Origin of the sequence: Mycobacterium sp. GA-1841 (assembly GCF_001954135.1) — a bacterium.
GTDB lineage: Bacteria > Actinomycetota > Actinomycetes > Mycobacteriales > Mycobacteriaceae > Mycobacterium.
This window is the reverse complement of record NZ_MBEQ01000081.1, coordinates 1-90,893: the sequence shown is the minus strand read 5'-3', so window position 1 is coordinate 90,893 and position 90,893 is coordinate 1. Positions and strand designations below refer to the sequence as shown.

Annotated in this window: 79 protein-coding genes and 1 pseudogene; 23 read left to right on the top strand and 57 right to left on the bottom strand. The window is 66.4% G+C overall.

What is annotated here, in order from left to right; all coding sequences use genetic code 11:
• Nucleotides 1–45: 45 nt before the first annotated feature.
• From secG to A5740_RS19660, 8 genes are all read right to left on the bottom strand, one after another.
• A complete protein-coding gene (secG, locus tag A5740_RS19695; RefSeq protein ID WP_067763712.1) occupies nt 46–279 on the bottom strand; it encodes a preprotein translocase subunit SecG in 234 nt (77 codons plus the stop codon).
• A gap of 42 nt (nt 280–321) precedes the next feature.
• Nucleotides 322–1,107, bottom strand: a complete 786-nt coding sequence (gene tpiA, locus A5740_RS19690; RefSeq protein WP_076196747.1) for a triose-phosphate isomerase — start codon at nt 1,105–1,107, stop codon at nt 322–324.
• A 3-nt stretch (nt 1,108–1,110) separates the two neighbouring features.
• Complete coding sequence (pgk, locus tag A5740_RS19685) at nt 1,111–2,346, bottom strand: phosphoglycerate kinase (RefSeq protein WP_076196745.1); 1,236 nt, start codon at nt 2,344–2,346, stop codon at nt 1,111–1,113.
• Between the two features lie 5 nt (nt 2,347–2,351).
• On the bottom strand, nt 2,352–3,374 hold the full coding sequence (gene gap, locus A5740_RS19680) for a type I glyceraldehyde-3-phosphate dehydrogenase (RefSeq protein WP_076196743.1): 1,023 nt from the start codon (nt 3,372–3,374) through the stop codon (nt 2,352–2,354).
• Between the two features lie 87 nt (nt 3,375–3,461).
• A complete protein-coding gene (locus A5740_RS19675) occupies nt 3,462–4,454 on the bottom strand; it encodes a phospholipase D-like domain-containing protein (protein WP_076196741.1) in 993 nt (330 codons plus the stop codon).
• A complete protein-coding gene (locus A5740_RS19670; protein WP_254849257.1) occupies nt 4,451–6,274 on the bottom strand; it encodes an ABC transporter ATP-binding protein in 1,824 nt (607 codons plus the stop codon). The genes A5740_RS19675 and A5740_RS19670 overlap by 4 nt, the downstream gene beginning before the upstream one ends.
• Before the next feature lie 63 nt (nt 6,275–6,337).
• Nucleotides 6,338–7,282, bottom strand: coding sequence for a sterol desaturase family protein (locus A5740_RS19665; RefSeq protein WP_076196739.1), 945 nt, complete (start codon nt 7,280–7,282; stop codon nt 6,338–6,340).
• 5 nt (nt 7,283–7,287) lie between these two features.
• Entirely contained in the window at nt 7,288–7,929 is a 642-nt protein-coding gene (locus A5740_RS19660) for a TetR/AcrR family transcriptional regulator (protein ID WP_139335238.1), read from the bottom strand.
• Nucleotides 7,930–8,023: 94 nt separating this feature from the next.
• Here A5740_RS19660 and A5740_RS19655 point away from each other — a divergent pair, with 94 nt between their 5' ends.
• Nucleotides 8,024–8,551 (top strand): hypothetical protein, encoded by a 528-nt coding sequence (locus A5740_RS19655; RefSeq protein ID WP_083654274.1) that lies wholly within the window; start codon nt 8,024–8,026, stop codon nt 8,549–8,551.
• Nucleotides 8,552–8,633: 82 nt separating this feature from the next.
• Here A5740_RS19655 and whiA read toward each other — a convergent pair whose 3' ends face one another.
• The 4 genes from whiA to uvrC all read right to left on the bottom strand — a co-directional run bounded on the left by whiA (nt 8,634) and on the right by uvrC (nt 13,767).
• Nucleotides 8,634–9,611, bottom strand: coding sequence for a DNA-binding protein WhiA (gene whiA / locus A5740_RS19650; protein ID WP_080596716.1), 978 nt, complete (start codon nt 9,609–9,611; stop codon nt 8,634–8,636).
• Entirely contained in the window at nt 9,608–10,669 is a 1,062-nt protein-coding gene (gene yvcK / locus A5740_RS19645; protein ID WP_076196735.1) for a uridine diphosphate-N-acetylglucosamine-binding protein YvcK, read from the bottom strand. The genes whiA and yvcK overlap by 4 nt, the downstream gene beginning before the upstream one ends.
• Before the next feature lie 73 nt (nt 10,670–10,742).
• Complete coding sequence (gene rapZ, locus A5740_RS19640) at nt 10,743–11,657, bottom strand: RNase adapter RapZ (RefSeq protein WP_076196733.1); 915 nt, start codon at nt 11,655–11,657, stop codon at nt 10,743–10,745.
• A 37-nt stretch (nt 11,658–11,694) separates the two neighbouring features.
• Nucleotides 11,695–13,767 carry an excinuclease ABC subunit UvrC gene (gene uvrC / locus A5740_RS19635; protein WP_076196731.1) on the bottom strand — a complete coding sequence of 691 codons (2,073 nt, stop codon included), beginning with the start codon at nt 13,765–13,767 and terminating at the stop codon, nt 11,695–11,697.
• Nucleotides 13,768–13,817: 50 nt separating this feature from the next.
• On the opposite strand from uvrC, the gene A5740_RS19625 reads away from it, so the two are divergent.
• Nucleotides 13,818–15,782: a gamma-glutamyltransferase family protein gene (locus tag A5740_RS19625; RefSeq protein WP_083654272.1), complete on the top strand. Its 1,965-nt coding sequence runs from the start codon at nt 13,818–13,820 to the stop codon at nt 15,780–15,782.
• A gap of 10 nt (nt 15,783–15,792) precedes the next feature.
• On the opposite strand, the gene A5740_RS19620 is transcribed toward A5740_RS19625, so the two are convergent.
• From A5740_RS19620 to A5740_RS19605, 4 genes are all read right to left on the bottom strand, one after another.
• Complete coding sequence (locus A5740_RS19620) at nt 15,793–16,254, bottom strand: PH domain-containing protein (protein WP_076196729.1); 462 nt, start codon at nt 16,252–16,254, stop codon at nt 15,793–15,795.
• Between the two features lie 7 nt (nt 16,255–16,261).
• Entirely contained in the window at nt 16,262–16,741 is a 480-nt protein-coding gene (ribH, locus tag A5740_RS19615; protein ID WP_076196727.1) for a 6,7-dimethyl-8-ribityllumazine synthase, read from the bottom strand.
• Nucleotides 16,738–18,066 (bottom strand): bifunctional 3,4-dihydroxy-2-butanone-4-phosphate synthase/GTP cyclohydrolase II, encoded by a 1,329-nt coding sequence (locus A5740_RS19610; RefSeq protein WP_076196725.1) that lies wholly within the window; start codon nt 18,064–18,066, stop codon nt 16,738–16,740. The genes ribH and A5740_RS19610 overlap by 4 nt, the downstream gene beginning before the upstream one ends.
• A gap of 162 nt (nt 18,067–18,228) precedes the next feature.
• Nucleotides 18,229–18,837: a riboflavin synthase gene (locus A5740_RS19605; protein ID WP_076196723.1), complete on the bottom strand. Its 609-nt coding sequence runs from the start codon at nt 18,835–18,837 to the stop codon at nt 18,229–18,231.
• Between the two features lie 267 nt (nt 18,838–19,104).
• Here A5740_RS19605 and A5740_RS19600 point away from each other — a divergent pair, with 267 nt between their 5' ends.
• Nucleotides 19,105–19,818: an LppX_LprAFG lipoprotein gene (locus tag A5740_RS19600; protein ID WP_076196721.1), complete on the top strand. Its 714-nt coding sequence runs from the start codon at nt 19,105–19,107 to the stop codon at nt 19,816–19,818.
• Complete coding sequence (locus A5740_RS19595; protein ID WP_076196719.1) at nt 19,818–21,497, top strand: MFS transporter; 1,680 nt, start codon at nt 19,818–19,820, stop codon at nt 21,495–21,497. Before A5740_RS19600 ends, A5740_RS19595 begins: the two co-directional genes overlap by 1 nt.
• Before the next feature lie 5 nt (nt 21,498–21,502).
• Here the strand turns inward: A5740_RS19595 and A5740_RS28515 are convergent, their stop codons facing one another.
• The 6 genes from A5740_RS28515 to A5740_RS19570 all read right to left on the bottom strand — a co-directional run bounded on the left by A5740_RS28515 (nt 21,503) and on the right by A5740_RS19570 (nt 27,306).
• The gene (locus A5740_RS28515) at nt 21,503–21,688 is read right to left on the bottom strand and encodes a hypothetical protein (protein WP_139335237.1); all 186 of its coding nucleotides are present in this window, start codon (nt 21,686–21,688) and stop codon (nt 21,503–21,505) included.
• A 153-nt stretch (nt 21,689–21,841) separates the two neighbouring features.
• Complete coding sequence (gene ribD, locus A5740_RS19590; RefSeq protein ID WP_076196760.1) at nt 21,842–22,825, bottom strand: bifunctional diaminohydroxyphosphoribosylaminopyrimidine deaminase/5-amino-6-(5-phosphoribosylamino)uracil reductase RibD; 984 nt, start codon at nt 22,823–22,825, stop codon at nt 21,842–21,844.
• Nucleotides 22,826–22,839: 14 nt separating this feature from the next.
• Nucleotides 22,840–23,517 (bottom strand): ribulose-phosphate 3-epimerase, encoded by a 678-nt coding sequence (gene rpe, locus A5740_RS19585; RefSeq protein ID WP_076196717.1) that lies wholly within the window; start codon nt 23,515–23,517, stop codon nt 22,840–22,842.
• Between the two features lie 5 nt (nt 23,518–23,522).
• On the bottom strand, nt 23,523–24,932 hold the full coding sequence (locus tag A5740_RS19580; RefSeq protein WP_076196715.1) for an RsmB/NOP family class I SAM-dependent RNA methyltransferase: 1,410 nt from the start codon (nt 24,930–24,932) through the stop codon (nt 23,523–23,525).
• On the bottom strand, nt 24,929–25,858 hold the full coding sequence (gene fmt, locus A5740_RS19575; RefSeq protein WP_076196713.1) for a methionyl-tRNA formyltransferase: 930 nt from the start codon (nt 25,856–25,858) through the stop codon (nt 24,929–24,931). The genes A5740_RS19580 and fmt overlap by 4 nt, the downstream gene beginning before the upstream one ends.
• A 125-nt stretch (nt 25,859–25,983) precedes the next feature.
• Nucleotides 25,984–27,306 (bottom strand): aminotransferase class I/II-fold pyridoxal phosphate-dependent enzyme, encoded by a 1,323-nt coding sequence (locus A5740_RS19570; protein WP_076196711.1) that lies wholly within the window; start codon nt 27,304–27,306, stop codon nt 25,984–25,986.
• A gap of 110 nt (nt 27,307–27,416) precedes the next feature.
• On the opposite strand from A5740_RS19570, the gene A5740_RS28510 reads away from it, so the two are divergent.
• From A5740_RS28510 to A5740_RS19550, 5 genes are read left to right on the top strand one after another with little or no spacing between them, the layout of a single operon-like run.
• Nucleotides 27,417–27,683 (top strand): hypothetical protein, encoded by a 267-nt coding sequence (locus tag A5740_RS28510; RefSeq protein WP_139335236.1) that lies wholly within the window; start codon nt 27,417–27,419, stop codon nt 27,681–27,683.
• 44 nt (nt 27,684–27,727) lie between these two features.
• Complete coding sequence (locus A5740_RS19565) at nt 27,728–28,738, top strand: Rieske (2Fe-2S) protein (RefSeq protein ID WP_083654270.1); 1,011 nt, start codon at nt 27,728–27,730, stop codon at nt 28,736–28,738.
• Entirely contained in the window at nt 28,735–29,220 is a 486-nt protein-coding gene (locus A5740_RS19560) for a hemerythrin domain-containing protein (protein ID WP_076196708.1), read from the top strand. The genes A5740_RS19565 and A5740_RS19560 overlap by 4 nt, the downstream gene beginning before the upstream one ends.
• A 12-nt stretch (nt 29,221–29,232) precedes the next feature.
• Entirely contained in the window at nt 29,233–29,748 is a 516-nt protein-coding gene (locus A5740_RS19555) for a group III truncated hemoglobin (RefSeq protein ID WP_076196707.1), read from the top strand.
• Complete coding sequence (locus tag A5740_RS19550) at nt 29,745–29,990, top strand: hypothetical protein (protein WP_076196706.1); 246 nt, start codon at nt 29,745–29,747, stop codon at nt 29,988–29,990. The genes A5740_RS19555 and A5740_RS19550 overlap by 4 nt, the downstream gene beginning before the upstream one ends.
• A gap of 389 nt (nt 29,991–30,379) precedes the next feature.
• Here the strand turns inward: A5740_RS19550 and A5740_RS19545 are convergent, their stop codons facing one another.
• Complete coding sequence (locus tag A5740_RS19545; protein WP_076196705.1) at nt 30,380–32,380, bottom strand: primosomal protein N'; 2,001 nt, start codon at nt 32,378–32,380, stop codon at nt 30,380–30,382.
• Nucleotides 32,377–33,099: a lysoplasmalogenase gene (locus tag A5740_RS19540; protein WP_076196704.1), complete on the bottom strand. Its 723-nt coding sequence runs from the start codon at nt 33,097–33,099 to the stop codon at nt 32,377–32,379. Before A5740_RS19540 ends, A5740_RS19545 begins: the two co-directional genes overlap by 4 nt.
• Here A5740_RS19540 and A5740_RS19535 point away from each other — a divergent pair.
• Nucleotides 33,098–34,045, top strand: a complete 948-nt coding sequence (locus A5740_RS19535; protein ID WP_076196703.1) for an alpha/beta hydrolase — start codon at nt 33,098–33,100, stop codon at nt 34,043–34,045. The genes A5740_RS19540 and A5740_RS19535 overlap by 2 nt on opposite strands.
• 4 nt (nt 34,046–34,049) lie before the next feature.
• Here A5740_RS19535 and A5740_RS19530 read toward each other — a convergent pair whose 3' ends face one another.
• From A5740_RS19530 to A5740_RS19515, 4 genes are all read right to left on the bottom strand, one after another.
• Nucleotides 34,050–34,616: a cytochrome b gene (locus A5740_RS19530; RefSeq protein WP_371454774.1), complete on the bottom strand. Its 567-nt coding sequence runs from the start codon at nt 34,614–34,616 to the stop codon at nt 34,050–34,052.
• Nucleotides 34,613–35,674 (bottom strand): catalase family peroxidase, encoded by a 1,062-nt coding sequence (locus A5740_RS19525; RefSeq protein ID WP_254849256.1) that lies wholly within the window; start codon nt 35,672–35,674, stop codon nt 34,613–34,615. The genes A5740_RS19530 and A5740_RS19525 overlap by 4 nt, the downstream gene beginning before the upstream one ends.
• A 134-nt stretch (nt 35,675–35,808) precedes the next feature.
• Nucleotides 35,809–36,951 (bottom strand): tetratricopeptide repeat protein, encoded by a 1,143-nt coding sequence (locus A5740_RS19520; RefSeq protein WP_139335234.1) that lies wholly within the window; start codon nt 36,949–36,951, stop codon nt 35,809–35,811.
• Nucleotides 36,948–38,198, bottom strand: a complete 1,251-nt coding sequence (locus A5740_RS19515; RefSeq protein WP_076196701.1) for a 26S protease regulatory subunit — start codon at nt 38,196–38,198, stop codon at nt 36,948–36,950. The genes A5740_RS19520 and A5740_RS19515 overlap by 4 nt, the downstream gene beginning before the upstream one ends.
• A 210-nt stretch (nt 38,199–38,408) precedes the next feature.
• Here A5740_RS19515 and A5740_RS19510 point away from each other — a divergent pair, with 210 nt between their 5' ends.
• From A5740_RS19510 to A5740_RS19495, 4 genes and pseudogenes are all read left to right on the top strand, one after another.
• Complete coding sequence (locus tag A5740_RS19510) at nt 38,409–38,900, top strand: DUF805 domain-containing protein (protein ID WP_076196700.1); 492 nt, start codon at nt 38,409–38,411, stop codon at nt 38,898–38,900.
• A gap of 433 nt (nt 38,901–39,333) precedes the next feature.
• Entirely contained in the window at nt 39,334–40,218 is an 885-nt protein-coding gene (locus tag A5740_RS19505; protein WP_076196699.1) for a hypothetical protein, read from the top strand.
• Between the two features lie 27 nt (nt 40,219–40,245).
• A pseudogene (locus tag A5740_RS19500) lies at nt 40,246–40,791 on the top strand (cytochrome P450); the annotation flags it as partial.
• Nucleotides 40,706–42,178: an NAD(P)/FAD-dependent oxidoreductase gene (locus A5740_RS19495; RefSeq protein WP_076196695.1), complete on the top strand. Its 1,473-nt coding sequence runs from the start codon at nt 40,706–40,708 to the stop codon at nt 42,176–42,178. The pseudogene A5740_RS19500 and the gene A5740_RS19495, both read left to right, overlap by 86 nt.
• A 76-nt stretch (nt 42,179–42,254) precedes the next feature.
• Here A5740_RS19495 and metK read toward each other — a convergent pair whose 3' ends face one another.
• The 5 genes from metK to mihF all read right to left on the bottom strand — a co-directional run bounded on the left by metK (nt 42,255) and on the right by mihF (nt 46,196).
• Nucleotides 42,255–43,454 carry a methionine adenosyltransferase gene (gene metK, locus A5740_RS19490; protein WP_076196693.1) on the bottom strand — a complete coding sequence of 400 codons (1,200 nt, stop codon included), beginning with the start codon at nt 43,452–43,454 and terminating at the stop codon, nt 42,255–42,257.
• 142 nt (nt 43,455–43,596) lie between these two features.
• Nucleotides 43,597–44,841 (bottom strand): bifunctional phosphopantothenoylcysteine decarboxylase/phosphopantothenate--cysteine ligase CoaBC, encoded by a 1,245-nt coding sequence (coaBC, locus tag A5740_RS19485; RefSeq protein ID WP_076196691.1) that lies wholly within the window; start codon nt 44,839–44,841, stop codon nt 43,597–43,599.
• Between the two features lie 18 nt (nt 44,842–44,859).
• On the bottom strand, nt 44,860–45,183 hold the full coding sequence (rpoZ, locus tag A5740_RS19480) for a DNA-directed RNA polymerase subunit omega (protein ID WP_067768188.1): 324 nt from the start codon (nt 45,181–45,183) through the stop codon (nt 44,860–44,862).
• A gap of 93 nt (nt 45,184–45,276) precedes the next feature.
• Entirely contained in the window at nt 45,277–45,870 is a 594-nt protein-coding gene (gene gmk / locus A5740_RS19475) for a guanylate kinase (protein WP_076196689.1), read from the bottom strand.
• 11 nt (nt 45,871–45,881) lie between these two features.
• Complete coding sequence (mihF, locus tag A5740_RS19470; protein ID WP_003880790.1) at nt 45,882–46,196, bottom strand: integration host factor, actinobacterial type; 315 nt, start codon at nt 46,194–46,196, stop codon at nt 45,882–45,884.
• Between the two features lie 499 nt (nt 46,197–46,695).
• On the opposite strand from mihF, the gene A5740_RS29175 reads away from it, so the two are divergent.
• Nucleotides 46,696–47,217: a hypothetical protein gene (locus A5740_RS29175; protein ID WP_076196754.1), complete on the top strand. Its 522-nt coding sequence runs from the start codon at nt 46,696–46,698 to the stop codon at nt 47,215–47,217.
• 305 nt (nt 47,218–47,522) lie between these two features.
• Here the strand turns inward: A5740_RS29175 and pyrF are convergent, their stop codons facing one another.
• The 12 genes from pyrF to A5740_RS19405 form a co-directional block, all read right to left on the bottom strand.
• Complete coding sequence (pyrF, locus tag A5740_RS19460) at nt 47,523–48,335, bottom strand: orotidine-5'-phosphate decarboxylase (protein ID WP_076196686.1); 813 nt, start codon at nt 48,333–48,335, stop codon at nt 47,523–47,525.
• 2 nt (nt 48,336–48,337) lie between these two features.
• Nucleotides 48,338–51,691, bottom strand: a complete 3,354-nt coding sequence (gene carB, locus A5740_RS19455; RefSeq protein WP_076196684.1) for a carbamoyl-phosphate synthase large subunit — start codon at nt 51,689–51,691, stop codon at nt 48,338–48,340.
• Nucleotides 51,691–52,881 carry a glutamine-hydrolyzing carbamoyl-phosphate synthase small subunit gene (gene carA, locus A5740_RS19450; RefSeq protein WP_076196682.1) on the bottom strand — a complete coding sequence of 397 codons (1,191 nt, stop codon included), beginning with the start codon at nt 52,879–52,881 and terminating at the stop codon, nt 51,691–51,693. The genes carB and carA overlap by 1 nt, the downstream gene beginning before the upstream one ends.
• Entirely contained in the window at nt 52,878–53,378 is a 501-nt protein-coding gene (locus A5740_RS19445) for a transporter (RefSeq protein ID WP_076196680.1), read from the bottom strand. The genes carA and A5740_RS19445 overlap by 4 nt, the downstream gene beginning before the upstream one ends.
• Complete coding sequence (locus A5740_RS19440; RefSeq protein WP_076196678.1) at nt 53,375–54,700, bottom strand: dihydroorotase; 1,326 nt, start codon at nt 54,698–54,700, stop codon at nt 53,375–53,377. The genes A5740_RS19445 and A5740_RS19440 overlap by 4 nt, the downstream gene beginning before the upstream one ends.
• Nucleotides 54,697–55,650 (bottom strand): aspartate carbamoyltransferase catalytic subunit, encoded by a 954-nt coding sequence (locus A5740_RS19435; protein ID WP_076196676.1) that lies wholly within the window; start codon nt 55,648–55,650, stop codon nt 54,697–54,699. Before A5740_RS19435 ends, A5740_RS19440 begins: the two co-directional genes overlap by 4 nt.
• Complete coding sequence (gene pyrR / locus A5740_RS19430; protein WP_076196674.1) at nt 55,647–56,204, bottom strand: bifunctional pyr operon transcriptional regulator/uracil phosphoribosyltransferase PyrR; 558 nt, start codon at nt 56,202–56,204, stop codon at nt 55,647–55,649. Before pyrR ends, A5740_RS19435 begins: the two co-directional genes overlap by 4 nt.
• 102 nt (nt 56,205–56,306) lie before the next feature.
• A complete protein-coding gene (locus tag A5740_RS19425; RefSeq protein WP_076196672.1) occupies nt 56,307–57,635 on the bottom strand; it encodes an MFS transporter in 1,329 nt (442 codons plus the stop codon).
• Nucleotides 57,636–57,688: 53 nt separating this feature from the next.
• Nucleotides 57,689–59,278: an NAD(P)/FAD-dependent oxidoreductase gene (locus A5740_RS19420; RefSeq protein WP_076196670.1), complete on the bottom strand. Its 1,590-nt coding sequence runs from the start codon at nt 59,276–59,278 to the stop codon at nt 57,689–57,691.
• 2 nt (nt 59,279–59,280) lie between these two features.
• The gene (locus A5740_RS19415; RefSeq protein WP_076196668.1) at nt 59,281–60,231 is read right to left on the bottom strand and encodes an alpha/beta hydrolase; all 951 of its coding nucleotides are present in this window, start codon (nt 60,229–60,231) and stop codon (nt 59,281–59,283) included.
• Between the two features lie 4 nt (nt 60,232–60,235).
• A complete protein-coding gene (locus A5740_RS19410; protein WP_076196666.1) occupies nt 60,236–61,648 on the bottom strand; it encodes an aldehyde dehydrogenase family protein in 1,413 nt (470 codons plus the stop codon).
• Nucleotides 61,649–61,667: 19 nt separating this feature from the next.
• Nucleotides 61,668–62,795 carry an NDMA-dependent alcohol dehydrogenase gene (locus A5740_RS19405; RefSeq protein WP_076196664.1) on the bottom strand — a complete coding sequence of 376 codons (1,128 nt, stop codon included), beginning with the start codon at nt 62,793–62,795 and terminating at the stop codon, nt 61,668–61,670.
• Nucleotides 62,796–62,984: 189 nt separating this feature from the next.
• Between A5740_RS19405 and A5740_RS19400 the strand changes: the two genes are divergently transcribed.
• Both A5740_RS19400 and A5740_RS19395 read left to right on the top strand, forming a co-directional pair.
• The gene (locus A5740_RS19400; RefSeq protein WP_076196662.1) at nt 62,985–64,088 is read left to right on the top strand and encodes an AraC family transcriptional regulator; all 1,104 of its coding nucleotides are present in this window, start codon (nt 62,985–62,987) and stop codon (nt 64,086–64,088) included.
• 10 nt (nt 64,089–64,098) lie between these two features.
• Nucleotides 64,099–65,301, top strand: coding sequence for a serine hydrolase (locus A5740_RS19395; protein ID WP_076196752.1), 1,203 nt, complete (start codon nt 64,099–64,101; stop codon nt 65,299–65,301).
• Between the two features lie 92 nt (nt 65,302–65,393).
• Here the strand turns inward: A5740_RS19395 and A5740_RS19390 are convergent, their stop codons facing one another.
• Nucleotides 65,394–65,981, bottom strand: a complete 588-nt coding sequence (locus A5740_RS19390; protein ID WP_076196660.1) for a polysaccharide biosynthesis/export family protein — start codon at nt 65,979–65,981, stop codon at nt 65,394–65,396.
• A 339-nt stretch (nt 65,982–66,320) separates the two neighbouring features.
• Here A5740_RS19390 and A5740_RS19385 point away from each other — a divergent pair, with 339 nt between their 5' ends.
• The 4 genes from A5740_RS19385 to A5740_RS19370 all read left to right on the top strand — a co-directional run bounded on the left by A5740_RS19385 (nt 66,321) and on the right by A5740_RS19370 (nt 76,541).
• Nucleotides 66,321–67,460: a peptidoglycan-binding protein gene (locus tag A5740_RS19385; RefSeq protein ID WP_076196658.1), complete on the top strand. Its 1,140-nt coding sequence runs from the start codon at nt 66,321–66,323 to the stop codon at nt 67,458–67,460.
• Nucleotides 67,461–67,536: 76 nt separating this feature from the next.
• On the top strand, nt 67,537–68,172 hold the full coding sequence (locus tag A5740_RS19380) for a hypothetical protein (RefSeq protein ID WP_076196656.1): 636 nt from the start codon (nt 67,537–67,539) through the stop codon (nt 68,170–68,172).
• 129 nt (nt 68,173–68,301) lie between these two features.
• On the top strand, nt 68,302–73,437 hold the full coding sequence (locus A5740_RS19375; protein WP_139335233.1) for a hypothetical protein: 5,136 nt from the start codon (nt 68,302–68,304) through the stop codon (nt 73,435–73,437).
• Nucleotides 73,434–76,541 carry a hypothetical protein gene (locus A5740_RS19370; RefSeq protein WP_076196652.1) on the top strand — a complete coding sequence of 1,036 codons (3,108 nt, stop codon included), beginning with the start codon at nt 73,434–73,436 and terminating at the stop codon, nt 76,539–76,541. The genes A5740_RS19375 and A5740_RS19370 overlap by 4 nt, the downstream gene beginning before the upstream one ends.
• 8 nt (nt 76,542–76,549) lie before the next feature.
• Here A5740_RS19370 and A5740_RS19365 read toward each other — a convergent pair whose 3' ends face one another.
• The 8 genes from A5740_RS19365 to A5740_RS19330 form a co-directional block, all read right to left on the bottom strand.
• Nucleotides 76,550–76,750, bottom strand: coding sequence for a hypothetical protein (locus tag A5740_RS19365; protein WP_076196650.1), 201 nt, complete (start codon nt 76,748–76,750; stop codon nt 76,550–76,552).
• Nucleotides 76,751–76,804: 54 nt separating this feature from the next.
• On the bottom strand, nt 76,805–79,414 hold the full coding sequence (locus A5740_RS19360) for a LuxR family transcriptional regulator (RefSeq protein WP_076196648.1): 2,610 nt from the start codon (nt 79,412–79,414) through the stop codon (nt 76,805–76,807).
• A 72-nt stretch (nt 79,415–79,486) separates the two neighbouring features.
• Nucleotides 79,487–82,171 carry a fumarate reductase/succinate dehydrogenase flavoprotein subunit gene (locus A5740_RS19355; protein ID WP_076196646.1) on the bottom strand — a complete coding sequence of 895 codons (2,685 nt, stop codon included), beginning with the start codon at nt 82,169–82,171 and terminating at the stop codon, nt 79,487–79,489.
• Nucleotides 82,168–82,917, bottom strand: coding sequence for an ABC transporter ATP-binding protein (locus tag A5740_RS19350; protein WP_076196644.1), 750 nt, complete (start codon nt 82,915–82,917; stop codon nt 82,168–82,170). The genes A5740_RS19355 and A5740_RS19350 overlap by 4 nt, the downstream gene beginning before the upstream one ends.
• Nucleotides 82,914–83,780 (bottom strand): ABC transporter permease, encoded by an 867-nt coding sequence (locus A5740_RS19345; RefSeq protein ID WP_076196642.1) that lies wholly within the window; start codon nt 83,778–83,780, stop codon nt 82,914–82,916. Before A5740_RS19345 ends, A5740_RS19350 begins: the two co-directional genes overlap by 4 nt.
• A complete protein-coding gene (locus A5740_RS19340; protein WP_139335230.1) occupies nt 83,777–85,207 on the bottom strand; it encodes an ABC transporter substrate-binding protein in 1,431 nt (476 codons plus the stop codon). Before A5740_RS19340 ends, A5740_RS19345 begins: the two co-directional genes overlap by 4 nt.
• 10 nt (nt 85,208–85,217) lie before the next feature.
• Nucleotides 85,218–85,445 carry a ferredoxin family protein gene (locus tag A5740_RS19335; RefSeq protein WP_067766052.1) on the bottom strand — a complete coding sequence of 76 codons (228 nt, stop codon included), beginning with the start codon at nt 85,443–85,445 and terminating at the stop codon, nt 85,218–85,220.
• Nucleotides 85,442–86,200, bottom strand: a complete 759-nt coding sequence (locus A5740_RS19330) for a GntR family transcriptional regulator (protein ID WP_076196638.1) — start codon at nt 86,198–86,200, stop codon at nt 85,442–85,444. Before A5740_RS19330 ends, A5740_RS19335 begins: the two co-directional genes overlap by 4 nt.
• A 267-nt stretch (nt 86,201–86,467) precedes the next feature.
• Between A5740_RS19330 and A5740_RS19325 the strand changes: the two genes are divergently transcribed.
• Nucleotides 86,468–88,006 (top strand): HNH endonuclease signature motif containing protein, encoded by a 1,539-nt coding sequence (locus tag A5740_RS19325; protein ID WP_175616297.1) that lies wholly within the window; start codon nt 86,468–86,470, stop codon nt 88,004–88,006.
• Between the two features lie 15 nt (nt 88,007–88,021).
• Here A5740_RS19325 and nusB read toward each other — a convergent pair whose 3' ends face one another.
• Genes nusB through A5740_RS19310 form a run of 3 tightly spaced genes read right to left on the bottom strand, consistent with a single transcriptional unit; the run spans nt 88,022 to nt 90,176 of the window.
• The gene (gene nusB / locus A5740_RS19320) at nt 88,022–88,510 is read right to left on the bottom strand and encodes a transcription antitermination factor NusB (protein WP_076196636.1); all 489 of its coding nucleotides are present in this window, start codon (nt 88,508–88,510) and stop codon (nt 88,022–88,024) included.
• A complete protein-coding gene (gene efp, locus A5740_RS19315; protein ID WP_076196634.1) occupies nt 88,503–89,066 on the bottom strand; it encodes an elongation factor P in 564 nt (187 codons plus the stop codon). Before efp ends, nusB begins: the two co-directional genes overlap by 8 nt.
• Nucleotides 89,067–89,090: 24 nt before the next feature.
• A complete protein-coding gene (locus tag A5740_RS19310) occupies nt 89,091–90,176 on the bottom strand; it encodes an aminopeptidase P family protein (RefSeq protein ID WP_076196632.1) in 1,086 nt (361 codons plus the stop codon).
• Nucleotides 90,177–90,209: 33 nt separating this feature from the next.
• Here A5740_RS19310 and A5740_RS19305 point away from each other — a divergent pair, with 33 nt between their 5' ends.
• Nucleotides 90,210–90,776, top strand: coding sequence for a B-4DMT family transporter (locus A5740_RS19305; RefSeq protein ID WP_076196630.1), 567 nt, complete (start codon nt 90,210–90,212; stop codon nt 90,774–90,776).
• The last annotated feature ends 117 nt before the right edge of the window (nt 90,777–90,893 follow it).

The following is a 90,893-nucleotide window of genomic DNA, read 5'->3' as shown; positions in this document are numbered from 1 at the left end:
TGGTTTCGAACCGGGGCGGCGTCCTTGTATGTCTGGGGGCGCGGCCTAGCCGTACTTGATCAGCAGCGCCACGCCGATGATCGACACCAGCCAGATGCCGGTCACGAACAGGGTCAGCCGGTCGAGGTTCTTCTCCACCACCGTGGAGCCGGACAAACTGGACTGCACACCGCCACCGAACAGGGTGGACAGACCGCCGCCTTTTGCGCGGTGCAGCAGTACCAGGAGCACGACCAGCACACTGGTCACGACCAGGGTGATCTGCAGGGCCAATTCCATGCCGTAAGCCTACCGGGTGAACCGTCCGTATCCCGCCGCGGGTTACGGCAGCGGCCCGCCCGCGGCGATCGCCGAGAGCGTGGCGAACTGCTCACCGTCCAGGGAGGCGCCACCGACCAGGGCCCCGTCCACATCGCCCTGAGCGACGATCTCACCGACGTTCTTGGCATTGACCGACCCGCCGTAGAGCACCCGCACGCCCGCGGCGAGGTCCGGGGACGACAGGTTACCCAGCTCCGCCCGGATCGCCTTGCAGACCTCCTGGGCATCGGCGGCGCCGGCCACCCGCCCGGTGCCGATCGCCCAGACGGGCTCGTAGGCGATCACGGCCTTGCCGATCTGTTCCTTGGTGAGCCCGGCCAGCGACCCACGCAGCGAGTTCACGTTGTATTCGACGTGGTTGCCCGCCTCGCGCACCTCGAGCTGTTCGCCGATGCAGATGATCGGGGTGATGCCGTGCTTGAACGCCGCGGCGGCCTTGGCGGCCACGATCTCGTCGGTTTCCCCGTGGTATGTGCGTCGCTCGGAGTGCCCCACCACCACGAAGCTGCAGCCCAGCTTGGCCAGGAACGCCCCACTGATCTCACCGGTGTACGCACCCGAATCGTGCTTGGACAGGTCCTGGGCACCATAGGTCAGCCGCAGCTTGTCACCGTCGACCAGGGTCTGCACGCTGCGCAGGTCGGTGAACGGCGGGATGACGGTCACATCGACCTTGTCGAAGTACTTGTCCGGCAAGGCGAATGCGATCTTCTGTACCAGTGCGATGGCCTCGAAATGATTGAGGTTCATCTTCCAGTTGCCGGCGATAAGTGGCTTACGGGCCATATGTCAGGACTCCAGGATTTCGATGCCGGGCAGGGACTTGCCCTCAAGGTATTCCAGCGACGCGCCGCCGCCGGTCGAGATGTGCGAGAAACCGTCCTCGGCCAGTCCGAGCTGACGCACCGCGGCCGCCGAGTCACCGCCGCCGACGACGCTGAACGCGCCCTTGGCAGTGGCGCCGATGATCGCCTCGGCCACACCCCGGGTACCCGCCGAGAACGCAGGGAACTCGAACACGCCCATCGGGCCGTTCCAGAACACCGTCTTGGCGTTGGACAGCAGAGCGGTGAACCGCTTGACCGACTCCGGACCGATGTCCAGGCCCATCTTGCCGTCGGGGATGCGGTCGGAGGCCACGGTCTCCGGTTCGGCGTCCGCGGCGAACTTGTCGGCCACCACGATGTCGACGGGAAGGTGGATGACGTCGGCGTATTTGTCGAGCAGCTCCTTGCAGGTGTCGATCATCTCTTCCTGCAGCAGCGAGGTGCCAACCGAAACACCTTGGGCAGCAAGGAAAGTGAAGCACATGCCGCCGCCGATAATCAGGCTGTCGGCCTTGGTGGCGAGGTTCTCGATGACCGCGAGTTTGTCGGACACCTTCGACCCGCCCAGCACCACGGCGTAGGGCCGCTGCGTCGAGCTGGTCAGCTGCTCGAGCACCTTGACTTCGGCGTCCACCAGCGTGCCCGCGTAATGCGGCAGCAGGGTTGCCACGTCGTACACCGAGGCCTGCTTGCGGTGCACCACGCCGAACCCGTCGGAGACGAAGGCACCCGGTGACCCGTCGGCACCTTCGACCAGGGCGGCCAGCGCCTTGGCCAGCGCCAACCGCTCGGCATCGTCCTTGCTGGTCTCCCGCGCGTCGAAGCGGATGTTCTCCAGCAGCAGCACGTCACCGTCGGTCAGGCCTTCGGCCCGGGCCAGCGCGTCGGTGCCGACGACGTCGCCGGCCAGCTGCACGTGGCGTCCGAGCTTGTCGCCCAGCGCCGCGGCGACCGGGGCCAGCGAGAACTTGGGGTCCGGACCGCCCTTCGGGCGGCCCAGGTGGGCGGTGACGACGACCTTGGCCCCGGCCTCGGCCAGCGCTTTGAGCGTCGGGACCGAGGCGATGATGCGGCCGAGGTCAGTGATCTTGCCCTCGTCGTCGAGGGGAACGTTCAGGTCGGAGCGCACGAGTACGCCTCGTCCCGCAACCCCTTCTGGACCTTCGGCCAACAGATCAGCGAGTGTCTTGACAGTCATTGGTATTAGAGCGACTTCCCTACGAGTGCGACCAGATCGGCGAGGCGGTTCGAATATCCCCATTCGTTGTCATACCAGGAGACGACCTTGGCCTGGTTGTCGATGACCTTCGTCAGACCCGAGTCGAAGATCGAACTGTGCGGGTCGGTGACGATGTCGCTCGACACGATCGGCGCGTCGTAGTACTTCATGATTCCCTTCATCGGCCCCTCGGCGGCGGCCTTCATGGCGGCATTGATCTCGTCGGCAGACGCCGACTTGGCCAGCTCGGCAGTCAGGTCGGTGACCGACCCGGTGGGGATCGGCACCCGCAGGGCGTAGCCGTCGAGCTTGCCCTTGAGTTCGGGCAGCACCAGGCCGATGGCCTTGGCCGCACCGGTGGACGTCGGCACGATGTTCAGCGCGGCGGCGCGGGCACGGCGCAGATCTCGATGCGGTCCGTCTTGCAGGTTCTGGTCCTGGGTGTAGGCGTGGATGGTGGTCATCAGGCCCTTGACGATGCCGAACTTGTCGTTGAGTACCTTGGCCAGCGGACCGAGGCAGTTGGTGGTGCAGGATGCGTTGGAGATGATGTTCTGGCTGCCGTCGTACTTGTCGTCGTTGACGCCCAGCACGATGGTGATGTCCTCGTCGGAGGCCGGCGCGGAGATGATGACCTTCTTGGCGCCCGCGTCCAAGTGGCCCTGGGCCTTGTCCCGCTTGGTGAAGATGCCGGTCGACTCGACGACCACGTCGACTCCGAGGTCACCCCACGGCAGGGCCGCCGGACCTTCTTTGACTTCCAGCGCCTTGATCTTCTTCTCGCCGATGACGATGGTGTCCTCGCCCTCGAGGCTGACGTCCTGCGGGAGGCGGCCGAGGATCGAATCGAACTTCAACAGGTGAGCCAGGGTGGCGTTGTCGGTGAGATCGTTGACCGCCACGATCTCGATGTCAGTGTTCTTGCCCTCGGCCTGCTGCGTCGCCAGGGCCCGGTAGAAGTTGCGTCCGATGCGGCCGAAGCCGTTAACGCCTACCCGGATCGTCACGTGATTCTCCCTACAGTTGCCGTTAACTGAACTGCCCGCAGCCAGCCTAGTAGCGTCAGAGCCTTGCCGCGCGGTCCGGTCAGTGCATCAGATTTCGCGGTCGTGTAGGGCCAGTTGGTCGAGTTCGTGCGGATCCTGACCGACGAGATCGGCGATCAGGCCGTCGTCTGAGAGGTCCATCGGCGCGGAATGTTTCCAGTCGTGGTGGGCCACCTCGTTCAGCCGTTTGAGGATGTGGTGATCGGTCACTTCGATGGCCAGTTCACGACGATGATCGAAGCTGCCCGGGGAGAAGTTGATCGAGCCGACGATCGCTCGCTCATGATCGGCCAGGATCATCTTGGCGTGCAGCTTCATGTGTTTGAGCCGGTGGAGCTTGATACCGACATCGTCGAGGATCCGCATCCCACTGACCCCTTCGAGAAGCTTCCCCGCTTTCAAGTGGTGGGGTGCGCGGGCCATCACATGCACTTTGACACCGCGGTGTGCCGCACGGACGAGCCGCTCGATGATCACCGGGTCTTGATAGCGCTCGTTCTGCACGAACAGGGTGTGCTCGGCGCGGTCGATGAACTCGGCGATGCGATGCCTGCCGTTGGACGGACACCAGATCAGGTGGGCTCCGCCGCCCGGATCGAAATCCTGACGCGCCCAATCCGCTTCGAAGCAGTCGATGATCTCGGCGACCTCGTAGGCGCTGGGGGTGACCACGGCGTAATCGCGCGTCACCGTGAAGTTCTCGTCGGTCCAGTTCAATGATTCGACGAAGGCGTACTCGTCGTCGACGACCATCGACTTCTCGTGCGTCAGGTCGAACGCGGGGTTGCTCTGCATGACCTGGATACCGAACCGCTGCAACATCTCTCGCGCGGTGTCGTTGTCGGTCTCGCCGTCGCGCCGCTCCGGGTTCAGCATGACCTTGACATCCACGCCCCGCCGGTGCGCGGCGACCACCGCGTCGAGCAACGGCCGGTGACTGAAGGCGAACATCTTGATCCGCACCGAGCGGGTGGACCCGGCGATCGCATCGATCACGGGCTTCGCCGAGTCGTCGGGCAGGATGATCAGTGAACGGCTCACGTCGTCTCGTCCTCGTATTGGATGCGGTGCAAATCGGCGTATCTGCCGCCTGCGGTCAGGAGCTCGGTGTGCGTCCCTTGCTCCACCACTCGGCCCTCCTCGAGCACGACGATCGTGTCCGCGTCACGAATTGTGCTGAGCCGGTGGGCGATCGTGATGACCGTGCGTCCGTTCATCAGTCGCTGCAACGCCGACATCACCAGGTGTTCTGATTCGGCGTCGAGTGCCGCCGTCGGTTCGTCGAGGATGAGAATGGGGCTGTCGCGAATCAGGGCACGGGCGATGCCGATGCGTTGACGTTGACCGCCGGACAGGGTCAGTCCCCGTTCACCCACCGGACTGTCGTAGCCCAGGGGCATGTCGGAGATGAACTCGTGGGCGTTGGCCAGTTTGGCCATCTCGACGATCTCGTCGTGATCGGCGTCAGGACGGCCGAAGGCGATGTTGTCTCGGATGGTGCCACGGAACAGCACCGTGTCCTGCAGGACATAGGCGATCTGACTGCGAAGTTCGTGAAGTTTGTAGTCGCGCAGGTCGATCCCGTCGATCCGGACCGTCCCTGCGCTCGGATCGTAGAACCGTGGAATCAGGCTCACCAGACTGGATTTCCCGCTGCCGGTATGTCCGACGACACCGACCAACTGACCGGGCTGCACGTCGAACGTGACGTCGCGCAGCACCGGCGTCGCGCTGTCGTAACTGAACGCCACCCGCTCGAAGCTGATCGCTCCGGTGAGCTGTTCAGGCTCGACCGCGTCGGGCTTCTCCTGAACCGATGTCTCGGCGGTGAGCAGGGCGTTGACGCGGTCCACGCCGACGGAGGCCATGGCGATGGTGTTGGTCAGTTTGGCCAGATCCTGCACCGGCTTGAAGAACGACGCCAGATACGAGATGAACACGGTCAGCGTGCCCGCCGTCATCGCACCGGCGAGGATCAGCGCCGAACCGCGCCACAACACCACCGCGGTACAGGCGGCCACCACCACGCCGACGATCGGCGACACCACCGACTTCACCCGCCGGGCATTGAGTGCGGCATCCACGGCCTGCTGACCGACGACCGCCAGTTGGCGTTCCTGCAACTCCTCGCGGTCGAACGCCTTGATCACCCGGATCGACTGCAGGCCCTCCTCGGCGACCGCGACAATGTCGGATTCCCGCTTGCGCACTTCATGCGTCGCGGCCTTGACCGCCTTGCGGATCCGCGAGACGAACAACAGCAGCAGCGGCGCCACCGCGAGCGCGATGAGCGTGAAATCCCACTGCAGCCACAGCATCATGGCCAGCATGCCGACGATGGTCAGCAGGTCGGTCGCGATGCCCAGCGTGGATGCCGATGCGAATCCCTGGATGGTGTCGACATCATCGGTGAGCGTGCTCAGGATCGGCCCCACCCGGTGCGTATCGAAATAGTTCAGCGACAACTGCTGCAGGTGGTGGTAGGCGCGGGTACGCAGGTCGTTGCCGATGCGCTGACCGACGGTCTCGGTCAGGTAGTTGGCCACGTAACTGGCCACCGCGGCGACGATCGCGATGACGAACACCATGATCGCGGCCAGACCGGCGATGTGCATCTTGCCTTCACCGCCGAGCAACGGTTGCAGCAAACCGTGCAGCCAGCCCGGCAGCGGATGGTGACCGACCACGCTGTCCAACACGACCTTCAACGGCCACGGCGCGGCCAGCCCGGTGGCGATCTGCACCAGCAGCACCGCAAAGATTCCGGCGACCAGCAACCGATACGGGCGGATCAGCTCAAGAATCAGTCTCATCGTGAGCGCCGCCTCAATGTCGGTGTTGACGTCGATGTTTGTCGCCACACCCTACAACGCCGTGATGACGTAGGCGCGACGCAATCGCGACATCCCGGCAGGTGTCGGCAACTACGCAGACCTCTTTCCCCAACTTGCCGCGGCCGGAGCCATCAGGTTCTGCACGTCGTGCTCGACAGTCGTTGCGGTATCGGAATTTTCGCGCCATCCGGGCGGACCGAACAGATAGCCGAGACGGCCGCGCCAGGTCCGGGCGCACGAGACGTCACCGACCATGGCCACGAACTCGTGGTAGTTCACCTTGATCGGGTTGTGGGTGTCGATGTTCTTGGTGAGGCCGTACCGGACGGGCTCATCTTCAGCGACGAAGGTGCCGAACATCCGGTCCCACAGGATGAAGATGCCGGCGTAGTTCTTGTCGAGGTAGGGGTTGTTGGCGCCGTGATGCACGCGGTGGTGCGACGGGGTGTTGAACACATACTCGATCGCGCGGGGCAACCGCTCGATGCGCTCGGTGTGGATCGGGAACTGATAGAGCAGAACGATCGCCTGCGACAGGAAGACCAGCCAGGCCGGGATCCCGATGAGGGCCAACCCCGCATAACCGATCGTGGACAGAAATGACCCGGGAATCAGCCAGGACAACCGCGTGGCCGTGGACAGGTTGAAGTACTGACTCGAGTGGTGCACGTTGTGGGCGGCCCAGAACATCCGGATCCGGTGCGACATCCGGTGTTGCAGGTAGTAGGCCAGGTCGGCCAGCACGATGGCCATCACCCAGACCCACCAGTGCGAAGCCGAGAGGTGCAGTGGTGTCACGGCAGCGGCGATCGCCACCATCGGTACCGCGATGAACTTGTCCAACGGCCGCAGGATGAAACCCAGCGCGTAGATCGACAGGTTTGTACCCGTATCCCGCCACGAGATGCCGGCCCGGGGCCGCGCGGAGTCGCCGCCTTTGTCCGTGTCTTTGTCGAAGTGGTAACTGAGGAACTCGACCGCCATCAGGACGAAGAAGGCGGGCATGGCGTAGAGCCCGATACGCAACGGATCCATCGCGACTACCCCTTGGCTTTCTTGGGCATACCGGCCAACTGCCAGGACAGTGCCTGGCCGAACAGTTCCTCGGGCACCCTGGCCGGGTCGATGCGCCGCTGCCGGATCAACCCCTGAAACAGCGCGAGGACCACGACGGTGAATCCGTCCAACGAGACGCTGTCGTCGACGTTGTTGCGCTCGAGCGCCTCGGCGAGGATCTCGCGCAGTGAGGCCAGCGTGCGGGCGGACCGGTCCTGCAAGATCTGCATGCCGTCGGGATTGCGCACCGCGTGCAACCAGAACTCGGCCTGGATGGCTTCGAACTCGATGTCGTTGTCGGCGATCTCGACGAGTACCCGCCCCAGCGCGGCCAGTGGCTCGTCGGCGTTCTCGGAGATGGTCTGCGCCACCTGGTCGAGCCGACCGGAGGCACGTTGGTTCATCAGCTCGGAGAACAGTTGCTCCTTGCTGGAGAAGTTCGAATACACCGCGCCGACCGAATACCCCGCCGCCGCGGCGATCTCGTCCACCGACGCCGCGGCGTAACCCTTGCGGGCACAGGTCTGGGCGGCCGCGTCCAAGAGCGCCGCCCGGGTCCGCGCCTGGTTCTCTGCCCGCGTCCGCCGCACCGGCGTCACCTCATCACCGTTTCGATCGTCGACCATATTTCAGATAGTAATCGTTATCCGAATTTTCGGATAGTGCCCGTTATCCGAAATAATGGGTGGCCCGTCAGCGGTCGATCGGGATAATCGGCGAGTGTCCTTCTTCGGGATCCCGGGCTATCAGCCGCAGTGGCTCGTCGGCCGGCACGCGATTGCTCACGCCCACGGACGTCGATTGCACGCACTGATCGGTCGCCGCCTCACCCGTAGCTGGCTCGTATGGAACCGCGTCAACGATGAGTGGGTAGCCGACTGCCCTGTCCTACTGGACTTCGAGGGCGAGCAGGTGGAACTCACCCACCAGAAAGTCGACGATCTTTCCATCACCTGGAACAGCATCGACCCCCGTGAACCGATCACCTACGGCGAGGATCCGAAGGACATCTCCCTGGCGTGGCGAGACGACGCATGTCTGCGGCTTGCAGCCCTTCACGGACAAAAGCTCCACACCGTCGAACTTCTGGTATGGAGCCGAAGCGAAACCGACTTCGCCAGCGATATGGTCCCGGTCAGCTTCGAGTTCGCCCACAACCGGATCACCATCACCAACGGCCTCGACGACAACGCCATCGAATTCGGCCCACCGGAGCCCGAATACCGCAGCTACTCACTGCACAACTGAGCTGAAGTCACGTAACTTCGCGTTGACTCAGCCAAAAGGCGTCGCCAGCAGTGGTTTTCGGTGACAGTGCAGGTGACGACGTTCAGGCGTCGTCAAGCAGGTCCGGAGTGACTGCCGACTCGGTGTCGGGCAAGCCCTCCTGCTTCGCCTTGCGATCGGCCATGGAGAGCAGGCGCCGAATCCGGCCGGCCACAGCGTCTTTCGTCATCGGCGGATCCGCGAGTCGGCCCAACTCCTCCAGCGAGGCCTGCCGGTGCTCGACCCGCAGCTTGCCCGCCGCGGCGAGGTGATCGGGCACCCCGTCACCGAGGATGTCCAACGCACGCTCCACCCGGGCAGCCGCAGCCACCGCGGCCCGCGCCGACCGGCGCAGGTTCGCATCGTCGAAATTGGCCAGGCGATTGGCCGTGGCGCGGACCTCGCGGCGCATGCGCCGTTCCTCCCACGTCAGCCGGGTGTCCTGGGCCCCCATCCGGGTCAGCAACGCCCCGATCGCCTCGCCGTCGCGCACCACCACCCGGTCGCTGCCACGGACTTCACGCGCCTTGGCGCTCACCCCGAGCCGACGGGCCGCACCGACGAGGGCCAACGCCGCCTCCGGGCCGGGGCAACTGACCTCCAGCGCCGACGAGCGTCCCGGCTCGGTCAACGAGCCGTGGGCGAGAAACGCTCCGCGCCACGCCGCCTCGGCATCGCCGACGCTGCCGCCGACCACTTGGGCGGGCAGGCCGCGCACCGGCCGGCCACGGAGGTCGAGCAGCCCGGTCTGGCGGGCCAACGCTTCCCCGTCAGCGGCCACCCGCACCACGTACCGGGTGTTCTTGCGGATACCGCTGGCGGACAGCACATGCACCACGGCGTTGTAGCCGTACAGGTCGTAGATGTCTTTGCGCAGGCGTCGGGCGATGATCCCGAGATCTACCTCGGCTTCCACCACCACCCGGCCCGCGACGATGTGCAGACCACCGGCAAAGCGCAACAGCGAGGCCACCTCCGCACGGCGCGCACTCACCGAGTTGACTACGAGGCGGCTCAGCTCGTCTTTCACCTCGGCTGTCATCGCCACGGATTGTCCCCTCTCGGTGTGTTCGGCGCCGGTTCCCGATGTGCGACATTGGCTGACCTCGCAGCCGGTGTGGGAACAGTCGATTCTGGCACGGCCCGTCCTGGTGTCGACGCGCGCAACCGGACGGCCTCCAGCACTGCGGCCAATTTCGCCGGGTCATGTAAAGGTGTACCAGGTCGAGATACGTCAGCAAACTCCACGCGGGCGTTGAGGATGTTGGCGGTGCGGCTGAGTTGCTCCCGTTCGCGGTCGCTCGGCACCCGGCTGGCATCGACGATGATGTCATGCACGCTGAAATCGGGAGCATGCTGGGCCAGCACATGAATGTGGCGCTCTGCCGAGAAGCCTGCCGTCTCGCCGGGTTCTGCCGCGAGATTCAGTACGAGAGCACGGCGCGCCGTCGTCGAGCGCAACGCCGCCGCCAACTGCGGCACCAGGACGTGTGGGATCACACTGGTGAACCATGAACCGGGCCCGAGCACCACGAGATCGGCGCCCATGATGGCCTCCACGGCCTGCCGGGTGGCCGGCGGATCGCCCGGCAGGAGCCGGACCCGACGTACCTTGCCCACCGTGGTGGCGATCGCCACCTGACCGCGGATCACCCGGCTCATCCGGGGATCGGATTCCAGACCCGCGACATCGGCCTCGATCTGCAACGCGATCGGGCACATCGGCAACACCCGGCCCTTGACCCCGAGGATGCGCCCCAGCTCGTCGAGCGCGGCGACCGGATCGGCCAGTACCTCGCTGAGACCCGCCAACATCAGATTGCCGATCGGGTGACCGGCCAATGCCCCGCTGCCACCGAACCGGTGCTGGATGATGGTGGCCCACAGCCGGCCGTGCGGACTGTCAGAGGCCAACGCCGCCAACGCCATTCGCAAGTCACCCGGCGGCACGACGTCGAGTTCGCTGCGCAGCCGCCCCGACGAGCCGCCGTCGTCGGCAACCGTCACCACGGCCGTCACGTGCGGACTCAGCCTGCGGGCCGCCGACAACGTGGCGTACAGCCCATGCCCTCCACCGAGGGCGACAATGCGGGCGGTCATGGCTTGACTCCCACGCGTTCCGGTCCTCGCTCGTCCCTCGCTGCGATCCTCGCGCGCGGTCGTCTGCGCGCGGTCATTCGCGACCCAGATCCCGATGCAACACGTGCACCGTCAGCCCGTCACCGCCCTGCAACCGTTCCGCCAGCGCCTCGGCGATCGCCACGCTGCGATGTTTGCCGCCGGTACACCCGATGGCGACGGTCATATAACGCTTCCCCTCCCGGCGGTATCCGGCGATCACCACGTCCAACAGACGATGGTAGGTGTCGAGAAATTCTCTGGCGCCCGGTTGGCCGAGGACGTAGTCGCGCACATCCGCATGTTGGCCCGTGTGCGGTCGTAATTCGTCGACCCAGTGCGGGTTCGGTAAGAACCGCACATCCATCACGGTATCCGCGTCCATCGGCAGTCCGTATTTATAGCCGAAAGACTCCACCGTGACGTTCGTGTAGGAGACGGTCTCACCGCCGAACGCCCGCTCGATGCTCTCCCGCAGCGCCGGAACCGGCAGCGCCGAGGTGTCGATCACCAGATCGGCCGCCGCCCGTACCGGAGCCAGCAGCGCGCGCTCGGCGGCAATACCCTCGGCCAGGGTCTGTGTGCCCTGCAGCGGGTGACTCCGCCTGTTCTGCTCATAGCGACGCACCAGGATGTCGTCGGACGCCTCGAGGAACAACACCCTGGGCGTGATGCTCCGGGCTGCCAACTCATTGCGCACCCAGTCCAGGTCCCCGGTGAAGCCACGCGAGCGCACATCCATCACCACGGCCAGCTGGGTGATCCGGGATCCGGCCGCCAAGCCCAACTCGACCATGCGCGCGATCAGCTCCGGCGGCAGATTGTCGGCGACGTACCAGCCGAGGTCTTCCAACACCTTGGCGGCGGTGCCGCGGCCCGCTCCGGACAGGCCCGTGACCAACACCACGTCGATATCCGAGTCTGCGTCTGCACCACCGACAATCCCGCTCTCGCGCAGGTGTTCGTTCATGCGCGATCCGCCTGGCTTCTCATATCCCCGTCATCCGTCATCCCGACACCCTGCGTCGATCATCCTCGATATCCGTTGCGAGCGCCTGTGAATCGCCCAGTCCGGCGCCGTTCTCGCTTAGCCGATCACCATTTTCAACCGGCGGCTCGCCGCTCGGCACACTTGGCGGCTCGCCGCCGAGCGCCGCCAGGACGGCCCTCGCCGTCGCCACACCAATCCCCGGCACCGCCGTGATCTCCTCGACCGTGGCTTCCTTGAGCCGCGCCACCGAGCCGAAGTGCATCACCAACGCCTTGCGTCGCTGCTCGCCCAACCCACGTACCGAATCCAGGGCCGACGCCGTCATCCGCTTGGATCGTTTGCTGCGGTGGTAGCTGATCGCGAACCGGTGTGCCTCGTCGCGCACCCGCTGCAACAGATACAACCCCTCGCTGTTGCGCGGGAAGATCACCGGATCGGGTTCTGACGGAACCCACACCTCTTCCAGTCGCTTGGCCAACCCGATCACCGCGACGTCGGTGACGCCCAGCTCATCGAGCACCGCCGCGGCCGCATTGACCTGAGGCGCACCGCCGTCCACCACGAACAAGTTGGGTGGATAGGCGAAGCGACGCGGACGCTGCTCGGTACTCGGGTCGGGTTGGCTGTCGGTCACGTGGCGTAGGAATCGCCGGCGCGTCACCTCCGCGATCGAGGCGACGTCGTCCGAGCGGCCTTCACCAGCGGCCTCGCGGATCGCGTAGTGCCGGTAATCCGACTTGCGCGGCAGCCCGTCCTCGAACACCACCAGCGAGGCCACCACATCGGTGCCCTGCACATGGCTGATGTCCACACACTCGATCCGCAACGGAGCGTCGGCCAGTCCCAGGTTGTCCTGAATGCTCTGCAGTGCTTCAGATCTCGCGTTGAAGTCACCGGCCCGCTTCAGCTTGTGTTGGGCCAGAGCCTCGCGCGCGTTGCGCTGCACGGTCTCGGCCAAAGTCCGCTTGTCACCGCGCAGGGGCACCCGCAGGCTCACCCGCGAACCGCGCAGGCCCGACAACCACGCCGCCAGCTCGTCGGTATTCGGCGGCAACACCGGCACCAGGACCTCCCGCGGCACCGGATTGGTGGCCTCGTCGGCCGCACCGCCGAGCTCGGCCTGCTCGCCGTAGAACTGGGTGAGGAACTGCTCGACCAGCTGCTCCTGCCCGGCTTGTTCGGGATCCGAATCACGGGTGGTCGCCGGCTCGGAAGACTTCTCGACGATCCAGCCGCGCTGCCCCCGCACCCGGCCGCCACGCACATGGAACACCTGCACGGCCGCCTCAAGATCGTCGTCGGCGAACGCCACCACATCGGCATCGGTGCCGTCGCCGAGCACCACGGCCTGCTTCTCCAGCGCGCGCTTGAGCGCGGCGATGTCATCGCGAAGCCTGGCGGCCCGCTCGAAGTCCAACTCCTCGGCCGCCGCGGTCATCTGCTGTTCCATGTCGCGTGCCAACCGGTCGGTCTTGCCCGCCAGGAAATCGCAGAAGTCGAGCACGATGCGCCGGTGCTCCTCGGCACTGACCCGGCCGATGCACGGCGCCGAGCACTTGTCGATGTAGCCGAGCAGACATGGGCGGTCGATCTGCCTGTGCCGCTTGAACACTCCCGCAGAGCAGGTCCTGGCCGGAAACACCCGCGTCAACAGATCGAGCGTCTCGCGAATCGCCCAGGCATGGGAATACGGCCCGAAGTACCGCACCCCTTTGCGCCGCGGCCCGCGGTACACCATCAGCCGCGGATACTCCTCGTTGAGTGTGACCGCCAACACCGGATAGGTCTTGTCATCGCGGTAGCGGATGTTGAAGCGTGGATCGAACTCCTTGATCCAGTTGTACTCCAGCTGCAGCGCCTCGACCTCGGTGGTGACCACCGTCCACTCGACGCTGCCGGCCGTCATCACCATCTGGCGGGTACGCGGCGCCAGGCTCGCGATATCGGCGAAATACGACGTCAGACGGCTGCGCAGGCTCTTGGCTTTGCCGACGTAGATGACCCGACCGTGCGGGTCCCGGAACCGATACACACCAGGCTCCACGGGGATCGATCCGGGCGCCGGCCGGTACGTCGCTGGATCGGGCACGGTTTCCAGGTTACTGCCGCGATCCGACTGAACTCCGCTACCGTCGAGCTGTGCGGTTGCTGGCGTCCACGCGTACGGTCATCGCCCTGCTCAGTGTCATCGCAGTGATCCTCGCCGGATGCGCCGGTGGCGGTGGGCGCCAGGCGAGGACCGGCGCCGGCCCGTGCCAGATGCTGTCCAACGGCACGCCGACGGCAAAACCCCCACCTCCGGCCCCGTCCGTGCCACCGTCGCCGAAGCCCACCCGCGATCTGGCCACCACTCCCGAGATCGGCACCGGCTACCGCAGCGACATGACCGCCGTGCGCACCGCCACCTATGTGGTGGCCACCGCCAATCCCCTGGCGTCCGAAGCCGCGTGCAAGGTGTTGCGCGACGGCGGGACGGCCGCCGACGCCCTGGTGACCGCGCAGGCCGTGCTCGGTCTGGTCGAACCGCAGGCCTCCGGTCTCGGCGGGGGTGGCTTCCTGCTGTACTACGACGCGGCGGGCAACGCGCTCCGTGCGTTTGACGGACGCGAAACCGCACCGGCCGCAGCTACCGAGAACTACCTGCGCTGGGTGTCCGACACCGACCACACACCACCCAAGCCCGACGCACGTTCGTCTGGCCGTTCCATCGGAGTGCCCGGCATCGTGCGACTGCTCGACGACGTCCACCGCCAGTTCGGCAAGAAGGCCTGGCGCGACCTGTTCAACCCCGCCGTGACGATCGCCGACCGTGGATTCGACGTGAGCCCACGCCTGGCTGCGGCGATCGAGGACGCCGCCCCACAACTCCGGCTGGACCCCGCCGCCGGTGAGTATTTCCTCAACCCCGATGGCAGCCCGAAGCCGGTGGGCACCCGCATGACGAATCCGGCCTACGCAAAAACGCTGGGCGCCATCGCGTCCGAGGGAGCCCAGGCCTTCTATACCGGCGATATCGCCCGGGCGATCGTGGCCGCCGCCACCGATACCGCCGGCGGCCGGACCCCCAGCACCATGACCGAGCAGGACCTCGCCGGCTATCGGGCCAGACAACGCGAACCGGTCTGCACCAGCTACCGCGGACGCGAGATCTGCGGCATGCCACCACCATCGTCGGGCGGCATCGCCGTGGCCGCCACCCTCGGCATGCTCGAACACTTCCCGATGAGCGACTACAAACCCACCCGGCTCGACCTCAACGGCGGTCACCCTTCGGTGACCGGGGTACATCTGATCTCAGAGGCCGAACGGCTGGCCTATGCCGACCGCGACCGCTACGTCGCCGACACCGATTTCGTGCCGTTGCCCGGCGGCTCTCCGCAAACCCTGCTCAATGGCGCCTATCTCACCGGCCGCGCCGCCCTGATCTCCCGGGCCCACACGATGGGCGTAGCCGCACCCGGTGACTTCGCACCACCGATCACCGTCCCGCCCGCTCCCGAGCACGGCACCAGCCAGATCAGCGTGATCGACAGTTTCGGCAATGCGGCGTCACTGACCACCACCATCGAGTCCGCATTCGGTTCGTTCCACATGGTCGACGGTTTCCTGCTCAACAATCAGCTCACCGACTTCTCCGCCGAGCCGATCAGCGTCGAAGGACGTCCGATCCCCAACCGCGTTCAGCCCGGTAAACGTCCCCGCAGCACCATGGCGCCCACCGTGGTGTTCGACATGGCGGGCCCGAGGCGCGGGCCGGTGTATGCGGTGCTGGGCTCCCCTGGCGGGGCTGTCATCATCCAATTCGTGGTGAAAACGCTTGTCGGCGTCATGGATTGGAATCTCGATCCGCAACAGGCGGTGTCGATGATCGACTTCGGCGCGGCCAACACACCCGTCACCAATGTCGGCGGGGAGCACCCGTCGGTCGACACGGTCGCCAACGGCGACCGTGACCAACTGGTGGAAGGTCTGCGGGCACTCGGACATCAGGTGTCACTGGCCGATCAGTCCAGCGGGCTTTCGGCGCTGGTGCGCACGACATCGGGCTGGATCGGCGGTGCCGACCCGCGCCGGGAGGGCATGGTCCTCGGCGACGCCGGCTGACCGGGCGGGATCAGGGCTGGGGGCGGTAACGCTCGATCAGCTCGCGGACGTCGTCCATGGCCGCCACGGCCCGCTCCTTGTCGATCGCCTGGATGGCCATCAATGGGATGTACTCGTCGTCGGGCAGGTCGAGCCGGGCCCAGCGGGCCCCGGCCGGGAACTCCACCCCGACCACCTCGGACCAGGGAATCACCTTGAAGCTGACCAGGTTCCGCACCGCCATTCCGGCCGGACCGACCCGCAGCCGGGGCCGGGCAAACACCAGCACAGCGCAGGCGATGATCGCCCCCAGCAAGGCGATCGCCACCTGGTCGGAGGTCTGGAACACCACTCCGGTGGAGCCCACCTTCAACAACACACCGACCGCGACGTGCGCGACGAAGATGATCAGTGCCGCGCCATAGGCGAAATACGGTGTGCGGTAAGGACGGATATCGACATCCCAGCTGTCCGCAGATTTGTTGTCAGTCATCTGTGTGTCACGCGTTGGCGCGCAGTTCCCGCAACGTCAGCGCCGTGGACAGCGCCGCCGCCGCCGCCTGTGCGCCCTTGTCCTCGCTGGAATCCGCCAGGCCGGCCCGGTCGAGGGCCTGCTGCTCGTTGTCGGTGGTGAGCACGCCGTTGGCGACCGGGGTGGCCGCATCCAACGAGACCCGGGTCAAGCCCTGCGTCACCGCATCGCACACGTAGTCGAAATGCGGGGTCTGGCCGCGGATCACCACACCCAACGCCACCACCGCGTCATGCGTGGCCGCCAAAGCCTGTGCCACCACGGGAATTTCGATGGCACCGAGTACACGCACCACCGTCGGCTCGGCAATCCCGGCCTCAGCGGCGACCTTGCGCGCACCGTCCAGCAGCGCATCGCAGATGGTGGTGTGCCAGGTGCTGGCCACGATCGCCAATTTCACATCCGAGGCGTCGACCTGAGGCAGATCCGGGACGCCGTGGCCACTCACAGGCTCGAGCCCGAATCGGTCGTGCCGGACGGCCTGCGGTCACCCAGCAGGTACACCGCCTCGTCGTAGTCGTCCATGCTCACCGCTTCGTCATAGTCTTCCAACCCGACGAGGTCGTGGCCCATCCGGTCACGCTTGGTCATCAGATAGCGGATGTTCTCCGAGTTGGCCCGCACCGGCAACGGAACCCGCTCGATGATGTGCAGCCCGTAGCCGTCGAGGCCGACCCGCTTGGCCGGGTTGTTGGTCAGCAGCCGCATGGACCGGATACCGAGATCGACCAGGATCTGAGCTCCGATGCCGTAATCGCGCGCGTCGGCAGGCAGGCCGAGCTTGAGGTTGGCGTCGACGGTGTCCTCGCCGGCGTCCTGCAACTGATAGGCCTGCAACTTGTGCATCAGGCCGATACCGCGGCCCTCGTGCCCGCGCATATAGAGAACAACGCCGCGGCCTTCCCGCGCCACCATCGCCATCGCCGCATCCAGCTGCGGGCCGCAGTCACAGCGCCGCGAGCCGAACACGTCGCCGGTCAGGCACTCGCTGTGCACCCGGACCAGGACATCGTGGCCGTCGCTGACCGGTCCGGAGATGTCACCGCGCACCAGCGCGACGTGCTCGACGTCCTCGTAGATGCTCTTGTAGCCCACCGCGACGAACTCACCGTGCTTGGTCGGTATCCGCGCCTCGGCGATGCGCTCGATGTGCTTTTCATGTTTGCGACGCCATTCGATCAAGTCGGCGATCGAGATCAAGGCCAGGTCGTGGTCATCGGCGAAGACCCGCAGCTCGTCGGTGCGCGCCATGTCGCCTTCGTCCTTCTGGCTGACGATCTCGCAGATCGCGCCGGCCGGCTGCAGCCCGGCCAGCCGGGCCAGGTCCACGGCAGCCTCGGTGTGTCCCGGGCGGCGCAGCACGCCACCGTCCTTGGCGCGCAGCGGAACCACGTGGCCGGGCTTGGTGAAGTCGTCGGGAACGGCCGACGGATCGGCCAGGGCACGCATCGTGGTGGCCCGGTCCGACGCCGAGATGCCTGTTCCCACATCTTTTCTCGCGTCCACCGTGACGGTGTAGGCGGTGCCGTGCTTGTCCTGGTTGACCGCGTACATCGGCAACAGGCCCAACCGGTCGCAGATCTCGCCATCCAGCGGCACGCACAGGTAACCGGAGGTGTAGCGGACCATGAACGCAACCAGCTCGGGGGTGGCCTTTTCGGCCGCGAAGATGAGATCGCCCTCGTTCTCGCGGTCCTCGTCGTCGATCACGACCACGGCTTTGCCCGCCGCGATATCGGCTATCGCCCTCTCGACGGAATCGAGCCTGGTCATCTGCGCCACCTTGCCTGTTCGAATGCCTGGTCCCGATGCGGACCAGGTGCCGACTCCAGTATGAACCATGGGCTGCGGCCGATTGATCCCCGTGGGCCCGCCTGGATGTGACGCGGGCGATATTCGGTCTGGTCAGGGCTGCGGCGGCCAAGGGACGAGGGGTCAGTCCCGGTGACTCAACAGCCGTTCGACGTATTTGGCGATGACGTCGACCTCGAGGTTGACCGGGGTGCCCACCGCGGCCTCACCCAACGTGGTCGACGCCAGGGTGGTCGGGATCAGTGAGATCTCGAACCAGTCACCGGAATCGTCGCGGCCCAGCGCCGACACCGTCAGCGAAATCCCGTCGACGGTGATCGAGCCCTTTTCCACCAGATACCGCGACAGCGCCGCCGGCATCGAGATGCGGACCACCTGCCAGTGCTCCGACGGGTTACGGGCCACGACCTGACCGGTTCCGTCGACGTGTCCTTGCACGATGTGGCCGCCCAGGCGGCTGTTGACCGCGGCCGCGCGCTCCAGGTTCACCGCCGACCCGGCCGACAGCGCGGCCAAACTCGACCTGGTCAGGGTCTCGGCCATCACATCGGTGCTGAAGCTGCCGTCGGGCAGCACCTCTACCACTGTCAGGCACACGCCGTTGACCGCTATCGAATCGCCGTGGCGGGCATCGGAGGTCACCACCGGACCACGGATGACAAATCGGGCGGCGTCGCTGAGGTCTTGTTTGTCGACGACCTCACCGAGTTCTTCGACGATTCCGGTGAACACGTCACCAGGTTAGACGCCAGCGCACAGGCCGGCGCGCCACCCGCCGGCCGGCTGCGGGATCACCCCGCATGCCCAGCGCAGAGCCACCGCAAAACTATTGCGGGACAAGCGATTACCGTGCATCATCGATATTGACGCCGACAGCTGGCCATATCGCCGGCGGGCGGCCTCGACAGCAAACGACCAGCAGGCGGGCGACCTCGGCCGATCGGCGGTGGATGCATTCAGATAAAACAACCGTGCGCGACCAACCTCTACTATGCAGTCATGCAGACGCGCCCACGCTTCGCTGTCCAGTCCCTGCTCGCCACCGTCTTGGCCACCGGCGCCCTGGTCGCCGGTTGTTCGTCGTCACCGGAGAAATCCACCGAGCCCCTGCCCGATGCAGCCACGCTGCTCCAGGAGTCTTCGGCGACCACGAAGGCCTACCAGAGTGTGCACCTGAACCTGGGGGTGACAGGCGAGATCAAGCGGCTGCCGATCGAAAAGCTCGAAGGCGACCTCACCAATACCCCGGCGGTCGCCGCGCAGGGCACGGTGAACCTCAATTTCATGGGTCAGAAGATTTCCGACGCCAAGTTCGTCGTCGCCGACGGTGAGCTGTTCGCCGCCCTGACCCCCGGTGATCCGCTGTCCTCCTACGGTCCGGCCGCCGACATCTATGACGTCTCGGCGATCCTGAACCCGGAGACCGGTCTGTCCAACCTGTTGGCGAGCTTCAGCGACGCGAAGGCCGAGGACCGCGAGTCGATCAACGGCACCGAGGGGGTCCGGGTGACCGGCACGGTCAGCGCCGACGCGGTCAACAAGATCGCACCGCAGCTGGAGGCCAGCGGGCAGGTCCCGGCCACCGCCTGGATCGCCGAAGACGGTGACCATTCCCTCCTGCAGGCCAAGATCGAGCCCAAGCCCGACACCAGCATCACCATGACGCTGTCCGACTGGGGCAAGCAGGTCACCGTCACCAAGCCTGGTTCCTGATGCAGGGCGCGGAGACGCTGACCTCCCGGGGAAATCGCCGGATCGCCATCGGCGCGGGCAGCCTGGCGGTGCTGCTGGGTGCGCTCGACACCTATGTGGTGATCACGATCATGGTCGACATCATGCGAGATGTCGGCATCGCGATCAATCAGATTCAGCAGGTCACGCCGATCATCACCGGCTATCTGCTGGGCTACATCGCGGCCATGCCTTTGTTGGGCCGGGCCTCCGACCGGTTCGGCCGCAAGATGCTGCTCCAGGTGGGCCTCGGCGGGTTCGCGATCGGCTCGGTGATCACCGCGCTGTCCACCGACCTGGTCCCGTTGGTGATCGGTCGCGTCATCCAAGGTTCGGCCAGCGGCGCGCTGCTGCCGGTCACGCTGGCCCTGGCGGCCGACCTGTGGTCAGCCCGTAACCGGGCCGGGGTGCTCGGCGGGGTCGGGGCCGCGCAGGAACTCGGCGCGGTGCTCGGTCCCATGTACGGCATCGGGCTGGTCTGGCTGTTCCACCACTGGCAGGCGGTGTTCTGGGTCAACGTGCCGCTGGCGGTGCTGGCGATGGTGCTGATCCACTTCAGCCTGCCGTCCCGAGACCGCGACCAGCCGCCGGAGAAGGTCGACGTGATCGGCGGGGTGCTCCTCGCGATCGCCCTGGGGTTGGCCGTCGTCGGTCTCTACAACCCCGAACCCGACGGCAAGCAGGTGCTGCCCAGCTGGGGCCTTCCGGTACTGATCGGCGCCCTGGTGGCCGCGGTGGCGTTCTTCGCCTGGGAGAAGGTGGCCAAGACCCGCCTGATCGAGCCGGCCGGCATCCATTTCCGCCCGTTCCTGGCGGCGCTGGCAGCCTCGCTGTGTGCCGGTGCGGCGTTGATGGTCACGTTGGTGAACGTCGAGCTGTTCGGGCAGGGCGTGCTCGGCAAAGACCAGAACCACGCGGCGTTCCTGTTGCTGCACTTCCTGATCGCGTTGCCGATCGGTGCGGTGATCGGTGGCTGGCTGGCCACCCGATTCGGCGACCGGATCGTCGCGTTCCTCGGTCTGCTGATCGCCGCCGGCGGCTTCCTGCTGGTCTCGCACTGGTCGGTCGACGTGGAGGCCGCCCGGCACAACCTGATGCTGTTCAGCCTGCCGACACTCGACACCGATCTGGCCATCGTGGGCCTGGGGCTGGGCCTGGTGATCGGCCCACTGACCTCGGCGACGTTGCGCGTGGTGCCCGACGCGCAGCACGGCATCGCGTCGGCGGCCGTGGTGGTGGCCCGCATGATCGGCATGCTCATCGGCATCGCCTCGCTGTCGGCGTGGGGCTTCTACCGGTTCAACCAGCATCTGGCCACCCTGGCCGCCGCCGACAGCTCACGCACCATGACGCTGGCCGAACGATTGACCGCGCAGGCCGTGCGGTATCGCGAGGCCTACGTGATGATGTACGGCGACATCTTCGAGATCGCGGCAGTGGTGTGTGTGGTCGGGGCGTTGTTGGGCCTGCTGATCAGTGGCCGCCGTGAGCACGCCGACGCTGTGGTCACAGAGCCCGCCGAGCCCGACGACGCGGGCGGCGATAGTGGTGAGTTCTCCACCGGGCAGCTGTACGCGGCGACGGAGGCGCTGCCGGTCCAGAGCGGCGACGAAACGGTCCAGTTGCCCAAGGAACCGCCTGGACGCCACCGCTCAAGCTGATCCGCTCAGCAGCGTTCGACCCCGGGGTTCAGCAAGCGTGGCTCCCGGTCGGCCGGCACCGGCCGACCGGGCAGCGCGATCCGTAACGGGGCGCGCACCAGCGCTCGGATCGTGCGAGGGGCCATCATTCGGGACGCCATCGTTCTCGAGGCTGATGTCGGGATGGTGAGCCAGTCCTGCAGTGCAGTCATGCTCGTGTCCTTTGCTCGTGTTCACCCGGCGCATATTCGGCAGTGAACACGCTCTGGTACGAGTGTACCGATCACTGCCGCTTCCGCTCGGCATGCAACGAGCCTAACTTAGGGCACCCTAATCAGGACTGTCCCTCTGCTGCGAGATGCCTCTCAGTTGGGTACGAGGCTCAGTCGCACATCGGGACCGATGGCGTCGATGCCGTCGAATCGCCATCGCTGGGCGTGCGTGATGCTGGGCACGCCGATGTCGTCGACCGCCGTGATCGGGCCCCCCAGCAAAACCGGTGCGACATAGGCCAGGATCCGGTTGACCACACCGGCGCGCAGGAACGCACCGGCCAGCGTCGGCCCGCCCTCCAGCAACACGTCGGTCCGGTCCCCCAGTGAACGCATCACCTCGTGCGGATCGTGGGTGCGGATGAGCATGGTGTGCGAATCGTCGTTGAGCACATTGGCATCCAGCGACACCTCGCGCATCCCCACCACTACACGCAACGGTTGATGCGCCGTCAACGTGCCGTCGGCATTCCGTGCGGTCAACGTCGGGTCGTCGAAGAACACCGTCCCGGTGCCGACCACGATGGCATCGGCCACCGCCCGCTTACGATGGACGTCGGCCCGCGCCGCCTCGCTGGTGATCCACTGACTGGACCCGTCGGCGGCTGCGCTGCGACCGTCCACGCTGGTCGCGAATTTCCATGTGACATGGGGCAATCCGGTGCGCTGCTTGTGCAGCCATTCCCGCAACGGGCCCTGCTCGACCTCGTCGGCGAGCACACCGGGGCTGACGGTGACGCCCGCGTCGACCAGCCGTTGCGCGCCGCCGGCCGCTGCCGGGTTGGGGTCGGACACGGCATAGGTGACCGTCGAAATCCCAGCTGCCAGAAGCGCATCCACGCACGGCGGAGTTCGGCCGTAGTGGTTGCACGGTTCCAGGGTGACGACGGCCGCGCCGCCCTTGGCCCGATCACCGGCCGCCTGCAAGGCGACCACCTCGGCATGCGGGCCACCGACCGGTTGCGTCGCGCCGACGCCGGCCACCTGGCCGTCGGCGTCCAGGATCACCGCCCCGACCGGCGGATTGGGATAGGTCGTGCCTTTGACGAGTTCGGCTTGCTCGATGGCCAGCCGCATCGCCGTCTCGGGCGTCACAGCGTCAGGTGTCTGGACGCGGTGGCGGCCTGCCGGCGCAGGGATTTCACCGCGGCGGCCGGATCGGCCGCGCTGTACACCGCCGAACCCGCGACGAAGCAGTCCACGCCCGCCTCGGCCGCCTGCTCGATGGTGTCGGCGTTGATACCCCCATCGATCTCGACGACGATGGTGAGCTCGCCGGCGTCGACGAGGCGACGCGCGGTGCCCACTTTGGCGAGCACCTCGGGGATGAATTTCTGTCCGCCGAACCCGGGCTCGACCGACATCACCAGCAGGGTGTCGAATTCCTTGAGGATCTCCAGGTACGGCTCCAGCGGGGTGCCCGGTTTCACCGACAGCCCGGCCTTCGCGCCGGCGGCGCGGATGTCGCGGGCCACCCCGATCGGGTTGTCGGTCGCCTCGGCGTGGAAGGTGACGTTGTAGGCACCGGCCTCGGCGTAGGGCGGGGCCCAGCGCTCGGGCTCCTCGATCATCAGATGGCAGTCCATCGGGATATCGGTGACTTTGAGCAGGGACTCCACCACCGGCAAGCCCAACGTGAGGTTGGGCACGAAGTGGTTGTCCATCACGTCGACGTGCAGCCAGTCGGCCCCGGCCACCGCGGCGACCTCATCGGACAGCCGCGCGAAGTCGGCGGACAGGATGGACGGGGCGATCAGGGGTTCTGCCATGGCGGTCAGCCTACTTTCCCGACTTTCAGAGCCGCCGCGAACATCGCATCGGTCCCATGCCGATGCGGCCACAGCTGGACGTGCGGTCCGTCGCCGAGGTCGTCGGCCGGGGCAAACAACTCCCGGGTGTCCAGCTGGGTCACCGGATGCCGGCGCACGGCGTCGGCCACGACCCCGACCGTCTCGGCCAGGTGCGGTGAACAGGTCGCGTAGAGGACCACTCCGCCGGGACGGGTCAGCGCGATGGCAGCGGCGAGCAGTTCGCGCTGCAGTTTCGCCAGGCCGGGGACATCGCCGGGCCGGCGTCGCCACCGGGCCTCCGGACGACGGCGCAGCGCCCCCAACCCGGTGCAGGGCGCGTCGACGAGGACACGGTCGAATCCGGGTACCAGGCCGGATTCCCGCCCGTCGACGCGGTGCACGTCGACGTCGAGCCCTCGGGTGTTCTCGTCGACCAGATCGGCGCGCCGTGGCGCCGGTTCGACCGCGGTGACCTTGGCCCCCGAGGCCGCACCGATGGCGGCCAGCAGTGCGGTCTTGCCGCCCGGGCCGGCACACAGGTCGAGCCAGCGGCCGTTGTCGGGTCCGTCGAGTTGGGCCAATGTCAGTGCCCGGGCGACCAACTGGCTGCCCTCGTCCTGGACTTGGGCGGCACCGTTGCGCACCGCTGCCAGCTGTCCCGGGTCACCGCCGGGGAGGTACACCGCATACGGCGAGTACCGGCCGACGGTGCCGTCGGCCTGCTCGGCCAGTTCGGCGGCCGTCATGGCCGTGGGTCGCGCCGCCAGGTGCACCACAGGCCGTTCGTCGTCACTGGCCAGGAGCGCGTCGAGCTCACCGGCCCTGGCTCCCAGCGCGTCGGTGAAGGCCTGAGCAATCCACCGCGGGTGCGCGTGCAGGAATGCGGCGTGTCCGACCGGATCGGTGGATGCCGGCGGCGCCAGCTGCTCCATCCATTCCTGTTCCGTGCTACGCGAGATGGTCCGGAGCACACCGTTGACGAAACCGGCTCGGGCCGTATCGAATTCGATACCGGCCTGTTCGACGGTGGTGGACACCGCGGCGTGCGGCTCGACCCGGGTGCGTAGCAGTTGGTAGGCGCCCAGGCGCAGCAGATCGAGCAGCACCGGATCGATCCGCTCGGTCGGACGACCGGCCGCTGCGGCGATGACGGCGTCGAGCAGGCCCTGGGTCCGGCAGGCGCCGTAGGTCAGCTCGGTGGCGAAGGCGGCGTCGCGGCCCTCGATCCCCCGCTCCCGCAGCAGCGCGGGCAGGGCCAGGTTCGCGTAGGAATCGCGTTCGGTTACCGCGCGCAGCACATCGAACGCGGCCCGACGGGCTGGATCCAGCGGGGTGCGGCGATGTTGACGGTTGCGTTGCGGCGTGCGGTTCGGGCGGTTCGAGGGCCGGTTCATGATGCGCGCACCGATTCGTCGAGCCGCGCACCCCGGGCCCAGTCGGCGGCGGTCATGAGTTTCTTGCCCGGCGGCTGAATCTGCCCGAGCCGCACCGCCTGCGAGCCCGTACCGACGAGCACCGCGTTGCGTTCGACGCGGATTTCGCCCGGCGCCAACGAAATATCCGATGGCTCCACCGTGACCGGACCGACCTTGACGCGCAGGTCCCCGATCATCGTCCAGGCACCGGGATTCGGGGTGACCGCACGGATCTGCCGGTCGATGACGTGGGCGGGCAGATCCCAGCGAACCCGGGCTGACTCCACGGTGATCTTGGGTGCCAGGCTCACGCCGTCGGCCGGTTGCGGCACTGCGGTCAACGCCCCCTCGGCGATGCCGTCCAGGGTCGACTCCAGCAGGGCGGCGCCCGAATCGGCAAGCCGCCCAAGCAGTTCGCCCGCCGTGTCGGTGTCGCGTACCCGCTCGGTGACCACGCCGTAGACGGGACCGGAGTCGAGCGCCGGCTCGATCAGGAACGTGGTCGCTCCGGTGACCTCTTCGCCCGCTGCCAGCGAGGCCTGCACCGGCGCCGCCCCGCGCCAGGCCGGCAGCAACGAGAAGTGCAGGTTGACCCAGCCGTGCCGGGGCACCGCGAGCAGCCGTTCGCTCAGCAGTGCGCCGTAGGCCACGACCGCACAGCAGTCGGGTGCCAGCTCGGTCAGCTCGGCGATGAACTCGTCGGAATTGGGCTTGGCCGGCCGCAGCACCGGGATGTCGTGCTCAAGTGCCAGCTTCGCGACCGGTGAGGGTGCGGGCTTGCCGCGCCGCCCGGCCGCGGCGTCGGGCCGGGTCAGTACCGCGACCACATCGTGACGGGGCGAGTCGATCAGCCGCTGCAACGACGGGAGGGCGGGCTCTGGGGTTCCGGCAAAAACAAGACGCACCGCACCAGTTTAAGGAGCCAGGTCGCCGCTCCCCTAATGCGACCAGATACCAGTTTCGAGCCGGCAGGCGAATACGGGGCTACAACGGTGATTCGTTCGTGCCCCCCGCCCATCTCGGCAAGACGTCAGCGTGGGACTCCCAACGAGTCGAGGATCTCCGCGAGTTCGGTCGCGAACTTTTCGGCGGTCCGACGGTCGATGGTCGCCGAGGTGACCCGGATACCGTGCCTGGGTCGATACGGGTCCACCGCGAAAAGCTGACTGGACTGCACGGCCCAACCTGCCTGCGCCAAGCGCGCGACGACCGTACTCACACTGTTGGCGTCGGGTAGATCGATCCACACGTTCAGACCATCTGGATTGCCGAATACCGAAATACCTTTTTCCGCAAGAGACTTCACCAGCATGGCACTCCGCTTGGCGTAGACATCGCGGGCATGTTTTGCGCCCTCGATCACCTCGGCGTCCGACATCAGCCGAGCCACCACAGCCTGCAGCAAGTGGCTGACCCAGTCCTTCCCGGCACGTAGACGCGCACCGAGAATGTGTGCGGTCTGCACATCGGTGGCCACCACCGCCAGGCGCAGATCGGGTCCCAAAGATTTGCCGAACGAGCGAATCAGCGCCCAGTGCTTGGTCGTCTCGGGCGTGACCCGGTGATACTTCGCCGACGAGACGATCGACAGGTAATCATCTTCGATCACAAGGACTTCCGGATATTCCGCCAGGACCGCCCGCAATTCCGCGGCACGTGAACCACTGAGGCTCGCACCCGTCGGATTGTGCGCCCGCGGCGTCAGGATCACGGCCCTCGCACGGCGATCGACGAGGGCAGCGCGCAATCCCTCGGGTGTCATGCCGTGATCGTCAAGAGGAACCGGGGCGCGCCGGTACCCGTTGAGCCGGACCGTCCCGATGCTGGCCAGAAAACAGGGATCTTCGATGGCCACTGTGTCTCCACGGGTCAGGCAACTGTTGAGAACACGCTCGACCGCGTCCACCGCGCCGTGCGTCACCACGATCTCGGCGGCAGGGACGTCACCGTCGAACAGGGTGGCGGCGACCGCCGACAAGTCGGCGGTGATCGGCGATGATCCATAAAGCGGTGGCTGATATGACATGTGCGCGAGCGCGTTTCGCAGATCAGGCAGCAAATCAGGATCCGGGTTGCCGCTGGCCAGATCCGCCAGACTCGGCTCGAGCTGATGTTCGGTGTCAACCTCTGGAATCCTCGCGATCGCGGTCCCGAGGCGCCCCTGCCCTTCCGCCACGCCTGCCGCAACCAGCTGACGGTATGCGGCCGCAACGGTGTTGCGATTGACCTCCAGATCCGCAGCCAACGCCCGGATCGGCGGCAGCACGAACCCAGGTTCGAAGTCACCGCGCAGCACCAGGTCGCGGATGCTTTCCGCGATCGCGTTGGCCGTGGAACCGCTGATCCCGCTCACAGGAAGCACCCTATCGGGCACCCCTTGTGACCACCGACATATTTTGTCCTATGACAAACCATGTTAGTTTCACAAAGGTAACTACTTCATGAATCCCAGAGAGCAATCTGATGGCTTTCCAGCAAATGACATCGATCAAGATCTGTGTGGCTGCCGCGTCGGCAGCGACCCTCGCCGCGATTTTCTGCGACATCCATGACCTCGCGCCGTCGGCGGACAGCCTGCCGAACAGCGAATGCGAAGGCGCGACCTATTGCGTCACCGGCGGTGATCGATGGCTTCCCAACGGAGCCGACCAGCTTGCACGGCGGGATATCAGAGCCGCCCTACCTCTTAGTTCGCGCTCCTTCTGCGACCACCCCAACGTGCCGCTCTGAGAACACCCACCAACCCACCGAGCACAGAACTGGAGGACCAATTCATGTCCGATCGTCGTCGAAGCGCCAAACGCCCGATCAGTCGTCGCAGAACACAGCTGGTGACCTGGCTGGGAGATCAAGATTGGCTGGACCGTCCCAGCTATCGGCTCGAGAATGTCTTGACCTTCGGGTTCAATGCCTTCGGCGGTGCCCGTAACCAGGTCACGAACGCCCTCAACGGCGTGTGGCTGGGGCACCCCGTGCACCCGCCACTGGCGTCACTGTCCAGCGGTGTGCTCAGCGCCACCGTCGCCCTGGACACGTACCAGTTCACCGTCGGGCGACGCACGCGCACCATCGATGCGTCGCACCTGGCGCAGCACACGTTGGCCCTGGGAATCTTGGCCAACCTCGGTGCGGCCGTCACCGGGACCACCGACTGGCAACACACACACGAGCAGGACCGCCGCATCGGGTTGGTCCACGGCATGCTCAACCTCACCGCCACGGCGATGTACGCGCTGTCCTGGACTGAACGCCGACGCCGACATCACCTGCGAGCTGCGCTCATCAGCTGCGCCGGCTACGCGCTCTCCATGAGCAGTGGCGTATTGGGTGGTCACTTGGTGTTCGCATCCAAAGTCGGCACAGACCAGTCCGGACCCCAACTGGAATCCCCGCAGTGGGTCGCCGTGATGCCCCAGGATTCACTGCCGGACACGGGCTTACACCGTGTCGAGGTGGACAACGTCGGAGTCGTCATGTTCCGGTCGGACGACGAGATCCGCGCAGTCGGAGAATTCTGCCCGCACCTGGCCGCCCCCATGGCGGACGGCTGGCTGGACCGCGGACGCGTCGTATGCCCCTGGCACGGTTCGCAATTCGATTCCGAATCCGGCGAAGTGGTGCGCGGCCCGGCCTCAGCCCCGCTGCCCTGCTATCAGGCCAGGATCAGAAACGGGGTGATCGAGGTGCGCGCCACGTCCGAGCAGCCCGTCGACTACGACACCGACGTCATCGACGCATGCTTCACCGATACGTACCTCTCCGATGACAAGGAGACCACACTATGAATGCCTACGACGTACTGATCGAACATCACGAGCTGCTGCACCACCTCGGTGAACAAATGCTGGCCGCCTCCCCTGGCACAACCGCGCGGCAGGCGTGCATCGACCGGCTTCTGCTGGAGTTCGACATCCACATGCGCATAGAGGACGACATCTACTATCCGGCACTCACAGCCGCCGGCGACCTCATCGCCATCGCACACGCCGAACATCGACAGATCTACGACCAGCTGGCCGTTGCACTGCGCACCCCACCGGAATCTCCGGATTACCAGGATGAATGGCAGAGCTTCATGACAGTTCTGCTGGCTCATGCCACCGAAGAAGAGCGCGACCTCATCCCGCCGCCGCTTCCTATCCACTTCACCGACGACCAGTTGGAACGACTTGGGCTGGAAATGACGATGCGCATGGAGCGCCTGCGCACCTCCCCCTTCGAGAAGCTCCACGTCAGGGCTCGCGCAATGCTGCTCCGAGCCTTCTGAGGTCCGGCCGAAATGGAAGGCCTCAGCACATGGCCAAGCACCAGTATTCCCGTCGTCGGCGCCGTGCCCACTGACCGCCGGCGGGAAATCGTCGACCGCTCGGACATCGAACAGCTGGCCCGCATCTTCTACAACAGAGCCCTCTCTGATGAAATTTTGTTCAAGTATTTTGTGGAGCTCCGGTTCGGCGAACTGGAGCACCACCTATCGAAAATCGTCGACTATTGGGACACCAAACTGTTCCACACCGCGCGGTACCGAGAAGACTCGCTGCAGGTGCATCTGCGACTCAATGCGCTACATCGACTGCAAGCCAGTGATTTTCAGCGCTGGATCGAGCTTTGGCAGGCGACCATCGATGAACTCTTCGTCGGCAGAACGGCGGCGACGGCCAAATTCATCGGTGCTCAGATGGGCTGCATTCTCTACTCACGCATCACCGGATCGAATTCACCGGTGCTCGAGAACATGCTGCTGTCGAGCGGCGCTGCTGAAATTGTCGACCCCATCGGAAGGGACGGGAAATGAGGAAATTCATAGGCCGCGCGACAGTCCTTGCCGGTGCCCTGGTCGTCGGTGGACTGCTGGGCGTGAGCCCCAGGGCGAGGGCGACTTCCGCCTCTGTTACGGCGCCGGCCAGCATCGACCAACTCGACTGGATCCACCGGGTGCAGCAGCAGGGCGAGGCTCCCAAAGTCGACACCAGCGCACGCCACAGAAAGATCGTCGTCCGCGACCACACTCGTCAACGTCCGCGCAGCCGCCCCTGAGCACTGACGAGGTACCAGTACTACAACTTTGCCTGAGACGAACTTGACGGTCTGGCAGCCCAGGCCCGTGACAACGCGGTTGGTCGGTTGTCGCCGTGGTCTCAGCGTGCAATCCGGAGGTGGAAATCGTGTCACAAAGACAGATTCGGATCTCGGCGGTCATCGCCGGAATCACCCTTGCGGCACTGGGTACGGCAGGTGCAGCGAATACAGTGTCGCGCAGCGACATTCCCGGCGGTCCGATGAGGACCGGGGTGACGGTCACCCAGCGCGCAGGGGGTCCTGCGCTCGCGAAGGCGACGCCCGATATGACCGGTCCTGTCGAATTACCTGAGGAAGAGCGCGGTCTGCCGGGCCGTTGAGCTGCCGGTCGCAACGTGTTTGCTGAACTAGCCAATGTGTAACGGGTCGATCTGGATGCGACATGGCTGCTGATCCTTGCGGGCGCTGAGCACCGCGGTGGCCCGCCGCAGCGCTGCCGCCAGCTCCAGGCCCCCGTCGCGCGGTACCCGGACCAGCATCCGGCTCACCTCGGCGTCGGCATCGACCCCGGGTGGCCTGCGCGCCCCCGCCGGCAGTTCCACCGGGCCGAGGGTTTCCGCGACGTCGGGCAGTTGCGCGGTTTCCAGCAGCGCCTCGACTGCTTCCGTCGTCCCATCGATGGCCGCCATGTGCACGGCGGGAGGCAGTCCGACCTCACCGCGGCCGTCGAGTTCGGCGTCGGCATGCCCCACCGGGTCCCATCGGATCAGCGCCTGCACGGTGGCGATCGCCGACTCCGCCACCACGGCCACCACACCGCCGTCGGCGCGGGGCCGCACCAACGCCGCCGCGGCCATCCACCGCCGCATCGTGTCCTCGGCGGCCCGTAGATCCTGCCGACCGAGCAGGGCCCACGCGTCGAGCAGCAGAGCCGCACCGTAACCGCCGTCGGCCACGGGTTCTGCCCCGGGTGTGGAGACCACCAGGGCCGGTCCATTCCCCACCACACCGACCACGGCATCGCCCCCCGAGGTGATCACCGACGTACCGGGAAAGGCCCGGCCCAACTCCTCGGCCGTCCGGCGGGCTCCCACGACCACCGCTCGGACCGCATCCGAACCACAACGCGCACAACGCAATGCGGGCTCCGCCCGACCGCACCAGCGGCATTCCGCGGCCGCGCTGCCCCGATCCGGCAACGCCAGTGGGCCGGTGCAATGACGGCATCGGGTCACCGCGCGACACCGCGCGCAGGCAAGCGCGGGCACGTACCCGCGGCGAGGAACCTGGATGAGCACGGGATGCTGCGCCTGCAACGCCGCGCGGGCCGCCTGCAGCGCCATGGACGGCAGCCGGGCGGTGTGGGCAGCCGGGTCGCGTTCCTGGGCATAGCCGCTGTCCTCCAACGCGACCACTCTCGGAGCGGCGGCGCGGACCACCGGCCGGGCCGCCACCACATCGTGGGCCCAGCGGGTGCGCACCAACGCCTGCGCCTCGGCGGTGCGGGCGTAGCCGCCGATGATCGCGGCGCACCGCAGCTGATGGGCACGCAGCATGGCGACCTCGCGGGCGTGCGGGTAGGGCGCACGCGGCTCGGCGAGGTTGTCGTCGCCGTCGTCCCACACCAGCACCAATCCGAGATTGGCCACCGGGGCGAACACGGCGCTGCGGGTTCCGATCACCACCTGGGCCTGTCCCCGCAGCGCCGCGAGCCAGCGCCGGTAGCGGGCCGAGGGACCCAATCCGGCCGACAACGCGACCACCCGGGATTCGTTCACCTGTTCGGCTGCAGCGGCGTAGAGCGCGTCCACGTCGCGCTGATCGGGCACCACGGCCACCACGCCGAGGCCGGTGTTCACCGCCACCGCGGCTGCCTCGGCCAGCCGTCGTGCCCAGTTCTCCCCCGGCAGGGCCTGCCACACCGCCCGCGCGGCCCGGCCTTCACCGACGGCGGTCAGGAACTGTTCGGCGCGGCCATAGCGGGTCCAGGCGCTGGTGTCGACGGGAACGGCCGCAGCTGGTTCCAGTTCGGGCGGAGTCTGCTTCTCCACCCGGGCGTGACGCGGCGGCACCGCCAGACGGAGGACGTCGGCGCGGGTGCCGGCGTAGCGGGCCGCGACGGCGTCGACGAGCCGACGGATCTCAGGGGTGAGCACCGGCTCTGGTGACACCACGCGATCGAGCCAGCCCAGCTTGCCGGTGTGGTCGGTATCGGAGCGCCGTTCCAGGAGATACGCGTCGACCAGCCTGCCGTGGAAGCGCACCCGGACCCGCACGCCCGGCTGAGCGTCGTCGGACTGCTCCTCCGACACCAGATAGTCAAACTCCCGATCCAGGTGCGGCACCGTGAGAAGTGGAAGCACCCGCGCGATCGGTTCATGCGAGGCGGCGCGGCGGGTGATCGTCACCGCGTCAGTTCAGCAGACGGCGGTGACGTCCGGCCGAAGAACAGGCCGGCGGTGATCATCATCAGCGAGGCTGCGTAGGCCCACCAGATCGGCACCGCCAACAGTTGGTCACCCCGGATGAACTCGCTGATCCCGATCATCGTGTCCGACACGGCGAAACACACCGCTCCGGCCGCGGTCCACCACGTGGGCAGTTGGGCGAGCAGGGCCGTACAGACCATCGCCCCGAGCACGGTGATGTAGGCCGTGACCGGAACCGCCATTCCCTGCTCGAGCAGTCGGGGCCAGAACCACGCGAGTAAGGCGACGCACGCGGCAATGGTGAGCCCGACGGCGGCCAGCCGGGCCGGGCTCCGTCGGGCCAGCGGCACGAGCGCACCCAGGAAGCACAGGTGGGCGACCAGGAAGGCGCCCAGCCCTCCGACGAACGACGGCTGCCACCATGGGATGGCGAGCAGGAAGTCACCGAGCGCGGAAAACACCAGCGCACCGACCAGCCAGCGGCGTTCCCGCACGATCGGATGGGACCACGCGGCCGCGGCCAACAGCAGTGCGGGCAGCGCTTTGACCGCGGGCTGGGCGAAGAACTGGCCGGTGAGCGCCACACCGGCCGGCGACCGTAGCGCCACCACCAGTAAGAAGATGCCGTAGGCGGCGCCGACGAGCACGGCAGAGCCCCACAACCACACCGTGCGGCGCCGTGCGTACGGTGTCGGCATGTCCGTTGCTGACAAGAAACCGGCTGTCGATTCCATCCTGCAGAAGGTACTGGAGGTCGTGCCATTCCAACTATCGACTGACATCGGAGTCGAGGAGGCCCGGCGTCAGTTCAGTGATATCCCCCGGCCGCCGGTCCATCCCGAGGTCGAGGTCACCGACCGTGAGATCCCGGGCCCGGCCGGCCCGATCCCGGTGCGCGTGTACCGGCCGCCGAACCCGAGCGGGACGACGTTGCCGGTCGTGGTGTTCATCCATGGCGGCGGCTGGTCGCTGGGTGATCTGGACAGCTACGACGGCACCGCGCGCCAGCACGCCGTGGGCGCTGACGCCGTCGTGGTCTCGGTGGATTACCGGCTGGCGCCGGAACATCCGTACCCGGCCGCGGTCGACGACGTGTGGGCCGTGACGCAATGGGTGGCCGAGCACGCCGCCGAACTCGACGTCGACGGCAACCGCATGGCGGTTGCCGGCGATTCGGCGGGCGGCAACCTCAGCGCGGTGGTGGCGCTGCTGGCGCGCGACGCCGGCGCTCCCCCGCTGCGGTTCCAGCTGCTCTGGTACCCGGCCACCACCTGGGACACCAGCCTGCCGTCGTTCACCGAGAACGCCCAGGCACCGATCCTCGGGCTCGACGCCGTCGCGGGTTTCTCCCGGTGGTATGCCGGACACGTCGATCTGTCCGATCCGCCCATGACGCTGGTACCGGCCCGTGCGGCCGACCTGTCCGGACTTGCGCCGGCCTATATTGCGGTGGCCGGGCATGACCCGTTGCGCGACGATGGCATCCGGTACGCCGAGATGCTCTCCGCCGCAGGCGTTCCGGTGCAATTGCACAATGCCGAGTCGCTGGTGCACGGGTACATCGGTTATGCTGGCGTGGTTCCGGCCGCTACCGAGGCGTTCGAGCGGGCGGTGGCCGCACTTCGTGAGGCGCTACACGCCTGAGCGGCTAATTGGGCGGTTCGCTTCTGGCGGGCCACAACGACATTCGGCGAATGAGCCCGTCGCGCAGGCCGACGGTGTGGAACAACACCGCGCAGATGTGTGCGGTGAATGTCGCGAACAGCAGGTACGCCGCCACGGTGTGGGCGGTGCGCAACGCCGCGTACAGGGTGATGTTGTGCGGGGCGATCGCCGGCAGGTGGAGCGCCCCGGCCAACACGACCGGAGAGCCTGCAGCCGACACCATCGCCCACCCGATCAGCGGCTGCGCCAAAAGCAGGGCGTACAGCAGATATTCGGAGTAGCTGGCGACGCGGCGTTCCACCGGGCCCATCGTGGTGAGGAACGGCGGCAGTCGCCGGGAGACCCGGTTGACCAGTCGCACGATCGCGAACACCAGGATCGCGATGCCCAGCGGCCGGTGGATCGCCAGCAGGAGCGGGTAGTAGGTGAGCGCGGCGATCATCGTCACGCCGATGAAGAACTGCGCGATCACCATGACCGCCATGGACCAGTGCAGCAGCCTGGCCGCCAGATTGAACTTAATGATCGGTGGTGCGGTCGGAGTGCTCACTGCGCTCCCCCGGAGACGACGACTGCGCTGGGAGACTTGGGTTCTCGGGCGCGGCGGTCGAACGAGCGGGCATACACCGCTGACCGTGCGCGCGGCAACGGATCGTCGGCCGCGGCCAAGCCGTCAGGCAGCACGAGTGGGTCGAAGTTCACGTCGCGGGCGTTGCCGGGCCCCTCGGTGTGGACGGCGTCGATGGTGATGGTGCCCGCGTCAATCGTCGGTCGGTCCGGTGGCCACGGAAGGGTGGCATCGTGCGTGGGATCGGTCGGGTCGGCCAGCGTGAGGATCAACTTCCAACTGACCGGTCCGCGCGCCACCGTGTCGATCAGTGTGTCGAATAGAGCGTTCTTGTCCTCGCTCGGCGGCCGTGCGGCGGGCTGTTCGTGCTCTAGCGGCACAGCTGCCCAGCGGATCTCCGTGGTCTCGCCCTGAGCATTGGTAGCGCGAAAAGCGTTGAGGCCGTGGTACGTACTGTCGGCGAACCCGGCGCTCGGTGGGCTCTGCTTGATGATCTTCATCGCCGCGGCGGTTTCCGGGTGACCGGCCAGAAACGCCGCCATCGCCTGGGGGTCGGGCTTCCCGGTCTGCTGCTGGGGCCGCGACGCCAACATGCGGTCGTAGAAGCCTTGCGGTGTGGCGTCGGGAAACACCGGGATGTTGATCATCGCCGTGCGCCACTGCTGGCCATCGGGAAGCTCGAACACCAGGCCCAGACCTCGGACGGTGTCGTTCTTGTCAGGTTGATCGGGCAACCCACCCGACAGCGAGAACCTGCCCACCACAGGCACTGTGCCCGGTGTGAACACGGCGGCCCGGCTCACCTGGGCACCGGCACCGTTGCTGGTGAACGTTCCGGTTGCCGCCAGCCCTTTGGCGTGGTTGCGCCGAAATCCCTCGTGACGGCCGGCCACCTGCTCGAACCGGTCGGCGAACCGGTCCGGCGTCAGCGCGTCAGAACGCAGCCAGCCCGCCGCCTCACCAAGTCCGCCCACCGCGGCGACCGCTACACCGCCCATGGCGGTCAATCCCAGCAACGCTCCCCTGCGGCTCAGTTCCATCGTGGTCGCACCCTCTCGCGTCTGGACTCTGTCCAGTGTGAAACGAAATGCGGGCGCGGAACGTTCATTCGGGGCGCGCGACATGGGCTGGTGAGTGGACCGAGATCATGGCCAACGACGGCAACGAGTTCAGGTCAGCCGGTGCGCCTGGCGGACACCAGTCGCGCAGTCAGCACACAGAAACCGGCCAGCAGCAGCACCGCTCCCAGACCGGCTGGTATCGCGACGTCCAGAGTGTTGCTCGCTGCGACGATGAATAACCACGTGGCCATCACGAGCGCCGTGGCAGGCAAGCCCCAGCGGCGACGGACGAGTCGCAAGACACCTGGCGGTAGCCGTTTGGTCTGTTCCTCGTAAAGCCAGACGACGCCCGCGGCGACAGCGACGACGAGTGCGGTGCCGAGGACAGCTGTCGCGACTGCGGACGGGATGAAGCTGAGCGTCGAGAGCAGAAGCACACACCAGAAGACGAAGCTCACCGCCGCAATCCCAGCGGTTCTGCGCACGACGCCCCGAGCCAGCTCGGTCGGATCGACCATGTGGGCGTCGATGGCTGCCGAGGCAAGAGTGGAGTCGACGGCCCGGATGAACCGGAACCGGTACTGGGCGACCTCGGCGGCAACCCGATGGGTGAAGGCGTCGCCGGGGTCGAGTCGCAGCGCTTCCATGAGGTGAGCGTCGGCGCGCCGCAGCGGCCCGCGCCGCCGAAGGTACGCGTAGAGCCACCAGATCGCCCAGAAAATCAGGACCGCACCCCGAGTTATCAGCACAGCCATCACTGCCCACAGCGGATGAATTCTCAAGAACCTCGCGCGGTCGATCTCGACGATCGCTTCCGAGAGCGGGCCCAACGACGAAGCCGGGGCGATGGTGCGAATCGACTCCGCGGTCGCCTGCGCGGCCTTGCGTTGTTTGGCCTTGAGCTGAGCGCGGGTCAGCGTGTAGCGGTAGTACGCGCGGGTGTGCGCGAGTTTCACTGCCGCAGTCGCAGATTCGACCGCCTCCTTGGGCTTTCCCGCACCGTTGATGATGGCTCGCGCCCGGATGTCATGGACCGAGGCCTGGTGCGGGTCGATGGCCAGGGAGCGTTCGGACCACTTGCGGGCCTCGCGCATCTGACCTTTCGCATACAGCGCGGAAGCAAGCAGACCCAGCAGCCCGGCGTTGTTCGGGTCGCTCTGCAATCCGGCGCGTGCCGCCTGGGCGGCTTCCTCGTTGCGGTCGAGTTCGAGGAGAATCCGTACCTTTTCCGCGGCACGCTCGGCCATTGACGTCATCGCCGCTTCTTTCTCCTTGCGAGGTAGCGATCGAGTTCCGTGTAGTCCTCGCTGTTTTCGGCGAACGCGACGTAGTTCTGGGCCAGGCTGAACCAGGACGCCGTGCTGGCTTGGGTGTCTTTGAATGCCTTCTCGAGGTGACGTTGGTTGACCGGCTGGGTGGACCCGCGTCGCACCGAGTCGTGCAGCGCGAACTCGACGGCGTGGCGGCACAGACCCGCCAAATCTGCGCCCGAGTACCCCTCGGTACGGTCGGCGACGGCGGACAGGTTCAGCCGCTCCGTCGGGCTGGTGCGCAGATGGTGAGAAAGGATCGCCTCCCTGGCAGGACGATCGGGCGGCAGCACCAGCACCTTGCGGTCGAAGCGGCCGGGGCGCAACAGTGCGGGATCGACATCCCACACCTGGTTGGTCGCCCCGAGCACCAGAATTCCCTCGTTGTCGCTGGTGGCCCCGTCGAGTTCCAGCAGCAACTGATTGACGATGCTGCGGATGAAGCTCGATGTCTGGGCGCGCTTGTGGCCGAGTGCGTCGAGCTCGTCGATGAACAACACGGTGGGGCGCATCTGCCGGGCTTCATCGAAAACGCTCTTGATGTTGCGCTCGCTGTTGCCAAGCCATTTGTCGAGGATGTCGGCGATGCCGACGTGGATGAAGAACAGACCGAGTTCGCCGGCCAGCGACTTCGCCAGGAACGTCTTGCCGCAACCGGGCGGCCCCCACAACAGCAGGCTGGACCGCAACGCGTGCCCGAACGACTTACGCAGCTCCTCATTGCGCATAGGTTCGAGAAAGCTCATCCGCAGCCGTTGCTTGATGTCCTCCATGCCGGCCACATCGTCGAGTGTGAGCTCCGGCCGGACGATCTCCATCAAGTCGCTGACCGGGATGGCGTCGTCATCGTCGTCGGCTGTGGCCCATGCTTCGTTCTGCCCAGAAGACAGCGGAGTCGCAGGCGGCGTCTCCGGCGCAGGCGATGGTGGCGGTGCGGGTGCACCCTGCTCGGGGGCGGTCGGTTGCGGTGCGGGTGCGGGCATGCCGAATCCGGCCAGGGCGGCGCTCTTGCGCGCCAAGGCATCGGCGTCCCCGGGCGACTGCTGGAGCAGCAGCTCGCAATGGCCGAGTGCCGCGACATACTGGCCGTCGTCGAGGAGCAGATCTGCCAGATGCAGGCGCAGCGCTCGATTGGCCGGGTCGGCCTGGACCGCACCGTCGATCGCAGCCAGCAGCTGAGGGTCTACCGCCATTCAGTGCCGTCCTCCCACCCGCAAACGGTCCTCCGGTGAGACCCGCAGCGATAGCGTAATCACCTCCTGCTGCGCTGGCTTGTACTCCGCTCATTTGCATCCATTGCTTCAGGCAACGGTGTACCGTCCGCGTTGATCTCAGCCCCCGTGGATGGGACAGCGGAACAGGACGGTTCCGTGGCACAACCGAATAATCGAGCAGAGGAATCAATGACCCGCAGCGAGGAAACGTCGTTCGAAGAGCAGTATCCATCCGAGCCGCTCGGTGCCACGGACCCACGCGATCTGACGCTGCCGTTGTACGGGGCTACATTTGGCCAGGCACTGGCGCGGTTCTTTCGCAGTTACGCACGCTTCTCCGGTCGCGCGTCGCGCAGTGAGTACTGGTGGGTCCAACTGGCAATCGCAACCGTCACCATCTTCTGCGTGGCAATCGTCGCCGTAGCCGGAGACCCCAGCGCGCTCGGACGCCTGTCCCTGCTGCCGGTGGCAGTATTCGTATTGGTGTGCGTGGTTCCAAGCTGGGCACTCATGGTCCGCCGGCTCCATGACGCCGACTTGTCGGGGTGGATGTGCCTCCTACTCTTTTTGCCCTACATCGGATCTGTGTTGGCGATTGTCTTCGGCGTGCTGCCCTCCAAACCTCTTGGTGAACGCTTCGACCGCCGCGATGACTACGACTATGACTCCGCTCCCGGATGAGATGTGATCGATCAGGCATTCGCTCGGCTGTACTCCTATCCGAATACGCTGTCGTACAACCGCACTGATCTCTCGTCAACTACGGGTTCCTTAACGTGGCGGGCCGATGTAAGGCGGACGGTACCTGAGTGGACTTCGATCACGAACCCTCGCCCATCCGACGTTTCGGCAGCCCAGCGTGGACTCCACCACCTCCGCGTAGGTGCGCCAGAGACTCGTTTACGTCCCGTCGCAGAAGCTGGCGTTCCGCCAAACACGGTAAATATCAGCATCTCTCCGCTCCCGCCCTACTTTCGCGTGTTTTCTCCGACGCCCGTGCCCCCAGCGAGCGCCGAGCCGAGCGCAGCCGGCAACGCCACCTGAAGACGGATCAACCCAGCCGACTGCACTCGAATCTTCGAATCCGCATCCGCCGTTCGGGCATGATTACGCGGTGAGCTCGCGGTGGACGGACCTCTTTGATCAGGTGCTGTACCGGACGCGCTGGATCGGTCCACTGCTCTATTTGGTGTGCGGCCTCGGCATGGGATTGCTAGGGCTGTGGACGATCCCGAATACCCCCATGCCGAACCAACTGGTCGCGTGGGGAATTCTCGCGTTTGGTCTCGGATGCCTACGGCAGGCCTACAACGAGTTTCTCGAAGCTCGCGATGAGGAACCGCCGTACTCACCACCCGACCCGAACCGACCCCCGCCGCCGCGATGGCGGCACCCACTTGCACCTGAACTTCAGGAACAACTGCTGGCGATGTTCGCTCTGCTGGAAACGGCGGGGATTCTCGACCCCGGCGAAGTATCCGATGACGAAGTCATCGAGTGCGCCGAACACACCGACGTATTCGAGGACATGGATATCCACTCGGTGATGATGGTTTTGGAAATGCTGGCGGACGAGCGGGTGCCACCGCTTCGCCACCTGGCGTTCTTCACCAACCAGGTGGAGTTCTACGACGACGATGCATTCGAGATCGTGCGTGAATTCGCACGCATCAGCGGATATTCCGGCCCGTTGCGTCAGATCAGGTTCGGCACCACCGACGACCATCAGCGCCCCAGCTTGGACCCGATACCCAACGCCGTCATCGAATTCGAGATGGACACCACCCGGTACTCGCTGCCCTTCACCGTGTACGCCAAGTACCAACCCGACGGGCTGATCGAACAATTGGCGCCGATCTTCGCCCCACCAGAATGCGCTGAACGCTTCTACGTCTCGCAGGAGAGCATGAATCTGGACATCACGTACACAACCCCGGCGCAGATTGCGGAGTTCAATGCCGCCCTTGGGCCGGAGGCATCCTGGGTGGAGATCAAATGACGAAACGACTGCGGGAGCGGACGGGCTCCCGCGGCAGGCGAACTGACCCGGATGGCGTCGACCACTGCGTGTCCACAGGAGTCGCAGCGTTGTCACTCTCCGGTATGGATCTTCGCGCGCGAAGCAGTCGAGCCCGACGCAATCGACCGCCACCACATCCGCTCGGGCACGACGGTCATCATCCCGACTTATCGGATCCACCACGACAAACGATGGCGGCCAGATCCGGACACGTTTGACCCCAGCCCGTTCCCTGGGCGAGGCGACCAAGAATCGCCCATGCTCGGCCTGTATCCCGTTGGCGGTGGACGCCGGGTCTGCATCGGGCACAGTTTCGCCCTGATTGAGATGGTGTTGATCGCCGCGATCATGAGCCAACGGTTCGATTTCGATCTCGATCCTGGCCACTCGGTGGAGACGGAGACTAGGTTGAGAGTGCAACCCACACACGGTGTCCACATGATCGGCCGCAGCCGGGAGGCGACCCATGCCCGACTTTCACACGCTCATCGTCGGTGCCGGATTCTCCGGCATCGGCACCGCCATCGCGCTGGACAAGGCGGGACTGCATGACTACCTCATCCTCGAAGCCGGCGACGGGGCCGGGGGCACCTGGTTTTGGAACACCTATCCCGGTGTGGCCGTGGATATTCCGTCGTTCTCGTATCAGTTCTCGTTCGAGCAATCGCGGAAATGGTCGCGCACCTATGCCCCCGGCAGCGAGTTGCGCACCTACGCCGACACCTGCGTGGACAAGTACGGCCTGCGGCCCCGGATCCGGTTCAGCACCACCGTCACCCGCGCGGTGTTCGACGACGAGAAGAACCTGTGGCGGCTCGAACTGGAGTCCGGAGACACCCTCACGTCCCGGTTCCTGGTCAACGCCAGCGGGGTGCTGACCATCCCCAAGCTGCCCGACATCGACGGCGTCGACACCTTCGCCGGGACCACGGTGCACACAGCCCGGTGGGATCACACCCAGGACTTGACCGGCAAGCGGGTGGCGATCATCGGCACCGGCGCCTCCGCGGTTCAGGTGATTCCCGAGATCGCCCCGAAGGTCAAGCAGCTCACGGTGTTTCAACGCACGCCCATCTGGTGCTTCCCGAAATTCGACGTGCCGATCCCGCCGATCGCCCGCCGACTCATGCGGCTGCCCGGCGGCCGGACACTGCACCGGATGCTCAGCCAGGCGTATGTGGAGTTCACCTTCCCGCTGGCCGCGCAGTACTTCACGGTCAACCCGTTCGCCCAGCGGGCTGGCGCGGCGGGCAGGGCCTACCTCCGGCAACAGGTGCACGACCCGGAGGTACGCGACAAGCTCACACCGCGCTACGCGGTGGGATGTAAACGACCCGGGTTCCACAACACCTATCTGGCCACCTTCAACCGGGACAACGTGCGGTTGGTCACCGAACCGATCGACAAGATCACCGGTTCGGGTGTGGCGACCGCCGATGGTGAAAGCCATGACGTCGATGTGCTCATCCTGGCCACCGGTTTCAAGGTGATGGATGTCGACGCGCTGCCGTTCGTGGTCGTCGGTTCGGATGGGCAAACGCTGAGCGAGTTCTGGATGCAGCACCGGATGCAGGCCTATGAAGGTGTCAGCGTTCCGGGGTTCGCGAATTTCTTTTCGGTCATGGGCCCGTACGGCTACGTCGGATCCTCGTACTTCGCGTTGATCGAGGCCCAGACCCGTCATCTGGTGCGCTGTATCGCCCAAGCCAACAAGAAGCAGGCCCGCCGCGTCGAGGTCCGCCCGGAGGCCAACGACCGGTACTTCTCGGAGATGATGCGCAAGCGTCACCGCCAGATCTTCTGGCAGGACAGCTGTTCACAGGCCAACAGCTACTACTTCGACCGCAACGGGGACGTGCCGCTACGGCCGGCCACCACCTTCGAGGCCTACTGGCGCAGCCGCCGCTTCCCCCTGGACGATTACGCGTTCACCCCATAGAACAAGCCCGCGAACAGACACAAACCCGTACCTTTTCGGCTGAAACGGTACGGGTTTGTGTCTGCTCGGCAAAAAACTAGACGGAGGCCTTCAGGTCCTCGACCTTGTCGAGCTGCTCCCAGGGCAGCTCGATGTCGGTGCGTCCGAAGTGGCCGTAGGCCGCAGTCTGGGCGTAGATGGGCCGCAGCAGGTCCAGGTCGCGGATGATCGCGCCGGGACGCAGATCGAACACGCTGCTGATGGCCTTCTCGATGCGGGCCGGGTCGACGGTCTCGGTGCCGAAGGTCTCGACGAACAGCCCGACCGGGGCCGCCTTGCCGATGGCGTAGGCAACCTGGACCTCGACGCGCTCGGCCAGCCCGGCAGCGACGACGTTCTTGGCCACCCAGCGCATCGCGTACGCCGCCGAACGGTCCACCTTTGACGGATCCTTGCCGGAGAAGGCGCCGCCGCCGTGACGGGCCCAGCCCCCGTAGGTGTCGACGATGATCTTGCGGCCGGTCAGACCGGCGTCACCCATCGGCCCGCCGAGCACGAACTTGCCGGTCGGGTTGACCAGCAGGCGGAAATCAGAGGTGTCCAGCGTCTCGTGGTTGAGATCGGCCAGCACGGTGTTGACGACCTTCTCCCGGATATCCGGGGTGAGCTGACCATCCAGGTCGATGCCGTCGGCGTGCTGCGTCGAGAGCACCACGGTGTCCAACCGCACGGGGGTCTTGCCGTCGTAGGCGATGGTGACCTGGGTCTTGCCGTCCGGGCGCAGGTAGTCGAGCACGCCGTTCTTGCGCACCTCGGTCAGCCGCCGCGACAGCCGGTGGGCCAGCGCGATCGGCAGCGGCATCAGCTCGGGGGTGTCGCCGATCGCGTAGCCGAACATCAGGCCCTGATCACCGGCGCCCTGCGAGTCCAGCGGATCCCCGGCGCCCTCGACCCGCGCCTCGTGAGCGGTGTCCACACCCTGGGCGATGTCGGGCGACTGCGCGCCGATCGCGATGTTCACCCCGCACGACGCGCCGTCGAAGCCCTTGGTCGAGGAGTCGTAGCCGATCTCGAGGATTCGGTCGCGCACGATCTTGGGAATGTCGGCATAGGCGGAGGTGGTGACCTCACCGGCGACGTGCACCTGGCCCGTGGTGACCAGCGTCTCCACCGCAACCCGCGACTTGGGATCCTGGTCCAGCAGCGCGTCGAGCACCGAGTCGCTGATCGCATCACAGATCTTGTCGGGATGTCCTTCGGTTACCGACTCACTGGTAAACAGGCGACCTTCGCTCACGGTCTGCTTCCTTCCTTGACGATTACGAAACGTTCTCAGTCAAAACTACTTAGTTAGTCGAATGGTATCTGTGCCCTGTTGAACCCAACCGCTTGGGACGCAGTTGCGCAACCCTTATCCGCACCGTGATGCGTACGCCGGATCACCCGTCGTACTTGCCCAGGAATGCCGCGATCGAGTCCACGATACGGGTGGCCATCAGAGTCTTCGAGCCGTGCTCCAGGGCCACCTCGGCGCCATCGGCGCTCAGCAACCAACCGTCGTTGTGGTCCACCTCGAAGGCACGGTTGTCCCCCACTGCGTTCACCACCAGCAGGTCACATCCCTTGCGCTGGAGTTTGGCCCGGGCATGGAACAGCACATCGCCGTTGGCATCGCCGGTCTCCGCGGCGAAACCGACGATGGCACGCATATTTGGCAACTGCCCCTCGGCGCGGGCCCGCACTGCGCCGGCGAGAATGTCGTCGTTGCGTACGAGTTCGATCGAACTCGGTTCGGAGGCACCTTTTTTGATCTTGCTGGTGGCCACCTGAGCGGGCCGGAAGTCCGCGACCGCAGCGGCCATCACCAGAACGTTGGCGTCGGGGGCGTACTTGGACACCGCGTCGCGCAATTGCCCCGCCGAGCCGATGTGGACGACCTCGACGCCGGCCGGATCGACCAGGCCTGCGGTGTTGCCCGCGATCAGCGTGACGTCGGCCCCGCGTTGAGCCATCACCCGGGCCACGGCGTAACCCTGCTTGCCGGAGCTGCGGTTGCCGATGAATCGCACGGGATCGAGGGGTTCGCGGGTACCACCGGCGGTCACCAGTGCCTTGACCCCGGCCAGGTCGTAGGGCAGCGCGTCACCGCGCTCCAGCAGCAACTGCGCGAACGTGGTGATCTCTTCGGCCTCAGGCAGCCGTCCTGCACCGCTGTCGGCGCCGGTGAGCCGTCCAGAGGCCGGTTCCAGCACCACCGCACCCCGACGGCGCAAGGTGGCGACGTTGTCGACGGTGGCCGAATGAAACCACATCTCGGTGTGCATGGCCGGCGCGAACAGCACCGGACATCGCGCGGTCAGCAGCGTGGCGGTCAGCAGATCGTCGGCTCGTCCGGCCACGGCACGGGCCAGCAGATCGGCCGTCGCAGGCGCCACCACCACGAGATCGGCTTCCTGGCCGATACGGACGTGCGGCACCTCGTGCACATCGGTGAAGACACCCGTGTTGACGGGGTTGCCGGAAAGGGCTTCGAACGTGGCGGCACCGACGAAGCGGAGTGCCGACTCGGTGGGCAGCACCCGCACGGAGTGGCCGGCCTCAGTGAGTTGGCGGACCAGGGTGCACGCCTTGTAGGCGGCGATGCCGCCGGCGACTCCGACGACGATTCGCTTGCGCGCGCTCACGTGCCGCCCCGGCCCTGGCTACTCGCCCTCGGTGTGCTCGAGCAGGTCCTCGTGGATCTCCCGCATCGCAATCGACAGCGGCTTCTCCTGCAGGCCAGGCTCGACCAGCGGGCCGACGTACTCAAGGATGCCGTCGCCCAACTGGTTGTAGTAATCGTTGATCTGGCGCGCCCGCTTGGCGGCGTAGATCACCAGCGCGTACTTGCTCGAGGCGCGGTCCAGCAACTCGTCGATGGGCGGGTTGGTGATGCCCAGCGGCGTGTCGTAGGCGCTGGCGGCAGACGAATCGATACCCAAGTCGTCCGCAGCGGCCAGCTGCGCGTCGGCGTGCGGGGTGCTCACTAAAAAGTCTCCTGGCGGTTTTGGGGTAAATGCGTTTCTAAACAGCGCGCTGGTGGCTCGCGGATCCGATCGCGTCGGTCCCGGCACGGTCATTCAGCGACTGTCCACCAGCAAGGATACCAATTCGGCGCATGCAGAATCCAACTGGCGGTTTACCACGACCTGGTCAAAGTCAGATTTCGCGGCCATCTCGGCCTTGGCCGTCTCCAGGCGCCGGGCCATCACCTCGGCCGTCTCGGTGCCTCGGCTGGACAATCTCTTGACCAGTTCGTCCCAGCTCGGCGGCGCCAGGAACACCGACACCACCTCGGGCATGGCCTGTTTTACCGCCCGCGCCCCGGCCAGATCGACCTCGATGAGCACCGGCCGGCCGGCCTGGGTGGCTTCCCGCACCGGCTTGGCCGGCGTCCCCGAGCGGTGCAACCCCCCATGGATTTCAGCCCATTCCAGCAGCTCACCATCGTCGATCAACTGCTGGAACTGATCGGCGGAGACGAATGTGTAGTCGACACCGTCGACTTCTCCCGGCCGCGGCGCCCTGGTCGTGACCGAGACGGAGAAATACAGGTCGGGAATCCGCTCCCGCAGACAGCGGACCACGGTGGATTTCCCGACGGCTGAGGGACCGGACAACACGACGACGGAAGCCGTCGCAGGGCGTTGTCCGGCCCCTCTACCTGCGCACAATGCGGGCGTCTCTACTGGTCGAACTTCTCCAGGAGGGCCTTGCGCTGACGATCGCCGAGGCCGCGCAGACGGCGGGTCGGGGCGATCTCCAGCTCGGTCATGATCTCCTGCGCCTTGACCTTGCCGACCTTGGGCAGGGCCTCCAGCAGAGCGGAGACCTTCATCTTGCCCAAGACCTCATCGGTCTCGGCGTCGGTGAGCACCTGCTTGAGGTTGGTGCCGCCGCGCTTGAGTCGATCCTTGAGCTCGGCTCGCGCTCGACGTGCGGCGGCAGCCTTCTCCAACGCTGCCGCGCGCTGTTCGTCGGTCAACTGGGGAAGGGCCACGGGTTCCTCCGTCTCCTGGCGATTCTTCTTCGGCCATCACTTGTTTTGTACGGCTGGAGTGGAAACCAGCCAGCGACGACGAACCTACCCACGCTGGCTGACGAAAGCTAACCCCACCCCCTGGTTACGGCGCTAAAAGCCCAGCGTGTAGTGCGCTCCGGCGACCCGCCGTTTTCCGCCGAAATCGTCGGCGTCCGCCGACCGCGCCAGTCACTCGGAGCGGATATTCCTGCACGTCAATGGTTTTCGACGTACCGGTGGACAGACCAAGAGTCTCCATACCCTCGCGGCCGAGGGTGCGCGACCGGTAGTCATCGCGGCCTGGAGAAAATTTTCGCTGGTCACGGCGTGTCGGGCGTGTCGGAACCGGTGACGCGCACGTCAGACGCGTGCCTTGGGTCACGCCTAACCGACACCTAATTGCCACATAGCGATTACACAGCTCGTCTAAATAGTGTCACCTGATCGGGCATTCCACGCCCGTGAAGGGATGCTGAACATGAACATCAAGCGCTTGACCTGCGCTTCTGCCGTCGCCGTGGCACTCGGAGCGGCTGCCCTTTCGGGCGGGGCCGGGATGGCCGCGGCCCAGCCCGGGCCGCCGTGCGGCTTCGGCAACTGCCAGGGACCCGGCGGACCAGGTGGTCCGGGCGGTCCGGGTGGTCCCGGTGACCGCGGCCCAGGAGGACCCGGCGGACCGGGTGACCGCGGACCAGGAGGGCCTGGTGGTCCCGGCGAACGCGGCCCAGGAGGGCCTGGTGGTCCGGGTGGTCCGGGCGGTCCCGGTGACCGCGGCCCAGGCGGGCCTGGTGGGCCAGGAGGCCCCGGTGGGCCTGGCGGACCCGACGACCGTGGCCGGCACTGGGGCCCGCCGCCCCCGGATCTGGCGTGGCGCGGCATGGACCAGGGCCGGTTCGACCACCAACCGTTCAACTACAACGGGCATTGGGTGACGCCGTTCTTCAACCAGCAGTTCAACAACTGGGGCTTCTGGCTGTTCGGTATCTGGATTCCGCTGTAAACCGCTGCGCGGCGACACGGCTGGCGGCACCGGGCTCAAATTGATTGCGCTCGGCCGCTTCTCTACCGGTCATCGCTTTCTACCGCAGGGTCGCACTAACGCGGCGACCACGACCCAGGCGTAGAAACGGCGCAGCGACTTCTCGACGCCGTCATCGCTTTCTACCGCAGGGTCGCACTAACGCGACGACCACGACCCAGGCGTAGAAAACGGCGCAGCGACACGACGAAAACGGCGGTCTGCCTTGGTGGCAGACCGCCGTTTTCGTACCCAACTCAGCTCACTGGCTCATGCGCGTGGACCAGTCAGGCCAGATAGGCGACCTCGTCGCGCAAGCGTTCGGCCGCAGCTCGCAGATCGGCCACCGCGGGCCCCTTGCGCAGCACCTCACGGGATACCGCGGGCAATACCAACCGGGCCCCGCCCAGGCCGCCCAGCGCATCGGCACGCCCACCCTGGGCGCCGACCCCGGGCACCAGGACCGGCCCGCCCAATGCGCTCAGATCCGGGGGTTCGGTCACGGTCGCCCCGACCACGACACCGACCGAACCGGTGGACCCGCCGGCCTCTCGGTTCACCGCAGCGACGTCGTCGACGATCGACTGCGCAACAGTGCGCGACCCGGCCACCGCCTGCTGGACACTCGGTCCCTCCGGATTGGAGGTGGCAGCCAGGACGAACACGCCCCGACCATGGGCGGCAGCGGTGTCCAACAACGGCTGCAGGGAACCGAAGCCCAGATAGGGCGACGCGGTGACGGCGTCCGCCGCCAAGGGCGCGTCGGCGGCCCAGGCCGCGGCGTAGGCCGCCATGGTGGAGCCGATGTCGCCGCGTTTGGCGTCGGCGAGCACCAGCACACCGGCCTGGCGCAACGCCGCCATGGTGTGCTCCAGCACCGCGAACCCCGCCGAACCGTACGCCTCGAAGAACGCCACCTGGGGCTTGACGATCGCGAATCCGGCGAACGCCGTCACGCAGATGTCGCAGAATGCGGCCAGTCCGTCCGGGTCGGCGGAAAGGCCCCACGCCCTCAGCAGCTCGGGATGCGGATCGATGCCGGGGCACAGCGGCCCCCGCTCCGATACCGCGGCGGCCAACCGTTCCCCGAAAGCGTCCATCGTCAGCGCGATTCCAACTCGCTGTGCAGCTCCTGCAGCGACATCACGCCGATGTCGCCACGGATGGCCGCCTCGATGCCCTGCACCGCGGCCGAGGCGCCCTGCACCGTGGTCACGCAGGGAATGTTCATCGACACGGCGGCCGAACGGATCTCGTACCCGTCGACGCGGGGCCCGGAGTTTCCGTACGGGGTGTTGATCACCATGTCCACCTCGCCGGCCTTGATGGCGTCGACCGAGGACGGCAGGTCGCCAGTTCCGCTGGGCTGCTCTGAGTGTTTACGCACTTCGTCACACGGAATACCGTTGCGGCGCAGCATCTCTGCGGTGCCCTCCGTGGCCAGCACCCGGAACCCGAGATCCGCCAGTCGCTTGACCGGGAACACCAGGGAACGCTTGTCGCGGTTGGCCACCGACACGAACACGGTGCCCGAGGTCGGCAGCGACCCGTAGGCGGCGGTCTGGCTCTTGGCGAACGCGGTACCGAAGTCGTGGTCGATGCCCATCACCTCGCCGGTGGACTTCATCTCCGGTCCGAGCAGGTTGTCGATCTGGGCGCCGTCGGCGCGGCGGAACCGGTGGAACGGCAACACGGCTTCCTTGACCGCGACCGGGGCGTTGCGGGCGATGGTGGCCCCGTCCCCGGTCTTGTTCAACATCCCTTCGGCGCGCAGCTCCGCGACCGTGGCGCCCAGCATCACCCGGGAACAAGCCTTGGCCAGCGGCACCGCGGTCGCCTTGGAGACGAACGGCACGGTGCGGCTGGCGCGCGGGTTGGCCTCCAGCACGTAGAGCACGTCGTCCTTGAGCGCGTATTGGACGTTGAGCAGACCGACCACGCCGATGCCATGGGCGATGGCCTCGGTGGCGCGGCGCACCGCTTCGATGTCGCTGCGGCCCAGGGTCACCGGGGGCAGGGCGCACGCCGAGTCGCCGGAATGGATGCCGGCCTCCTCGATGTGCTCCATGATCCCGCCGATATACACCTCGCTGCCGTCGCACAACGCGTCGACGTCGATCTCGATCGCGTCTTCGAGGAACCGGTCGACCAGCACCGGGTGTTCCGGGGACAACTGGGTGGCGCGGGCGATGTAGCCCTCCAGGGTCGCCTCGTCGTAGACGATCTCCATGCCGCGACCGCCGAGCACGTAGGAGGGACGCACCAGCACCGGGTAGCCGATGTCCGACGCGATCCGACGGGCCTGCTCGAAGCTGGTGGCGGTGCCGAACCGCGGGGCCGGCAGGCCCGCGTTGACCAGGACCTCGCCGAACAAGCCACGATCCTCGGCCAGGTCGATGGCGTCGGGCCCGGTACCCACGATCGGGACGCCGGCCTCCTCCAGACGCTTGGCGAGCCCCAGTGGGGTCTGGCCGCCGAGTTGCACGATGACGCCGACCACACCGGGTCCGGACCCGTCGTCCCCCTTACCGGAGGTGTCCTCGGCGTAATAGACCTCGAGCACGTCCTCGAAGGTGAGCGGTTCGAAGTACAACCGGTCGGCGGTGTCGTAGTCGGTGGACACCGTCTCGGGGTTGCAGTTGACCATCACGGTCTCGAAGCCCACCGCGCTCAGCGTCGTCGCGGCATGCACACAGCTGTAGTCGAACTCGATGCCCTGGCCGATGCGGTTGGGCCCGGAGCCCAGGATCAACACCTTGGGTTTTTCGATCTGGGGAGCGACCTCGGTCTCGGCCGCGGGATCGAGTTCGTAGCTGCTGTAGTGGTAGGGCGTCTTGGCGTCGAACTCGGCCGCACAGGTGTCCACGGTCTTGTACACCGGGTGGATTCCCAGCCGGCGGCGCAACGCGCGCACACCCGACTCGCCGGCCAGTTCCGGTCGCAGCGCGGCGATCTGGCGGTCCGACAGCCCGTTGTGCTTGGCCCGACGCAACAGTTCGGCATCAAGGACCGGCGCTTCCAGCAGTTCGACGCGCAGCGCGACCAGTCCGGCGATCTGCTCGATGAACCACGGGTCGACGCCGGAGGCCTCGGCCACCTGCTCGACGCTGGCACCCAGCCGCAGGGCGTATTCGATGTCGTAGAGCCGGCCGTCCACCGCGGTGCGCAGGCCTTCCAGGACTTCGTCGACCGTCAGGTCCGGGTCGGGACCGGTCCAGAACCCGGCCCGGCTGGTCTCCAACGACCGCATCACCTTGCCGAGCGCCTCGATGAAGTTGCGGCCCAACGACATCGCCTCACCGACCGACTTCATCGTGGTGGTCAGGGTGGCGTCGGCGCCGGGGAACTTCTCGAACGCGAACCGTGGCGCCTTGACCACGACGTAATCCAGCGTGGGCTCGAAGCAGGCCGGGGTCTCTTTGGTGATGTCGTTGAGGATCTCGTCGAGGGTGTAGCCAATGGCCAGCTTGGCCGCGATCTTGGCGATCGGGAAGCCGGTGGCCTTCGACGCCAGCGCCGAGGACCGGGACACCCGCGGGTTCATCTCGATGACGATCAGACGGCCGTCGCGGGGGTTGACCGCGAACTGGATGTTGCAGCCGCCGGTGTCGACGCCGACCTCGCGCAGGATGTCGATGCCCAGGCTGCGCATCGTCTGGTATTCGCGGTCGGTCAGCGTCATCGCCGGGGCCACGGTCACCGAGTCGCCGGTGTGTACGCCCATCGGGTCGAAGTTCTCGATCGAGCACACCACCACCACGTTGTCGCGGCCGTCGCGCATCAGCTCGAGCTCGAATTCCTTCCATCCGTAGATGGATTCCTCGATCAGCACGTTCGCCGACGGGGAGGCGGCCAGGCCGTCACCGGCCATCCGCTCCACATCCTCGGCCGAATATGCCATGCCGGAACCGAGCCCGCCCATGGTGAAGCTGGGTCGCACCACGACGGGCAGACCCAGGTCGGCCACGGTCTCACGCACCTCGTCCATGGTGAAACAGACTCGGCTCCTGGCGGATTCACCGCCCACCTTGGCGACGATGTCCTTGAACTTCTGCCGGTCCTCGCCACGCTGGATGGCCTCGAAGTCGGCGCCGATGAGCTCGACCCCGTACTTTTCCAGGATGCCGCGATCGTGCAGGGCGACGGCGGTGTTCAGCGCGGTCTGGCCACCGAGCGTGGCCAGCACGGCGTCGATCTTGTTGCCGCGCTCGGCATGCTGCGCGAGCACCTTCTCGACGAAATCCGGCGTGATGGGTTCGACGTAGGTGTGGTCGGCGTACTCCGGGTCGGTCATGATCGTCGCCGGGTTGGAGTTGATCAGGCTGACCTGGATGCCCTCGGACCGCAGCACCCGGCAGGCCTGGGTGCCCGAATAGTCGAATTCGCAGGCCTGTCCGATGACGATCGGGCCGGACCCGATCACCAGCACATGGTTGAGGTCAGAGCGGCGTGGCATTACTTCTCTCCTGCCATCAGATCGATGAACTGGTCGAACAGGTAGTTCGCGTCGTGCGGTCCGGCGGCGGCCTCAGGGTGGTACTGGACCGAGAAGGCCCGACCGTTGGCCAGCCGGATCCCTTCCACCACACCGTCGTTGGCGCAGGTGTGGCTGACCTCCGCGGCGCCGAAGGGAGTGTCGAACGTCTCCCCCGCTTCGCCTTCCAGCGCGAAGCCGTGGTTCTGGGCGGTGATCGCCACCCGGCCGGTGATGTGGTCGATCACCGGGATGTTGATGCCGCGGTGCCCGAAGACCATCTTGTAGGTCGAGCGGCCCAGCGCGCGGCCGAGGATCTGGTTGCCGAAGCAGATGCCGAACAACGGGATTCCCGCACCGAGCACCTGACGGGTCACCTCGACGATGTGGTCGGCGGTGGCCGGGTCGCCGGGGCCGTTGGACAGGAACACCCCGTCGGGTTTGAGGTCGGCGATCGCGTCGAAGCTGACCGACGACGGCAATACATGGCTCCGGATGCCCCGGCGCGCGAAGTTGCGTGGGGTGTTGGTCTTGATCCCCAGGTCGACCGCGGCAACGGTGAACCGGTGCGGGCCTTCCGGTTCCACCACGTAACCGGCGTCGGTGCTGACCTGCCCGGCGAGATCCGCCCCCAGCATCGAGGGCTGGTCCAGCACCCGGGCCACCAACTCGTCGACGGAGGCCTCACCTGAGCCCGATGTCGCCGCCAACGCGGCTCCGCTGAACACCCCGGCCTTCATCGATCCGCGGGTACGCAGGTGGCGGACCACGGCTCGGGTGTCGATACCGGCGATGCCGACGATGCCCTGTCGCGCCAACTCGTCATCGAGAGTTCCGGTGGCGCGCCAATTCGACGCGCGGGGCGAGGGGTCGCGCACCGCGTACCCCGCCACCCAGATCTTGTCCCCGCGGCTTTCGCCGTCCTCGTCGTTCCAGCCCGTGTTGCCGATCTGCGGCGCGGTGGCGACCACGATCTGGCCGTGATAGCTGGGATCGGTGAGTGTTTCCTGGTAACCCGACATACCGGTGGAGAACACCGCCTCGCCGAGGGTCAAGCCGACGGCGCCGAATGGCGTACCGGTGAAGACGCGCCCGTCCTCGAGTACCAGAACCGCTTTGCCTGATTGGCGGCCCGCCGCCGTTGCGTTGCTCGTGTGCGTGTTGCTCGTCATGCCTCTTCCTCCAGCCAGCGGTCGTACTCTGCGCGGTTGTCTGCGCGGAACCCGGTGTCGATCTCGGTGCCCGAGGGCAGCCGCCACCTGATGGCCAGAATTCCGTCGTGCGTCAATGCTTTTCCTGCGATCCCCCGCTCGGTGCGGATCGCGACGATCGATTCGTCGGGAATCCACACCGGCCCGGCACCGCTGCGCTGCATCATGATTCCCTCGGGATAGCGGGTCAGCACCGCCTTGGCCCGAAAACCCAGGCCGCCGGCGGCCACCTTGTCGTTCCAGTGCGGCACCACCGTGCTGCCGACATACATGCCCTTGGTGGGCCGGATGAGCGCCGCGCCGACGGTGTCGGGCAGCGGCGGCAGGGTGCCGATCATCTCGGCCTGACGCTGGGCACGATGCAGCCACCCGCGCATCATCTGGCGGATCAGAAACGCGATCAGCACGGCCAGCAGGGCCGCCAGCACCAGCGAGGCGATCAGCGTGGGAGTGTTCACCGCGTCGACCCCAGCCCCGCCGCCGACGCTTTGCCGTCCAACGCCGTGATCCGGCCGCGCAGCAAGGTGGCGGTCACCGTCGCCGGCAGCGTCATCGACTCGAACGGGGTGTTGTCCGACCGGCTGGCGAGCTCGTCGCCTGCCACCGTCCAGGTCGCGTCGGGATCGACCACGGTGAGGTTGGCCGGCTCCCCCACTTCCAACGGCCGGCCCTGATCGGGCAGGCCCACGATGGCCGCCGGGGCCTCGCTCATCACCTTGGCCACTCCGCGCCAGGTCAACAGTCCGGGCTGCACCATGGTCTCCACCACCACCGACAACGCGGTCTGCAGTCCGAGCATCCCGGGACGGGCCACCGAGAACTCGCAACACTTCTCGTGTTCGGCGTGCGGGGCGTGGTCGGTGGCCACACAGTCGATGACCCCGTCCGCCAAAGCTCGGCGCAGCGCCTCGGCGTCACCGGCCTCCCGCAGTGGCGGGTTCACCCGGTTGCGCCCGTCGTAACTGGCCAACCGACCGTCATCGAGCAGCAGGTGATGCGGGGTCACTTCGGCGGTGATCGAAATACCCTGCGCTTTGGCCCATTTCAACAATTCCACGGTGCCCGCGGTGGAGGCGTGGCAGATGTGCACCCGGGCCCCGGCATCGCGGGCCAGGATCGCGTCACGGGCGACGATCGACTCCTCGGCCGAGCGCGGCCAGCCGGCCAACCCGAGTTTGGCGGCATTGGACCCCTCGTGGGCAACCGCACCCACGGTCAGCCGTGGTTCCTCGGCGTGCTGGGCGATGAGTACCCCGAGGCCGGTGGCGTATTCCAGCGCGCGCCGCATCACCAGCGGATCGTCAACACAGACACCGTCGTCGGAGAACATCCGGACCTGGCCGACACCGTCTGCCATCAGGCCCATCTCGGTCAGTTGCTTGCCCTTGAGGCCGACGGTGACGGCACCGACCGGGTGCACGTCGACCAGGCCGACCTGCTGGCCGCGGTTCCACACGTGGTCGGTGACCACCGGCGAGTCGGCCACCGGGTCGGTGTTGGCCATGGCGAATACCGCGGTGTAACCGCCCAGGGCCGCTGCGGCCGAACCGGTTTCGATGTCCTCGGCGTATTCCCGGCCCGGCTCGCGCAGGTGGGTGTGCAGATCGACGAATCCGGGCAGCAGCACCTGACCGGTGGCCTCGATCACCTCCGCGCGGTCGGGTGCATCGGAACCGATCCCGGGACCGATTTCGGTGATCTGCCCGTCGGCGATCAGAACGTCAACCTGTTCACCCTCGCCGTAGAGACGCACCCCGCGAATGAGTACCTGTTGCGTCATACGCTGATCGCCTCCCGATCCGCACCCACCAGCAGATGGAACAACACTGCCATCCGCACGTGAACACCGTTTGAAACCTGTTGCAAGACAGCGGATTGCGAAGAATCGGCGACAGGAAACGCGATCTCCATGCCTCGCACCATCGGACCCGGATGCAGCACCACGGCATTGCCGGGCAGCATGGCCTGACGTTTTTCCGACAACCCGTATCGCACCGAGTACTCGCGTGCCGACGGGAAGAACGCCCCGTTCATCCGCTCGGCCTGTACGCGCAGCATCAATACCGCGTCCGCCGCCGGCAATTCAGCGTCGAGGTCGGCAGACACCGCGACCGGCCAGTCGGCGACACCGGTCGGCAACAGCGTCGGGGGTGCCACCAACACCACCTCAGCGCCGAGGGTGTTCAGCAGCGTCACGTTGGAGCGGGCCACCCGGCTGTGCAGCACGTCGCCGACGATGACCACCCGCCTGCCTTCGATGCCGCCGAGACGTTGCCGGATCGTCAGCGCATCGAGCAGCGCCTGGGTCGGATGCTCATGCGTGCCGTCGCCGGCATTGATGACAGACGGTCCGCCGCTCTCCTCCGCGGTCCACTCGGCGAGCTGTTGAGCCGCCCCCGAGGCCGGATGACGGATGATCAGCGCATCGGCTCCGGCGGCCCGCAGCGTCAGCGCGGTGTCGCGCAGCGATTCTCCTTTGCCCACCGAGGATCCCGACGAGCTGACATTGATCACGTCGGCGCTCATCCACTTGCCCGCGACCTCGAACGACACCCGGGTCCGGGTGGAGTTCTCGTAGAACATGGTGATGATGGTGCGGCCGCGAAGCGTCGGCAGCTTTTTGACCTCACGGCCCAGCAGCGCCTCGCGGAAGCGGTCGGCGTCATCCAGGATCGCCGTCGCGTCCTCACGGGTGAGATCCCCGGCCGCCAGCAGATGACGTGTCGTCATTTCAAAATCACCACTCCGTCACGGTCGTCGTGCTCGGACAACAGCACATGGACGCTTTCGCTGCGCGAGGTCGGCACGTTTTTCCCGACGTAATCGGCACGGATCGGCAACTCCCGGTGACCACGGTCGACGAGCACCGCGAGTTGCACCACCCGGGGGCGCCCGACATCGCGCAGTGCGTCCAGCGCCGAACGCACCGAGCGCCCGGAAAACAGGACGTCATCGACCAAGATCACCACGGCGTCGTCGATACCGCCGGGCGGGATCGAGGTCGACTCCAGCGGACGCGGCGGCTTGAAGTTGAGGTCATCGCGGTAGAGCGTGATGTCCAAGGCGCCGTGCGCGACCTCGATGCCGGCGAACTCGTCGATCTTGGCGGCCAGCCGGGTGGCCAACGTCACACCGCGAGTGGGGATTCCGAGAAGGACGACGCGCTCACGCTCGGCTGGATCGTCCAGCGCGGTCTTCTCGATGATCTGATGCGCGATCCGGGAAATGGTGCGGCCGACGTCCGCCGCAGACAGCAATTCCCGGTCGGTACCTGAAGAGCCCATGAAGTGACTCTGACCTCCTTCTCCGCCTCTCGGGACGGATCGTTAAAGGACGTCGAACTGCCCCGTAGCTTAGCAGGCCCGCAACGGGCCGCCGCGCCGCAGTCACGTTGCGTCGGCGTCCAGGGCGGCGCCTTTCGTCTCGGGCAGCAGCAATGTCGAGACGATGCTGACGATCACGAAGACCGCCATCAGCAGCCCTACTGCCCAGCTACCGAAGTCGCTCACGAGCACGCCGGCGATCAGCGGCGGCACCGCGCCGCCGATGATGCCGGCCAGATTGAAGGCCAGCCCGGCACCGGTGTAGCGGTAGCGAGTGGCAAAGATCTCAGGCAGGAACGAGGCGATCGGTCCATAAGAGATCCCGAAGATGGCGAACGTGCCGCCGATCGCCGCTGCAAACAGCCACGGCGAACCGGTGTCGATCATCGGCATCACACAGAACGCCCACGGCAGCGCGATGGCGAAGCCGATCAAGATGATCCGGCGCCGGCCGTACCGGTCACACCACATCGCCGAGAGCGCGGTGAACACCATGAGGGCGACACCGGCGAGGACCCCCACGGTCAGGATGAGGCTGCGCGGATGCCCGATCCGGGTCGCGGCGTAGCTCAACAGATAGGTGCCACCGAGAAAGCTCATCGCGAAGATGCCGATCATGCATCCGGCGGCCAGCAGCACCTGGGTCGTCTGGGTCCGCACCAGCTCGCTCAACGGGGCCCGCGGGACCGCGTCGCGTTGCTTTTCGGCGACGAACACCGGCGTCTCGTCGATGCTGAGCCGAACATAGAGCGCCACGATCACCAGCACCCCGCTGAACAAAAACGGCACCCGCCAGCCCCAGTCGAGGAACGTCGGGCTCTTCTCGCCGATGGTGACGTTGGCGATGAGGAACACCAGGTTGCTGACGGCGAGCCCGGCGCCGGCGCCCAGTTGGGTGAACATCCCGTAGGTCCCGCGCCGGTCGCCGGGGGCGTACTCGGCGGACAGCAAGGCTGAGCCGGCCCACTCTCCGCCGACAGCGAAGCCCTGACACAGCCGCAAGCTGAGCAGGATGATCGGAGCGGCCACCCCGATGGACGCCGCGCTGGGCACCAACCCGACGGCGAAGGTCGCTGTCCCCATGATCAACAGGGTGGCGATCAGCGTTTTCTTACGGCCCAGCCGATCTCCGAAGTGACCGAACACCGCCGCACCGATCGGGCGGGAGAAGAACGCCGCCGCGAAGGTGGCCAACGACGAGATGGTGCCCATCGTCGGGCTCAGGCCGGGAAAGAAGATCTTCGGGAACACCAGCGCGGCGGCCGTGCCGTAGATGTAGAAGTCATAGAACTCGATCGCCGTGCCGACGAAGCTGGCGAACGCCACCCGCCTCATCGGGTTGGACTCGGTGCCGGGCGTCCCGCCCGGTTCGACCTGCTCCTGCTGGGTCATCTGCCTCTTCTCACGCCGCATTCTCGCCAGAGAAGTATCACCCAGCGGCCGGTTCAGGCGATCTCGAACCCGTGGTAGCCGGCCACCACCACGCCGTCACAGATCTGCTTGTAGACGCCGACACCGGCGACGAACGGCAGGAACACCCGCCGTTTGCCCGGCACATTGGCGCCCATGTACCACGACGCCGCCTGCGGCAGCAGCGTGAGATCGGCGGTGTCATTGGTGATGTCGACCCAGGTGTCCTCGGCTTCCGGATCGGCCTCCATGCGACCGCATCCGTGCTCACGGAGGTGCACCAGCGCCGCGGCGATCCACTCGACGTGATACTCGATCGAGGTGAGCATGTTGGACAGCACCGAGGGACTCTGTGGGCCGGTGACGGTGAACAGGTTCGGGAAACCCGCCGACATCAACCCGAGATAGGTGCGCGGCCCGTCAGCCCACTTCTCGCGAAGACTGCCGTCGGTCCCCCGGATGTCGATCGCGTTGAGTGCGCCTGTCATCGCGTCGAATCCGGTGGCCAGCACGATCACATCGAACTCGCGCTCGATCTCACCGGCGAGGATTCCCCGCTCGGTGATCCGGCGCAACGGTTCGGTGTTGAGATCCACCAGCGTGACGTTGTCCCGGTTGTAGACCTCGTAGTATCCGGTGTCCACGCAGAGTCGTTTCGCCGCGATGGGGTAACTCCGCGGCGTCAACTTCTCGGCGACCTGTGGGTCGCTGACCTTCTGCCGAATCCGGTCCCGCACGTATTCAGCCGCGGTCTCGTTGGCCACCGGATCGAGCAGCAGATCGTAGAACGACTGCTGGAAACACAATCCGCCGTCGTCCCAGCGGCGATCGAGTATGGTACCGACCGCTTTCCGGTCGAGATCACCGAAGAACGGTGGCAGATCGGCACCGTCACCGCACTGCGCGCCGCCCCGCGACAGCCGACTGACTTCCCGAAATTGGGGGTAATGCTGCTTGACCTCAGCGAGTTCGTCGGGAATCGGACGGTTCTGCGCCGGGACGGCATACGGTGGCGTCCGCTGAAAGACCGTCAGCGTTGCGACCGTCGGGGCGATGGCCGTGATCGTCTGCACCCCAGAGGAACCCGTACCCACGACAGCCACGCGTTTGCCTGCCAGGTCGGCTTCCGCGGGCCAGTCCCAGGTCCAATAGATGTCACCGGCGAAATCGTCGATTCCGTCGAACGTGGGAAGCAAGGGTTTGGACAGGCACCCGGTGGCCGCGACCACGAACGACGTGCTGACGCAGTCACCGGAATCCGTCGTGATGGCCCACTCGTTGCGATCGCCGTCGAAAGCCATTGCCACAACGCGGGTATCGAAGGTGATATCCCGTCGAAGGTCGTAGCGGTCGGCGACGTGCCTGGCGTAGGCCAGCAGCTCCGGCTGGGCGGCATAACGCTCGGTCCAGTTCCATGACTGCTCCAACTCCGGGTCGAACGAGTACGAGTATTCGATCGACTCGATGTCGCAGCGAGCCCCCGGGTACCGGTTCCAGTACCAGGTACCACCCACCTCCGGCCCGGCTTCCAAGATGTGCGCGTCGAATCCGAGCTGACGCAGTTTGTGCAGCTGATAGAGGCCGGCGAAACCGGCGCCGAAGATGATGACATCGTGGTCGGCCACGCTCACACCGCCTCTCGGTCGGACCGGTGGGCATCGAGAAACGCCCCGATGCGCTTGGCCACCACTTCGATTCCGTTCTGGTAGCCGGGCAGGATGTTCGCCATCTGGAAGTACCCGTGCATCTGGCCGGGCGCTTCCTCCAACGTCACGGCCACCCCGGCATCTGCCAGCGCGCCGGCGTAGGCGACACCTTCGTCGTGCAACGGGTCGTACTCGGCGACGTAGACGAGTGCAGGCGGAAGCCCGGCAAGACTCGGTGCCCGCAACGGCGAGGCATCCGGATTCGTGCGTGCGGCGTCGTCGGGAAGATAGTGCGCCCAGAACCAGATCATGGTGTCCCGGCTGAGCATCAACTGATTCTCGGGTGCGACGTAGGACGGCCTCTCGAAGTCGCAATCGGTGACCGGGTAGATCAGGGCCTGGTAGTCGATCGTCGGACCGTGCCGGTCCCGGGCCCACCGCGCCATCACCGTGGCGATGTTGCCGCCGGCACTGTCGCCGGCGACGATCATCGGCACATCGGACGATGCCAGTTCCGCTGCAGCCCAACACAACCCGATCCAACTGTCCTGCAGCGCGGTCGGAAACCGATGTTCGGGCGCCTTGCGGTAGTTCACCAGGACGACAGTGGAGCCGGTCAGGTTGGCCAGGTGCCGGGCCACGTGGTCGTACTGCAGATCGATGTCGCCGATCACCCACCCGCCGCCGTGGAAATACACGATCACCGAACGGGTTTCGCCGTCGGGGACCAGCACGCGAACCCGGAACCTGCCACCGTCCTCGCCGTCGAGCTTGAGGTTGCGCACCGCAGCCACCTCGGGGCCGCGTCCACTCATCCCGGCGAAGATCGGTCCGGCCATCCGCGCCATCGCCGGCGTGCCCTCGTGCATCGGTGGATCTCGCGTCTCGGCCAGTTGCGCCAGCAGCGCCTGGGTCACCGGTTCCAGCGGCATCAGATCACCGCTGGATCGACTTGATCTCGAGGAACTCTTCGAGGCCGTACACACCGGCCTCGCGCCCGTTGCCCGATTGTTTGTATCCGCCGAAAGGCGCGTTGGCATTGAAGGCACCCGCGTTGATCTGCACCTGGCCGGCCCGGATCCGGCGCGCGACGTTTTCGGCACGCTCCGGTGAAGCTGACCAGACCGCGCCGGCCAGGCCGTAATCGGTGGCGTTGGCGATCCGGACCGCGTCGTCCTCCGAGTCGTAGGCCTCGATCGCCAGAACCGGGCCGAACACCTCCTCGCGGTGGATCGTCATCTCCTCGGTGACGTCGGAGAACACCGTCGGCCGCACGAAGGCGCCGGGGCCGTCGGCTTCCGTTTCGCCGCCGGTCACCAGACGCGCGCCTTCGGCGATCGCAGTGCGGATGTGGCCGAACACCCGTTCCTGCTGCGCGCGCGAGGACAGTGGCCCCAATGCGGTCCCCTCGTCGGCCGGGTCACCCACCGGCAGCGCGTCGGCGGTCGCCTTGGCCAAAACCTCCACCTCGGCCAGCTTGTCGCGCGGCACGATCATGCGGGTCAGCGCCGAGCAGGTCTGACCGGAGTTCAGCATCATCGTCTTGACGGATGCGGGCACCACGGACTCCAGGTCGGCGTCGTCGAGAATGATGTTGGGGCTCTTGCCGCCGAGTTCCAACGAAACCCGCTTGACGGTGCGGGCGGCGACTTCCTGTACCCGTCGACCGGCCCGCGTGGACCCGGTGAAGCTGACGATGTCGACGTCGTCATGTCCGGCGATCGCTTCGCCGACGTCCGCCCCGGTGCCGAACACCAGGTTGAACACACCTGGGGGAAGGCCGATCTCGTCTATGATCTGGGTCAGCGCGAGCGCACACAGTGGGGTCACCTCGCTCGGTTTGACGACGACGGTGTTCCCCGCGGCCAATCCGTAGGCCACCTTGAGCGCGATCTGATGTAACGGGTAGTTCCAGGGTGTGATCGCTCCCAGCACACCGAACGGTTCCCGCACGATCGTCGATCCGCGGTACTCACTTTCGAACTCGTACTCGCGGACGATGTTGGCGGCCTCGGTGAAACTGTTCAGGGGCAATCCCAGCTGGATCGCCCGCGAAATCGATATCGGGCAGCCCATTTCGGCGGAGATGGTGCGTGCCACATCTTCGGACCGCTCGGCCAGCTTGCCCGCGATCGCACTGAGGTAATCCGCCCGCTCTCCGACCGGTGTCGCAGCCCACGCCGGGAAAGCGGCCTGGGCGGCTGCGACGGCGGCGTCGACATCGGCGACGGTGCCCGCCACCACCTCGGCGATCACCTCGTCGGTCGCCGGGTTGACGACGGGTATGCGGGAGGTGCCGCTGGACACCGCCCATTTACCGTCGATGTAGTTGCTTTCCTGGATATGCATTGAAGCCCCCTTGTTCGGTTCAGTAGTCGGCGTCGGAGTAAACGACCAGACCACGAAGATTCTTGCCGTCGAACATATCTCGGTATCCCTGGTTGATGTCCTCCAGGCGGTAGCGGGTCGTGACGAGCTCGTCGAGCTTGAGATTGCCGGAGCGGTAGAGGTCGAGCAGTCTCGGGATCTGGGTGCGGGGACCGACCCCACCGAACACCGCACCTTGGACCCGCTTCTGCAACAGGGTGAGCTCGAAGAGGTTGAGGTCGACGGTCGACTGGGTGAAATCGCCCATGCCCGTGACGATCACCTGCCCACCCTTACCGGTCAGACTCAGCGCCTGCTGAATGTGTTCGCCTTTGATCTCACCGACCGTGATGATCGAGACCTCGGCCATCTTTCCCCAAGTGAGGTCGGGCAACTCGGCCGCGGCGTCGGCCACGGAGGCGAACGTGTGGGTCGCGCCGAATTCAAGCGCCTTCTTCCGTTTGAAGTCGACCGGGTCGATCGCGACGACGAACCGCGCCCCCGCAAACCGCGCGCCCTGCACCGCATTGATCCCCACGCCGCCGATGCCCATCACCACGACCGTGTCGCCCGGATGGGTATCCCCGATCTCGGTCGCCGAGCCCCATCCGGTCGAGACTCCGCAGCCCAGCAGCGCAGCCACCTCCAACGGCACATCTTTCTCGATCTTGACCACCGATGCCTGGCTCACCGTGACGTACGGCGCGAAGGTACCCAGCAGGCACATCTGGATGACCGGCCGGCCGTCGCGGGTCACCCGATATGTCTTGTCGGAGACCGCCTGTCCGGTCAGCAGCCCGGCCCCCTCGTCGCAGAGGTTCTGCAGTCCGGTGGCACACGATTGACAGGTGCCGCACGCCGGGATGAAGGCCAGGACGACGTGATCCCCCTCGGCCAAGCCGGTGACGCCGGGGCCGACCTTGGTGATCACACCCGCGCCCTCGTGTCCGCCGAGCACCGGCATGAACGGCACCGGACTGCTGCCGGCGACGACATGCGCGTCGGAATGGCACAGACCTGACGCGGTCAGCCGCACCTGCACCTCGCCGGCCACCGGATCGCCGAGGTCCACCTCGCAGATCGTCCAGGGAGCGCCGATCTCCTCGACGACAGCAGCCTTTACTTTCACCAGAGCCTCTCCTCACGTGTCACCGGACACAGATTCCGACGAACTGAGATGTGTATCACTATCTGGAAACCGTAGAGGGGTGACTCGCCCTTCGACAGGACCGTCCCGGCCACAACTCGACATTTCCGGCCACTTCGGCAGGTTCCGAGCGTGTTGACCGGGCCTCGCCGGTCGGCAAAACTGGCCGTCATGACCTCGGTCCTCACCGAACCCGCAGATCAGGCCCCACTGCCCGGCTCCGGAGTCCTGCAATCGACCAACCGGGTCATAGCGGCCATGACCGACCCTTGGGACCACCCGCGCACGGCGGTTTCGGTCGCGATCATGTGCGAGTGGGCAGCCCAGCGGGGTATCCCCGCCGAGGCAGTGCTGGCGGGTTCTCACCTCGACGCCGCCGCACTGTCTGACGTCGACACCGTCGTCGAGGCCAGCCAGGAGCTGGCGGTGATCCGCAACCTGGCCGCCGCGACCGGGAATCATCCTGGTGCGGGAGTGGCGCTGGGCAGCCGCTACCACCTGACCGCATACGGCTACCTGGGCTATCTCCTGGCCGCCTCGGCAAGCGTGCGCGACACCGTGCACCGCGGTCTGCACTACGCGATGCTGACGTTCGCCTTCTCGACGATGACGGCCCGCATCGATGACGAGGACCGGTACGTGCTGGCATTCGAGGCCGACGACATGCCCGACGACATCCGGCAGTTCGTCATCGAACGCGATCTGACCGCAGTCATGCAGATCCAGCGGGACACCTTCGGAAACGTCGAGTCCGTGCCGATGCGCGAGGTCCGATTCGCCTTTCCGGCAACGGCTTCGGCCGATGTGTATCGCGAATATTTCCGGGCCCCGGTGGTGTTCGGATGTGACCGCAACGAAATCGTCTATGACGCCGGGTATCTCGACCTGGTACCGCCGATGGCCAACGCGCACACCACGCAACTCATGGTGGCCCACTGTGACCACATCCGCGCCGAGCGGCTGCACCACACCGGCGTCGCCGCGCAGGTGCGCGCGCATCTGCTGGACCAGTCGTCACTGGACCTCACCCTTGACGACGTGGCGTTGCACCTGCACTACGCGCCGCGCACCTTGCGTCGGCACCTCGAACACGAGGGCATCACGTTCCGGGCCCTGATCGACGAAGTACGCCGCAGTGTGGCCGACAACCTTTTGCGCGACCGCACCATTCCGCGCTACGAGATCGCCCACCGACTCGGCTACCAGGACTGGTCGAGTGTGGTCAGGGCACGCCGGCGTTGGCGTGGAGGCGCTGGCGCGGAGGCGAGCCGCTAACCTGGCGCGGATGAACCTCGACGGCAATCAGACCTCCATCCGTGAGGCGATCGACGCCGGCCTGCTGGCCGGTGCGGTGACGCTGGTATGGCAGGCGGGCAAGGTACTGCAGGTCAACGCGCTGGGGCACCGCGACGTCGACGCCCGGTTGCCGATGCAGCCCGACACGATCTTCCGGATCGCCTCCATGACCAAACCGGTCACGGTGGCCGCGGCGATGGCATTGGCCGAGGAAGGCAAGCTCGCGCTGAACGAGCCGGTGACGACATGGTTGCCGGAGCTGGCCGGCATGCGCGTGCTGCGTGAGGCACGGGGCCCGCTGGACCGCACCGAGCCGGCGCGCCGGCCGATCACGTTCGACGACCTGATGACTCACCGCAGTGGGCTGGCCTACGTCTTCTCGGTGCTGGGCCCACTGGCTTCGGCCTACGGCAAGTTGTCGCTGCGCCAGGATCAGGACCGTTGGCTGGCGGAAGTGGCCAAACTGCCGCTGGCCCATCAGCCTGGCGAGCGGCTCACCTACAGCCACTCCACGGACGTCCTGGGTATCGCGCTGTCTCGCATCGAAGGCAAGCCACTGTCGGAGGTGCTGGCCGAGCGGATTCTCGGACCGTTGGGGATGGACGACACCGGATTCTCGGTCGACGCGGCAGGCCGGCGGCGCGCAGCGACGATGTACCAGCTCACCCCCGACAACCGACTGACCCACGATGTGATGGGACCGCCGCCGATCACCGATCCACCGTTCTGCACCGGTGGGGCCGGATTGTTCTCCACCGCCGATGACTACCTGAAGTTCGCCCGGATGTTGTTGGGCGGTGGGGTCGTCGACGGCGTGCGGGTGCTGTCGGAGCAGTCGGTGCGGTTGATGCGGTCCGACCGGTTGACTGCCGAGCAGAAGCAGCACCAGTTCCTCGGCGCACCGTTCTGGCTCGGCCGGGGCTTCGGCCTGAACCTCTCGGTGGTGACCGACCCGGCCAAATCCCGGCCGCTGTTCGGCCCCGGCGGGGCCGGCACGTTCAGCTGGCCCGGCGCATACGGCACCTGGTGGCAGGCCGATCCCTCGGCCGATCTGATCCTCATCTACCTGATCCAGAACCATCCGAATCTCGGTGTGGACGCCGCCGCCATCAGCGGCAACATCTCCCTGGCGAAACTTCAGACCGCCCAACCGAAATTCGTTCGGCGCACCTATCAGGCGCTCGAGCTCTGAGCTGCGGCCAGTAGAGGAGATTCCGCTGGGAGCTTCTAGAAACCCAACCTGGGTCGCTCCCCCGATTGCGCTTCGGCAAGGACTACACCGTGTCAAGGCAACGCAATTCGCGTCACATTGACGACGAACGGCTGGGTAAAGAACCCGCCGTCTTCCAAACCGACTTCGATTTGGTGCTCAGCTTCGAAGAACCTGTTGTCGAGCACGAACGTACCGCCCAGGAACGGAATGTTGACGAATCCGTCGCCGTCGACGGGGAACGATCCGGAGCTGGGGTCTATCGCACCGTCAGGCCCGAGAATTCGGATGAACAACAGATCACCGGGGGCGATATTGTTCTGGAGATCAATAGTATTGGCGGACAAAGTAACGTTGACGGTAACCGGAGACAGAATCCCGTCACTGATGAACCGGTCGGTGACCGTGTCACGCAGATCCGGGGTCAACGCCATACCGGCCGCCCGGATCAGGCCCAGCGAGGGAATGCGCAGCAGCGTCGAAGCATCGACCGGGTAGTCGTGGGTATAGGTTGTCACCGCCCCGGCAGCATCCCGAACCTCGACGTGGACGATCTCCCCCAGTTCCAACGACGAGCTAGACATGAGTCCCTCCCCTGGGCTCAGAACGAAGCGCAGGAATTGCGCTGAGGTCAGTATTGGCATCCTGGGCAACTCGAACACGAGTACAGGGCTACTCCATTTCGACGCTTGGACCACAGCCGGCAGCCAGTGGCCACGCGCGGCCACATCCAGCCCAGGCGGTCAGGTCATCATCGTGTTGCAGTAGCCAGGTTATTGAGTGGCGCGGACCATCCGCCGAATGTCGATTCACTGATCGAGCCAAGCGGCGAGATCTCGAATTGGAGTATTGCACTACTCGATCCGAGTAGCCATCGCGGCTTCATAATTCCTGTGGCTCTCATCGGGGGAAGGTCGAGAATTTATCGGCTGGTCAAACCAAGATCAGCTACCTCGACAACGACGCGGCATCTCATGGCGTTTTTTGGCAGGAGGCTGATCATGGCTTTGCAGTCCGCGCGGTTTCGTGGCAAGCCGCGTTTCGACAAGATTCACAATTACGACACCACTGCCTACTTCCGGGTCAACGACCAGGGCGATGACGTACGCGAGCTTCAGAACGGACTGCTTGACCTCGGATATTCCATTCCTAGTGGTGCCACAGGCTTTTTCGGCGCCGAGACCAGTACGGCGGTGGTGCGGTTCAAGACTGACCACGGGCTGCACCCCAACGACCCGGTAGCAGGTCGGGAGACCATCACGACGCTCGATGGCTACTACGCGGTTCCATTCGCCGACCGAGAAGAGTGGCTGTCCTGGCAGAATCGTCGACTGCCCGCATTCAATTACACGCGCCAAGATGAGTTCAATCGCATCAACACGGGCGCGACACTAACGTGGAATCCGGCGTCTGCATGGATACCGCCGCTATTCAAAGACGCGTTGGTGAAGGGTATTTCGCAGATTCTCGACCCCTACGGTTCGCCTGTTTCAGGGTATGCGCCTTCGGCGACCTGGGGTGTGAGCCCTCTTGACCTCTACCACTGCCACCTTGTGATCGATGGGATTCCCGTGCAGATAATCGATGGGGTTCCCAGACGGGATCCTGCACCCGCACCTTGGAACGACATCGAATTGCGCGACCTGAACCTCGCGAGGATTCGAGACCAATGCCGAGCAAAGGCAGATGCAGTGGCGGATCCGGGAACACCGGCATGGATTGCGAACTACCGCAGCGCGTTGCTCGCTCCCGCGCCGGCGGGACAACGGAGCTACACCGAGAACGCAGCTGATCTCCTCAACCTCATCGCCGCTGCAAGTGCCGCGCCCGCGACGGCGAGGCCCGTGTACATGTTGTGGCACAGTTTCGAAGAGCGCCTCTGGCGTCCGCCAGGAATGCGGCATTCGGATCCTCGGCGACACTGGTGGTGTGAGGCCACTCCGAACCTGAGCGCAGTCACAGCGGCACCCAACAACGTGGAGCCCAAGAATGGCTACAGCATCATCTTCAACAACCTTTGTTTCGTCATCGACAAAGCGGGTCTGATCACGGCCGTAGCCGGAGCGGCGATGGACGAAATTGCCACCGTGGTGAATCTCGATCTCCTGGAATATTCCAAAGCCACGCAAGGTCTTCCCTAGCGTCTGGTCACCGGTCGAACGGTGTTGTTCTGCAGTATTCGCCCGGCACTGTGCGGGTTGACGGCGCCGGGTCTGGGTGGCAGCCGAGGCGGAAGGGTATGCGCTGATGAGCCAACCGCAGATATGGACCAGTCTCGAGATCGCGAAGTTCGCAGCTTCGATGGCAACCCCTGTGGCCGTCGCGCTCATCGGCCTCTGGATCAACAGCACGTTGAAGGAGCGAGACCGGAGGGCCGAGGCGGCATATCGATCTGAGCACCGGCTGAATACCCCTCACATCGAATTGACGTTGGAATACGAACTCCTCGGCAGCAGGGCCGGGAAGCACCTGGTGACGTTCACTGTCGCTGCGCGCAACACGGGGCAGGTTCTGCACAAGTTCGATCGGATTATCCTGCGGGTACGGGGAATCCGCGATGAGCCGTTCGAACGCGGTGTCCTCGACAGCGAAGTCGACGTCGCTCCCTATGACGTCTACCGCGCTCAGTTTCCGCATCCGGTGTTGAAGACCAACTTGGTGCCGGCGCCGAAGTGGAACTTTGTGTTCGTCGAGCCGGGAGTGACACAACGTCTTCCGTTGACCACCCCGATATCTTCCGAGTTCACCTATCTGCTGGTGCATGTGATGTTCGCGTACGAGGCGTATACCCCACACACTGCCCAGTCGGTGTTCGCGGTCGAGAATCAGCAGACGCACCGTTTCAGCCGCTAATTCGACCTTCTGACGGTGCAGCAGATCGCCCGAGAAACGGAAAGTGCAGTAGTGAACTACTCACGCATCTTCGACTCTGCGTTGATATGACTTTGTTGTCACCAAGTTGGAGAGGGGGTGGATGATGCGATGACCAGCCTCTTCGACGATCTGGCACCGGTCAGGCGTGGGGTCGCGGTGTCCCCGACCATCGAGGCGTTCCTGTCCGCTCTGCAGGTGTCGAATGACGTCGTCGACGGGAACGGTGCGCACTCGGGGACTGCTCAAGGCACGGTCAACACCAAGCTGCTCGGGTTCTTCACTGTCGACTTGGCGCCGTTCGGCCCGAATATCGAGTACCGGTGGAAGGCGCTGCCGGGGAGCGGTTTTCAGCTCGACCTACTCCTCGACGACCTGCCTGGGATAAAAAATGCGTTGACGTTGGTGGATCCCAACACTGTGCTGGCCGCCGCGCGACGCGAGACTGCACCCGACCCAGGGGGCGGAGCCCCGCGAGAGTGGTTGACGAAGACCGGCGACCCGGTCGAGCTGCACGCCGACCTCTGCCTTCGCGTCCACGGCACCGCCTCCACGGCGGCCACGATCACCTGGCTGAAGTTCGAACTGGGCCAGGACCCCCAAGATGAGGTGTTCGTGCTGAAGCCGACACCGACTCAGATCCTGTTCGGAGACAGCGGATTCGGTATCGACATCACCGATGGGATCGTCGTCGACGACTCCACCACCGCCTCGGCACCGGGCTCCCCTTCCCCCGAATGGACCGGCCTGGCCATTCCCAATGCCAAGCTCTACGTCCCGCGAGATATTCCGCTGATCGGCGGGCACGCCATCGATTTCGACCTGCGGCTGGGCACTCCCGGCGGGCTGGCGGCCTCGGTCGAGGCCACCATCCCCGCTGCCGGCACGCGCCCCGAGATCGACGTACGGATGAAGTGGCAGGACCCCGCCGCCTCCTCGCTCGCCGACCTACTGCCCACCGCAATCGAGGCCACCGCCAAATTTGGTATCGCAGGCCGAGACGAAGCGGCGTCCGGCCCCGGCGGAGGCCCTTTCACTCTCGCCGGCGGTGACCCGCTGACGGTGCGTGTGCGCTGCTCGCGCGCATTGCAACCCGCCGCGTCGGTCGCATTCGAAGTGTCGGTGGACGCGGCCGGGCCAGACGGGCTGGTCAAGGCCACCGGTACTGATGCAGGTGGCAAGGCCGTGGTAACCGCGGCGGCCTTGGCCACCGCGCTGGTCGCCGACTCCGAGCTCGGGGCAAAGGAGCCGCCCAGCGGAGACGAGTCGGGGATCTGGTTGCATGAACTACTCACCGCCGCGGGTGTGGCCAGTGCTTTCTTCGACTCCGCGGGCAAGGTGGTCATCGACCGTGCTTCGGTGGCGGTGTCTACTGCTGGCACGGGCCAGGCCCTGCGTTTGAGTGTCGACTATCTCGTCGACGTCAAGGTGCGGACGTTCAGCATCGGTAATGCGATGCGTATCGCCATGGCCGACGACCGCCCGATGCGGATCCGTTACCGCAACGTCGCTGTCGAAACGACCGGCCAAGATCTGGCGTCGATCCATCTCAGCTTCGCCAACGCCACGCTGGATGTGGAGGACCCGGGCGCCTGGGTCGTACAAACGCCGGGTTCGCTGCTGGACGTCCTCGGCACCCGATCCGGCCATGGATCACTCTGGTACGAAATCGATCTGAAGTTCAGCGCCGATCTGGGTCCGATCACCGTCAGCGACGCCACGGTCCGCATCACCGCAGACGGCAATGGACATATCGACCTGCAACTGCGCGGCTTGGGTGTCGATATCGACACCGCTGCACTGACCGGGCACGGCGCAGCCAACATCACCGACGACGGCTTCAGCGCCGACATCTCTGCCCAGATCGGCGCACCGCTGGGAGTGGGAGCCCGGGTCATCTTTGTCTACAAGGGCGGAACGAGCTTCCTGCTCGACGTGACCGGCTCGTTGCCCGGTGCGATTCCGTTGGGGCCGACCGGACTTGGGCTTTACAGTCTCGGCGGCATGTTCGGCCTGAACATGCGCCCCGTACTGCCCGCCGCCGGTGACGACATCGTCGAGCGGCAACTGCAGTGGACGCCCAACGATACGGTGCCCGATGCCGGCGCGATGATGCTCGGGCTGCAGGCCGGTGTGGGCACCCTCTACGACCTCGCGTTCACCTTCAGCGCTTCCGGCAAGCTCATCGTCACCGTGCCCGACCCGTCGTTCCGCCTCGCTGTCAATGCGCGGGTCCTACACACACCGGACTTCCTGAACACTCAGAACAGTCCCCTCAAGGGACTGATCGTCATCGACGAGGACGGGATCACCGTCGGCGCCAGGGGCAATTTCGTGATCGACACCGATCCCCCGCAGCTCGTGGAGGTGAAAATTCCGCTCGACGCCAGGCTCCCGTTCGCCGACCCGTCGTCCTGGTACTTCCGACTGGGCTCTGACGGGATGCCCGGCCGTCCCCCGGGCCCGATGACTGCCAAGGTGCTGCCCAAATTGTTCGACATCGGCGCATCGGCCTACCTGATGGTGCAGGGTGACACGATCGACAAGCTGGGCGGCACGTCGATCACACTGCCTGGCCCGGCGATCGGCTTCGGGTTCGCCGTCAGCCTGAACTGGGGTGTCCCACCTGTCTGGCTGCAGCTCTCGGCGCGCGCCGCGGTCGGGATGGCCACCAACCCGTGGTTTCTGGCCGGGTCGGGAACGCTCGGCGGCGCCTTGCATCTGGGCCCGTTCTCGATCGGCGCGCACGCCGATCTGGCGCTACAGCTCGGGCCGGGCGACTTCCTGGCCGCCGACTTCCGGGTGTGCGGCAGTATCGACTTGTGGTTCACCGAGATTGAGGGCTGTGTCGATCTGCACATTGGGCCCAACAAGCCCAGTGTCACGGTGCCGCCGCCGGCTCCGTGGCGGCCCCTGAAGATGGCGCTGTCGGATCGACACTATGTCGAGGTGGGGCAGGGCGCTGCCGGCGCCGATGACGCGCCGACTGTGTGGCCGGATGTGGTGCCCATCTTGCAATTCGATCTCGGACCCAACCTCGCGAACTTGAACACCGCGTTCACAGGTGTGGACAGTCTGCACGCCAGTGGTCAGACCGGCAACGACAAACTGCGTTACACGCACTATCTGAACAGTGTCGAGCTCTGGCGTGTCGACGGTGTCCCGGCGTTGCTCACCACTGGTTTGGAGGCGGCGTGGCAGCAGCCTAAACAGGCCGAGGTGGGTGCCGGTGGCGCGGGGAATCCTTGCGGAGCACGGGAGTTGGCCCTGCTGACTCATCGGTCGGACATGTGGGCCCATCGGCGCAGCGACGGCGCCGCCAACACTGCACCGGGTGTCGATCCAGTCACCGCGACCGCATCTGCCTGCCGGGTGCCACACTCTGCGATGCCCGGTTGGGCGCTCGGCGACCTCGCACAGCCCTCGCCGTCCGGGTGGACGTTGCCGGCCGCACCTGAACCCGGTACCCACATCTCACGGTTCACCGCCGCAGTCACGCTGAACCCTTGGGGACGCGGTCTGCCGCTCAGCGAAGCTGGGATGGCGAGCTTGATCCCTGCGCAGTTCACCTTCCGGCCGGGGTCGGTCGTCCCTGTCGATCCCATCACCATCGAGGGGCGGTCGTTCGAAGCGGCCCTGGGGCTGCCGATGATCGGGTCGTATCAACCGCTCGGCGACAGCTGGAAGGCACTTGGCATTGAAGAACCCATCTCTCTTACGGTCGTTGCCGACACGAGTCTGCGTGAGGCGGAGCTGTGGGTGATCCTCGATGGCACCTTCCCCGAGCTCATCGACCAAATCTCAATTGTCGACATCGATTCCGGTGCTGACTGGTTGTTCACCAATGCAGCAGATCTGCCCGACGGTCGGCTGCGGGTCGGCTACACCGCTCCGACCACCACCCGTGGCGCTCGCCTCCGATACCCGCTGCTGCAGGGCATCACCGTTCTTGGGCTGCACGGCACCAGTTGGGATGCGTTCAAGGACGCCAAGGCCGCAGCCAAGAGTGCCGCCGATGCGGCCAACACCGTCGACCAGCACAACAATGCCCCAGCTCAGTTCCGCACCCCACTCAAGCTGGACCCCGATGCGCTCTACCTGGTCCGGGTGGTCACCCAGACCGCGGGCCAGACAGGACAAGGCGCCGCGCAGCAACCCGCGGTCCCGCCCACGCTCTTCCCCGAAGAGGTGCAAGAGTACTTTTTCCGCACCGCGAAACTCCCACCGCCCGGCGCGGTGGTGGTGCATCATCCGCCCGCAGCAGAACTTGCTTGGCGGGAATTCGCGTGGGAGCAGACAGTCTTCAAGACCGACTATCTGGCAAGGTATCTGAAGAGCTACAACCCGGCTGATCGCACCCAGTGGTGGTATCTCGACGACGATCTCGTGGCGAACTTCGATGTCGATCATGTCGACCAGCTGGCCGGCCTGTACGGGTATCGGTTGGATCTTGCGTGCCGGCGCACCGATGGTCCGTCCCGCAGCGACACCCACCCGGCGCCGTGGTTGGTGGTGCTGAATCCAGCGGTATGGCAAGACCTGATCGATACCGACGTTCTCGATTCGCTCGGCCAGCGCTACCTCGCCATCGATACCGCACACAGCTGCCCGGTACCGAAGTCAGGAGCGAGCTTGAAAGCATCCACTGATGATCTGCAGCCGCTGGCGACCTATCAGCTCAACATCGCCTTCGTCGGCAACCACGTCGACGGCCAAGCAGACCCACCACCGGCAGATCCATTGCCAGGCATCATCTTCAGCACATCGCGTTACCGCAATCCCGATGACCAACTCACCGACCTCGGATTCCGGTCCCCACCCGGCGCACCGCACGGACATCTCAGCATCACCCCAGCCGTCCTGCCCGCGCCCCAGATCTCGGATGCCGCACTCGCCGCGGCACTGACAGCGCTCGGCATGGAAGGGTGGCCGCTGCCGACATCCGGCCGCACATCGCTGCTGTGGACCACCAACACCAGAAACCTCGCCGGCGTCCTGGTCGAATCCCCGGAGCCGCTGGCCCGGCAAGGCCGGCTCGACGTCACCAGCTTGCAGGTCAATGGCGTGAACTTCGGTGGGCGGTACGGCGATTCGTCGCAATGCCGGTATCTGTTCACGCCACCGGCACCGCTGGTCATCGCGCCGGCCCAACCGGTCACGCTGACCTTGGCCTACACCGACGCAAGCACCGTCAAGACCGCCACCTGCACGACGACCAGCCCAACTGCCGGCGAGGTGCTCCTGTGAAACCGCAAGCCTTCACCCCAGAATCCCTCTTCCGCGTCTCGGGCCTCGCGGTGCGCGATCCCGCCGACGATCCCTACGTCGCCACCGGCACGCATCTTCGCGCCTGGGTCAACCCCGCTATCGGATTCCCCTTGCGCGGCTTCACCTTCGTCCCGCTGCGCAAGGACGCCCTCGACCCCGAGAACCACATCCTGGTACGGCCGCTGCGCATCTTCTGGTGGATCTACGACGACAACGGCACAGTCCAACCGCTGGGCAGCGATCCCGAGATGGCGATCAAGCCCGACCGCCCCCTCTACGGCGACATTCTCGGCACCGACGAAGAGGGCAGCAAGGATCCATGGATCAGCTGGATTCGGCTCGACATCGAAGAATTCAGCCCGGTACAGATTTCGGTGATCGGTCGCGCTGGAGGCAATCGGGAACGAATACTGCTGTCGCGCAGCCGAGCTCCGTTCGCCCTGGCCGCTTCCCGCATCCGCCGCATTCGCCTCGTCGGTGACGGGGTAGCACGCAATGTGGTCGGCCTCGATGCAAGCCTGATCAACCGCGAGTACGTCGATCCGGCGGCCGACGAGGCCCAATTCCTCCTGCCGCTCGACAACGTGTCGCCGTGGGCCGACCCAGTGGTCGGTGCCGGCGCAGGCATCGACCGTGCCGTCGCCGGCGCCCCGCGGCACACTGGGCCGGCCGACCTACCCACCGACCGCGACACCGACGCCAACGATGAAGCAGCGCGGGTCGACACGCTCATCACCGACATGGGTACCACGTCAGTGCGATCGCTTCTGCAACAGGCCTACTCCGATCCGGGCTCCTATCCCGGTAGGCACCGTACGCCGCTTTCCATCCCCAACCGCACACAGCAGGCCACCACCGAACTCGGCACCATCCAGACCCTGATCACCGCCGCGGCCGATCCCGGCATCGCGCGCTGGCTCGGACTGTCGTGCCCGGTGCAGGCGGACGTCGGCGACGAGTCCGTGCCGGTCGCGTGGATCGCCGTCGGGGTGTGGGCAGCCGACCCCGCCGCCACGGTCGCTGCCGGCACACCGAACACCACCGTCGCCCACCTCATCGCGGTGATGAAGTCTGCAGGCCCAGACCCCCAGGCGATGACCGCGTGGCTTCCGGCCGGCGCCCCGGTCGACCAACCGCTGCTCGCCTCGCTGGGCCTGCAGCAACTCGTGCTGGTCACACCGGCAGTCATCGGCGCCCTTCCCGATCCCCCTGCGCCACTGGCCTTGGCTGCCGACGGCCCCGTCCAGTGGACCGCGGCCAACACCTACCGTCAGGACATCGCCATCCTCGGGCCGCCGCCGGCGGGCTCCGTCGCCTTTACCCGTTCGGACAGTGGCGCGATCCACTCGCAACACGCGTTCATCGACGTCGACGGAACCCCGCGGGCGCTCACCCTGCTGCCGGGCCGCCGCGACCTTCCCACCGGATGCCAAGGCACATTGGTCGATTCGAGCGTGCCCGCCGATGTCGGCCCGGTGAGCTGGCAGGTCGCTGAAGGTGACGAGTTCGGCCGATGGGGCCAACCCGCGACGCTTCAAGCGACGCCGCCACCGCGGCCACCGCTGCCCGCACCGCGACCCGAAGCGCATTACTTCGCCGACTATGACCTGCGAGACGCACCCCCGGGCGCACTCTCACCGGGCACCATCACCGCCGAGGTCGATGTGCCGCCACCGGATGCGCTAGGCCCCGGCACAGCGCCGATCACCCAGATAAGCGTCAATGGTCACATCGTGAACCCCCCGTTCCCGGGCGACCGGGCGAAGGTGAGTTTCCCTGCCGCGCCAACACAGACCGGCGAGATCGCCGACCAGATCGTCACCGCGACATTCAACCCCGACACCGCCGACAGCCGTTCAGCCACGGCGCGTGTGCGCGTTGTCGATCCGCGCCGCCCACAACCACTGAGCACCGCCCCGCGCATCTTGTGGTCTTCGCGACGGGATCCGGTGGGCGGGGCGCAAATTGACTTGTCGTGGCCGACCGAGCCGGGCCACGCCGCCTACAACGTCTACCTCGCCGACGAACAGGTCGTCACCGCACAACTCCACGTCTTCCCCGAATCTGCCAACCGTGCGACCCGGGCCGCCGTACTCCACGACCACCAACACGAACCGATGAAACGCGAATCGTTCACCCTGCTCACCCCCGTGCCCCTAGCCGCAGGCGGGACAGTCCGATTCGCCCACACCATCCCCGGATCCGTGCAAACACTGCAGTTCGTCCGGGTGGTGCCGCTGACCCATGCGCAGGTGGAGGCGCAGTTCGATGGCTGCGGACTCACACCGGTGGCCGTACCCGGCAGCGATCAGCCGCCCTCGCCGGTAGTGCATATCGGCACCACGACGGACGGCGGACTGAGCGTGCAGGTCCAGGCGTACGGCATCAACGGCACAGTGGTCGCGCGCCTCGGGAGCCAGTCCCCACCGCAGTACCGGGTGAGCTGCGCGGCAGCCGCGTCCACCTCCTACCTCTACGGCACCGAGGTCGATGAAGGCCCCCTTGTTCCCGTCGATGGTTCACCCGACACTTACCGGGCAGATATTGCCGCCGAAAAGCTCTCTGCACTGCCCGCATTCGTCACGATCGCAGTTACCGCGCAGGTGCGCTACCCGGCAGAGGTCTCAACCCGGCCCGGCGCGGCGCCTCTGCCATCGCCGATCGCGAACACCGGAGGGTTCATCGACGCTCATCCGTGCGAATGGAGCGCCCCGAGCACGCCGGTATCTGCCATGGTCACCGCATCCACGCCTGCCCTGCATGCGACGGTGCAGCGCGACGCCGCCGGGGGTGGCCTCGAGCTGACCTTCACCGGACTGCCGACTCAGCATGCCCAACAGATCGCGCCGTGGCGCCTCGCCCTGTGGCGTAACACGACCGACGGCGAACGTCACTGGCTCACTCCGGGCGACGCCGACCTCACTGTGTTCCCACCAACACCCAGCGGAGTCGACGGTTGGGCATTCATGTCGGCTGAACTGCACATCCGCGACACACACGCTGATGCCGTCGGCTACGCAGCTCTTCTGATCAATCCGCTGGGGCAGGCCGCCCCGCTGACGGAATTTGCAGCCGCTGACTGAGGCCGTGGCTACGCTCCCACCCGGGCCACCGCCGCGGCCAGCTTGGCCTCGGCGATCCGGTAGATGCCGTCGAGCGCGGAGTCCTCGACACTGAGGTACTCACACACCAGTTCACGTGCCACTTTGGCGTCACGGAGCCGCAATGCCAACGAGTACGGCAACGGAAGTTGCCGCAACGCCCGTTCGTGCAAGTCCCCCTCGTCGGCCATCGATCCAGGATGCGACGGTTCCGCTGCACCAGAGTGAGTATCGCGATACCCGAATCAGCCGCGATGCCTCCGCGGTAGCAGCGCGATCAGCTCGGCTCTGGTCGATACGCCGGTTTTCGCCATCGCACGGTAGATGTGTCCCTCGACGGTGCGGATCGAGAGGCGTAGCCGGTCGGCAATCGCGCGACTGGACAGACCGGCGCCGATCATCATCGCGATCTCACGTTCCCGGCCGGTCAAGGGCAGACGTTCGGCGGCGGCGAGCAACGCCGGCGTGGCCGCGCCACCGCATGCTTCGGCCAGTGCCGTGGCCCGCGTCGCCGATGCCAGAGCCGACCCCCGCATGTCCTTGCGTCGATATGCCACCGCGGCGCGACCGGCCGCATCGACGGCCGCGACCAGATCGCCGAATTCCTCGAATTCTGTTGATGCTTTTACCAGCCCATCGCCATCGTCATCGGCGAGGGCCCGGCACAGCGCGGCAGCGGCACCGACTCGTGGACCCTCGACCAGACCGGTCAACTCGTCGAGCCGTCGGGTGCGAGAATGGTCGCCGAACTGAGCCGCGGTCTGCAGGCACAACACCTCGGCCGCCAATTGCCCGTTGCCAGCTGCGGTATCTGCCGCATCGAGCACGATCTCCACGGCCTCCGACACCGCCCCCTGCGTCGCAGCGACCCAGGCCCGCACCAGGGCATGCTCGTAGGCGAGGTGATGCCAACTGGGATGCCGACACTCGTCGAGTTCGACCACGGCGGAGTCACCGGACAGACCACCGATGGCCAGAGCAGTGGCCCTGGGCAGCTGAAAGCGATAGCCGAATCCGTTGGTCTCCCCCGCCGCCCGCATCATCTCTACGACCGGATCCAGCAGTTCAGCCGCGGTGTCGAGCTGGCCGGCCGCCGTCGCGGCACGACCCGCCAGCGCGATACCGAACAGCTGCGCTGCACCGGGCAGTTCGGCGGCCCGACGGCTCAACTGCTCGGCTTCCTCACGCGCCTCACCGATCCGCCCGGCCAGTAGCAGCGCACCGATGTGCGCGTCGGCGATGACGAACCGCATATGCGCGGCATCGAAGGAACGCTCGGTGATGCGGTACCCGGTCTGCGCGGCGGCAACCGCCTCGTCGGCACGCCCCGTGTCGCCACACGACACGGTCACGGCCCACGCCGTGACCGCACCCACGATGGCGGGCAGCGCGTCGAGCTCCAGGCCGCTGGATGCTGTCGCGGCCCGCTCCGGATATCCGATCGCGGCCCAGTACACCGTGTAGAACGCGTCGATGCCGGCCCGGGCAGCGGCCGGAATGTCCGCCGCCGCATCGTCGACGTGCCGCTTGGCGCCCTCTGGATCGGCGAGTGACCACAGCAGGTTTGACGCACGCAGGAAGGCCAGCCGGGCACGGCCGTCGTCGTCGAGTTCGGCGGCCGCGATCGCATCGAGAATCGCGTCCGACTCCTCGCCCCGGCTGAGCCACGACAAAGCATGGGCGCGAATGAAATTCGCCTCCACGCCGGCTCCGGCGGAGATTGCCCCCTGGGCCAGCCGGTCGGCCAGTTCCAGATCGGACAACCACACCGCGCCCTGTGCGGCCCGAGTCAGCAACTCGGGGTCGGGCGCGAGATCCGAATCGAGCATCAGTGCGGCTCGCCGCACCACCACCCGCATGGAGTCGCGGTCGTCCCGGTCGCCGAGCGCGGTGGCAACCAGCCCCCGCAGCCGGCGCAGCCGAGAACCCGGCACCCGGTTGCGCCGCACCTCGGCGTACAACGGGTGCGCCACGCGGACCTCACGGTCGGCGGGATCGATCGTGATCAGTCCACGAGCCTCGGCCGTCACCACCGCATCGGCATCGGTGATTGCCACCAGCCGGTGCAGCTGGATCGGCTCGGCCACGGCCAGTACGTCGACCACCTCACTCACTGCCGGTGGAAGTGCACCGATCCGCGTCTCGATCAATTCGACCAGGCTCGGCGGGATCACCGGATCGCCGGTCCACCGCCAGTAGCCCTGCCGATACGCGAGGCGCCCCTGCGCGACTTCCTGCTCGACGATGTTGCGCAGGTACAGCACGTTGCCCCGGGTCAGCCGCCACAGCCGTCCCGCTGCGTCCTCGTCCGGCGGGCCGTCGAGCGCGGCGGTCAGCAGCCGCGTCGACTCGTCTCGGGACAACGGCTGCAGGTCCAACCGCTCGAACCGGCCGCGGTCACACGCCGTCAGTACCTCGGCAGGTACCGGCGCACCCGCGCGCACGGTCAACAGAAGCGTGGCGGCGCCGCGCTGGACGATCTGCTGCAAGACGAAGCCCGACAACCCGTCCAGCAGGTGTGCATCGTCGACGCACACGAGTACCGGCCGGCCGTCGGAGGTTCCGGTCAGTCCGTCGATCACGCGGCCGACGAGTGCCGCGCTGTCGGCGTCCGAGGTACCCACCCACCGTGCGAATGTTCCCAGCGGCAACCCCTGAGCGGCCGATGTCCCCACCGCCCAGCGCGTTTCGTAACCGCCGGTGCCCGCCGCCGCGAGCGCTTCTCGGGCGATACGGCTCTTGCCTACCCCTGCACTTCCGTAGATCACGATCCCGGACAGTTCGGTGGAGGCCAGCGCGGCGTCGATCAGCCGGCTCTCCTCCAACCGCCCTGTCAGCGGCCAGGCGAGTCGCACGCATCGAGATTAGGCCGGTACCGGGTCGTGGGCAGCGGTAACGACGATTCCGGACCGACGCCCGACCGGCGTTCAGCCAGCGAGCGCCTGACGGGCATACGCGCGCACATCAGCGTCGCTGTCCTCCAACGCCACGGTCAGCGCCTGACGCGCCGTCTCCGAATCCGCCCACCGGCTCAGGCTGAGCACTGCGGCCTTGCGGACATCGAGATGCCGGTCCTCCAACGCCCGCCACAGGGTGGGAACGGCGACCTCGGGTTCGGCACCGGCCAACGCCCGTGCCGCACCCTGCCGGATCTGCCAGGCCGATTCGGTGAAGGCCTTCTCCACGCTGACCACAACGTCCCCGGTACAACCGACCGCGCCGAGCGAAGCCAGCGCCGCCGCCCGCACCAACGGGTCCGCGTCGTCCAATGCCACCCGTACGGCATCGGCGCCGGCGCGCAAGGTGGCCAGACCGCCCACCGCCGCGATCCGCACCTCCCGGTTCTCGTCGGCGGTTGCCGCCGCGACGCCGGTGTGGTCGTCGACCGACACCAAGGCGCGCACGGCTTCGATCCGAACCCGGTGATCGATGTCGGTCGACGCGACCCGGTACGCCTCGGCGCTGCCGACGCGCCGCGAACTCGACAGGTACACCGTCACCGCACGGACCACCGGATCCTCAGACGCCAACCGGTCGAGGAAGGCACCAGGATCTGGCAACACCTCGACGAGTTCCCGGACCGCATCGGCGGTTTCGCGCCGCACCCCGGCGTCGTCGTCGGCCAGGGCGGCCACCAGCGCGGGCTGATACCCGTCGGGCAGATGCTCGACGAGCGTGGCGACCGCGGTACGGCGCACGCCGGCGTCCGCGTCGGTCAGGTAGCTGCTCAGATCCTCCAGCGTGGGCTCCTCCAACGCGAGTACCGCGGCGATTCGCGGTGACGGTGGCTGCGCCGAGGTGGCGCTGCGCACCCGGGACGGTTCGGCCGACGGTGCTCGGCCGCCGTGCAGATGAGGTTGTTCGACGGAGGTCACCGGGTCCTGCGAGGTCACGTGGTCGAGTTCGGGTACCGCGACGAAATACGGTGCCACCGGACGCTTGACGAAGCGCATGGCGCCGTCGGCGTCCTTGTAGAGGTTGAGGTGGTATCGCCACTGCTGGTCGTCCCGCTGGGGCAGATCTGCCCGCTCGTGGTAGAGGCCCCAACGGGATTCGGTCCGGGTCAACGACGAGCGCGCGGCCATCTCCGCGCAGTCCCGGATGAACGACACCTCGGCGGCGCGCATCAACTCGTGCGGGGTGCGCGCCCCGATCCCCTCGACCTCGGCCTCCATCCGCTCGAAGGTCTGCACCGCGATCGACAGTTTGGTGGCCGTCTTCGGCGGGGCCACATAATCGTTGACGAACCGACGCAGTTTGAACTCGACCTGCGGCTGGGGCGGTGCGTCCGGGTGCCGCAGCGGACGGTAGATCAACTCGTGCGCCGCGGCGATCTGGTCGGCCGGGAGGTCTTGCGGTGCAGATGTTTCGGCCAGTGTCGAGGCCGCGTGCTCACCGGCGAGGTCGCCGTACACGAACGCACCGATCATGTAGTTGTGCGGTACGCACGCCAGGTCACCGGCCGCATACAGGCCGGGCACCGTGGTGCGGGCGTGCTCGTCGACCCACACCCCGGATGCGGAATGACCTGAGCACAAGCCGATCTCGGAGATGTGCATCTCGATGTCGTGGGTGCGGTAGTCATGGCCGCGGTTGGCGTGGAATGTTCCGCGGGTGGGCCGCTCGGTGGTGTGCAGGATGTTCTCCAGCGTGGTCAGCGTCTCGTCGGGCAGATGGCTGACCTTGAGGTAAATCGGTCCACGGGCCGATTCGATCTCCTCTTTCACCTCGGCCATCATCTGGCCCGACCAGTAATCGGAGTCGACGAACCGCTCCCCCAGCGCATTGACCTGATAGCCGCCGAAGGGGTTGGCCACATAGGCGCAGGCCGGACCGTTGTAGTCCTTGATCAGCGGATTGACCTGGAAGCACTCGATTCCCGACAGTTCGGCACCGGCGTGGTAGGCCATGGCATATCCGTCACCGGCATTGGTGGGGTTCTCGTAGGTGCCGTACAGGTACCCGGATGCGGGCAATCCGAGACGGCCGCACGCCCCGGTGGACAGGATCACGGCCTTGGCTGCGACCGTGACGAATTCCCCGGTGCGGGTGTTGAATGCGGCCGCGCCGACCGCCCGCCCCCCGTCGGTGAGGACGCGCACCGGCATGAACCGGTTCTCGATGCGGATCTTCTCCCGCATCGACCGTTGCCGCAGCACCCGGTACAGGGCCTTCTTGACGTCCTTGCCCTCGGGCATCGGCAGCACGTAAGAGCCGGACCGGTGCACCCGCCGTACGGCGTATTCGCCGTGCTCGTCCTTCTCGAACTTGACGCCGTACCGTTCCAGCCGCTGCACCATGGCGAATCCCCGGGTGGCGGTCTGATAGACAGTGCGCTGGTTGACGATGCCGTCGTTGGCCCGGGTGATCTCGGCGACGTAATCCTCCGGTTCGGCCTTGCCGGGGATGACGGCGTTGTTGACCCCGTCCATGCCCATGGCCAGCGCGCCGGAGTGCCGCACGTGCGCCTTCTCCAGCAGCAGCACCTGAGCACCGTTCTCGGCGGCGGTCAGCGCGGCCATGGTGCCCGCGGTACCGCCGCCGATCACCAACACATCGCAGTCGATCCGGACCGCGTCGGAAACATTCGGGATCTCAAGGGTCTCAGTCATGGTTGCTCCAAGGCGGCGATGATCTCGGCGCGCAGCGCCGATCGTTCGGGATGGTCGGTTCGGGGCTGACCCACGTCGATGAGGGCGCGCAACGGCTGTCCGGCGCGGCCGAGGACCGCGACGCGGTCACCGAGGGTGAGCGCCTCGTCGACGTCGTGGGTGACGAAGACGGTCGTCGTCGGATGGGCTTTCCAGGTGTCGATCAGCAGCCGCTGCATGGCCGCCCGAGTCTGCGTGTCCAGCGCGGCGAACGGCTCGTCCATCATCACTGCGCGGGGCGCGCCGGCCAGGCCGCGGGCAAGTTGAACCCGTTGCCGCATCCCGCCGGAGAGGCTCTTGGGCAAGAAATCGGCGAACCCGCTCAGGCCGACCTCGTCGATCCAGCGGTCTGCCCGCTCCCTGCGCCCGGCTTTCGGCTCCCCCCGCAGCTGCAGGGCCAGTTCGATATTCGACCGCACGGTTCGCCACGGCAGCAGGGCGCTGTCCTGGAACACCATGCCGCGGTCGCGCGAGGTGGTGGTGACGGGTTCGCCGTCGGCCAGCACCTGACCGGCGTCGGGACGCAGCAGTCCGGTCAGCGCCCGCAGGAGGGTCGACTTGCCGCATCCGGACGGCCCGGTGAGCACCAGGATCTCACCGGGCTCGACGGTGAGGCTCAGATTGTCGATCACCGGGGAACCGGTATAGGACAACCGAATACCGGCGAGCTCCAGGCGCATGCCCGTCGCGGTGGCTGTGGGGCTCATCTCGTGACCTCCTCACCCCGGGGCAGCCAGCGGGTGGCCCGCCGGCCGATCAGCTCCACCGCCGCGGCGGTGACGAACCCCAGTACCCCGATCGTGATGATGCCGACGAACACGTCGGGATAGTTCAGCACCGTGTACGCCTGCCAGGTGCGGTAACCCACGCCGAGGCGACCCGAGATCATCTCGGCCGAGACGACGCAGATCCATGCCACCCCCATGCCGACCGAGAGCCCGCCGAACAGACCGGGCAGGATGCCCGGCAGCACGACCTGCCGCAGCACGTCGAGCCGGCCGCCGCCGAGGGTGCGCACCGAGTCCTCCCAGATGGTCGGCAACGCCCGCACCGCATGCCGCACGCTGACCATGATCGGGAAGTAGGCGGCCAGGAACGTGATGAACACGATTCCGGCCTCGTCGCTGGGGAAGAGCAGGATGGCCACCGGCACCATGGCGATCGCCGGGATCGGCCGGGCCAACTCGGTGAGCGGGCCGAAGATGTCGGCGAACCAGGCCGTGCGTCCCAACAGGATTCCGGTGATCACCCCGACCACGGCGGCGATTCCGAATCCGGTCAGAATGCGGATCAGCGACTGGCCGAGATCCAGCCAATACTCGGGGGTCCCGAGCCGGTGCAACAGAGCCGCAGTGATTTCGGTGACGGTCGGCAGGGTGTCGAAGCGCAGACCCAGCCGGACCTCGTTGGCGGTGAGCACCTGCCACAGCACAACCGCGCTGAGGACCGACGCCAGCCGCACCAGACGACGCGGCCAGACCGACGGGGTACGGCGGGGCGCGGACAGGGATACGGAACCGTCGTCGACCGTTGCCGGGACGGTGTCGGGGGCGGCATCGGTGGTCGTCATACCGCACCTGCCAAGGCCTGCGGGTAGTCGATCACCGCACTGCCGGGGTGGGCCGCCGCGTAGCGTTCGGCCCCGGCCTGGGTGCCGAACGGCAGATAGTTCTCGCCACCTTGGGCCGGCACGCGGAGCCAGACCGCCTTGTCGGCGAACCACCGCGTGCCCAACTCGGCGTCGGTCACATAGGCGGCACGGACCTTCTTGCCCTCGCCTTCGGCCTGTCGGATCGCCTTGAGCAGGCACACCGGCGTGGCAGCGGCGGTGGTGGTATTCGATCCGTCGAGCCAGAGTTCACCGGCGGTGGCGGCATTGTCGACGGCGCGTCGGCACACCGGGTCGGTACCGCCCAACGCCGACGGGTTGGTGTTCGAGCTCAGTGCCTTGTCGTAATCCTGCCCGCGGGCGGCGAACGCGGCCCGCAACGGCGCATCCTGCACGAAACCGGCCACGTCCAGATCGGCGAAGTTGTCGATCGACTTCAGGTATGGCACATCGCCTTTGAGCGCTTCGATCAACGAGGGCTTGAGCGTGGTGTCGAACGAGGTACCACCGGGACCGTTGTAGAGGTAGACGACCTCCTGGGGCAACCCGCTGCCCTCGGCCACGATGCGGGCGGCCTCCAACGGTTTGGTGTTCAGAAAGTCGGTGGCGTCGAGCTGGGCCTGCAGGAAGGCGTCGAGCACCTCGGGATGCTCGGACGCATAGGCGCGACGCACCACCACTCCGTGCAACGTCGGATAGTTCAGCTCGGCACCGTCATACAGCAGCTTGGCCTTGCCCTGGTGCACCAGCAGACCGGGCCAGGCGACGAACTGCGAAAGAGCTTGCACCTGACCAGATTCCAGTGCGGAGGCACCTACCTGCGGCTGCTGGTTGAGCACCTCCACGCCGGTCTTGGCGTCGATGCCGGCCCGACCGAGTGCCTGCACCACCATGCCGTGCCCGGCCGATCCGACGCTGGCCGAGATCTTCTTGCCGGCGAGGTCGGTCAACGACTTGGCCGGTGAATCCGGGGTGACCACAACCATGTTGAGCGCCCCTTTGGGGTTGTACCCGGTGACCGAGACGATCTCGGTCTTGGCCCGCTCGTTGGCCTGCGTCTTGGACCCGTTGATCAACATCGGATAGTCGCCCATCGACCCGATGTCGATCTTCTCGGCCACCATCTGCGCCGTGATCGGGGCGCCGGTGTCGTAGTCCTGCCAGGTGACGTTGTACTTCGTGCCCGTCTGGGTGGTGATGTCGGCCAGGCGACGCTCCAGATAGCCCTGGGCGCGCAGCAGGGTTCCGGCTGTGACGGTGTTGATGGTCTTGGACTGATAGCCGACGACGACGTCGACGGTGTCGGCCGAGTCGGTGGCCGAATCCAGGGAGCAACCGGCGGTCGCGAACGTGAGACCGGCGGCCAGAGCGAACAGGGCTGTTTTCACTTCGGATCCTCTACCGGATGAGATAGGGCATGTTGACGGTGACGGCGCCGGTGGGACAGCGGGCTGCGCACGGTCCGCAGTACCAGCATTCGTCGACGTGCATGTAGGCCTTGCCGTTGTCGGGGTTGATCGCCAGCGAATCGAGCGGGCACACGTCCACGCACAGCGTGCAGCCCTCGATACACAGCGATTCGTCGATGGTCACCGGCACGTCGGCCCGTTGGTTGACCAGCGTCATGCGTCTCTCCTCACGAGGTTGCCGCGCATGGTGATTCGATCACCGCGCATCCTGATGTACTCCAGATCGACGGGCCTGCCGTCGTCCAGACTGGTCAGCCGTTCGGCCATCAGCAGTGCCGATCCGTTGGGCACGTCCAGCGTCGCGGCGGTATGCGGATCGGCCGAAACCGCTTCCAGGGCAAGGCTTGCCCCGCCCAGCCGGAATCCACTTACCCGCTCGATGAGCGCGAAGATGTCATTGGTCTCGAGGGAATGGGAGACCACCTGCTCGCCGATGTCGGGAACCAGGTAGGTCAGGTCCAACGACAACGGCAGGTCGGCCAGGTAACGCAGCCGCTCGATGAACACCACCTGTGTCCCGGGTTCCAGCGCCAGCTTGCGGGCCACCGCCGGCGGTGCGGTGAGCCGTTGCACGGCACGCACCTCGTTGCGGACGTCGCCGTAGTCCTTGAAGGTTTCCTTCAACCCGACCAGGGCGTCGAGGCCGTGGTCGTACTTGCGGGCCGCCACGTGGGTGCCCACCTTGGTGCCCCGTTCGATCAGGCCTTCGTTCTTGAGCACGCCGAGCGCTTCGCGAACGGTGTTGCGCGAGACGAAGAATTCGGCGGCCAGGTCCGCTTCGGGCGGCAGGGACCCGGCGTACGCGCCGTCATAAATCTGATGACGCAGCACATCGGCGACTTGACGGGCCTGGTCCGCGCGAGCACGTCGGCTCGTCAGCGGTACAGGATTGGCTTCGGGCTGGGAAGACACGCACTCAAGGTAAGGGGCATCCGGGAGGCCTCGCAGTGCGGCGAATCTGCCGTTTGCGCAGGTTAACTGATTGCGCCGCCAGCCGACGTTCGGTACCTGGCGAAACCGCCGTCGCGGCTCGCATTGCGCCACCTCGGCCGTGATGAAAATTTACAAATCGCGATGATCGAAACGTCGTTTGGGCCCGCTCAAAAAACTTTGGCCACTATGGCCACACCGGTCTCAAACGGCCAATTCTTGTCGGCTGATCGAACTAGTGTTCGAATCATGAACGTCGGGTTGGCCCCGAATCGGGGCGCGGTGCAGACCGCGCTGGCCGACCACCTGGCCGCGACCACGACACTCATCGACGTTGATTTCACCGCGTTCGACACTGCGGAGTTACTGGCGATCCAGTCCGAGCGCGAGCGGCAGGCCCGGACCCAGGCGACGGTCGATCACCGCATTCAGTCGGCGCTGATGGCGCGGACCAGCCCACGAGAGATCGGTGGGAAGTCGTGGACTGATGTCCTTGCCACCCGGATGCGGATCAGCCACAGGGAAGCGTCACGCCGAGTGGCGGCGGCGGCCGACCTCGGGCCGCGATATGGCCTCACCGGCGAGGTGTTGGAGCCGATACTGCCCGCATGCGCGCAGGCGCTGCAGTCGGGAACGATCAACACCGAACACGTAAACGTCATTCGCGACACGTTGGGACAGGCGCAGAAGTACCTGAACGCCGGTGAACTCGCCCAGGTCGAATCGGACCTGGTGGCCGCGGCAACCCGCGAAACCCCCGAAACACTCAAGGCCGCCGCCGCCAAACTGCTGTATCTGCTCAACCAGGACGGCGACGGGCCCGACATCGCGGCTCACCTGCGTGGGCTTCGGATCGGCAAGCAGGACGCCGACGGGCTGGTGCATGTGCAGGGCTGGCTTGATCCCGAGGCGGCGGCTTATCTGACCGCGGTCACCGGCGCATGGGGCCGGCCCGGCCTCAACAACCCAGCCGATCCCGACTCAGCCCACCACCCCGCGGCCGACCCGGTCGACACCCGTGAGAGAGGTTCGGCGGCACAGGAGGAACATGCCACCGACGATGCCGTGACTGAATCCGGAACCGACGCTACCGAATTCGACAGCGAAGGCGTGGCAGCGCCCGATCCGCCCCCGGACCAAGTAGCCCAGCAGGACGAGGAACAGGCAGCCGCGCGGGACACACGCACCCAGTCCCAGCGCAATCACGATGCACTCAAAGCCGCCCTGCGCGAGCTACTCATGTCCAAACGACTCGGCCAACATGGCGGCCTGCCGGTCACCGTGGTCGTCTCCACCACCCTGGCTGAACTCGAAGCCGGCGCCGGTATCGCCGTCACGGGCTCGGGCATCTTGATGCCGATGAGCGATCTCATCCGCTTGGCCTCGCACAGCTATCACTACCTCGTCGTCTACAGACACCACACCGCCGAGCCGCTCTACATGGCCCGCTCCAAACGGTTGGCCACCAAAGCGCAACGACTGCTGCTCTACAACCGTGACCGCGGCTGTACCCGCCCAGGGTGCACCGCACCGGCCGACGAGAGCCAGGTCCACCACGCCAAAGCCGACTGGCAGCACGGTGGACAGACCGACGCCCCCGACCTCGCGTTGAGCTGTGGGCCCGACAATCGCCTGGTCGGGCTCGGTTGGACCACCAGCGTCGACCCAGATACCGGTCGGATCCACTGGCATCCGCCACCTCTCATGGACACCGGCCAAGACACCGTCAACCATCACTTCCACCCCGAGGAACTACTCATTCCCCAGGAGGAAGCCGATGACGGGTAAACCGGGCCAGAGACCCTACTGCTCCGGCCGATCCTGTACGGCGCCTTGGACGGCCGCCGCGGCGGCGCGAATCTGCGGGGTCACCAGCATGACCTGGCCCAGGACCCCGTTGACGAATCCCGGTGACTCGTCGGTGGACAGCTCTTTGGCAAGCTCGACAGCCTCGTCCACCGCGACAGGCTCGGGAACGTCGTCGGCATGCAACAGTTCCCAGACCGCCACGCGCAGGATGGCCCGGTCCACGGCCGGCAGCCGTTCCAAGGTCCAGCCCTGCAGATGCGCCGAGATGAGGTCGTCGATGTGGGCAGCGTGTTCGGTGACGCCGCGGGCCACCGACACGGTGTACGGATTGAGCGGACTGACGTCGTCCTGGTCCTCGGCCAACGCGGCGCGGCCGTCGGCCACCGCCTCCGGCGTCAGACCACGCGCCTCGGCCTCGAACAACAGGTCGACGGCACGTTTGCGGGCCTGGTGCCGGCCCCGGTCGCCGCGGCGATCAGCCATTCACGCGACCGAGGTAGCTGCCGTCGCGGGTGTCGACCTTGAGCTTGTCGCCGGTGTTGATGAACAGCGGAACCTGGATCTCGGCTCCGGTCTCCATGGTGGCGGGCTTGGTACCGGCGCTGGATCGGTCGCCCTGCAGGCCAGGCTCGGTGTGGGAAACCTCGAGCTCGACCGACACCGGCAACTCCAGATACAGCGGCACACCGTCGTGGAAGGCGATCTGTACCGGCAGGCTCTCCAGGAGGAAGTCGGACAAGCGGCCGACGAGTGACTCGGACAGCGGGTGCTGATTGAAGTCCTCGGAATCCATGAACACGAAGTCGTTGCCGTCGCGGTACAGGTAGGTGGCGTCGCGGCGGTCCACGGTGGCGGTCTCCACCTTCACACCGGCGTTGTAGGTCTTGTCGACGACCTTGCCCGACACCACGTTCTTCAGCTTGGTGCGCACGAAGGCCGGGCCCTTGCCGGGCTTGACGTGCTGGAATTCGACGATCTGCCACAGCTGTCCGTCGATCTGCAGGACGAGCCCGTTCTTGAAGTCGGCAGTCGATGCCATGAGGGGGTAACTCCTAAGTTTTCGTCACAAAATGGTCAGTTCCTTGGGGAACCGAGTAAGCAGGTCGGGTGTCGCCTCTCCGACGACCAGGGTGTCCTCGATCCGGACACCGCCGCGATCGGGCAAGTAGACACCAGGCTCAACGGTGACCGCAGAGCCAGCAAGCAGTGTACCGGCGGCAGTGGCATTGATCCCCGGCGCTTCGTGGATCTGCAGTCCGACGCCGTGCCCGAGGCCGTGACCGAAGTTCTCGGCGTAGCCCGCCTCGGCGATGACCTGGCGTGATGCCGCGTCGACCGCGCTCAACGAAACGCCAGGGGCCAACGCGTCACGACCGGCCTGCTGCGCGGTGGCCACCAGGTCATAGATGTCGCGTTGCCATTGGGCGGCCGGACCCAGCACGAACGTGCGCGTCATGTCGGAGTGATAGCCGGCCACCAGCGCGCCGAAGTCGATCTTGACGAAGTCACCGGCGGCCAGCACCGCGTCCGTGGGGCGGTGGTGCGGGATGGCCGAGTTGGCGCCGGTCGCCACGATCGTCTCGAACGATGGCCCGTCAGCGCCGTGATCCAGCATCAGCGCCTCAAGATCGTTGCGCACCTGCCGCTCGGTGCGGCCGGGCCGCAGCCCACCGCGCTCCAGCAGGTCGGCGAGCGCACCGTCGGCGGCCTCACACGCCAACCGCAGCATCGCGATCTCACCGGCGTCCTTGACCTCCCGCAGTGCCTCCACCGTGCCGGCGGCGCGCACCCACTCGACCCTGTCGCCGGCGGCCTTCGTCAGCGCGGTGAAGGCGTCCACCGTCACCACATGGCTCTCGAACCCCAGCCGAACGGCGCCCGCGCGTGCGGCACGCCCGGCCAGATGTACCCCGCAGGCCCGCTCGATGACCACCTCGGCGTCCGGCGCGTGCTGCGCGGCCTGAGTGCGATAGCGCCCATCGGTGGCCAGCACCGGCGCGGCGTCTGCCGCGAGCACCAGCAGCGCCGCATTGGACCCGGTGAAACCGGACAGGTAACGCACGTTGACCAGGTCAGTTACCAACATCGCGTCCAGGCCCGCATCCACCAGCCGACGCCGCAGCCGATCCCTGCGCTGGGAAATAGTCACGGTCTGTGACGCTACTCGCTACGCTGTGCCCCCATGAGCAAGTGGTTACTGCGCGGAGTGGTGTTCGCAACAGCGATGGTCATCGTGCGCTTACTGCAAGGAGCACTGATCAACGCCTCGCCGGCCAACGCCACATGGTTCAGCCTGGCACTGGTGACGGTGTTCGGGATCGCGGTGCTGATCTGGGGACTGATCGACGGCCAGAATGACGCGCGCCGCAACCCGGACCCGGATCGTCGCGCCGACATGGCAATGACCTGGCTGATCGCCGGCCTGTTCGCCGGGATCGTCAGCGGTGCGGTGGCATGGTTCATCGGGTTGTTCTACAAGAGCCTCTACACCGATGCGCTGCTCAACGAGATCACCACGTTCGCGGCGTTCACCGCGCTGTTGGTGTTCTTGCTCGGCGTGGCCGGGGTGACGGTGGGCCGCTGGCTGGTGGACCGCAAGGCCCCGCCGATGCCGCGCCAGCGCCACCACGGCCTGGCCGCCGACGACCGTGCCGACACCGACGTGTTCGCCGCGGTGAGCGCCAACGGCGCCCACGAGACGGCCGACACCACCCAGCCCGTCGACTATCCCGACCAGCCCAAGCAGTAACGGGCCGACACAGCAGGATTCACGTGGCGCGGGCGCTCAGGCCCCCGCCACTTCTGCGTAGGCGGCCACCAACAGCGAGGGGTCCGGCCCTTCCAGCCGGCCCGGTTTGGCCAGTCC

Coding starts and splice junctions, on each gene's coding strand:
- A5740_RS19335 (WP_067766052.1), bottom strand. CDS start 85,445: ATGACGCTGGTCAACCAACGGGCCGACGTGCCGGTGACCATCGACGAA.
- A5740_RS19550 (WP_076196706.1), top strand. CDS start 29,745: ATGAGGAAATTCATAGGCCGCGCGACAGTCCTTGCCGGTGCCCTGGTC.
- A5740_RS29175 (WP_076196754.1), top strand. CDS start 46,696: ATGAACATCAAGCGCTTGACCTGCGCTTCTGCCGTCGCCGTGGCACTC.
- whiA (WP_080596716.1), bottom strand. CDS start 9,611: ATGACAGCCGAGGTGAAAGACGAGCTGAGCCGCCTCGTAGTCAACTCG.
- A5740_RS19560 (WP_076196708.1), top strand. CDS start 28,735: ATGAATGCCTACGACGTACTGATCGAACATCACGAGCTGCTGCACCAC.
- A5740_RS28510 (WP_139335236.1), top strand. CDS start 27,417: ATGGCTTTCCAGCAAATGACATCGATCAAGATCTGTGTGGCTGCCGCG.
- rpe (WP_076196717.1), bottom strand. CDS start 23,517: ATGGCAGAACCCCTGATCGCCCCGTCCATCCTGTCCGCCGACTTCGCG.
- A5740_RS19435 (WP_076196676.1), bottom strand. CDS start 55,650: ATGACGACACGTCATCTGCTGGCGGCCGGGGATCTCACCCGTGAGGAC.
- A5740_RS19385 (WP_076196658.1), top strand. CDS start 66,321: ATGGCTTTGCAGTCCGCGCGGTTTCGTGGCAAGCCGCGTTTCGACAAG.
- A5740_RS19365 (WP_076196650.1), bottom strand. CDS start 76,750: ATGGCCGACGAGGGGGACTTGCACGAACGGGCGTTGCGGCAACTTCCG.
- secG (WP_067763712.1), bottom strand. CDS start 279: ATGGAATTGGCCCTGCAGATCACCCTGGTCGTGACCAGTGTGCTGGTC.
- A5740_RS19355 (WP_076196646.1), bottom strand. CDS start 82,171: ATGACTGAGACCCTTGAGATCCCGAATGTTTCCGACGCGGTCCGGATC.
- pyrR (WP_076196674.1), bottom strand. CDS start 56,204: ATGGGCTCTTCAGGTACCGACCGGGAATTGCTGTCTGCGGCGGACGTC.
- A5740_RS19665 (WP_076196739.1), bottom strand. CDS start 7,282: ATGGATCCGTTGCGTATCGGGCTCTACGCCATGCCCGCCTTCTTCGTC.
- A5740_RS19440 (WP_076196678.1), bottom strand. CDS start 54,700: ATGACGCAACAGGTACTCATTCGCGGGGTGCGTCTCTACGGCGAGGGT.
- A5740_RS19350 (WP_076196644.1), bottom strand. CDS start 82,917: ATGAGCCCCACAGCCACCGCGACGGGCATGCGCCTGGAGCTCGCCGGT.
- A5740_RS19410 (WP_076196666.1), bottom strand. CDS start 61,648: ATGCATATCCAGGAAAGCAACTACATCGACGGTAAATGGGCGGTGTCC.
- pyrF (WP_076196686.1), bottom strand. CDS start 48,335: ATGGACGCTTTCGGGGAACGGTTGGCCGCCGCGGTATCGGAGCGGGGG.
- rapZ (WP_076196733.1), bottom strand. CDS start 11,657: ATGAACGAACACCTGCGCGAGAGCGGGATTGTCGGTGGTGCAGACGCA.
- A5740_RS19510 (WP_076196700.1), top strand. CDS start 38,409: ATGACCCGCAGCGAGGAAACGTCGTTCGAAGAGCAGTATCCATCCGAG.
- A5740_RS19580 (WP_076196715.1), bottom strand. CDS start 24,932: ATGAACCGGCCCTCGAACCGCCCGAACCGCACGCCGCAACGCAACCGT.
- carB (WP_076196684.1), bottom strand. CDS start 51,691: ATGCCACGCCGCTCTGACCTCAACCATGTGCTGGTGATCGGGTCCGGC.
- A5740_RS19425 (WP_076196672.1), bottom strand. CDS start 57,635: ATGACCCAGCAGGAGCAGGTCGAACCGGGCGGGACGCCCGGCACCGAG.
- A5740_RS19610 (WP_076196725.1), bottom strand. CDS start 18,066: ATGACCAGGCTCGATTCCGTCGAGAGGGCGATAGCCGATATCGCGGCG.
- A5740_RS19535 (WP_076196703.1), top strand. CDS start 33,098: ATGTCCGTTGCTGACAAGAAACCGGCTGTCGATTCCATCCTGCAGAAG.
- A5740_RS28515 (WP_139335237.1), bottom strand. CDS start 21,688: ATGACTGCACTGCAGGACTGGCTCACCATCCCGACATCAGCCTCGAGA.
- A5740_RS19620 (WP_076196729.1), bottom strand. CDS start 16,254: ATGACTGACAACAAATCTGCGGACAGCTGGGATGTCGATATCCGTCCT.
- A5740_RS19495 (WP_076196695.1), top strand. CDS start 40,706: ATGCCCGACTTTCACACGCTCATCGTCGGTGCCGGATTCTCCGGCATC.
- efp (WP_076196634.1), bottom strand. CDS start 89,066: ATGGCATCGACTGCCGACTTCAAGAACGGGCTCGTCCTGCAGATCGAC.
- A5740_RS19555 (WP_076196707.1), top strand. CDS start 29,233: ATGGAAGGCCTCAGCACATGGCCAAGCACCAGTATTCCCGTCGTCGGC.
- tpiA (WP_076196747.1), bottom strand. CDS start 1,107: ATGGCCCGTAAGCCACTTATCGCCGGCAACTGGAAGATGAACCTCAAT.
- nusB (WP_076196636.1), bottom strand. CDS start 88,510: ATGGCTGATCGCCGCGGCGACCGGGGCCGGCACCAGGCCCGCAAACGT.
- A5740_RS19345 (WP_076196642.1), bottom strand. CDS start 83,780: ATGACGACCACCGATGCCGCCCCCGACACCGTCCCGGCAACGGTCGAC.
- A5740_RS19395 (WP_076196752.1), top strand. CDS start 64,099: ATGAACCTCGACGGCAATCAGACCTCCATCCGTGAGGCGATCGACGCC.
- yvcK (WP_076196735.1), bottom strand. CDS start 10,669: ATGACCGCCCGCATTGTCGCCCTCGGTGGAGGGCATGGGCTGTACGCC.
- A5740_RS19305 (WP_076196630.1), top strand. CDS start 90,210: ATGAGCAAGTGGTTACTGCGCGGAGTGGTGTTCGCAACAGCGATGGTC.
- ribD (WP_076196760.1), bottom strand. CDS start 22,825: ATGCGGCTGGCCATCGAGCAAGCCGAACTCGTCAAAGGCACGACCTAT.
- A5740_RS19515 (WP_076196701.1), bottom strand. CDS start 38,198: ATGGCGGTAGACCCTCAGCTGCTGGCTGCGATCGACGGTGCGGTCCAG.
- A5740_RS19660 (WP_139335238.1), bottom strand. CDS start 7,929: ATGGTCGACGATCGAAACGGTGATGAGGTGACGCCGGTGCGGCGGACG.
- A5740_RS19375 (WP_139335233.1), top strand. CDS start 68,302: ATGACCAGCCTCTTCGACGATCTGGCACCGGTCAGGCGTGGGGTCGCG.
- A5740_RS19325 (WP_175616297.1), top strand. CDS start 86,468: ATGAACGTCGGGTTGGCCCCGAATCGGGGCGCGGTGCAGACCGCGCTG.
- A5740_RS19540 (WP_076196704.1), bottom strand. CDS start 33,099: ATGCCGACACCGTACGCACGGCGCCGCACGGTGTGGTTGTGGGGCTCT.
- A5740_RS19595 (WP_076196719.1), top strand. CDS start 19,818: ATGCAGGGCGCGGAGACGCTGACCTCCCGGGGAAATCGCCGGATCGCC.
- A5740_RS19525 (WP_254849256.1), bottom strand. CDS start 35,674: ATGGAACTGAGCCGCAGGGGAGCGTTGCTGGGATTGACCGCCATGGGC.
- A5740_RS19415 (WP_076196668.1), bottom strand. CDS start 60,231: ATGCCGCTGGAACCGGTGACCCAGGCGCTGCTGGCGCAACTGGCCGAG.
- A5740_RS19600 (WP_076196721.1), top strand. CDS start 19,105: ATGCAGACGCGCCCACGCTTCGCTGTCCAGTCCCTGCTCGCCACCGTC.
- A5740_RS19400 (WP_076196662.1), top strand. CDS start 62,985: ATGACCTCGGTCCTCACCGAACCCGCAGATCAGGCCCCACTGCCCGGC.
- A5740_RS19565 (WP_083654270.1), top strand. CDS start 27,728: ATGTCCGATCGTCGTCGAAGCGCCAAACGCCCGATCAGTCGTCGCAGA.
- carA (WP_076196682.1), bottom strand. CDS start 52,881: ATGACGAGCAACACGCACACGAGCAACGCAACGGCGGCGGGCCGCCAA.
- A5740_RS19520 (WP_139335234.1), bottom strand. CDS start 36,951: ATGACGTCAATGGCCGAGCGTGCCGCGGAAAAGGTACGGATTCTCCTC.
- pgk (WP_076196745.1), bottom strand. CDS start 2,346: ATGACTGTCAAGACACTCGCTGATCTGTTGGCCGAAGGTCCAGAAGGG.